Annotated in this window: 104 protein-coding genes and 1 tRNA gene (2 of these 105 cut by a window edge); 32 read left to right on the forward strand and 73 right to left on the reverse strand. The window is 66.2% G+C overall.

The window, feature by feature from the left end:
- From hscA to uvrB, 9 genes are all read right to left on the reverse strand, one after another.
- A protein-coding gene (gene hscA, locus FOB72_RS09415) for a Fe-S protein assembly chaperone HscA (protein ID WP_150372268.1) crosses the window boundary here: on the reverse strand, positions 1-1173 show its 5' portion. 693 nt of this gene lie to the left of the window's left edge; 1173 of the gene's 1866 nt are visible here — the first part of the coding sequence; it begins with the start codon at positions 1171-1173; the stop codon falls past the left edge of the window.
- A gap of 56 nt (positions 1174-1229) precedes the next feature.
- Positions 1230-1763 carry a Fe-S protein assembly co-chaperone HscB gene (gene hscB / locus FOB72_RS09420; protein WP_150372269.1) on the reverse strand — a complete coding sequence of 178 codons (534 nt, stop codon included), beginning with the start codon at positions 1761-1763 and terminating at the stop codon, positions 1230-1232.
- A gap of 88 nt (positions 1764-1851) precedes the next feature.
- A complete protein-coding gene (gene iscA / locus FOB72_RS09425; RefSeq protein ID WP_109581584.1) occupies positions 1852-2172 on the reverse strand; it encodes an iron-sulfur cluster assembly protein IscA in 321 nt (106 codons plus the stop codon).
- A 36-nt stretch (positions 2173-2208) separates the two neighbouring features.
- Entirely contained in the window at positions 2209-2613 is a 405-nt protein-coding gene (iscU, locus tag FOB72_RS09430) for a Fe-S cluster assembly scaffold IscU (RefSeq protein WP_150372270.1), read from the reverse strand.
- A 65-nt stretch (positions 2614-2678) separates the two neighbouring features.
- Positions 2679-3902 (reverse strand): IscS subfamily cysteine desulfurase, encoded by a 1224-nt coding sequence (locus FOB72_RS09435; RefSeq protein WP_317889540.1) that lies wholly within the window; start codon positions 3900-3902, stop codon positions 2679-2681.
- Positions 3903-3980: 78 nt separating this feature from the next.
- On the reverse strand, positions 3981-4538 hold the full coding sequence (gene iscR / locus FOB72_RS09440; protein ID WP_150372272.1) for a Fe-S cluster assembly transcriptional regulator IscR: 558 nt from the start codon (positions 4536-4538) through the stop codon (positions 3981-3983).
- 230 nt (positions 4539-4768) lie between these two features.
- Positions 4769-5008, reverse strand: coding sequence for a hypothetical protein (locus FOB72_RS09445; RefSeq protein ID WP_150372273.1), 240 nt, complete (start codon positions 5006-5008; stop codon positions 4769-4771).
- Positions 5009-5051: 43 nt separating this feature from the next.
- On the reverse strand, positions 5052-5273 hold the full coding sequence (locus FOB72_RS09450) for a hypothetical protein (RefSeq protein ID WP_150372274.1): 222 nt from the start codon (positions 5271-5273) through the stop codon (positions 5052-5054).
- Between the two features lie 90 nt (positions 5274-5363).
- Positions 5364-7436, reverse strand: coding sequence for an excinuclease ABC subunit UvrB (uvrB, locus tag FOB72_RS09455; protein ID WP_150372275.1), 2073 nt, complete (start codon positions 7434-7436; stop codon positions 5364-5366).
- 144 nt (positions 7437-7580) lie between these two features.
- Between uvrB and FOB72_RS09460 the strand changes: the two genes are divergently transcribed.
- Positions 7581-8777, forward strand: coding sequence for an amino acid aminotransferase (locus FOB72_RS09460; RefSeq protein ID WP_150372276.1), 1197 nt, complete (start codon positions 7581-7583; stop codon positions 8775-8777).
- A 267-nt stretch (positions 8778-9044) separates the two neighbouring features.
- Entirely contained in the window at positions 9045-10286 is a 1242-nt protein-coding gene (locus FOB72_RS09465; protein WP_150372277.1) for a polyhydroxyalkanoate depolymerase, read from the forward strand.
- A gap of 36 nt (positions 10287-10322) precedes the next feature.
- Here the strand turns inward: FOB72_RS09465 and FOB72_RS09470 are convergent, their stop codons facing one another.
- Complete coding sequence (locus FOB72_RS09470; RefSeq protein WP_150373839.1) at positions 10323-10958, reverse strand: TetR family transcriptional regulator; 636 nt, start codon at positions 10956-10958, stop codon at positions 10323-10325.
- 191 nt (positions 10959-11149) lie between these two features.
- Here FOB72_RS09470 and rsxB point away from each other — a divergent pair, with 191 nt between their 5' ends.
- Positions 11150-11956: an electron transport complex subunit RsxB gene (gene rsxB / locus FOB72_RS09475; protein WP_191002235.1), complete on the forward strand. Its 807-nt coding sequence runs from the start codon at positions 11150-11152 to the stop codon at positions 11954-11956.
- A 7-nt stretch (positions 11957-11963) separates the two neighbouring features.
- Positions 11964-12608 carry an endonuclease III gene (nth, locus tag FOB72_RS09480; RefSeq protein WP_150372279.1) on the forward strand — a complete coding sequence of 215 codons (645 nt, stop codon included), beginning with the start codon at positions 11964-11966 and terminating at the stop codon, positions 12606-12608.
- Between the two features lie 21 nt (positions 12609-12629).
- Here the strand turns inward: nth and FOB72_RS09485 are convergent, their stop codons facing one another.
- Complete coding sequence (locus tag FOB72_RS09485) at positions 12630-13217, reverse strand: malonic semialdehyde reductase (protein ID WP_150372280.1); 588 nt, start codon at positions 13215-13217, stop codon at positions 12630-12632.
- 121 nt (positions 13218-13338) lie between these two features.
- Here FOB72_RS09485 and FOB72_RS09490 point away from each other — a divergent pair, with 121 nt between their 5' ends.
- Positions 13339-13770, forward strand: coding sequence for a DUF1841 family protein (locus FOB72_RS09490; protein WP_150372281.1), 432 nt, complete (start codon positions 13339-13341; stop codon positions 13768-13770).
- Between the two features lie 177 nt (positions 13771-13947).
- The gene (locus tag FOB72_RS09495) at positions 13948-15258 is read left to right on the forward strand and encodes a phospholipase A (RefSeq protein WP_411859786.1); all 1311 of its coding nucleotides are present in this window, start codon (positions 13948-13950) and stop codon (positions 15256-15258) included.
- Between the two features lie 15 nt (positions 15259-15273).
- On the opposite strand, the gene FOB72_RS09500 is transcribed toward FOB72_RS09495, so the two are convergent.
- The 3 genes from FOB72_RS09500 to grpE form a co-directional block, all read right to left on the reverse strand.
- Positions 15274-15492, reverse strand: coding sequence for a hypothetical protein (locus tag FOB72_RS09500; RefSeq protein WP_150372283.1), 219 nt, complete (start codon positions 15490-15492; stop codon positions 15274-15276).
- Positions 15493-15527: 35 nt separating this feature from the next.
- Positions 15528-15965, reverse strand: a complete 438-nt coding sequence (locus tag FOB72_RS09505; RefSeq protein ID WP_150372284.1) for a thioredoxin family protein — start codon at positions 15963-15965, stop codon at positions 15528-15530.
- A gap of 82 nt (positions 15966-16047) precedes the next feature.
- A complete protein-coding gene (grpE, locus tag FOB72_RS09510) occupies positions 16048-16596 on the reverse strand; it encodes a nucleotide exchange factor GrpE (protein WP_150373840.1) in 549 nt (182 codons plus the stop codon).
- A gap of 264 nt (positions 16597-16860) precedes the next feature.
- Between grpE and FOB72_RS32170 the strand changes: the two genes are divergently transcribed.
- Positions 16861-17016: a hypothetical protein gene (locus tag FOB72_RS32170; RefSeq protein WP_191002123.1), complete on the forward strand. Its 156-nt coding sequence runs from the start codon at positions 16861-16863 to the stop codon at positions 17014-17016.
- A gap of 47 nt (positions 17017-17063) precedes the next feature.
- Here FOB72_RS32170 and FOB72_RS09515 read toward each other — a convergent pair whose 3' ends face one another.
- From FOB72_RS09515 to hrcA, 3 genes are read right to left on the reverse strand one after another with little or no spacing between them, the layout of a single operon-like run.
- Positions 17064-17459: an RNA-binding S4 domain-containing protein gene (locus tag FOB72_RS09515; RefSeq protein ID WP_150372285.1), complete on the reverse strand. Its 396-nt coding sequence runs from the start codon at positions 17457-17459 to the stop codon at positions 17064-17066.
- A 9-nt stretch (positions 17460-17468) separates the two neighbouring features.
- Positions 17469-18584, reverse strand: a complete 1116-nt coding sequence (gene hemH, locus FOB72_RS09520) for a ferrochelatase (protein WP_150372286.1) — start codon at positions 18582-18584, stop codon at positions 17469-17471.
- A 49-nt stretch (positions 18585-18633) separates the two neighbouring features.
- On the reverse strand, positions 18634-19680 hold the full coding sequence (hrcA, locus tag FOB72_RS09525; RefSeq protein WP_150372287.1) for a heat-inducible transcriptional repressor HrcA: 1047 nt from the start codon (positions 19678-19680) through the stop codon (positions 18634-18636).
- Between the two features lie 101 nt (positions 19681-19781).
- Between hrcA and FOB72_RS09530 the strand changes: the two genes are divergently transcribed.
- The 4 genes from FOB72_RS09530 (at position 19782) to mprA (ending at position 24834) form a co-directional block, all read left to right on the forward strand.
- Positions 19782-20699 (forward strand): NAD kinase, encoded by a 918-nt coding sequence (locus FOB72_RS09530; protein WP_150372288.1) that lies wholly within the window; start codon positions 19782-19784, stop codon positions 20697-20699.
- Between the two features lie 71 nt (positions 20700-20770).
- Positions 20771-22531, forward strand: a complete 1761-nt coding sequence (gene recN / locus FOB72_RS09535) for a DNA repair protein RecN (protein WP_150372289.1) — start codon at positions 20771-20773, stop codon at positions 22529-22531.
- 32 nt (positions 22532-22563) lie between these two features.
- Positions 22564-23028: a hypothetical protein gene (locus tag FOB72_RS09540; RefSeq protein ID WP_150373841.1), complete on the forward strand. Its 465-nt coding sequence runs from the start codon at positions 22564-22566 to the stop codon at positions 23026-23028.
- A gap of 69 nt (positions 23029-23097) precedes the next feature.
- Positions 23098-24834: an MprA protease, GlyGly-CTERM protein-sorting domain-containing form gene (mprA, locus tag FOB72_RS09545; protein WP_411859787.1), complete on the forward strand. Its 1737-nt coding sequence runs from the start codon at positions 23098-23100 to the stop codon at positions 24832-24834.
- A 24-nt stretch (positions 24835-24858) separates the two neighbouring features.
- On the opposite strand, the gene rrtA is transcribed toward mprA, so the two are convergent.
- Positions 24859-25425, reverse strand: coding sequence for a rhombosortase (gene rrtA, locus FOB72_RS09550; protein ID WP_150373842.1), 567 nt, complete (start codon positions 25423-25425; stop codon positions 24859-24861).
- Between the two features lie 92 nt (positions 25426-25517).
- Complete coding sequence (glnE, locus tag FOB72_RS09555; protein WP_150373843.1) at positions 25518-28376, reverse strand: bifunctional [glutamate--ammonia ligase]-adenylyl-L-tyrosine phosphorylase/[glutamate--ammonia-ligase] adenylyltransferase; 2859 nt, start codon at positions 28374-28376, stop codon at positions 25518-25520.
- A 194-nt stretch (positions 28377-28570) separates the two neighbouring features.
- Between glnE and FOB72_RS09560 the strand changes: the two genes are divergently transcribed.
- From FOB72_RS09560 to aroG, 4 genes are all read left to right on the forward strand, one after another.
- A complete protein-coding gene (locus FOB72_RS09560; protein WP_150372291.1) occupies positions 28571-32917 on the forward strand; it encodes a YhdP family protein in 4347 nt (1448 codons plus the stop codon).
- Between the two features lie 33 nt (positions 32918-32950).
- Positions 32951-33787, forward strand: coding sequence for a carbon-nitrogen hydrolase family protein (locus FOB72_RS09565; protein ID WP_150372292.1), 837 nt, complete (start codon positions 32951-32953; stop codon positions 33785-33787).
- Between the two features lie 48 nt (positions 33788-33835).
- Positions 33836-35296: a metalloprotease TldD gene (gene tldD, locus FOB72_RS09570; RefSeq protein WP_150372293.1), complete on the forward strand. Its 1461-nt coding sequence runs from the start codon at positions 33836-33838 to the stop codon at positions 35294-35296.
- 407 nt (positions 35297-35703) lie between these two features.
- A complete protein-coding gene (aroG, locus tag FOB72_RS09575; protein ID WP_150372294.1) occupies positions 35704-36783 on the forward strand; it encodes a 3-deoxy-7-phosphoheptulonate synthase AroG in 1080 nt (359 codons plus the stop codon).
- A gap of 46 nt (positions 36784-36829) precedes the next feature.
- Here the strand turns inward: aroG and FOB72_RS09580 are convergent, their stop codons facing one another.
- Both FOB72_RS09580 and FOB72_RS09585 read right to left on the reverse strand, forming a co-directional pair.
- Positions 36830-37171 (reverse strand): c-type cytochrome, encoded by a 342-nt coding sequence (locus FOB72_RS09580; protein ID WP_223851501.1) that lies wholly within the window; start codon positions 37169-37171, stop codon positions 36830-36832.
- A gap of 70 nt (positions 37172-37241) precedes the next feature.
- Positions 37242-37589: a c-type cytochrome gene (locus tag FOB72_RS09585; RefSeq protein ID WP_150372296.1), complete on the reverse strand. Its 348-nt coding sequence runs from the start codon at positions 37587-37589 to the stop codon at positions 37242-37244.
- A gap of 269 nt (positions 37590-37858) precedes the next feature.
- Between FOB72_RS09585 and FOB72_RS09590 the strand changes: the two genes are divergently transcribed.
- The 3 genes from FOB72_RS09590 to FOB72_RS09600 are packed head-to-tail and all read left to right on the forward strand — an operon-like array spanning position 37859 to position 40560.
- Positions 37859-38743 (forward strand): AAA family ATPase, encoded by an 885-nt coding sequence (locus tag FOB72_RS09590; RefSeq protein WP_150372297.1) that lies wholly within the window; start codon positions 37859-37861, stop codon positions 38741-38743.
- A 7-nt stretch (positions 38744-38750) separates the two neighbouring features.
- On the forward strand, positions 38751-39353 hold the full coding sequence (locus tag FOB72_RS09595) for a GNAT family N-acetyltransferase (RefSeq protein ID WP_150372298.1): 603 nt from the start codon (positions 38751-38753) through the stop codon (positions 39351-39353).
- Between the two features lie 31 nt (positions 39354-39384).
- Positions 39385-40560 carry a vWA domain-containing protein gene (locus tag FOB72_RS09600; protein ID WP_150372299.1) on the forward strand — a complete coding sequence of 392 codons (1176 nt, stop codon included), beginning with the start codon at positions 39385-39387 and terminating at the stop codon, positions 40558-40560.
- Positions 40561-40571: 11 nt separating this feature from the next.
- On the opposite strand, the gene FOB72_RS09605 is transcribed toward FOB72_RS09600, so the two are convergent.
- Entirely contained in the window at positions 40572-41459 is an 888-nt protein-coding gene (locus FOB72_RS09605) for a LysR family transcriptional regulator (protein WP_150372300.1), read from the reverse strand.
- Between the two features lie 181 nt (positions 41460-41640).
- Here FOB72_RS09605 and FOB72_RS09610 point away from each other — a divergent pair, with 181 nt between their 5' ends.
- From FOB72_RS09610 to FOB72_RS09620, 3 genes are all read left to right on the forward strand, one after another.
- Positions 41641-42630, forward strand: coding sequence for a Bug family tripartite tricarboxylate transporter substrate binding protein (locus FOB72_RS09610; protein WP_150372301.1), 990 nt, complete (start codon positions 41641-41643; stop codon positions 42628-42630).
- A gap of 19 nt (positions 42631-42649) precedes the next feature.
- The gene (locus tag FOB72_RS09615; RefSeq protein WP_150372302.1) at positions 42650-43522 is read left to right on the forward strand and encodes an N-formylglutamate amidohydrolase; all 873 of its coding nucleotides are present in this window, start codon (positions 42650-42652) and stop codon (positions 43520-43522) included.
- Between the two features lie 353 nt (positions 43523-43875).
- On the forward strand, positions 43876-44733 hold the full coding sequence (locus FOB72_RS09620) for a BspC domain-containing protein (RefSeq protein WP_411859788.1): 858 nt from the start codon (positions 43876-43878) through the stop codon (positions 44731-44733).
- Between the two features lie 39 nt (positions 44734-44772).
- Here the strand turns inward: FOB72_RS09620 and FOB72_RS09625 are convergent, their stop codons facing one another.
- Together FOB72_RS09625 and yaaA are read right to left on the reverse strand one after the other, a co-directional pair.
- The gene (locus tag FOB72_RS09625; protein WP_263364719.1) at positions 44773-45942 is read right to left on the reverse strand and encodes a M14-type cytosolic carboxypeptidase; all 1170 of its coding nucleotides are present in this window, start codon (positions 45940-45942) and stop codon (positions 44773-44775) included.
- A 17-nt stretch (positions 45943-45959) separates the two neighbouring features.
- Positions 45960-46745, reverse strand: a complete 786-nt coding sequence (gene yaaA / locus FOB72_RS09630) for a peroxide stress protein YaaA (protein ID WP_150372303.1) — start codon at positions 46743-46745, stop codon at positions 45960-45962.
- A 40-nt stretch (positions 46746-46785) separates the two neighbouring features.
- On the opposite strand from yaaA, the gene FOB72_RS09635 reads away from it, so the two are divergent.
- Both FOB72_RS09635 and FOB72_RS09640 read left to right on the forward strand, forming a co-directional pair.
- On the forward strand, positions 46786-47349 hold the full coding sequence (locus FOB72_RS09635) for a putative toxin-antitoxin system toxin component, PIN family (RefSeq protein WP_150372304.1): 564 nt from the start codon (positions 46786-46788) through the stop codon (positions 47347-47349).
- Positions 47350-47422: 73 nt separating this feature from the next.
- The gene (locus FOB72_RS09640; RefSeq protein WP_223851290.1) at positions 47423-48577 is read left to right on the forward strand and encodes a pyridoxal phosphate-dependent aminotransferase; all 1155 of its coding nucleotides are present in this window, start codon (positions 47423-47425) and stop codon (positions 48575-48577) included.
- A gap of 26 nt (positions 48578-48603) precedes the next feature.
- Here the strand turns inward: FOB72_RS09640 and FOB72_RS09645 are convergent, their stop codons facing one another.
- Positions 48604-49245, reverse strand: coding sequence for a glutathione S-transferase (locus FOB72_RS09645; RefSeq protein WP_150372306.1), 642 nt, complete (start codon positions 49243-49245; stop codon positions 48604-48606).
- A gap of 154 nt (positions 49246-49399) precedes the next feature.
- Between FOB72_RS09645 and FOB72_RS09650 the strand changes: the two genes are divergently transcribed.
- From FOB72_RS09650 to FOB72_RS09665, 4 genes are all read left to right on the forward strand, one after another.
- Positions 49400-50923 carry a 3-hydroxyacyl-CoA dehydrogenase gene (locus FOB72_RS09650; protein ID WP_150372307.1) on the forward strand — a complete coding sequence of 508 codons (1524 nt, stop codon included), beginning with the start codon at positions 49400-49402 and terminating at the stop codon, positions 50921-50923.
- 61 nt (positions 50924-50984) lie between these two features.
- Positions 50985-51764, forward strand: a complete 780-nt coding sequence (locus FOB72_RS09655) for an oxepin-CoA hydrolase, alternative type (RefSeq protein WP_150372308.1) — start codon at positions 50985-50987, stop codon at positions 51762-51764.
- Positions 51765-51817: 53 nt separating this feature from the next.
- A complete protein-coding gene (locus tag FOB72_RS09660) occupies positions 51818-52894 on the forward strand; it encodes a phosphotransferase (protein ID WP_150372309.1) in 1077 nt (358 codons plus the stop codon).
- A gap of 175 nt (positions 52895-53069) precedes the next feature.
- Entirely contained in the window at positions 53070-54071 is a 1002-nt protein-coding gene (locus FOB72_RS09665) for a Bug family tripartite tricarboxylate transporter substrate binding protein (protein WP_150372310.1), read from the forward strand.
- 121 nt (positions 54072-54192) lie between these two features.
- Here the strand turns inward: FOB72_RS09665 and ggt are convergent, their stop codons facing one another.
- A complete protein-coding gene (gene ggt, locus FOB72_RS09670) occupies positions 54193-56100 on the reverse strand; it encodes a gamma-glutamyltransferase (RefSeq protein ID WP_150372311.1) in 1908 nt (635 codons plus the stop codon).
- A gap of 251 nt (positions 56101-56351) precedes the next feature.
- Between ggt and FOB72_RS09675 the strand changes: the two genes are divergently transcribed.
- Positions 56352-57473, forward strand: coding sequence for a CAP domain-containing protein (locus tag FOB72_RS09675; RefSeq protein WP_223851291.1), 1122 nt, complete (start codon positions 56352-56354; stop codon positions 57471-57473).
- Here FOB72_RS09675 and FOB72_RS09680 read toward each other — a convergent pair.
- Positions 57460-58398 carry a LysR family transcriptional regulator gene (locus tag FOB72_RS09680; RefSeq protein ID WP_150372313.1) on the reverse strand — a complete coding sequence of 313 codons (939 nt, stop codon included), beginning with the start codon at positions 58396-58398 and terminating at the stop codon, positions 57460-57462. The genes FOB72_RS09675 and FOB72_RS09680 overlap by 14 nt on opposite strands.
- A 135-nt stretch (positions 58399-58533) precedes the next feature.
- Here FOB72_RS09680 and FOB72_RS09685 point away from each other — a divergent pair, with 135 nt between their 5' ends.
- The 3 genes from FOB72_RS09685 (at position 58534) to FOB72_RS09695 (ending at position 61098) form a co-directional block, all read left to right on the forward strand.
- A complete protein-coding gene (locus FOB72_RS09685; RefSeq protein ID WP_150372314.1) occupies positions 58534-59796 on the forward strand; it encodes an acyl-CoA dehydrogenase family protein in 1263 nt (420 codons plus the stop codon).
- Positions 59797-59884: 88 nt separating this feature from the next.
- Positions 59885-60577, forward strand: a complete 693-nt coding sequence (locus FOB72_RS09690) for a glutathione binding-like protein (RefSeq protein ID WP_150372315.1) — start codon at positions 59885-59887, stop codon at positions 60575-60577.
- Positions 60578-60702: 125 nt separating this feature from the next.
- Entirely contained in the window at positions 60703-61098 is a 396-nt protein-coding gene (locus tag FOB72_RS09695; protein ID WP_150372316.1) for a helix-turn-helix domain-containing protein, read from the forward strand.
- 22 nt (positions 61099-61120) lie between these two features.
- Here FOB72_RS09695 and ureG read toward each other — a convergent pair whose 3' ends face one another.
- The 45 genes from ureG to rpsO all read right to left on the reverse strand — a co-directional run bounded on the left by ureG (position 61121) and on the right by rpsO (position 112661).
- On the reverse strand, positions 61121-61744 hold the full coding sequence (gene ureG / locus FOB72_RS09700; protein WP_150372317.1) for an urease accessory protein UreG: 624 nt from the start codon (positions 61742-61744) through the stop codon (positions 61121-61123).
- A 17-nt stretch (positions 61745-61761) separates the two neighbouring features.
- Positions 61762-62454, reverse strand: a complete 693-nt coding sequence (locus tag FOB72_RS09705) for an urease accessory protein UreF (RefSeq protein WP_150372318.1) — start codon at positions 62452-62454, stop codon at positions 61762-61764.
- Complete coding sequence (gene ureE / locus FOB72_RS09710) at positions 62455-63075, reverse strand: urease accessory protein UreE (RefSeq protein WP_150372319.1); 621 nt, start codon at positions 63073-63075, stop codon at positions 62455-62457.
- A gap of 11 nt (positions 63076-63086) precedes the next feature.
- On the reverse strand, positions 63087-64802 hold the full coding sequence (gene ureC / locus FOB72_RS09715) for an urease subunit alpha (RefSeq protein ID WP_150372320.1): 1716 nt from the start codon (positions 64800-64802) through the stop codon (positions 63087-63089).
- A complete protein-coding gene (locus tag FOB72_RS09720; protein ID WP_150372321.1) occupies positions 64802-65107 on the reverse strand; it encodes an urease subunit beta in 306 nt (101 codons plus the stop codon). The genes ureC and FOB72_RS09720 overlap by 1 nt, the downstream gene beginning before the upstream one ends.
- Before the next feature lie 30 nt (positions 65108-65137).
- Positions 65138-65767, reverse strand: coding sequence for a HupE/UreJ family protein (locus FOB72_RS09725; RefSeq protein ID WP_150372322.1), 630 nt, complete (start codon positions 65765-65767; stop codon positions 65138-65140).
- Positions 65768-65794: 27 nt separating this feature from the next.
- Entirely contained in the window at positions 65795-66097 is a 303-nt protein-coding gene (locus tag FOB72_RS09730; protein ID WP_150372323.1) for an urease subunit gamma, read from the reverse strand.
- Positions 66098-66138: 41 nt separating this feature from the next.
- On the reverse strand, positions 66139-67035 hold the full coding sequence (locus FOB72_RS09735) for an urease accessory protein UreD (RefSeq protein ID WP_191002125.1): 897 nt from the start codon (positions 67033-67035) through the stop codon (positions 66139-66141).
- Between the two features lie 95 nt (positions 67036-67130).
- The gene (urtE, locus tag FOB72_RS09740; protein WP_150372324.1) at positions 67131-67823 is read right to left on the reverse strand and encodes an urea ABC transporter ATP-binding subunit UrtE; all 693 of its coding nucleotides are present in this window, start codon (positions 67821-67823) and stop codon (positions 67131-67133) included.
- Positions 67824-67825: 2 nt separating this feature from the next.
- Complete coding sequence (gene urtD / locus FOB72_RS09745; RefSeq protein ID WP_150372325.1) at positions 67826-68674, reverse strand: urea ABC transporter ATP-binding protein UrtD; 849 nt, start codon at positions 68672-68674, stop codon at positions 67826-67828.
- Complete coding sequence (gene urtC, locus FOB72_RS09750) at positions 68671-69885, reverse strand: urea ABC transporter permease subunit UrtC (RefSeq protein ID WP_223851502.1); 1215 nt, start codon at positions 69883-69885, stop codon at positions 68671-68673. Before urtC ends, urtD begins: the two co-directional genes overlap by 4 nt.
- A complete protein-coding gene (urtB, locus tag FOB72_RS09755) occupies positions 69885-71528 on the reverse strand; it encodes an urea ABC transporter permease subunit UrtB (RefSeq protein ID WP_150372326.1) in 1644 nt (547 codons plus the stop codon). Before urtB ends, urtC begins: the two co-directional genes overlap by 1 nt.
- A 129-nt stretch (positions 71529-71657) precedes the next feature.
- Positions 71658-72911: an urea ABC transporter substrate-binding protein gene (urtA, locus tag FOB72_RS09760; RefSeq protein ID WP_150372327.1), complete on the reverse strand. Its 1254-nt coding sequence runs from the start codon at positions 72909-72911 to the stop codon at positions 71658-71660.
- Positions 72912-73160: 249 nt separating this feature from the next.
- Positions 73161-82400 (reverse strand): hemagglutinin repeat-containing protein, encoded by a 9240-nt coding sequence (locus FOB72_RS09765; protein WP_150372328.1) that lies wholly within the window; start codon positions 82398-82400, stop codon positions 73161-73163.
- A gap of 182 nt (positions 82401-82582) precedes the next feature.
- Complete coding sequence (cyoD, locus tag FOB72_RS09770) at positions 82583-82945, reverse strand: cytochrome o ubiquinol oxidase subunit IV (protein WP_150372329.1); 363 nt, start codon at positions 82943-82945, stop codon at positions 82583-82585.
- Positions 82946-83590 (reverse strand): cytochrome o ubiquinol oxidase subunit III, encoded by a 645-nt coding sequence (gene cyoC / locus FOB72_RS09775; RefSeq protein WP_150372330.1) that lies wholly within the window; start codon positions 83588-83590, stop codon positions 82946-82948.
- A gap of 5 nt (positions 83591-83595) precedes the next feature.
- Positions 83596-85569 (reverse strand): cytochrome o ubiquinol oxidase subunit I, encoded by a 1974-nt coding sequence (gene cyoB, locus FOB72_RS09780; RefSeq protein ID WP_150372331.1) that lies wholly within the window; start codon positions 85567-85569, stop codon positions 83596-83598.
- 8 nt (positions 85570-85577) lie between these two features.
- Complete coding sequence (gene cyoA / locus FOB72_RS09785) at positions 85578-86546, reverse strand: ubiquinol oxidase subunit II (protein WP_150372332.1); 969 nt, start codon at positions 86544-86546, stop codon at positions 85578-85580.
- Positions 86547-87028: 482 nt separating this feature from the next.
- Positions 87029-87508 (reverse strand): MaoC family dehydratase, encoded by a 480-nt coding sequence (locus FOB72_RS09790; protein ID WP_150372333.1) that lies wholly within the window; start codon positions 87506-87508, stop codon positions 87029-87031.
- Between the two features lie 39 nt (positions 87509-87547).
- Positions 87548-87997 carry a MaoC family dehydratase gene (locus FOB72_RS09795; protein ID WP_150372334.1) on the reverse strand — a complete coding sequence of 150 codons (450 nt, stop codon included), beginning with the start codon at positions 87995-87997 and terminating at the stop codon, positions 87548-87550.
- A 72-nt stretch (positions 87998-88069) separates the two neighbouring features.
- Entirely contained in the window at positions 88070-89200 is a 1131-nt protein-coding gene (locus FOB72_RS09800; RefSeq protein WP_150372335.1) for an acyl-CoA dehydrogenase family protein, read from the reverse strand.
- 13 nt (positions 89201-89213) lie between these two features.
- Complete coding sequence (locus FOB72_RS09805) at positions 89214-90416, reverse strand: acyl-CoA dehydrogenase family protein (protein WP_150372336.1); 1203 nt, start codon at positions 90414-90416, stop codon at positions 89214-89216.
- Positions 90417-90521: 105 nt separating this feature from the next.
- The gene (locus tag FOB72_RS09810; protein ID WP_150372337.1) at positions 90522-91004 is read right to left on the reverse strand and encodes a DUF1178 family protein; all 483 of its coding nucleotides are present in this window, start codon (positions 91002-91004) and stop codon (positions 90522-90524) included.
- A 125-nt stretch (positions 91005-91129) separates the two neighbouring features.
- Positions 91130-91756: an NUDIX domain-containing protein gene (locus FOB72_RS09815; protein ID WP_150372338.1), complete on the reverse strand. Its 627-nt coding sequence runs from the start codon at positions 91754-91756 to the stop codon at positions 91130-91132.
- Positions 91757-91792: 36 nt separating this feature from the next.
- The gene (locus tag FOB72_RS09820; RefSeq protein ID WP_150372339.1) at positions 91793-92101 is read right to left on the reverse strand and encodes a DUF2818 family protein; all 309 of its coding nucleotides are present in this window, start codon (positions 92099-92101) and stop codon (positions 91793-91795) included.
- A 34-nt stretch (positions 92102-92135) separates the two neighbouring features.
- Positions 92136-93611, reverse strand: a complete 1476-nt coding sequence (gene nuoN / locus FOB72_RS09825; RefSeq protein WP_150372340.1) for an NADH-quinone oxidoreductase subunit NuoN — start codon at positions 93609-93611, stop codon at positions 92136-92138.
- 21 nt (positions 93612-93632) lie between these two features.
- Positions 93633-95099, reverse strand: coding sequence for an NADH-quinone oxidoreductase subunit M (locus tag FOB72_RS09830; RefSeq protein ID WP_150372341.1), 1467 nt, complete (start codon positions 95097-95099; stop codon positions 93633-93635).
- Positions 95100-95126: 27 nt separating this feature from the next.
- Positions 95127-97232, reverse strand: coding sequence for an NADH-quinone oxidoreductase subunit L (nuoL, locus tag FOB72_RS09835; protein WP_150372342.1), 2106 nt, complete (start codon positions 97230-97232; stop codon positions 95127-95129).
- A gap of 61 nt (positions 97233-97293) precedes the next feature.
- Positions 97294-97599, reverse strand: coding sequence for an NADH-quinone oxidoreductase subunit NuoK (gene nuoK, locus FOB72_RS09840; RefSeq protein ID WP_010809122.1), 306 nt, complete (start codon positions 97597-97599; stop codon positions 97294-97296).
- Between the two features lie 16 nt (positions 97600-97615).
- Positions 97616-98266, reverse strand: coding sequence for an NADH-quinone oxidoreductase subunit J (locus FOB72_RS09845; RefSeq protein ID WP_150372344.1), 651 nt, complete (start codon positions 98264-98266; stop codon positions 97616-97618).
- A 148-nt stretch (positions 98267-98414) separates the two neighbouring features.
- Positions 98415-98906 (reverse strand): NADH-quinone oxidoreductase subunit NuoI, encoded by a 492-nt coding sequence (nuoI, locus tag FOB72_RS09850; protein ID WP_109581656.1) that lies wholly within the window; start codon positions 98904-98906, stop codon positions 98415-98417.
- Between the two features lie 17 nt (positions 98907-98923).
- Positions 98924-99988, reverse strand: coding sequence for an NADH-quinone oxidoreductase subunit NuoH (gene nuoH, locus FOB72_RS09855; RefSeq protein WP_150372345.1), 1065 nt, complete (start codon positions 99986-99988; stop codon positions 98924-98926).
- Positions 99989-100014: 26 nt separating this feature from the next.
- Positions 100015-102396: an NADH-quinone oxidoreductase subunit NuoG gene (gene nuoG / locus FOB72_RS09860; protein WP_150372346.1), complete on the reverse strand. Its 2382-nt coding sequence runs from the start codon at positions 102394-102396 to the stop codon at positions 100015-100017.
- 12 nt (positions 102397-102408) lie between these two features.
- On the reverse strand, positions 102409-103713 hold the full coding sequence (gene nuoF / locus FOB72_RS09865) for an NADH-quinone oxidoreductase subunit NuoF (RefSeq protein ID WP_150372347.1): 1305 nt from the start codon (positions 103711-103713) through the stop codon (positions 102409-102411).
- A gap of 1 nt (position 103714) precedes the next feature.
- Entirely contained in the window at positions 103715-104215 is a 501-nt protein-coding gene (gene nuoE, locus FOB72_RS09870; protein WP_150372348.1) for an NADH-quinone oxidoreductase subunit NuoE, read from the reverse strand.
- A 135-nt stretch (positions 104216-104350) separates the two neighbouring features.
- A complete protein-coding gene (locus FOB72_RS09875) occupies positions 104351-105604 on the reverse strand; it encodes an NADH-quinone oxidoreductase subunit D (protein WP_150372349.1) in 1254 nt (417 codons plus the stop codon).
- A gap of 7 nt (positions 105605-105611) precedes the next feature.
- Positions 105612-106211, reverse strand: coding sequence for an NADH-quinone oxidoreductase subunit C (locus FOB72_RS09880; protein ID WP_150372350.1), 600 nt, complete (start codon positions 106209-106211; stop codon positions 105612-105614).
- 2 nt (positions 106212-106213) lie between these two features.
- Positions 106214-106696, reverse strand: coding sequence for a NuoB/complex I 20 kDa subunit family protein (locus tag FOB72_RS09885; protein ID WP_020203631.1), 483 nt, complete (start codon positions 106694-106696; stop codon positions 106214-106216).
- A gap of 6 nt (positions 106697-106702) precedes the next feature.
- Positions 106703-107062 (reverse strand): NADH-quinone oxidoreductase subunit A, encoded by a 360-nt coding sequence (locus tag FOB72_RS09890; RefSeq protein WP_109581662.1) that lies wholly within the window; start codon positions 107060-107062, stop codon positions 106703-106705.
- A gap of 243 nt (positions 107063-107305) precedes the next feature.
- A tRNA-Leu gene (locus FOB72_RS09895) sits at positions 107306-107390 on the reverse strand.
- Between the two features lie 188 nt (positions 107391-107578).
- On the reverse strand, positions 107579-107953 hold the full coding sequence (secG, locus tag FOB72_RS09900; protein ID WP_150372351.1) for a preprotein translocase subunit SecG: 375 nt from the start codon (positions 107951-107953) through the stop codon (positions 107579-107581).
- Between the two features lie 46 nt (positions 107954-107999).
- Positions 108000-108704 (reverse strand): triose-phosphate isomerase, encoded by a 705-nt coding sequence (tpiA, locus tag FOB72_RS09905; protein ID WP_263364777.1) that lies wholly within the window; start codon positions 108702-108704, stop codon positions 108000-108002.
- 84 nt (positions 108705-108788) lie between these two features.
- Positions 108789-109793, reverse strand: a complete 1005-nt coding sequence (locus FOB72_RS09910) for an NAD(P)H-quinone oxidoreductase (protein ID WP_150372353.1) — start codon at positions 109791-109793, stop codon at positions 108789-108791.
- A gap of 92 nt (positions 109794-109885) precedes the next feature.
- The gene (pnp, locus tag FOB72_RS09915; RefSeq protein WP_150372354.1) at positions 109886-112054 is read right to left on the reverse strand and encodes a polyribonucleotide nucleotidyltransferase; all 2169 of its coding nucleotides are present in this window, start codon (positions 112052-112054) and stop codon (positions 109886-109888) included.
- Between the two features lie 337 nt (positions 112055-112391).
- Entirely contained in the window at positions 112392-112661 is a 270-nt protein-coding gene (rpsO, locus tag FOB72_RS09920; RefSeq protein ID WP_092138848.1) for a 30S ribosomal protein S15, read from the reverse strand.
- A gap of 228 nt (positions 112662-112889) precedes the next feature.
- Between rpsO and FOB72_RS09925 the strand changes: the two genes are divergently transcribed.
- Entirely contained in the window at positions 112890-113429 is a 540-nt protein-coding gene (locus tag FOB72_RS09925; protein ID WP_191002126.1) for a hypothetical protein, read from the forward strand.
- 61 nt (positions 113430-113490) lie between these two features.
- On the opposite strand, the gene FOB72_RS09930 is transcribed toward FOB72_RS09925, so the two are convergent.
- Positions 113491-114482, reverse strand: the 3' portion of a protein-coding gene (locus FOB72_RS09930; RefSeq protein WP_150372355.1) for a 2-isopropylmalate synthase. Its footprint extends 550 nt past the window's final position; 992 of the gene's 1542 nt are visible here — the last part of the coding sequence; its start codon lies off the right edge, out of view; it ends in the stop codon at positions 113491-113493.

Below are 114482 nucleotides of genomic sequence, written 5' to 3' on the forward strand. Positions count from 1 at the left end.
CAGCCAGTCCTCGCCCGGCGCGGAATTGCCGGCGAGCAGATTGGCCTGCATGGCCGCGCCCAGCGCGACCACCTTGTCCGGGTCCAGATTGGTCAGCGGCGTCTGGCCGAAATGATCGCCCACGGCCTTGCGGATGGCCGGCATGCGCGTGGCGCCGCCGACGAGCACCACGCCCTTCACGTCTTCCGGGCCCACGCCCGCGTCGCGCAGCGCCTTGCGCACGGGCGCCAGCGTCTTCTGCACGAGGTGCGCGGTGATCTCGATGAACGTGGTCGCGTCCAGCGTCAGATGCACGATCTCGCCACTGGCGAGGACTGCATCGATGACCGTGCTGTCCGCTTCCGACAGCGCTTCCTTGGCCGCGCGCGAACGCACCATCAGCAGGCGCGTGTCCTCGGCGGACAGCGGCTGCAGCCCCGCCTGCTCGACGATCCAGCACAGCAGGCGCTGGTCGAAGTCGTCGCCGCCGAGCGCGGAATCGCCGCCCGTGGACATCACCTCGAACACGCCCTTCGTCAGCTTGAGCACCGAGATATCGAACGTGCCGCCACCGAGGTCGTACACCGCGTAGATCCCTTCGGCCGCGTTGTCGAGGCCATAGGCGATGGCCGCCGCGGTCGGCTCGTTGAGCAGGCGCAGCACGTCGAGGCCGGCGAGTTGCGCGGCATCCTTCGTGGCCTGACGCTGCGCGTCGTCGAAATACGCGGGCACCGTGATCACGGCACCGACGATATCGTCGCCGAGCGAATCCTCGGCGCGCTGGCGCAGCGTCGCCAGGATCTCGGCCGACACTTCCACGGGGCTCTTCACGCCCGCGGCTGTCTTGATCTGCACCATGCCGGGCGCATCGACGAAGTCGTACGGGCTGTGCTCGATATTGGCCACGTCCCGCAGGCCACGGCCCATGAAACGTTTGACCGAGACGATCGTGTTCTTCGGATCGCGCACCGCCTCTTCCTGCGCGCGATAGCCGATATGCGCGGTACGGTCGGGCAGGTAGCGCACGACGGACGGCAGCAGCGGACGGCCGCGCTCGTCGGGCAACACTTCGGGAATGCTGTGGCGGACCGCGGCGACCAGCGAGTTCGTGGTGCCGAGGTCGATCCCGACGGCCAGCCGGCGCTGGTGCGGGGCCGGCGACATGCCGGGTTCGGAAATCTGGAGCAGTGCCATGGTAATTCTTCGCGTTTTATATGGGGGCGGCGCGCGTCGGACTTCGCGGGCGCCGTCTACCCTTCGAGACGATCGATCGCTTCGCTGGTGTCGTGCTCGATCTTCTCGATAAACATCAGTTGGCGCGCGGCCGCACCGGCCGCCGCATCGTCAGCACCATCGAGCAGCGCGCCCAGCGCCGCATGGCGCTCGCGCTTCTCTTGCCGCAGCGCGCGGAGCAGTGCATCGAGGCGTGCCTCGTCACGCGCTTCCGTGGCGTCCTGCAACGCCTCGCGCCATTCCATCTGCTGCATCAGGAAAGCCGGCGCCATCGCCGTGTTGCTTTCGGCCTGGATATCGACACCGCGCAGGGACAGCAGATAGATCGCGCGCTTGAGCGGCTGCCGCAGCGTGCGATACGCCTCGTTCGCGCGCGCGGCCCACTGCATGGCCACACGGCGCTCGGCATCGCCGGCGTTGGCAAAGCGGTCCGGGTGGGCCCGCGACTGGACCGTGCGGTAGGCCGCGTCCAGCGCGGCCTCGTCCACCTCGAACCGGGCCGGCAGCCCGAACAGCGCGAAATAGTCGTCTTGAAACTGCGCGTCTTTCAAATGCTTCCCCAACAAAAAGGAGCGGTCGCCCGCTCCTTTGTCTCCGCTTGCGCGCCCACTGCTCCGGCGCGCATCGCGCGGATACCGATCACACGCGGAACGACTCGCCGCAGCCGCACTCGTCCTTCACGTTCGGGTTGTTGAAGCGGAAACCTTCGTTCAACCCTTCGCGCGCGAAATCGAGTTCGGTGCCGTCGATATACGGCAGGCTCTTCGGATCGACGATCACCTTGATACCGTGCGACTCGAACACCGCGTCTTCCGGCGCGAGTTCATCCACGTACTCGAGCTTGTAAGCCAGGCCCGAGCAGCCCGTGGTCTTCACGCCCAGGCGCAGACCCACGCCCTTGCCCCGGCGTTCCAGATAGCGCGCGACGTGCTTCGCCGCCTTTTCGGTCATCGTGATCATCGTTGCCCTCGTTCAATCTCGCAGCCGCGGCCGCGTTCAGGCGGCTGCCTGCTGCTCGGCACCCGCGTGCTTCTTCTTGTAGTCCTCGACCGCCGCCTTGATGGCGTCCTCGGCCAGGATCGAGCAGTGGATCTTCACCGGCGGCAGCGCCAGTTCCTCGGCGATCTGGGTGTTCTTGATCTCCAGCGCCTGATCGACGGTCTTGCCCTTGACCCATTCGGTCACCAGCGACGACGACGCGATGGCCGAGCCGCAACCGTAGGTCTTGAACTTGGCGTCTTCGATCACGCCGGCTTCGTTCACCTTGATCTGCAGCTTCATCACGTCGCCGCAGGCCGGAGCGCCGACCATGCCGGTGCCCACCGCGTCGTCGTTCTTGTCGAACGAACCGACGTTGCGCGGATTTTCGTAGTGGTCGAGAACCTCTTTGCTGTAAGACATTTGGCTACCTCTTGCTTATCGCTATATGGGGATTGTTCTTGTCGTCGTTCCGGGGGTCTCGGCGCCTAGTGCGCAGCCCACTGAATCGAATTCAGATCGACGCCGTCCTTGAACATCTCCCACAGCGGGGACAGATCGCGGAGCTTGCTGATCTTGCTCTTCAGCAGCTCGACGGTGAAGTCGATTTCCTGCTCGGTGGTGAAACGGCCCACCGTGAAACGAATCGAGCTGTGCGCCAGTTCGTCGTTACGGCCCAGCGCGCGCAGCACGTAGGACGGTTCCAGCGAAGCCGACGTGCAGGCCGAGCCCGACGACACGGCCACGTCCTTGATCGCCATGATCAGGGACTCGCCTTCGACGAAGTTGAAGCTGACGTTCAGGTTATGCGGCACGCGATGTTCGAGCGAACCGTTCAGGTACACCTCTTCCATGCCCGAGAAACCGCGCCACAGGCGATCGCGCAACATGCGGATACGCTCGTTCTCGGTGGCCATTTCCTCGCGCGCCAGGCGGAAGGCTTCGCCCATGCCGACGATCTGGTGGGTGGCCAGCGTGCCGGAGCGCATGCCGCGCTCGTGGCCGCCACCGTGCATCTGCGCTTCGATGCGCACACGCGGCTTGCGGCGGACGTACAGCGCGCCGATGCCCTTCGGGCCGTAGGTCTTGTGGGCCGAGAAGGACATCAGGTCGACCTTGAGCTTGCTCAGGTCGATCGTCACCTTGCCCGTCGCCTGCGCGGCGTCGCAATGGAAGATGATGCCCTTGCCGCGGCAGATCTCGCCAATCTGCTCGATGTCCTGGATCACGCCGATCTCGTTGTTCACGAGCATCACGGACACCAGGATCGTGTCCGGGCGCAGCGCGGCCTTGAACACGTCCATGTCGATCAGACCGTCGTCCTTCACGTCCAGGTACGTCACCTCGAAGCCCTGACGCTCGAGTTCACGCGTGGTGTCCAGCACGGCCTTGTGCTCGGTCTTCACGGTGATGATGTGCTTGCCCTTGCCCGAGTAGAAGTTCGCGGCACCCTTGATGGCCAGATTGTTGGACTCGGTAGCGCCCGAGGTCCAGACGATCTCGCGCGGATCGGCGCCAACCAGCGCGGCCACCTGCTCGCGCGCTTCTTCCACCGCGCGCTCGGCGTCCCAGCCGTAAGCGTGGCTGCGCGACGCCGGATTGCCGAACTGCTCGCGCAGGTACGGAATCATCTTGTCCGCCACGCGCGGGTCTACCGGCGTGGTCGCCGAGTAATCCATGTAGATGGGGAAATGTGGGGTGCTCATCGTTATGACTGCCTTATAGGGACTGCTAATCGATCGCGCTTATCGATAGTTTATAACAACTTCTGACGCAGCGTTGGTTACCGCTCAGGACTGCGCCAGACTGAAGACCGAGTTCACGACCCGCGCCCGGGCCGGCTTTTCCTGCTTGTCCACCTTGCCGCGCGGCGCGGCCACGGCCTGCTGGGCCGTCGCCTCCTCGCGCATGTCGTGCAGCACCGCGGGCTGCTTGGCCCGCTGCTGGTCCACGAGATCCTTGAGGGAGACGGAATCGAGGTACTCCACCATCTTCTGGTTCAGCGTCGCCCACAGTTCGTGGGTCATGCAGCGTCCGGTACCCTCGTCGCCATGGCAGTTGCCCTTGCCGCCGCACTGGGTGGCGTCGAGCGGCTCATCGACGGCGATGATGATGTCCGCCACGGTCACGGCCTCGGCCTTGCGGGCGAGACTGTAGCCACCGCCCGGGCCGCGTACGCTTTCCACGATTTCGTGGCGGCGCAGCTTGCCGAACAGTTGCTCGAGGTAGGACAGGGAGATTTTCTGGCGCTGGCTGATGCCGGCTAGCGTGACGGGACCCTGGTCCTGGCGCATGGCCAGGTCGATCATGGCGGTCACCGCGAAACGGCCTTTTGTCGTGAGTCTCATGATGCTCAGGGTTGGGAATACTTGAACAATTCGCTCAAGTATAAATTTTCCCGACTAATTTAGTCAAGTAACCCTACCGCGGTGCATCATATTGACGGGGGCGGCACATGGTTCCCGCAAATGTGCTAAGGAGGCGCCACCGCACGGCCGACGGCATTTTACCCGCGTACGCAAACGGCTGCAGGCGGGCGCTCCGACCGAGGGCCCGCCCATCGCGACACTGGCTGCCGCTACATCCGTTCGTAGATCTGCTTTCCCCGTGCGAAGCCAGCGGCCTCCGCGTCTTCCGGCGTTTTGAAGTGATCGCTGATCGACGACGACTCGGTCAGCGTGCTCGCGGCCCGGATGTTGGTCCCGGCGCGACAGACGCGCACCGTGAACTCCCATTCGTTCTGCGACCGGGGCTTCACCAGCACCTGTACTTCGTGCGTTTCGAAAACCCTCTTCTTCCATTCACTGCGATAGGCCATGACGTTGTCTCCTGTCTGGCCGGCGGTCCCTTGGCCCGGGATCTCAGTTCACCTCGCCGGCGTCGATCGTCTGCATCGCGGACGCTTCGCCCAGGGCGAGCGCAGCTTCCGGCGTCGGCGCGGAGCCTGCCTCGGTCTCGAAGGTCGGACCGGCGGGCTCGCCAAACGCATCGGCAATCTGCACCATCCCGGCGTAGCCGCCGCTGGCATGCGGGATTGCCCGTACCACTACCGAATAACCACCATATTCGAACTCCGTCATCATGGCGCGCTCCTGGTTCGCAATCGGGCTCCGCCCTCCACTATAGGAGCCCCGGCGCACTTGCGTACGCCACGCGCAGCGCGAACGCGCGACTTACAGATGATCGCCGCTCGCACCGAAGACCTGCGCGCGGAGCTTGGCCAGCTGGTCGCGCACCTGCGCGGCCTTTTCGAATTCAAGATTCTTCGCATGGTCGAGCATCTGCTTTTCCAGCTTCTTGATTTCCTTGGCCACCTGCTTCTCGCTCATGTCCTCGTACTTCGCGCGCTCGGCGGCCGCCGACAGCTCGGCCTTGACCTCGTCGGGGTTGTAGACGCCGTCGATGATGTCCTTGATGCGCTTGACCACGCCACGCGGTGTAATGCCGTTCGCCTCGTTGAACGCGATCTGCTTGACGCGGCGGCGCTCGGTCTCGTCGATCGCGCGCCGCATCGAGTCGGTCATGCGGTCCGCATAGAGAATGGCCGTGCCATTGACGTTACGGGCCGCGCGGCCGATGGTCTGGATCAGCGAGCGCTCGGCGCGCAGAAAGCCTTCCTTGTCCGCATCGAGAATCGCGACCAGCGACACCTCGGGAATGTCGAGGCCCTCGCGCAGCAGGTTGATGCCGACGAGCACGTCGAACGTGCCGAGGCGCAGGTCGCGGATGATCTCCACGCGCTCCACGGTGTCGATGTCCGAATGCAGGTAGCGCACCTTGACGCCGTTCTCCGACAGGAACTCGGTGAGCTGCTCGGCCATGCGCTTGGTCAGCGTGGTCACGAGCACGCGCTCGCCCGCTTCCACGCGGATATGGATCTCCGACAGCAGGTCGTCCACCTGCGTGCCCGCGGGCCGCACGTGGATGATCGGATCGACGAGGCCCGTGGGACGCACCACCTGCTCCACCACCTGGTCCGCGTGTTCGTTCTCGAACTGCGCGGGCGTGGCGGAGACGAACGTCACCTGCCGCATCTTTCGCTCGAACTCGTCGAACTTGAGCGGCCGGTTGTCGAGCGCGGACGGCAGGCGGAAGCCGAATTCGACGAGCGTAGTCTTGCGCGCGCGGTCGCCGTTGTACATGCCGTTGAGCTGGCCGATGAGCACGTGCGATTCGTCGAGGAACATCAGCGCGTCGGGCGGCAGATAGTCGACGAGCGTCGGCGGCGGCTCGCCCGGCGCGGCACCCGACAGATGGCGCGAATAGTTCTCGATGCCCTTGCAGAAGCCGAGCTCGGCGAGCATCTCGAGGTCGAAGCGCGTGCGCTGCTCGAGGCGCTGCGCCTCCACGAGGCGGTTCTCCTTGTAGAAGAAGTCCAGCCGCTCGCGCAGCTCCACCTTGATGTCCTCGATCGCGCGCAGCACGGTATCGCGCGGCGTCACGTAATGGCTCGACGGATAGACCGTGAAGCGCGGCACCTTCTGACGCACGCGGCCCGTGAGCGGATCGAAGAACTGGAGGGTCTCCACTTCGTCGTCGAACAGTTCCACGCGCACGGCCATCTCGGCGTGCTCGGCCGGGAAGATATCGAGCGTGTCGCCGCGCACGCGGAACGTGCCGCGCTGGAAGTCGGTTTCGTTGCGCGTGTACTGCATCGCGATCAGGCGCGTGATGATGTCGCGCTGGCTCAGCTTGTCGCCGGCGCGCAGCGTGAGAATCATCTTGTGGTATTCGCTCGGATTGCCGATACCGTAGATCGCCGACACCGTCGCCACGATGATCGTGTCGCGCCGCTCGAGCAGGCTCTTGGTCGCCGAGAGCCGCATCTGCTCGATATGCTCGTTGATCGACGAGTCCTTCTCGATAAAGAGGTCGCGCTGCGGAACGTAGGCCTCGGGCTGGTAGTAGTCGTAGTAGCTGACGAAGTACTCGACCGCATTGCGCGGGAAGAACTCGCGAAACTCCGAATACAGCTGGGCCGCGAGCGTCTTGTTGGGCGCGAACACGATGGCCGGCCGGCCCACGCGGGCGATCACGTTGGCCATCGTGTAGGTCTTGCCCGAACCCGTGACGCCGAGCAGCGTCTGGAAGGACAGACCGTCCCCCACGCCCTCCGTCAGCTGGCGGATCGCCTCGGGCTGGTCGCCTGCGGGCGGATACGGCTGGTACAGCTGGAACGGGGAACCCGGGAACGAGATGAACTTGCTTTCGTCCAGGGCCGGGGCGGCTTCGGCGAGATTCGACATAGGGTAGGGAAAAACCTCAGGAAAACGGGCGAATACGCTAGAATCTTGGGCTTGTGCGGTACGCTTCAAGGCGTGCTGCAGCCAGCGCAGTCCGAAGCATTCTACGCCCTCCGTTTTGTTACACAGCTGACCACGAGATCTCAAATGAGTTTGTTTTCTGCCGTCGAGATGGCCCCGCGCGACCCGATCCTGGGCCTCAATGAAGCCTTCAACGCCGATACGCGTCCCACCAAGGTGAATCTGGGCGTTGGCGTGTACTTCACCGACGAAGGGAAAATTCCGCTGCTGCGCGCCGTGCAGGAAGCCGAGAAGGCACGCCTGACCACTGCCACCCCGCGCGGTTACCTGCCGATCGAAGGTATCGCCGCCTACGACCAGGCCGTCCAGACGCTGCTGTTCGGCAAGGAATCGCCGCTGATCACCGAAGGCCGCGTTGTGACGGCTCAGGCACTCGGTGGCACCGGTGCCCTGAAGATCGGCGCCGACTTCCTGAAGCGCCTGTACCCCGATGCCAAGGTTGCCATCAGCGACCCGAGCTGGGAGAACCACCGCGCGCTGTTCGAAGCGGCCGGCTTCCCCGTGGTCAACTACACGTACTACGACGCGCCGAGCCACGGCCTGAACTTCGCCGGCATGGTGGAATCGCTGAAGTCGTTCCCGGCCAACACGATCGTCGTGCTGCACGCATGCTGCCACAACCCGACCGGCGTGGACCTGTCGGACGACCAGTGGAAGCAGGTGGTGGAACTCGTGAAGTCGCGCAACCTGATCCCGTTCCTCGACATGGCCTACCAGGGCTTTGCCGAGGGCATCGACGCCGACGGCGCCGCCGTGCGCCTGTTCGCCGAGTCGGGCCTGCCGTTCTTCGTCTCGAGCTCGTTCTCGAAGAGCTTCTCGCTGTACGGCGAGCGCGTGGGTGCCCTGTCGATCGTGACGACCGGCAAGGACGAAGCGCAACGCGTGCTGTCGCAGATCAAGCGCGTGATCCGCACGAACTACTCGAACCCGCCGACGCACGGCGGCACGGTGGTGGCCACGGTGCTGAACAGCCCGGAACTGCGCGCCATGTGGGAAACTGAACTGGCCGAGATGCGCGACCGCATCAAGCTGATGCGCAACGCGCTCGTGGACAAGCTGGCCGCCAAGGGCGTGCCGGGCGACTTCTCGTTCGTGAAGGCCCAGCGCGGCATGTTCTCGTACTCGGGCCTGTCGTCGGCCCAGGTGGATCGCCTGCGCAACGAGCACGGCATCTACGCCGTCGGCACGGGCCGCATCTGCGTGGCCGCGCTGAACAGCCGGAACATCGACGCCGTGGTCAACGCCATCGCCGCCGTTTATTGAAACAGGAAGCTCGATAGCCAAACCGCTGCCGAGGTAGCCTGAAAGGCGACCGGAGGATCACCTCCGGTCGCCTTTTTATGTCCGTCAGACATTCTCATGCGGAATTAAGGCGTTTGTCTTATTGTGCTTTCCTCATGGCGATGTAACTTCCAGTTATATGCTGCAAAGCACGATCGATGGATTGCGGGCATAATCGTTGGCGCCTCCATCGCCACAACGAGGGGCCAACAATACGGCACCACAGGCACCAAGGTATAGGTATCCGGCATGCTTTATCAATTGCACGAGTTCCAGCGCTCGCTTCTGAACCCGCTGACAGCGTGGGCGCAGGCAACGGCGAAGACGTTCACGAACCCCCTCAGCCCCCTTTCGCTCGTTCCGGGCGCGCCGCGCCTGGCAGCCGGTTACGAGTTGCTGTACCGGCTTGGCAAGGAATACGAGAAGCCAGCCTTCGACATCAAGTCGGTTCGTTCCAACGGGCGCGACATCCCGATCGTCGAGCAGACGGTGCTGGAAAAGCCTTTCTGCAAGCTCGTGCGCTTCAAGCGTTATGCGGATGATCCCGACACCATCAAGCTGCTCAAGGACGAGCCGACGGTGCTGGTTTGCGCGCCGCTCTCGGGCCACCATTCGACGCTGCTGCGCGATACCGTGCGCACCCTGCTCCAGGACCACAAGGTCTATGTGACGGACTGGGTCGATGCGCGCATGGTGCCGATCGACGAAGGCGACTTCCATCTGGCGGACTATATCCGCTACATCCAGGAATTCATCCGCCATATCGGCGCCGACCAGCTGCACGTGGTGTCCGTGTGCCAGCCGACGGTGCCAGTGCTGGCCGCGATCTCGCTGATGGCCTCGGCCGGCGAGAAGACGCCGCGCACGATGACGATGATGGGCGGCCCGATCGACGCGCGAAAGAGCCCCACCGCGGTCAACTCGCTCGCGACGAACAAGTCGTACGAATGGTTCGAGAACAACGTCATCTACACGGTGCCGGCGAACTATCCGGGTCACGGCCGCAAGGTCTATCCGGGCTTCCTGCAGCATGCGGGCTTCGTCGCGATGAACCCGGACCGCCATCTGTCGTCGCACTACGACTACTACCTGAGCCTCGTCGAGGGCGATGCGGACGATGCCGAGTCGCACGTGCGCTTCTACGACGAGTACAACGCGGTGCTCGACATGGCCGCCGAGTACTACCTCGACACGATTCGCGAGGTGTTCCAGGAGTTTCGCCTCGCCAACGGCACGTGGGAGATCGAGGGCGAGCCCGTGCGGCCGCAGGACATCAAGGGCACCGCGCTGCTGACGATCGAGGGCGAGCTCGACGATATCTCGGGCATGGGCCAGACGGCCGCCGCGCATGACCTGTGCGCGGGTATTCCGAAGACGCGCAAGCAACATCTGATCGCGCCCAAGTGCGGGCATTACGGGATCTTCTCGGGCCGGCGCTGGCGCGAGAACATCTACCCGGAACTGCGCGACTTCATTCGCAAGTATCGCTAAGAAAGACGCCCGCTTCCGCGGGCGTTTTTTTGCGCCTTATTGCCGCGTCAGGTAGCTGAGCAACATATCCGTGTGGAGGGCGGCGAATCGCTCGTGCTCCTCCTGCGATGCGACATCGCGCCCGATCACGGCGCTGATCGTGTAGCGGTTCGACAGCACGTAATAGCCCAGCGCGGAAATGGTCAGGTAGAACTGCGGCACGTCGACGTTCTCGCGGAACACGCCCTGCTTCTGCCCGCGGCGGATGATGTCGGCCAGCACGTTGACCACGGGGTTCACGAGCTGATGCAGCTGCGCGGACTTCTTGAGGTGCTTGGCCTCGTGCAGGTTCTCGCTGTTCACGAGCCGGATGAATTCCGGATGCTGGTAATACCAGTCCCATACGAAACGGGCCAGCGTGCGCACGGCCGCGACGGGATCTTCGTCGACGATATGCAGACGCTCCTCGTCGGCGCGGAATTCGGCGTACTGCTTCTCCAGTACGGCAAGGAACAGCCCCTCCTTGCTGCCGTAGTAGTAGTACAGCATGCGCTCGTTGGTTTCGGCGCGGCGCGCGATCTGGTCGACGCGGGCGCCGGCGAGACCGCCCTTGGCGAATTCCTCGGTGGCGGCGGCAAGGATGCGGCGCCGCGTTCCTTCGGGATCCCGCTTGGTTCTAGGCTCGTTGGTGATGCGTTCCGGGTCGGTCATAGCGGCGGATTATGGCATATCGCTTGGTCAGGTTCCCCGCCGGGGGACCTTCGTATGATCGTCCGCATGTTCGCCGATTCTGGGTCAGGACGAAATCGGGGATAATCCTTGCCGCGCACGGCCCACAGAGGCCGTCTCACCCGATTGCCCTTCAGAAGCCAGCCTTGCCCGTCGTGAACCCACCCGCTGCCTCCCTCGCTGCCTCCCTTGCCGATCGGCTCGAAGCGCTATTGCCGCAAACCCAATGCACGAAGTGCGGGTTCGATGGCTGCCGCCCGTATGCGGAGGCCATGGCGACGGGCGAAGCGCTCGCGAACCGGTGTCCGCCCGGCGGCGCCGAAGGCATCGTGCGGCTGTCGGCGGCGCTGGGCGCCGCGCCGCTGCCGCTCGACGCGACGCGCGGTGTCGAGCAGCCGCGCGCGGTCGCGCGCATCGACGAAAGCCTGTGCATCGGCTGCACGCTCTGCATCCAGGCCTGTCCCGTCGATGCAATCGTCGGCGCGGCCAAGCAGATGCATACGGTGCTGCCGGACTGGTGCACGGGCTGCGATCTGTGCGTGGCGCCCTGCCCCGTCGATTGCATCGACATGGTGCCCGTAACGGGCGAGCGTACGGGCTGGGCCGCATGGTCGCAGGCGCAGGCCGATCTTGCCCACGCGCGCTACGACGCGCGCAAGGTGCGGCTCGTGCGCGAGCGCGAGGAAAACGACGCGCGGCTGGCGGCCAAGGCGGCCGCAAAGCTCGAAGCGCTGCGCGCGGAACCGACGCAGAGCGACGAGGAACGCGCCGCGCAGGCGCGCAAGCAGGCCATCATCCAGGCCGCGATCGAGCGCGCGCGGCAGAAGCAGGCGGCGGCTGGCACACGCCCGCGCAATACGGAAGATGTCTCGCCCGCGGTGCAGGCCCAGATCGATGCGGCCGAGGCGCGCCGCGCGCGGGCCGGATTGACACCGGACCCGAAGAAAAACGACAAGCCTTGATGCCCGCATGAACGCCAAGAAGATTCACGCCATTTTCGAGACGCTGCGCGAGATCAACCCGGCGCCCGTCACCGAGCTCGAGTACAGCTCGCCGTTCGAGTTGCTGATTGCGGTGCTGCTATCCGCGCAGGCGACCGACGTGGGCGTCAACAAGGCGACGCGCAAGCTGTTTCCGGTCGCGCATTCGCCGCAGCAGATGCTCGCGCTCGGCGAGGCCGGACTGATCGACTACATCAAGACGATCGGCCTCTACAAGACCAAGGCGAAACACGTGATCGAGACCTGCCGGATTCTGGTCGAACGGCATGGCGGGAAGGTGCCGCCCGATCGCGAGGCGCTGGAGGCGCTGCCGGGGGTGGGACGCAAGACGGCCAACGTGGTACTGAACACGGCGTTCGGCCAGCCGACGATCGCGGTCGATACGCATATCTTCCGCGTGTCCAATCGCACCGGCATTGCGCCGGGCAAGAACGTCGATGCCGTCGAGCAGAAGCTGCTCAAGGTGGTGCCCGCCGAGTTCCTGCATGACGCGCACCACTGGCTGATTCTGCATGGACGTTATGTCTGCAAGGCGCGCAAGCCGGAGTGCTGGCATTGCGCGATCGAGCCGCTTTGCGAGTTTCGGGAAAAGACGGAAGCGCCCAGGGCCTGAGCGCTTTGCCCCCGAAGCCGCTCAAACGATGCGGCAGGCTTCCTCGAACGACAGGCGCGGCAGGCGCGGATGCAGCTTGTCGCCCACGCCGTACCCCAGGTTCACCAGGAAGTTGACCGACCAGTTGCCTTCGGGGAAGAACGCGGCGTTGACCCTGGCTGCATCGAAGCCGGCCATCGGGCCGCAATCGAGGCCGAGCGCGCGCGCGGCGAGGATAAAGTAGCCGCCCTGCAGCGAGCTGTTCATCAGCCCGTCGCGCGCGATCTTCTCGGGCGAGCCCGCGTACCACGAGCGCGCGTCGGCATGCGGGAACAGCTTCGGCAACTGATCGTGGAAGTTGTTGTCGAACGCGATGATCGCGGTCACGGGCGCGGTGCGCGTTTTCTCGGCATTGCCGGCCGACACACACTCCACGAGGCGGGCCTTCTCCGCAGCCGACTTCACGAAGACGATGCGAGCGGGCGTGCTGTTGGCGGCGGTCGGGCCGAACTTCATCGCTTCGTAGATCTGGCGCAGCACGGCGTCGTCGACGCCCTTGTCCTGCCAGACGTTATGGGTACGCGCTTCGGTGAACAGCTTGGCCATCACGGCCGGATCGATCGTTGTCATGTTGTAGCGGCTCTGTTTATGGGCAAAAGACCGTGCGATTTTACCGGCACGTCCCGCCGCGCCGCACAATGGCGTTGTGCAAGTTCGTCAATTCTTTTGATCGTCTACAATGGCGGCCATCATGTTCAATCCCTCACGAGAAGAAGTCCGCCGGTTCTTCTGCGATGCCTGGCAGAAGCAGCTCGCGGGCAGTGTCCTGACGCCGCTCGAGGCCATGGCCGTCGACTGGATCGGCGAGCATCCCGAATACCACCAGCTGCTGACCGATACCGAAGGCGCGCTGGCCGAGGCGTACACGCCCGAGCGTGGCCAGACCAATCCGTTCCTGCACCTGTCGATGCATCTGTCGATCTCCGAACAGGTGTCGATCGACCAGCCGCCCGGCATCCGCGCCGCCTACGAGGCGCTGGCCCGCCGGCTGGATTCGCCGCACGAGGCCCAGCATCAGGTCATGGAATGCCTGGGCGAAATGCTCTGGAATGCCCAGCGCACAGGCCTGCCGCCCGATGGCCAGGCCTACATCGATGCCGTGAAACGGCGGGCGGGTGCCTGACGTCATCGTCCGACAAACACTGACAAGTGATTTTGCGGTGACGTGCTAGCCTTTGCGGCATTGCCAATCTGACAGGTTGCGTGCCGCCCCGACTCTCGGCGCCGGACGCGCAATGCCCATCCCATGACCGTCACTGCGCCCTCCCGCGCCGCGTCTGTTCGCGTCCGGCCGTTCTGCGTGCCACTGCATCGCGCCCTCCACACGCGCTCCCTCACCGCCGCCGCACTTGCGTCGGCGCTCCTGACTGCGCCGCTCGCGGCACAGGCCGCCGTCACCTTGCTGCAGCCGCCGCGCGTGGTGGACGGCACCCAGCCGCTCACGGTCACGCTGCTCGTCGTCGGCGACGCGGAAACGCGGCGCTTCGAAGTGCCCGCCACGCTCGCGGTGACCGCCTCGGCCGACATGACCGCGCCGATCCGCGTGGAAGCGCGCCGCGTGGGCGCGGGACCGGGCGTGCTGCAACTGAGGCATGGCGAGACGCGCACGATCCGCTACACCGCCCCGTGGCCCGACGCGCTGCGCGGGCAGGTGCGGCTCGACGTGGCCGGGATCGATGCCGCGCCCGTGCTCGTGACGCTGAATCGCGCGGCCGACGCGAATGGCGCTGCCGCGGTTGCCGCCGTGGCACCCAGGGCCTCGGGGCCGCTGCCCGCCAACGGCACGGCGCCCGAGATTGCCCCGGCTGGCGCCGCCAGCGCGGATGCGGCCACGGGGCCCGTGACGACGGTCGCCACGGTGCCCGCCGAGGCCGGTCCCGCGCCGGCGGACCTGCGCGACGCGCAGCGGCTGTCGTTCAACGAGCCGATGTACATCATGTTCGGCGGCCATAACGGCGCGAACGCGAAATTCCAGCTGAGCTTCAAGTTCCGGATCTTCGAGGGCAAGGACCCGGCGTCGAAGTCCGTGCTCGACAACCTGTATTTCGGCTACACGCAGTTCTCGCTCTGGGACCTGAGCGGCGAATCGCGGCCCTTCCGCGACACCAACTACCGGCCGAGCCTCTATTACTACCTGTCCGACACGGGCGTCCGCAACAGCGTCATCAGCCGGCTGTCGGTCGCCACGGGTTTCGAGCATGAATCGAACGGGCTGGGCGGCGACAGCTCGCGCGGCATCAACACGCTGTTCGTGACGCCGACGATGTACTTCGGCGACCAGACCGACTGGCACTGGCGCGTCGCGCCGAAGCTGTATGCGTACGTGGGCAAGAGCGACAACGAGGACATCGCGCACTATCGCGGCTATATGGACCTCAATATCGCGTATGGCAAACCCGATTCGTGGGAGGTGGCCGCCACGCTGCGCAAGGGCACGCGCAAGGGCTATGGCAGCGTCAATGCGGCACTGACCTATCCGCTCGCGCGGCTGGTGCCGGGCACCGCGGGCTATCTGATGGCCGGATGGTTCTATGGCTACGGCGAATCACTGATCGACTACAACCAGAAGTCGCCGTGGCAGTTCCGCATCGGCTACGCGTTGTCCCGATAACGGCGCCGGAGTGTCTCAGGGCGCTGCCTCCTCGCCGCTGGTCACCACGGCTTTCGTGACGGAATACGTGGTCTCGACGGCGGTCGAGGCCACGCTCACGGCTGCGGAACCGGCCGTGGTGGCCACGGACACGGCCGCGCTGCCGACCGCGGCCGTCGCACTGATGACGGTGCATCCGGCCATCGTCCATGCGGCCGCGATCAGCACGAGGCCGGCGACAGGTGGACGCGGCATGCGCGATATAAAGGCTTTCACGGGGCGTTCACGGGTCAGCCCGCCAGCGGTTTGCCGCCGGCCTTGAGGCGCGCGTTGCCGACCGCGGCCGCGAACTGGCCGTGGCCATGCCAGCCCGTCGCGCGGCCGAGCTTCTTGCCCTTGTGGAAGAACATGAAGACCGGAATGCCGTGCAGGCCGAAGCGCCGGCCGAGTTCCGGGTGCGCGTAGACGTTGGCATGGAGCCAGTGCACGTTGAGCGCGCGGATCGGCTCGGGGTTGGCGAGCATGGCCTTCTTGGCCATCTCGCAGTTGAAGCAGTCCACGCCCCAGAAGAACACGCAGACGAGGTCGTCGCCGGCCTCGGCAATGGCCGCGTCGATGGTTTCGCCATCGACCTCGCGCATGCCGAATGCCTCGAAGGCACGGTGGTCGAGATGGGGCGCGGCGGTATCGGTCGCGCCGGACGGGGTGGCAGACGTCTGTTCGGTCATGAAGGACCTCCTGAAAAGCCGAACGCCCGGGCCGAGGGCACCGGGCGTTCGTGATGGGCTGGCGTGAACCGGGTCCGGCGGCTTAGCGCGGGGCCGAGACCGTGACCAGCGCCGGACGCAGGACGCGGTCAGCGATCAGGTAACCGCGCTGCAGGACGTTGACGACGGTGTTCGGTTCCTGCTCGGACGGCACCATCGAGATGGCCTGATGGCGATGCGGGTCGAACTTTTCGCCCACCGGGTTCAGTTCGACGATCTTGCCGCGCTCGAAGGCGCTGGCCAGCTGGCGTGCGGTCAGTTGCACGCCTTCGCGCAGCTTGGCGAGATCGTTGGTGTTGTCGGCCAGGGCAGCCATGAGGCTGTCCATGACCGGCAGGAGATTGTCCGCGAAGTTTTCGATCGCGAACTTGTGGGCCTTGGCGACGTCCTCCTGGGCGCGGCGGCGGATGTTCTCGCCTTCCGCGGTGGCGCGCAGGAGCAGGTCGTAATGCTCCTTGGCCTTGGCTTCGAGGTCGGCGACCTGTTGCGTCAGTTGCGCGACCAGGTCGTCACCGCCGGTTTGCTGTGCGCCGGGCGCGGCTTGGGCGTCGTCTGCGGCAGCGGGAGATGGCGTCTGATTCTGTTCTTCCATGTCGATCAATCTGTATGCAAAAAAGGCTTTGGGAATCGGCAAGTGTAGCGCGCAGTTGGCGACGGGCGGCTGTTTTTCAAGGGGTGGCGGTTCAGAGCCTTCGAAACAAGCCGTTACAAACGCGGGTGAATCGTCACCGGGTCGTCATTGCCTTGCTGCGGCGCACACACTACTATTCATGGTGAAAAAATGACAAAAATGATGCGGGAGGTAGGCGTGGATCGCTCTGTTGATCGTTCGTATTTCGACTTCAGAAGGTTAGTCATGCACAAGATGCCTGTGGTGACGTTCTGCCTGATTGCCGTGCTGGCGCTGATGACCGTGTTTATCTGCGTCTCGGGTGCCTTTACCCCGCGCGAAACCGAGTACGGGAGCGGCAAGGCCGTCTTCAAGCACTACCTCGTTCACTACGTACGATGACGCGCGGTACCGGTGCAGCGCAGGCTCAGTGTCTGCTCAGTGCCTGCTCAGTGCCTGAAATCGTCGATCCGGCGCCGGTCGCGCTTGGTCGGCCGCCCCTGCAGCTGCGCCGTCGGCTCGCTCTGATACCGGCGCTGCTCGGCCGCCTGCTCCCGCTTTGCCGCGCTGGCGGCCGTTTCCTCGTATAGCGTCTGCGCGACCGATGCCGGGCCCCGCGCGGCGGCAATCCCCCGCACCACGATTTCCCAGCGCTGCTGGTACGCCTCGATCACGATCGTGTCGCCGGGCCTGACCTCGCGCGAATTCTTGACCGCCTGGCCGTTCACTTCGACGCGGCCACGCTCCACGGCCTCCGCCGCCAGCGAGCGCGTCTTGAAGAACCTTGCGCACCAGAGCCATTTGTCGATGCGCAGCCGCGCATCGGATTCGAAATCTACATGCATGTCATGCCCTCAGGCAGCGGCCCCGCGCGTCTGCGCCCGCGCGCGGCGCGCGTCCAGTTCGTGCGGATGCGGCGCGCGCAGCGGCCAGCCCTGCAGATGTTGCAGCGCGATCTCGGCCAGCCCGACGATCCACGGCTGCGCGTCGTTCATGCACGGGATGAAGTGGAAATCCTTCCCGCCGGCGACCCGGAACTCCGATTGCCCTTCCATCGCGATCTCCTCGAGCGTCTCGATGCAGTCCGCCGGAAACCCCGGGCAGAACACATCGACACGCGCGGTCCCCACCCGGCCCAGTTCCGTCAGCGTCGGCGCCGTATAGGGCTGCAGCCATTCGGCCTTGCCGAAGCGCGACTGGAACGTGACCTGATACTGCCCCGGCTGCAGGCCGAGCGCCTCGCCGAGCAGCCGCCCGGTCTTCAGGCATTCGCAATGGTACGGATCGCCGAGATCGAGCAGGCGCCGCGGCAGCCCGTGGAACGACAGGATCAGTTTGTCGCCGCGCGCGAAGTCCGGCGTGCCGTGCTGCGCCCAGTATGCGCCGACCTGCTGGTGAAGCGCGCCGATATAGGCCGGATGATCGTGAAAATGCTTCACGAGCCGCAGTTCGGGCTGATTACGCCACTCACCGAGCACGCGGAACAGTTCGTCGAACGCGGTGGCCGTGGTGGTGCCCGAGAACTGCGGATACAGCGGCAGCACGAGAATCCGTTCGGTGCCCTGCCGGCGCAGCGCCTCGAGCACCGAGCCGATGGACGGGTTGCCGTAGCGCATCGCGCAGGCCACCGTGACATCGTGCCCGTGCTGGGTCATCAGCTGCTGCAGCGCATGGGCCTGCCGCTCGGTGTAGACGAGCAGCGGCGAGCCGGTCATATGGGCCTCGCGCAGCCAGATCGACTCGTACTTCATGGCCGACGCGCGCGAGCGGATCGGCAGGATCACGCCATGGAGGATCGGCAGCCATGCGATCCGGGGAATCTCGACCACGCGCGGGTCGCCGAGGAATTGCGCCAGATAGCGGCCGACCGCTTTCGGCGTCGGGGCATCGGGCGTGCCCAGGTTGATCAGCAGGATCGCGGTGCGCGGGGCCTGCCCATGCTGGTAGGTCGGTTCCGGTGCAAACGTCATAGAGTTTCCGTTGGCGCCGCAGGCCGTGCGGCCGGCGCGGCGCTGGCGTTCAGTTCTGGCTCAGCGCGCTGGACAGCAGCCGCGCGGTGATATCCACGATGGGAATCACGCGCTCGTAGGCCATGCGCGTGGGGCCGATCACCCCGAGGGTGCCGACGATCTGGCCATCCACCTCGTACGGCGCGGTAATCACGGCCATGTCCTCGAGCGGCACGAGCTGGCTTTCCCCGCCGATAAAGATCTGCACGCCCTGCGCGTGGCTGGACACGTCCAGCAATTGCAACAGATTGGTCTTGTGCTCGAACACGTCGAACAGGCGGCGCAGCTTGTCCATGCTCGAGGCAAGATCCTCGACCTCGAGCAGCTTGCGCTCCCCCGAGATAAAGACCTGATCGTCTTCCTCGGCCATCGCGCTGCTGCCCGCCTCCACCGCGGCCTGCATCAGGGACGACATGTCGCGCCGCAGGTCCTGCAGTTCCACGCGCATATGGTTACGCACGGCGTCGAAGCTCATGCCCGTGTAGTGCGTGTTGAAGTAGTTGGCGGCCTCGATCAGCTGCGCCGGGGTATACGGCCGTTCGGTCTGGATGATGCGGTTCTGCACATCGCCCTCGGGACTGACGATGATCAGCAGGATGCGCTTTTCCGACAGCCGCATGAATTCGACCTGCCGGAAGGACTGCGCGCGGCGCGGGGTCATGACCACGCCGGCAAAGTGGGACAGGTTCGAGAGCGTATGCGCGGCCGTCGTGATCATGCGCTGCGGGGTCTGCTGCGGCCCCGCCAGCTGGCCCTGGATCTGCCCGGCGAGGGCCGCCAGCTGCGCCGCGAGTTCGGGCGCCCGGTCCAGCGGGCGCGCGGTCAGCATCGAATCGACGAACAGGCGGTAGCCGCGCGGCGTGGGAATACGGCCCGCCGAGGTATGCGGACTGGCGATAAAGCCCATCTCCTCGAGATCGGACATGACATTGCGGATCGTCGCCGGCGACAGGTCGAGGCCCGAGTACTTCGACAGCGTACGCGAGCCGACGGGCTGGCCTTCGGCGATATACCGCTCGATCAGCGTCTTGAGAAGGGTTTTCGAACGTTCGTCCATAATGCCCAGATTCTAATCAAGTTTTCCACCTCTGGGCGGGCTTGCGCCATCCCCCGGAGCGGCTGCTGACAACGTTCATATCGGTATGGTCTAATCCCGCCATGTCTGTACCCCCCAAAGCCAACGCGCCGCGCGCGCCGTTCAAGACCATCGCCCTCGTGGGCCGCCATTCCACCGCCGGGATCGAAGGCCCGCTGGAGGAGATCGCGTCCTGCGTGTCGCGCAACGGCCAGGACGTGGTCTTCGAGCGCGAAACCTCGCAGGCCACCGGCCTGACCGGCTATCCGGCGCTGACGCCGGAGGAAATCGGCCGTATCGCCGACGTGGCCGTGGTGCTCGGCGGCGATGGGACGCTGCTGGGCATCGCCCGGCAACTGGCCGGCGCCGGGGTGCCGCTGATCGGCGTCAACCACGGCCGGCTCGGGTTCATGACCGATATCCCGCTCGATGACGTCACGACCGTGCTGCCCGCCATGCTGTCCGGGCATTACGAGGCCGAGACGCGCATGCTGGTGGAGTCGCGGGTGATCCGCGACGAGGAGATCATCTTCACGGCGCTGGCGCTCAACGACGTGGTGGTGAACCGCTCGGGCATCTCGGGCATGGTCGAACTCTCGGTGTCGGTGGACGGCTACCATATGTACAACCAGCGTTCGGACGGCCTGATCGTGTCCACGCCGACGGGCTCCACCGCGTACGCGCTGTCCGCGGGCGGTCCGATCCTGCATCCTACGCTCTCCGGGCTCGTGCTCGTCCCAATTGCCCCGCATGCGCTGTCGAACCGGCCGATCGTGCTGCCGCATGACGCGGAGGTGACGATCGAAGTGGCGACCGCGCGCGACGCCAGCGTGAACTTCGACATGCAGTCGCTGACGTCGCTGCTGCCCGGGGACCGCATCGTCGTGCGCCGTTCCGACAAAGCCGTGCAATTGCTGCATCCGGTCGGCTACAACTACTACGCCACGCTGCGCAAGAAACTGCACTGGCACGAGTATCCGACCGAGGACAACCGGCTCTGATCCGACCCGGGCCCCGGCACGCCGGCCACTTTCGCCACTCTCACCGTCACCCTTCCCGCCCACCGCTCACGATGCTGCGCAGCCTGTCCATCCGCGACTTCGTCATCGTCGATACGCTCGACCTCGACTTCTCCGCCGGCTTCACGGTCTTTACCGGTGAGACCGGTGCCGGCAAGTCGATCCTGATCGATGCACTCGCGCTCGTGCTCGGCGAACGCGCCGACGCCGGCGTGGTGCGCGAGGGTGCCGCGCGCGCGAGCATCGGCGCGACCTTCGGCACGCATCCCGAACTCGATGCCTGGCTGGCCGAGCGCGAACTCGGCGGCGACGATGGCAACGGCGAAGTGCTGCTGCGCCGGACCGTCGATGCGAGCGGCCGCGGCAAGGCCTTTATCAACGGCGCCGCCGCGACGCTCGCGCAGTTGCGCGAGGTCGGCGACCAGCTCGTGGATATCCATGGCCAGCATGCGCATCAGCAGCTGCTCCGCCCCGACGCGCAGCGCCTGCTGTTCGACGCCCACGCGGGGCTGACGCTGCAGACCGCCGCCGTGGCGGAAGCGTGGCGGGCCTGGCGCGCCTGCGTGAAGCTGCGCGAGGCCGCCGAGCAGCAATCGCGCGAGATGCAGCTGGAGCGCGAGCGGCTCGAATGGCAGGTGGGCGAGCTCGACAAGCTGGCGCCGCAGCCCGGCGAGTGGGACGAGATCCAGACCGAATACAACCGGCTGTCGCACGCGGCCAGCCTGATCGACGGCAGCCGCGCCGCGCTGGACGCGCTGCACGAGGCCGACGGCTCGGTGCTGTCCACGCTCAACAGCCTCGTGCAGAAGGTGCGCCAGCTCGCGGACCTCGATCCCGCGCTCAACGACGTGCTGGCCGCGCTGGAGCCGGCCCAGGTGCAGGCGGAAGAAGCCGCGCACTCGCTTTCGCGCTACGTCGATCGCGTGGAACTCGACCCCGAACGGCTGCAGGCCGTGGAAGCGCGCATGCAGGCGCTGCACACCACCGCGCGCAAATACCGCCTCCCCCCCGAACAGCTGCCCGACGAATTGCTCGCGCGGCGGCAGCAGCTCGACGACCTGCAGGCCGCGCAGGACGTGAACAAGATTGCCGCGCGCGAGGCCGCCGCGCGGGGCGCGTACCTGACGCTCGCGCAGCATCTGTCGGCCGCGCGCGCGCGGGCCGCGGAAGCGCTCTCCGCCGCCGTGACCGAGGCCATGCAGGGCCTCTCCATGGCCGGGGGAACGTTCTCGGTCGCGCTGAACGCGCTCGAGGAAGGCCAGAGCTACGGGCTGGAGCAGGTGGAATTCCTCGTGGCCGGCCACGCAGGCGTGACCGCGCGCCCGCTCGCGCGCGTGGCGTCGGGCGGCGAACTGGCGCGGATCAGCCTCGCGATTTCGGTGATCACGAGCGAGGCCGCGCCCACGCCGACGCTGATCTTCGACGAGGTGGATACCGGTATCGGCGGCGCCGTGGCCGAAGTGGTCGGCCGCCGGCTGCAGGAACTCGGGCGCGCGCGGCAGGTGCTGTGCGTCACCCATCTGCCGCAGGTGGCCGCGCAGGCGGGCACGCATCTGCTCGTCAGCAAGGAGACCGTCGATGGCGACGGGAAGGAAGGCCCGATCACGCGCTCGCGCATCCGCCCGCTCGATGCCGAGGGCCGCGTGGCCGAGACGGCGCGCATGCTCGGCGGCGCGACCGTGACTGCCACCACGCTGCAACATGCCGAGGAGATGCTCGCGCAGGGCGCCCGCGGCGGAAGCGCCGCCAACGTGACGAACAAAGGTAACAAGTCCGACAAGGAAGGCCGGCGCGCGCGGCGCGCGGTCGGATAAATACTGACGGACCGAGGAGCAAGACAACGATGATGACTGGCAAAACGCAAGATCCCTCCGCGCAAGACCCCTCCGCCCCCCGCCGCCGTGTGCTGACCGCGAAGGCCGCCGTCGCGGCCATCGCCGCGACCGCCGCCCTGGGCGCGATTTCCGGCTGTGCCTCCGAGTCGCGCTCGTATGCGCCGCCGGCGGGCAGCATTACCGACGACCGCGCGATCGGCGACATCATGGTTCGCTTTACGCCGCCCGAGGTGATCGTGTCCGAGGACGCGGGCAAGCTGCTCGCGGGCATTACGGGTCCGTATCGCTATGTGGTCAAGCGGCCGATGTCCGGGGGCGTGTGGCTCGTGACGGCCATCAGCAAGTCCACCGATGCCACGCTCGACCAGGCCGTGACGGTCCTGCGCGGCGCGCCGCGCATCGAGACCGCCGAGCCGGACCGCGTGCTCAAGCCGCATCGCACGATGCCGAAGACGCGCGATATGCCGCCCGGCTGACGGGCACAGGATTCTCGCTTACCCACGCACCATCTCTCGCTGTCGCTAGAACATACACAGGAGGCCTCGATGCCCACAGCAGCGCCGCAGTCAATGTCCTGGTCAAACATTGCACACCGCCCGAGCCGATGGCGGCGATGGCGCGATGGGCGCCCGTTGCTGGCTCCGCTGGCTCCGCTGGCTTCGCTGGCTTCGCTGGCTTCGCTGGCGCTTCTGGCCGCGGCGGCCGCGCTGGCCGTGCCGGTCGCGGCGCATGCGGACACCGCGGTGCGGCTGAAGCCCGCGCCGCGCTACACGGGCAACTACATCGTGCGCTGGCGCGACGGGCAGGCACCGTCCGAGAACACCGCCGAGACGTCCCGGCGCATGCAGCAGGTACAGGACAGCACGGGCGTGGCGCTCTCGGTCAAGCGCAGGATGGGCGGCGCGCTGCAGTTGCTGTCGGTGTCGAACGCCTCCGGGGAAGATCCCGAGGCCGTCGCCGCGCGGCTGCGCAAGGACCCGCGCATTGCCGATGCGGTGCCCGATCGCTGGCTGCGCGTGCATGACACCGTGCCGAGCGATCCCGAGTTCGTCGCGAACCAGATCTACCTCCAGTCGCCGCAGGTGGCCGTGGGTGGGGTCAATCTCCCCAAGGCGTGGGATCGCTCGCGCGGCACCAACGCGATCGTGATCGCCGTGGTCGATACGGGCTACCTGCCCCACCCCGACCTCGCGGGCCGCATCGTGCCCGGGTACGACTTCATCACGCAGCCGACCGTGTCCAACGACGGCGATGGCCGCGACAGCAATCCGCTCGACCCGGGCGACAACGAGCCGGCCGGCACCGTGTGTTCCGATGGCACGGTGACCACGCCGACGAACAGCACGTGGCATGGCACGCGTGTGGCCAGCGTGCTGGGCGCCATCACCAACAACGGGACCAATATCGCCGGTGTCGACTGGAATGCGCTGATCCAGCCGGTGCGTGTCTCCGGGCGGTGCGGGGCGCAGCTGTCCGATACCGTCGATGGCATGCGGTGGGCCGGCGGCCTGTCGGTGCCGGGGGTACCCGACAATCCGACGCCGGCGCGCGTGATCAACGTGAGTCTGGGAGGCGGGACCTGCAGCTCGGTGGAGCAGCAGGCGATTGCCGACCTGGCCGCGCGCGGCGCCGTGGTCGTCGCGGCCGCCGGCAATGCCCTGCCGGGGCAAGTGGCAGGCGGGGTGGAAGCGCCGGCCGACTGCCCGGGAGCGATTGCCGTGACCGCGCATGCGAACGACGGCGAGAACGCCAGTTTCGCCAACGTCGGGCCCGAGGTCGCGATCAGCGCGCCGGGCGGCGGATGCGGCAACTCCAAGGTGCAGAACGGCGCCTGCGTGGGCGGCTCGTCGTTCATTCGCACGCTGGCCAACGACGGGACGTCGTCGCCGGCCACCTACAACGTGTCGTCGGCACAGGGCACGAGCTTCGCCACGCCGATGGTGTCCGGGGTGATCGGGCTGATGCTCGCGGTCAATCCTTCGCTGACGCCCACGCAGATCATCGCGACGCTGAAAACCTCCGCGCGCCCGCATCCGGCGAATACGTTCTGCACGCGGACGTCGACGGCGGTTTGCGGGGCGGGGTTGCTCGATGCCGACGCGGCGGTAGCGCTTGCGCCGAATCCGCCTTCGACGGCCACCACGCCGCCGCCGGCTTCGCAGCCGGTGGCGACGCCGAGCACCGATAGCGGCGGTGGCGGCGGTGGCGCCATGGCACCGTGGCTGGCGATGCTGCTCGTGGCGGCAGGTGTGGTGGGGTTCGTGTTACGGCGGCGGGCTTGATCCGAGCGGAGCCAGCCGGCAGGCCTAGCCGCGCCGGTTGCTCCACCATTCCTGCAGCACCCAGCACGCAAGGCCCGCGATCGCGCCCGCGGCGTGGGCCGCGCGGACGACGCCAAAGTTCCAGGCGGGGTCGAAGACGATGGCGGCGAGCCATGACTGTTCGGCCCATACCTTCACCAGCACGGCCACACACATCACCACGCCGATCACGCGCGACAGGCCCGGCGCCTGAAGCAGTCTCAGGCCGCCCCAGAGCGCGAGGCCGTGCAGCGCGCCGGACAGGCCGCCGTACCACCCTACCGATACCATCTGCAACATCGCGACCTGCGTGGCGATACCGCAGATCGCGAGCACCGCGAGCAGTTCGCGGGGCCGCGCTTCGCGGGCGATCAGCAGCAGCAGGCCGCCGCATGCGGCCACATCGGTCAGCCAGTGCTTCCAGCCCAGGTGTACCCACATCGCCGTGACGACGCGCCACCACTGGCCGTCGACGCGCACGGCATCGCGCAGGTAGAGGCCATGCGCGTGGAGCCATGGGACGAACGTGAACAGCGCGGACAGCGTGGCCACGGTCGCCACGGTCAGGACCATCGCGCCGGTGCCGGTGCGCCGGTATGCGGGCCCGGCGGCCGGGGCCGTGGGCTCAGTCGTCACGGCGCGCTGCCCTGCCCGGCTGCCAGCAATCAGCCGCCACCGAACACCGCCTGCCAGAGCGCCCGCACGCGTGCGGTCTCGTTGGCGACGCTGGCCGCCGGAACGCGCGCCTGGGCGTGGCCGTCGAGCCGGATCTGGTGCTGCCGCGCGCGGAACAGCCGGTACGCGTCGCCCACCTCGCCCGCCAGCGTCGCATCGATGAGCCCCAGTTCGCCCGCGATGCGCAGCAGCGCGATATTGCCCGCATTGCGCGTGAGCGCGGGGTGCGCCCTGCTATGCAGGAGCACGAGGTACTGGACCGTGAACTCGATATCGACCATGCCGCCCCGGTCGTGCTTGAGGTCGAATAGGCCGGTGGGATTCGGATGTCCGTCGGACACCTTGCCGCGCATCTCGACGATCTCCGCGCGCAGCGTATCCGCATCGCGCGGCTGGCGCAGCACGTCCTCGCGCAGCGACTCGAAGCGCGCCCCGATCTCCGCATCGCCCGCACAGAAACGCGCGCGCGTCAGCGCCTGATGCTCCCACACCCACGCGGTGTTGTCGCCCTCGCGGAACTGGTAGCGGCGGAACGCATCGAAGCTCGTCACCAGCAGGCCCGCCTCCCCATTGGGCCGCAGGCGCGTATCCACATCGAACAGCATGCCGGCCGCCGTATGGCTGGTGAGCCAGGTGATGAGCCGCCGCGCATAGGCCGCGTAGACCTCGGGCGCGCGTTCGTGCGGATCGTCGTACAGGAACACGATGTCGAGGTCCGACGAATAGCCGAGCTCCTTGCCGCCGAGCCGGCCATAGGCAATGACCGCAAAGCGCGGCGTCTCGGTGTGGCGCGTGGCCAGCTGCCGCCATACCGCCTGCAGCGTGACCTCGAGCATGGCATCGGCCAGATCCGACAACCGGTCCGCGATCTGCTCGACGGTCAGCGTGCCGCGCAGGTCCTGCAGCAGCACGCGGAACGTCTCGGCATGGTGCTCGCGGCGCAGGATGTCCATCTGCGTTTCCACCTGCCCGTCGGACGCGGCCAGACGATCGGCCAGGCGCTTGCGGAATGCGGCCCAGTCCGGCACGCCGGCCAGCGCGTCGCTGTCCAGCAGTTCGTCGAGCAGCTGCGGATGCCGCGTGAGGTACGCGGCCGCCCAGCGCGACGCATGCAGCGTGTGGGCGACGCGGTCCATCGCCTGCGGATACTCGGACAGCAGGGACAGATACGACGCGCGCCGGCTGATCGCATCGAGGAAGTCGAGAAAGCGCGCGATGGTGCTGTCGGCATCGTCCTGCCGCGCCGCGAGGTCGAGCGCGCGATTCACGAGCTGGTCGAAGCGCGCGCGGCTGGTCTCCGATAACGCGCGATAGCGCACCGAGGTCGCGATCGCGCGCAGCCGGTCGTAGAGCCCCGTGCAATCGCCGAAGCCCGCGGCCTGCAGACGCTGGCATGGCGAGGATTCGGGATCGGTCTCGTCCGGACCGTCCTGCGTCGCCCGCGTGGCGGCCTCTTCGCGCACGAGCTCGGGCCACAGTTCCTCGGCCGGCTGCGTGTCGCCCTCGGCGTACGGATCGGCGAACGTCGCCTCGAACTGCTGCGCCACGGGTTCCTGCAGCGCATGCATGCGTTCCAGCAACGCCTGCCAGTCCTCGCATCCCATCGACAGCGCCACCGCGCGCTGCTCTTCGGGCGTGGTCGGCAGATGGTGCGTCTGCGCGTCGTCGCGGTATTGCAGCCGGTGTTCGAGCTGCCGCAGGAAGCGATAGGCATCGGCCAGTTGCTCGGCCTGCCCGGCCGGCAGCAGATTGCGCTCCACCGCCACCGACAGGACTTCGAGCGTCGGGCGCACCCGCAGCGCGGGATCCTGTCCGCCGCGGATCAGCTGGAACACCTGCGCCATGAACTCGATCTCGCGAATGCCGCCCCGCCCGAGCTTGATATTGAACGAGCGCTGGTTCATGCCGTGCCCGGCCAGCCCGCCGCTGCGCTTGGCGGCTTCCGATCGAATCTGCGCGTGCAGCGAGCGGATGGCCGCGATCACGCCATAGTCGAGATAGCGCCGGAAGATGAACGGCGTGGTCAGCCGTTCGAGCAGCTGCGCGGTGCGCTGCGCGTGCGGCGAGTCCTGCGCGGAGACGATCCGGCCCTTGATCCACGCGTAGCGCTCCCATTCGCGCCCCTGCACGATCAGATATTCCTCGAGCATGCCGAGGCTGCAGACCAGCGGTCCCGCGTCGCCGTTCGGGCGCAGGCGCATGTCCACGCGGAACACGTAGCCGTCGGACGTGACCTCGGACAGCAGGTTGATCAGGCGCCGGCCGAGCCGGATGAAATATTCGTGGTTGGACAGGCTGCGCGTGCCGCCCTGGGTATCGCCGTCTTCGTCGTAGAGGAAGATCAGGTCGATGTCCGACGACACGTTGAGTTCGCGGCCCCCCAGCTTGCCCATGCCGACCACGACCAGTTCCTGCACCTCGCTGCCCTGCCGGCACGTCGGCCGGCCATAGGTGGCGGCCAGATCGTTGCCGAGCACGTGCAGCCCGTGCTGGATCGCGAGTTCCGCGAGGTCCGTCATCGCGCCCGTCACCTCGGCCAGCGTGGCGGCCCCGCGCAGGTCGCGCTCGATGATCACGCACATGACTTCGGCGCGCAGCCGGCGCAGCGCGCGGCCGGCGGCGGCATCGACATCGGCCGCCGGTTCGTGCAACGCCGCGAGGCGCGCCGCCATCCAGTCGCGTGTCAGCGGCGCGGCGGCCGCCTGCGTTACCACATCGGCGACCTCGGGACGCGCCTGCAGGACGCGGCGCGCGTAATGGGAATAGGCCGCCGAGTACAATACGTGACCTTCGTCGTCGAGCCGTTTCGGGTCGAACGCGGGCATGATCGCGAAGGCGCCTTTGGCCATATTGCCGAGCACGCCCGATGTGGCGCTCGCGTCATTCCGGGCGGCCGTATCGCCGGCCCCGCCGTCGATGGCCGGGCGCGTAATCGGATCGGCGGCGGCCGGTGCGGAACCTGTCGGATCGGAGGCAGTCATTCCATTAACTTTTAGTTCGGGACCACTTTGGAGAGCGGCTAGTATTGTCGGATAATCTGCCCATGTCCAGCCGCCCCTCCGCCTCCGCCGACGGTTCCGCAAGCCCCGCGCGTGCCGGCAGCCCGGGCAGCCGGGGTAACGAAAACACAGCCGCCGTGCTGCCGTCGCCGACGGCGCCCGGCGCGCGCTCAGCAACGCCTCACGCTTCCGGTTTGAATACGCCTTCCCCGACCTCCGCCGGTGGCCGGCTCGCGCATGTCCGAGACTACCTCCGCGCGCTGCCCCGCCATCTCTGGCACGCGCTCCGCGCGGCGGCGACCCATCCCTGCTGGCGCTGGCTGCTGCGCATGGTACTGCGGGTGGCGCTGCTGCTCGCCGTGCTGGCGCTCGCCATCGGCATGCTGGTCCGCTTCATCCTGTGGCCGCAGGCGCACGAAGCCCGCAAATGGCTCGAACAGCGCGCCTCCGCCGAGCTGCACGCGCAGTTCACGATCGGCGAGCTCGACACGTTCTGGGAAGGCTGGCACCCGGCCTTTCGCGCGCGCGGCGTGCGCGCCGTGGACGCCCAGCAGCGCGTGCTGCTGGAGACCGGCACGCTGGACGGCACGCTGGCCTGGCAGTCTCTGGCCGGGCTGAGCCTCCAGTTCGCCAGCGTCCGGGCCAGCGGTACCGACGTGCTGATCCGCCGGACGCCCGAGGGCGTGCTGCTGGTGGCCGGCGTGCCCGTGGAGACCCGCGCGAGCACGGCCGGCGACGACCGCTTCCTGAACTGGGTAATGAGCCAGGGCAGCATCGAGCTGACCAGCGGCCATCTGCGCTGGCTCGACGAGCGCGCGGGCCTGCCGCAGCTCGACGTGGCCGATATCCACTTCAGCGCGCTGCGCGACGGCGGCCACCATACGCTGCGGCTGGAGGCGCGCAGTGGCGCGCTGGCGCCGCAGCCGCTGGTAGTCCAGGCCAGCTTCCGCCACGACTACCTGCACGACCCCGGCAACTGGATGCACTGGAATGGCCAGGCCGACTGGGATTTCACGCAGGTGCAGTTGCCGGTCGTGCAGCGTTACCTGCCGATCTTCGACAAGGTGGACAGCGGCACCTTCAGCACCAGCGGCACGGTGGACTTCCGCGCCGGCAATATCCAGCGCAGCCAGACGCGCTTACGCGCCGGCGCCGTGGACCTGCAGCTGACGGGCGCGCCCGCCCCGCTCAAGCTCGCCAACGCACAGGCGTACCTGATCCACAGCGCGGACCGCGCCGGCAACAACCGGCTGAACATCGACACGCTGCTATGGCAGGCCGAGCCCATTACCGGCCCGCCCAGCGCCAGCGATCCCGGCCTGCGCGAAGGCATGCGCAAGGTGACCATCGACTGGAACCGCGACAAGCAGGGCGTGCTCCGCAAGTTCGCGCTCAAGGCACCGACGTTCGACCTCAACACGCTGCGCGCGCTGGCCACCTCGATGCCGATCGACACCGAGATGCTGCGCCAGCTGCGCGCGCTGCAGCCGGCCGGCCATATCGACAACCTCGACGTCGCCTGGGCGCACGAGCGCCCCGGCCTGCTCGACAGCCGGCCGCGCGAGCCCCACTACACGGTCCAGGGCACGCTGCGCGGTGTCTCGGTCAATGGCCAGCCCGCCGTGCCGGCGTTGTCGGCCGACGGCCATCCGCGCGTGGGCACCCCGGGGTTCGCGCGGCTGTCCGGCAGCTTCAGCTTCGATGACCGCCAGGGCACCGCGCGCGTGGACAGCGCGGGCGCGACGCTGATCCTCCCGGGCCTGTTCGAAGACCCGCGCGTGCCGTTCGACGAACTCGCGGGCGAAGTCCGCTGGACGCACGAACAGGACAAGCTCGTCATCCGCACCGAGGGGCTGCGCTTTGCCAACCCCGACGTGGCGGGCACCGTGCGCGGCAGCTGGCGCGCGGGCGGCGACGGCGCGAGCGGCATCGCCGACATGTCGGGCGAACTCGCGCGCGTGCAGGCGGCCCGCGTGGTGCGCTACCTGCCGATGTCCATGCCGCACACGCGGCAGTATTTGGCCGGCGCGCTGGTCGGCGGCGACGCCTCCGACGTCAAGTTCGTCCTGCGCGGCGACCTCTTCCACTTTCCGTTCCACGCGCCGTTCGAGAAGGCCGGCGACTTCCGCGTGGACGTGCCGCTGCACCGCGTGAGCTATCAGGTGGCGCCGCACGAGTCCGGCCCCACGGGCGGCAAGGCCTGGCCCGATTTCAGCGAGATCGACGGCCACCTCGTGTTCCAGCGCAATGCGATGTCGTTCGCGATCAAGCGCGCGGCGGTGCAGGACATTCCGGGTGTCGCGCTGCACGACGTCAATGGGCAGATCGACGACCTCAGCGAGACCGGCCGTCTCGGGGTCGAGGGCACGGGCCAGGGTTCGCTGGCCGCATTCCTGCGCTATGTCGCGGCCAGCCCGGTGCGCGGCTGGATCGGCGGCGTGACCGACGAAGCCAGGGGCCAGGGCAATGGCGAACTAAAGCTCAAGCTCGACATGCCGCTGGACCACGCGGTGGACTCGAAGGTCGAAGGGCAATTCCGCTTCCCCGGCAACGACATCGTGCTGATGCCCGATCTGCCGCCGATGGGCAATGCCACGGGTACCATCGCGTTCAACGAGCACGGGTTCCGGCTCGACAACATGCGGGGCCGCTTTATCGGCGGCGAAGCGCGGCTCGGCGGCGGCACGCTGCCCGACAAGAGCACGCGCGTGACGATCGGCGGCACCGCATCCGCGGCCGGCATCCGCGACGCGCTGGCATCGACGTCGCTGGCGGCGTTCGGTGCGCGGATCGAGGGTGCCACGCCCTACAGCGCGGTGGTCGGCGTGCGCGACAAGCGCCTGCAGGTACAGGTGGCGACGGACCTCAACGGCATGGCCGTGGACCTGCCCGCGCCGCTGGCCAAGAGCGCCGCGCAGGATGTGCCGCTGCGCGCCGAACTGCGGCCGCTGGCGGCGAGCGGCACGGTGAACGCGAACGCGCCCGACGAAATGCTCGTCCAGTACGGCAACGCGCTCAACGTCCGCTACGTGCTACATCGCGGCGACACGCCGGAAGTCATCTCGGGCGGCATCGGCCTGCAGCAGCCCGCGCCGCAGCCGGCCAGCGGCGTGGTGGCGGCGTTCACCGCGGACCGTATCGATCTCGCCAGATGGCGCAGCCTGTTCGATACGACCGGGGGCAGCGAGTCGCCCGCCCCGGGCGGCCGCGTCGATCGCAGCTCGCCGTTCCTGCCCGAGCGCGTGACCGTCCGCGCGCGCACGGTCGATGCGTTCGGCCGCAACCTCGACGACGTGACGTTCGACGCCGACCGCGCGCGGACCGGCTGGGACATGAAGATCGCGTCGAAGCAGGTCAACGGCACCGCGCAATGGCGCCGCGACGCGAACTCGCCCGCCGGCGCGGTGAACGTCCGCCTGGCACGGCTCGACGTTCCCGACGCCAGCGACGACGGCCACATGACCGACGCGATGGCGAGCAATATCGACGAACTGCCGGCCATCGACCTCGTTGCCGAACAGTTCGTGCTGCATGGGCGCGACTACGGCAAGGTCGAGCTGCGCGCGCATACCGCGATCGAGAACGCGGACTCGGTATGGACGCTCGACAAGCTGACGATCGAGCAACCCGGCGGCACGTTCACGGGCAACGGCACGTGGCGCCTGCCGCGCCGGCTGCGCGACAACAATGCGGCCAGCGCCGACGCGAGCGCGCGCCGCACGCTGCTCAACTTCAAGCTCGATATCCGCGACGCGGGCGCGATGCTGGACCGCATGGGCATGCCGCATACCCTGCGCGAAGGCAACGGTTCGCTCGAAGGCCGCGTGTACTGGAAGGGCTCGCCGCTGTCCATCGACTATCCGTCGCTGTCCGGCAAGCTCGCGCTGCACCTCGAGAACGGCCAGATCCTCAGCGTGGATCCGGGCGCGGCGCGGCTGCTCGGCGTGCTGAGCCTGCAGAGCCTGCTGCGCTTCGCGACGCTCGACTTCCGCAGCGTGACGAGCCGCGGCACGGTGTTCGACGACATCAGCGGCAATGGCACGATCGAGAACGGCGTGGGCACGATCGAATCGTTCCGCATGAAGAGCAACCAGCTGAACGCGTCGATGACGGGCTCGGCGAACCTGCTGCGCGAAACGCAGGACCTCGACGTGGAAGTGGTGCCGCGCATCAACGCGGCCACGACGTCGGTGGCGGCCGCGTTCATCAACCCCGTGCTCGGCATCGGCACGCTGGCCGCGCAACTGCTGTTCGCCGACGAGTTCTCCAAGGTCTTCACGCAGCATTACCGCATTACGGGCTCGTGGGCCGATCCGCAGGTGACCAAGGTGGACGACGCCAAGTCGCGCCCCGCGCCGGTGCAGGATCGCTCGGGCGCGTATCCGCGATAGCGAACCGCCAACGCCACCGTCAAAGGGAAGATCATGACCGCCATCGATACCCCTCGCGCCGTCCCGTTCAAGGTCGCCGCCGTGCAGACCGTCACGGGCACGTCGGTCGATGCCAACCTCGCGCGCGCCGACGCGCTCATCGCCGAAGCCGCGCGCGGCGGCGCGGAGCTCGTGCTGCTGCCCGAGTACTTCTGCATCATGGGCCGTGCCGACACCGACAAGGTGGCCATCCGCGAAGCCGACGGCGACGGACCGATCCAGCGCTTTCTCGCCGATGCCGCGCGGCGGCACCGCGTATGGCTCGTCGGCGGCACCCTGCCCCTGCAATGCGGGGACGACGGCCGCGTCTACAACACGTCGCTCGCGTTCGACCCGCGCGGCCAGCGCATCGCGCGCTACGACAAGATCCACCTGTTCGGCTTTACGCGCGGCGCGGAAAGCTATGACGAATCGCGCACGATCCTCGCCGGTACCGAGCCCGTATCGTTCGAGGCCCCGTGCGGCCGCGTGGCGATGTCGGTCTGCTACGACCTGCGCTTTCCCGAGCTGTACCGCGGCCTCGCGGCCGGCGGCGGCACGAGCTTGATTCTGATGCCTGCCGCCTTCACCTACACGACGGGACAGGCGCACTGGGAGATTCTGCTGCGCGCCCGCGCGATCGAAAACCAGTGCTATGTGCTGGCGGCCGCGCAGGGCGGCAAGCACGAGAACGGCCGGCGCACCTGGGGCCACTCGATGCTCGTCGATCCCTGGGGCGAAGTGCTCGCCGTGCTGCCCGAGGGCGAAGGCGTGGTGAGCGGTACCATCGATCCGGACCGGCTGGCCGAGGTCCGCCAGAACCTGCCGGCATTGCGCCACCGGGTGCTGTAGGATGTCAGGCATTGGCAGCCAAAAAGAAACACGAACACAAGGACGAACATGAACGCCGGCGAACTCGGAATTCGTAACCTCGCTACCGCGCAACAGATCCTGCTGGCGCCGTACAACCTCGACGAGGCGACGCTGCAGCGCGTGCTGGCCGATATCTTCACGCACAAGGTCGATTACGCGGACCTGTACTTCCAGTACACGCGCAACGAAGCGTGGAGCCTCGAGGAAGGCATCGTGAAATCGGGCAGTTTCAGCATCGACCAGGGCGTGGGCGTCCGCGCGGTGTCGGGCGACAAGACGGCCTTCGCGTATTCGGACGACATCAGCCTGGCGGCGCTGTCGCAGGCCGCGGCCGCCACGCGCACGATCGGCAAGAGCGGCAACGGCCGCGTCAAGGTGGCCAAGTCCCTCGCCTCGCAGGGGGGCCGCGATCTCTACACGCCGAACGACCCGCTCGACTCGATGACCGCGACCGAGAAGGTGGCGCTGCTCGAGCGCATCGAGAAGATGGCCCGCGCGAAAGACCCGCGCGTGGTGCAGGTGATGGCCGGCCTCGCCGGCGAGTACGACGTGGTGCTGGTGGCGCGCAGCGATGGCGTGATCGCCGCGGACGTGCGCCCATTGGTGCGCGTCTCGGTGACCGTGATCGCCGAGCAGAACGGCCGCCGCGAGATCGGCTCGTCGGGCGGCGGTGGCCGCTATGCCTACGGCTACTTCACCGACGAACTGCTGCGCAAGTACGTGGACGAAGCCGTCAGCTCCGCGCTGGTGAACCTGGAAGCGCGCCCTGCCCCGGCCGGCGCGATGACCGTCGTGCTCGGACCGGGCTGGCCCGGCGTGCTGCTGCACGAGGCGGTGGGCCATGGCCTCGAAGGCGACTTCAACCGCAAGGGCTCGTCGGCCTTCGCGGGCCGCATGGGCGAGCGCGTGGCCGCCAAGGGCGTGACCGTGGTCGATGACGGCACGCTGGCCAACCGCCGCGGTTCGCTGAACCTCGACGACGAGGGCAATCCGACCCAGTGCACGACGCTGATCGAGGACGGCATCCTGCGCGGTTATATCCAGGACACGCTGAACGCGCGCCTGATGAAGATGCCGGTGACGGGCAACGCGCGCCGCGAAAGCTATGCCGCGCTGCCGATGCCGCGCATGACCAACACGTACATGCTCAACGGCGACCGCGACCCGCAGGAGATCATCGCGAGCGTCAAGCGCGGCCTGTACGCGGTGAACTTCGGCGGCGGCCAGGTCGATATCACGAACGGCAAGTTCGTGTTCTCGGCCAGCGAGGCCTACATGATCGAGGACGGCAAGATCACGTACCCGGTCAAGGGCGCGACGCTGGTCGGCAATGGCCCCGAGTCGCTCAAGGACGTGACCATGATCGGCAACGACATGCGCCTGGACTCGGGCGTGGGCGTCTGCGGCAAGGAAGGCCAGAGCGTGCCCGTGGGCGTGGGCCAGCCGACGCTGCGTATCGAGAACATGACGGTGGGCGGCACGGCCTGACGCGCCGGCGGCACGGCCATGGCTATCGGCGCGATAGTCATGGCTCGCTTGCCAACGTTTTCGAAAAGGGATATAAAGATGCTTCGTCGTGCAAGCGCCACGTTTCGCGGTCCGTAGTTCCGCCGCTGGCGCGCAATTTTATGCCTTGACCAAGATTGCCGCGACATAAAAGCCTCTGCGTTTTCCTGAAACTGAAACAAGCTGACCTCAGCCGAACTTTTTCCGCCATGTCCGCCAAGTTTTATTTTTACTTTTTTAGCGATCTCGCACCGCTGGCGGATGGAGAGGGACAGCTGTAAGTACCCGAAATTCTGAAAAAAGCCGCCAGCGACCCTGGCGGCTTTTTTTATTGCCGAAATTTTTTCGCAACACCATTACCCCACAATCAAGACCGATCCGGAGCCATCATGCTGAAGAACACCGACGACCTGCGTATTCGCGAACTCAAGGAACTCGTGCCGCCCGCGCACCTGATCCGCGAATTCGCGCTGTCGGAATCGGCCTCCGACGTGATCTATCACGCCCGGCAGTCGATGCATCGCATCCTGCACGGCATGGACGACCGTCTGATCGTGATCATCGGACCCTGCTCGATCCATGACACGCGCGCGGCGCTCGAATATGCGAACCTGCTCAAGGCGCAGCGCGACCGCTACAAGAACGAGCTCGAGATCGTGATGCGCGTCTATTTCGAGAAGCCGCGCACGACCGTGGGCTGGAAGGGCCTGATCAACGACCCGCACATGGACGGCAGCTTCAAGATCAACGACGGCCTGCGCACCGCGCGCGAACTGCTGCTGAACATCGCCGAACTCGGCCTGCCGACGGGCACCGAGTACCTGGACATGATCAGCCCGCAGTACATCGCCGACCTCGTGAGCTGGGGCGCGATCGGCGCGCGCACGACGGAGTCGCAGGTGCACCGCGAACTCGCGTCGGGCCTGTCGTGCCCCGTGGGTTTCAAGAATGGCACGGACGGCAACGTCAAGATCGCGGTGGACGCGATCAAGGCCGCCTCGCAGCCGCACCATTTCCTGTCGGTGACCAAGGGCGGCCACTCGGCGATCGTATCGACCTCGGGCAACGAGGACTGCCACATCATCCTGCGCGGTGGCAAGGCACCGAACTACGATGCGGCCAGCGTGCAGGAAGCATGCGAAGCCGTCTCGAAGGCCGGCCTCGCGCCGCGCGTGATGATCGACGCCTCCCATGCCAACAGCAGCAAGAAGCACGAGAACCAGATTCCGGTCTGCGAGGACATCGGCCGCCAGGTGGCGGGCGGCGACCAGCGCATCATCGGCGTGATGGTGGAATCGCACCTCGTGGCCGGCCGTCAGGACCACGTGCAGGGGACCCCCGTGGAGAACCTCTGCTACGGCCAGTCGGTGACCGACGCGTGCATTGGCTGGGACGATTCGACGGGTGTGCTGGAAGGACTGGCGAATGCCGTGAAGGCGCGCCGCCTCGCGACGGGCAGCGGCAACTGAGGTGAACACCCCTCTCGCCAGACGAGGGGGGTGTTACCGGCCCGCGTTACTTCTTCAGGACGAGATCGCCCGGCAGCGAATCGATGTACGCGGCGATGTCCTTCAGTTCCTGGCGCGTGAACGGACGCGGCTTGCCGTCCTTGCCCGTGACCGCCGGATTGGCGTTCATCTGGCCCGCCATGATGGCATTGGTGCGCCCGACCAGCAGATTGCCGCTGGTCTGGTAGGCCGCCATCGCGTGATACAGGTAGTCGGCGTGCTGGCCGGCCAGCTTCGGATAATCGGGCGCGATCGGCTTGTTGAGCCCGGCGCCATGGCAGGCCACGCAGCCCCCCTTCTCCACCAGCGCGCGGCCGGCGGCGATATCGGCCGCGGCGGCCGTCTGCATCCATGCGGCGGCCACAAAGGCGGCGGCCACGATCGAAAGCGTCTTGTTCGTCGTCATGATCTCGCGCCTTTTACTTCAGGGGGTTGGTCTTGGTCTCGGCGTTCTGCTGCGAGTAGTACGCAGCCAGATTGGCGATGTCCTGATCGGTCAGCGAGTCGGCGATGCCGCGCATCGTCGGATGCTTGCGTTCGCCCTTCTTGTACCCGTGCAGCGCATTTTCGATGTACTTGGCGCTCTGGCCGCCGAGCATGGGCACTTCATAGGTCTCCGGGAACGAGGCACGGTAACCGGGAATGCCATGGCAACCGATGCACATCGCGACCTTGTCCTTGGCGGCGCCAGCGTTGCCCTTGACTTCCTGGGCCTGCGCGGTCATTGCGGCCGCGCCCAACACCACCATCGTGAGGAACTTTTTCATTGTCTTTGATGATAGGGGAAGTGTTAAACCGTGCGGACGCGCGGACGTCGTCGGTTTCCTCGCTGGTTCTCTCGCTCTTTGTGTGTTGTCTCCAGGCGAGTGGGCGTTGCAACGGCTCTTGCGGCGCGCGTCAAACCGGCGCATTGTACCGCAGCAGTCGCATGGCGGTCCAGCCGGAGTGGCGCACATCGGACACGAGCCGGAAACGCTCTTATACTGGCCCATTCCGGCCGTTAATGTCGCCATATCCGCTCACAGGTTGCCGCCTCATGTCCGATAACGCCAGTCCCGCCAGCCCTTCCCCGAATACCGCCCGCTTCGAGGGTAGCGACCAGTACGTCGCCACCGACGACCTCAAGCTCGCCGTCAATGCCGCGCGCACGCTCCAGCGGCCGCTGCTGATCAAGGGCGAGCCGGGCACCGGCAAGACCATGCTCGCCGAGGAAGTCGCCGCCGCGCTCGGCATGCCGTTGTTGCAATGGCACATCAAGTCGACCACCAAGGCGCAGCAGGGCCTGTACGAGTACGACGCGGTGTCGCGCCTGCGCGATTCCCAGCTCGGCGACGACCGCGTGCACGATATCCGCAACTACATCGTCAAGGGCGTGCTCTGGCAGGCGTTCGAGGCCGACGAGCAGGTCGTGCTGCTGATCGACGAGATCGACAAGGCCGATATCGAATTCCCGAACGACCTGCTGCGCGAGCTGGACCGCATGGAGTTCTACGTGTACGAGACGCGCGAGATCGTGCGCGCGCGCCATCGTCCGCTCGTGATCATCACGTCGAACAACGAGAAGGAGCTGCCCGACGCGTTCCTGCGCCGCTGCTTCTTCCACTACATCAAGTTCCCGGATGCGGACACGATGCAGCGCATCGTCGATGTGCACTACCCCGGCATCAAGCGCGAGCTGGTCGCCGCCGCGCTCGACGCGTTCTACGAGATGCGCAACCTGCCGGGCCTCAAGAAGAAGCCGTCCACATCCGAGCTGATCGACTGGCTCAAGCTGCTGATGGCCGAGGACATTCCGGCCGAGGCACTGCGCAGCCCCGACCGCAAGGCCGCGATTCCGCCGCTGCATGGCGCCCTGCTCAAGAACGAACAGGACGTGCACCTGTTCGAGCGCCTCGTGTTCATGAACCGCTCCAACCGCTGATCCTTCCATGACGACCACTGCCTTCGTTCAGCCGACCACGCTGGTCGGCCGCCACGCCACGCTGGAACCGCTTTCTACCGCGCACGCGGCGGGCCTCGCGGAAGCCGTCGCCGATGGCGAGCTCTGGAAGCTCTGGTATACGGCCGTACCCGCGCCCGACGCCATGGAGGGCGAGATCAGGCGCCGCCTGGCGCTGCAGGAGCAGGACCTGTGGCAGCCGTTCGCGGTTCGCTGCAACCACACGGGCGACGTGGTGGGCATGACCAACTTCATGAACATCGACGCGACCCATCGCCGCGTGGAAATCGGCTCCACGTGGTATGCGCGCCGCGTCCAGCGCGGTCCGCTGAATACCGAATGCAAGCTCATGCTGCTGGGCTACGCGTTCGACAAGCGCCACTGCATCGCCGTGGAATTCCGCACGCACTGGATGAACCACCAGAGCCGTGCCGCGATCGCGCGCCTGGGCGCCAAGCAGGATGGCGTGCTGCGCAGCCACCAGCGACTGCCCGACGGTTCGCTGCGGGATACCGTGGTGTTCTCGATCATCGCCAGCGAATGGCCGATGGTGCGGTCGCACCTGCAGTTCCAGCTGGCGCGTCCGCGCTGAGGACGTCCGCCGCGCTCCCCCGGAGGCCACGATGCTGATCGACTTCTTCTTCTCGCTGCGCCACGCCAAGCTGCCGGTTTCGGTCAAGGAGTACCTGACCATGCTGGAAGCGCTGCGCGCGCAGGTCATCTCGCCCTCGATCGACGAGTTCTACTACCTGTCGCGCATGACGCTGGTCAAGGACGAGAAGCACTTCGACAAGTTCGACCAGACGTTCGCGGCCTACTTCCAGGGGGTGGAGAACCTCGTCGACTGGAAGAGCGACATTCCGCTCGACTGGCTGCAGAAGACGCTCGAGCGCGAGCTCTCGCCCGAGGAGCGCGCGAAGGTCGAGGCCATGGGCGGGCTCGACAAGCTCATGGAGCGGCTCAAGCAGCTGCTCGAGGAGCAGAAGGAAAAGCACGAGGGCGGCAGCAAGTGGATCGGCACGGGCGGCACGTCGCCGTTCGGACATGGGGGATACAACCCCGAAGGCATTCGCATCGGCGGGCCGTCCAAGGGCAACCGCACGGCGATCAAGGTATGGGAAGCGCGCGCGTACAAGGACTACGACGACTCGGTCGAGCTTGGCACGCGCAATATCAAGGTGGCATTGCGCCGGCTGCGGCGGTTCGCGCGCGAAGGCGCGGACACCGAGCTCGATCTCGACGACACGATCCACTCCACCGCGGCCAATGCGGGCCTGCTCGACATCAAGCTGCGGCCCGAGCGGCACAACAAGGTCAAGGTGCTGATGCTGATGGACGTCGGCGGCTCGATGGACGATCACATCAAGCGCGTGGAGGAACTGTTCTCCGCGACCAAGACCGAGTTCAAGCACCTCGAGTATTTCTACTTCCACAACTGCGTGTACGACCACGTGTGGAAGAACAACCGGCGCCGCCATGCGGAAAAGATCTCCACGTGGGATCTGATCCACAAGTACACGGCCGACTACAAGGTGATCTTCGTCGGCGACGCGACGATGAGCCCTTACGAGATCCTGCAGCCCGGGGGCTCGGTCGAATACAACAATCCCGAGGCGGGCGCGGTCTGGCTCAACCGGCTGATCGAGCAGTTTCCGCATTTCGTATGGCTCAATCCGGAGCCGGAAGGCCTCTGGCAGTACCGGCAGTCGATCACCGTGATCAGCCAGATCATGAAGTCTCGCATGTATCCGGTGACGATCGCGGGGCTCGAGCAGGCGATGCGGGTACTGACGAAATAACGGCGAAGCGGTCAGCTTTCCATGAGCCACGCGCGGAAAATCTGCAGCGCTGGCATATGGGCCTTCTGTTCCGGATAGCAAAGGTAATACCCCTTCTTTGCCAGCACGTGCGCGGGGTGCGCAATCACAAGCGCGCCCGTCGACAGTTCCTCCTCGATCAGGCAGCGCGGAATCAGCGCGATGCCGAGGCCCGAAACCGCGGCCTGCGTGAGCAGCGAGAACTGATCGAAGCGCGCGCCGCTCCATGCCTGCCGCGTGGACACGCCGAGTTCGGACAGCCAGTCGGGCCATGCCTCGGGCACCGTCGTATGGTGCAGCAGCGGGTAACGGAGCAACGTCTCGGGCGCGTCCGCGATGCCATCGCGCTCTCCACCCATCAGACCCGGGCGACATACGGGCACGACCTCGCGCCCCGTGATGTAGTCGGCAAGGCTGCCCGGCCAGACGCCATCGCCGAAGCGGATCGCCGCATCGAGATCGGGCTCGGAGAAATCGTAGCCCTGCGCGTGCGGCACGAACTCGAGCGTGACTTCGGGGTGCCGCGTGAAGAATTGCGGCAGCCGCGGAATCAGCCACTTGGCGCCGAGCGTCGGCATGCTCGCGATATGGAGAATGCCGCCCCGCCCCTTGCGCGCGATCAGTTCGACGCTGGCGGCCTCGATCTCGTTGAGGCTCGGGCGAATACGTTCGAGATAGCGCTCCCCGGCGCTGGTCAGCAGCAGCCGCTGGCGCACGCGCTCGAACAGTTCGACGCCAAGGAATGCCTCCAGGCTCCGCACCTGCTTGCTGACGGCGCCCTGCGTGACATGGAGTTCCCGCGCGGCAAGCGTGAAGCTGTTATGCCGGGCGGCAGCCTCGAACGCCTGCAGCTCCGTCATCGACGGGCATAAGCGCCGCATACGACTCCTCGGTTCAATACCAATTGGAATGACCCCGGGATTTTAAATCGTTTGCATGCCGCGTGCGAGGGACGCAAAATTGCACGCAAACACAGACATTTACGCAGAGCCCGATAAACGACGGTCGGTCCCAACAGACGTCGATCCTCAATCCTCGCCAATTTCAAACGGAACCGTTCTCATGCAACGCCGTCCTCTGCTTCGCGCCTTCGCTGTTGCCGCCGCCGCCACCGCCGTTGGCGGTCTCGCCCTGCCCGCCTTCGCGCAAGGCTCGTACCCGACCAAGCCGATCTCGCTCGTCGTGCCGTTCCCGGCCGGTGGCACCACCGATATCGTCGCGCGCATCGTCGCCGACAAGCTCGGCCAGGAACTGGGCCAGGCCGTGGTCGTCGATAACCGCGGCGGCGCCGGCGGCAGCATCGGCACCGCGTACCTGTCCAAGGCCGCGCCCGACGGCTACACGCTGGGTATCGCCACGGCCTCCACGCATGGCATCAACCCGGCCGTGTACCCGAAGCTGTCGTACGACGCGACCAAGGACTTCACCACGATCACGAACCTGGCGTCGGTGCCGAACGTGATGAGCGTGAACCCGGCCGTCAAGGCCAACGACATGAAGGCGTTCATCGCGCTGGCCAAGTCCGAGCCGAACAAGATCGCCTACGGGTCCGCCGGCAATGGCAGCGTGTCGCACATGATGGGCGAGCTGTTCAAGATGAGCAGCAAGACCGAACTGCTGCACGTGCCGTACAAGGGCGTGGGCCCGGCGCTCAATGACGCGCTGGCCGGCCAGGTGCAGGTACTGTTCGACAACCTGCCGTCGTCGCTGCCGTTCATCAAGAGCGGCAAGCTGCGCGCCCTCGCCGTGGCATCGCCGAAGCGCGTCGCGGCACTGCCGGACGTGCCGACGTTCGCGGAACTGGGCCTCGGCGAAGTCAACGACTCCGCATGGTTCGGCCTGATCGCGCCGGCCAAGCTGCCCGCGGACATCCAGGCGAAGCTGAACGCCGCGGCCGTGAAGGTGCTGGCGCTGCCGGAAGTGAAGAAGAAGTTCGAGGAACTGGGCGCAACGCCGGTGGGCGACACGCCTGCCCACTTCGCCGCGCAGATCTCGAGCGAAGTGGCCAAGAACAAGCGCGTGGCCGCCGCTGCCAAGATCTCGCTCGACTGATCGCCTGACGGATTGCCTCATGACGGATACCGACCGATCGGCGCCCCAGGCACCGTATCAGCTGCATATGCCCGCGGGCGACTGCGGTGCGCTGTTCCTGGACTCGCCGCATAGCTGCACGCAGTACCCCGCCGATTTCGGCTACGACGCGGGCCTCCCGCTGCCGCTGCTGCGGCAGGCCGAGGACACGTTCGTGGACGAGCTCTACGCCGGCGCCCCGGCGCGCGGCATTCCGCTGCTGTGCGCGGGCTTCCCGCGCAGCTACCTCGATGCCAACCGCGGCCTCGAGGAGATCGACGAGAAACTGCTGGACGCGGCATGGCCCGACGCGAAGCAGGAAACCTCGAAGACGCGGCTCGGCAAGGGACTGGTCTGGCGCGTGCTCGACACCGGCGAGCCGCTCTATGCGCGCAAGCTGTCGGTCGCCGAAGTGCAGGCTCGCATCCGCGACTACTACGTGCCGTACTACGCGCAGCTGCAAAAGCTGTCGGATGCGGCGGTCGCCCGCCATGGCCACATGTTCCACATCAACTGCCACTCGATGCCGAGCCAGGCCGCGCAATACGCGACGGAACACCCCGGCATCGCGCATCCGGACTTCGTGGTCGGCGACCGCGACGGCACCACGTGCGACAAGCGGTTCACGGACCGCGTGGAAGGCCTGCTGAAGGACATGGGCTACGACGTGTGGCGCAACCACCCGTACAAGGGCGTGGAAATCGTGCGCGTGCTGGGCCGGCCGCAGGAGAACCGTCACAGCCTGCAACTCGAGGTCAATCGCAAGCTCTACATGGATGAAGCCGGACTGGCGCACAACGCGGGCTTCGGCACGCTGCGGCGCAATCTGGAAGCGTTGATGGACGACCTCGCGCGCTTCTCGCTCAAATCGTAGATAGCAATCGGTAGCCGGCAACCGGGCCCCTCCCCGGCCCGCGAACCCCGTGCGGATGTCGACGCGATCGTGCAAACGAATCGTCTCGTCGACGCCTCACGGGGTTTTTTCTCTCTTGCGCGCGCCTCGCGCCGTCTGGTATCGGCGCACGGCATCACGGGCCTCTCCACGTGAGCGCCACCTTCGCATTGCCGCGAGATGCGCGTCGATACGCGACGATCGCACCCGCTATGCGTATCCGCCATGGGTACGCAAAAGGAAGGGTAACAACATTTACGAACTTTCCGGCGGCGGCATCCTCTATCATGGCAGTCCTTTGCCAATCCCTTTGCTGACGCCAGCAAACAGATTCCGTGATCCGAATGTTTACCCACCTGCTAGGCACCCGGCTCCGCATGCTGACTGCCGCGGTGGCCGGGGCAATCGTGGCGGCCGGATGCGCCACCACGCCGTCGGACCAGACCGATGCTTCCGCGACGCCCGCCCCGAGCGCCAGCGCCGCGCCCCGTCCCGCAGCGCCCGCCGCAACGCCCGCTTTGCCTTCCGCCGCCGCTGCCGGCACCTCCGGTTCCGCCATGGCGCCGCCTTCCAACCGCCCCGGCTCGCCGCCGGCCTCCGGCGCCAAAACGCCGACCAAGACCGTGACCTTGCCCGACAAGGGACGCGTGAGCCTGGCCGAGTACCGCTCGCAGATGCGCGAGCAATTGATGAAGACCGACAACGCCGCGCCCGACGTGGCCGATTGCGCCGCGCATGCCAGCTGGGTCGTGCCTCGGTCGCCGACGTTCGATGCCCTGAAGATTCCCACCGGTGCGCTCGCCGCGAACGCGGCCACGGTGGAAGCGTGGAATGGGCGGTTCTCGCCCGGCAAGCAGGCGGTACCCGTGACATCGGTCGTCACGTTCACCGCCAGCGCGCACAAGCGCCAGGGCGAGGCGCAATGGCAGCCCGTGAAGGTGCGGTGCGGTTACAGCGACGGGATGATGCTCGCGTACGAATTGCTCGACAGCAATGGCGATACGATCAGCGAACCGGCGGCGGCACCGGCCGTCGCGACGGGTTCGTCGAGCCGCGGCAAGGCCAAGAAAGGCAAGGCCACGGCCAAGTCCAGCCATGGCACGAGCGCCAGGTCGAGCACCAAATCGAGCGCGACGAAGTCGACGTCGTCCTCGAAGACAAGCACGAAGTCGACGGCGAAGAAGAAGCCGTGACGCCGTGGCCCGCGCCTTCGCGGCGCGGGCGCGACCCCGTCAGCCCAGATACTCGAGAATCGCCTGCAGCATCGAGGTGCCGAGCAGCGCGCTGCGCTGGCCGTTCCAGCCGACCGCGGCGTCCGGCAGGTCCGCGTTGTCCTTGAACGGCATCTCCAGCGTGAGCGCGAGGCAGCCGAACGTGTGGCCGATGTACTTCGAGGCGAGCTTGAGCGCATCCGCGTTGTACTTGCTCGCGGCGTAGCCGTACTTGTCCTGGAAGTCCGGCGTGGCGCGCTTGAACGCCTCGATAAAGCGGTTCTGCTGCTCGCGCTGGGCTTCGGTGAAGCCCGGCAGCATCTCGCTGCCCGCCACGAAGTTGTACGGCAGCGCCTCGTCGCCGTGGATATCGAAGAACATATCGACGCCCGTCGCCTCGATCGCGCGGCGCACGTGCCAGACCTCGGGACTCGTCTCGGCCGACGGCGCCATCCATTCGCGGTTCAGGTTCGCGCCCGCCGCGTTGGTGCGCAGGTTGCCGCGCGCGGACCCGTCGGGATTCATGTTCGGCACGATATGGAACACCGCGCGGTCCAGCAGGCGGCGCGCGACCGGATCGCCGAGCCACATGCCCGTGCCCGTCAGGCGCTGCAGCACGCCCTCGCAGAACCATTCGGCCATGCTCTCGCCCGGATGCTGGCGCGCGATCATCCAGATGGTCTTCTTGCCCGGCCCCGGCTGGCCCACGGTCACGCACGTGAGGTCGCGGCCATCGACGGTGCTGCCCAGATGCGTCAGCCGCGCGAGCGGCGAGCGCTGGCACGTGGCCAGCAGCGACAGGTGGCGCTCCTCCGAATACGGCTCGAAGTACGCGAACCACACGCTGTCGTGTTCGGGCGTGAACTGCGTGGTCAGCGTGGTGCCGTCGTATTGCGTCGGCACGCGGAACCAGTTCGCACGGTCGTACGAGGCCACCACGCGGTAATCGCGCCAGCCATCGGGATACGTGCACTCGCCCGCGTTCAGGAAGCGCAGCGTGCAGGCCTGGCCGCCCGCGCCCTGCAGGCGGAAGTGGAACCACTGGCGGAAGTCCGCGTGCGAGTCGGCGCGGATGCGCAGGCGGATATCGTTGGCACCACCGGCGTCCGCGCGGGCGATCGATTCTACCTCGATCGCGCCCGAATCGAAGGACGAGGAGATATACAGCGGGGATTGCAGGGAAGTCGTCATCGGTGCGGTTTCCTTCTTCAGTCTTCCAGCCGGCGGCGGAACACCCAGCGGTCGTCGCTCGAGGCGGCCTTGTCGAAGGCATAGCCGTCCTCGGCGAAGCGGCGCAGCCTGGCGGGCTCGGTGACGCGATGCGTGACCGCATAGCGCGCCATGGTGCCGCGCGCGCGCTTGGCATGGAACGAGATGATCTTGTAGCGGCCGCCCTTCCAGTCCTCGAACACGGGCGTGATCACGCGCGCGTTGAGCACCTTGGGACGTACCACCTTGAAGTATTCCTCGGAAGCGAGGTTGATCAGCGTGGCCGGGCCCTCATGCTTGAGGTCCGACATGTCCTTGTTCAGCAGCCTGGTGACATCGTCGCCCCAGAACGCATACAGGTCCTTGCCGGCGGCGTTGTCGAGGCGCGTGCCCATCTCCAGCCGGTACGGCTGCATCCAGTCCATCGGGCGCAGCAGGCCGTACAGGCCGGACAGGATACGCAGGTGCTTCTGCGCGAAGGCGAGGTCGTCGGTGGTCAGCGACTTCGCGTCGAGGCCGTCGTACACGTCGCCGTTGAACGCGAGCACGGCCTGCTTGCTGTTGGCGGCCGTGAACTCGGCGGACCAGTCCGCATAGCGCGTGACATTGAGCACCGCGAGCTTGTCCGAGATGTCCATCAGCGCGGACACGTCCTGCGGCGCCAGACGGCGCAGGCGCTCGATCAGCGTGGCCGAGCGGTCGATAAAGCGCGGCATCGTATGGGTCTTGATGGGCGCGGGCGTCTCGTAGTCAAGGGACTTGGCGGGAGACAGGACGATGAGCATGGCAAAATCGCGGGCAGAAACAAAGACCCGATTGTAGCGAATGCCCACCGAACCCATCGCCGACGTGTCGGCGACCCCCATCCCGGCCGAATTTGCGTCCGAACTTGCGACCGAATTTGCGTCCGTATCTCCCGCCGCGCCGCGCGTCGTCCTCGACTCCAATATCTGGATCGATCTGCTCGTGTTCCGCGACCCGTACGTGGCGCCGATCCGCGCCGCGCTGGAGGCCGGAACCATTGCGCCGGTGATCCGCGCCGACTGCCGGGAAGAGTTGCGGCGCGTGCTCGAGTACCCGCAATTCGCGCGGTTCGCGGTGGACAACGCGGCCGCGCTGGCCGAAGTCGATCGGTACACGACGCTCGCGCCGACGCCCGACGACGCCGAGATTGCCGCGGCACGGCTCGCGCGCTGCCGCGACACGGACGACCAGAAATTCGTCGAACTCGCCCATTTTTCGCGCGCGGCGGTGCTGGTGTCGAAGGACAAGGCCGTGCTCAAGCTCAGGAGCCGCCTGCGCCGCTCGAGCGGGGTGGAGATCCTGCAGCCGGCCGCCTTCGGCCCGTGGCTCGCCGCATGGCAGGCCGCCGCCGCCGAACCCCGCTAAAATGTCGGGCACATCGCTACCCTTCCCACATCGCTCCATGGACTCTTCGCTCGCCCCGCGCATGTCACCGCGCATGTCCCCCCTCACCCCGCCGCTGTCGCGCCTGCCGAAGGTCGGCACCACGATCTTCACCGTGATGTCGGCGCTTGCCGCCGAGAAGAACGCGGTCAACCTGGGCCAGGGCTTTCCCGATTTCGATTGCGACCCGCGCATCGTCGATGCGGTGACGGGCGCCATGCGCGCGGGCCACAACCAGTACCCGCCGATGGCCGGCGTGCCGAAGCTGCGCGAGGCGATCGCGAACAAGATCGCGGCGCTGTACGGGCATACGTACGACATGAACAGCGAGATCACGATCACGGCGGGCGCCACGCAGGCGCTGCTGACGTCGATCCTCTGCGCGGTGCACCCGGGCGACGAGGTGATCGTGCTGGAGCCCTGCTACGACAGCTACATTCCCGCGATCGAGCTGGCGGGCGGCACCGTGGTGCCCGTGGCGCTGGAAGCGCCGCTGTTCCGCATTCCGTTCGACAAGCTGGCCGCCGCCATCACGCCGCGCACGCGCATGATCCTTATCAACACGCCGCACAACCCCACGGGGACGATCTGGCGCGAGGAGGACATGAACCAGCTGGCCGACCTGCTCGCCGGCACCGATATCCTCGTGCTGTCGGACGAGGTCTACGAGCATATGGTCTATGACGGCCAGCGCCACGAATCGGTGTCGCGGCATCCCGAACTCGCGCGCCGCAGCTTCGTGGTGTCGAGCTTCGGCAAGACCTATCACGTGACCGGCTGGAAGGTCGGCTTCGTGGCCGCGCCGGCCGCGCTGACCGCGGAGTTCCGCAAGGTGCACCAGTTCAACGTGTTCACGGTGAATACGCCCGTGCAGCATGGGCTGGCCGATTACATGGCCGACCCGAAGCCCTATCTCGAACTGGCCGCGTTCTATCAGGCCAAGCGCGATTTCTTCCGCACGGGGCTCGCGACGACGCGCTTCAAGCTGCTGCCGTCGGATGGGACGTATTTCCAGTGCGTGGACTACTCGGCCATCTCCGACATGAGCGAGGCCGATTTCTCGATGTGGCTCACGCGCGAGATCGGCGTGGCCGCGATTCCGGTGTCCGCGTTCTACTCGCAGACGCGCGAGTCGGGGGTGGTGCGGTTCTGCTTCGCGAAGAAGGAAGAGACGCTGGCGCTGGCGCTGGAGCGTCTCGCCCGGATCTAGGCGCTAAGCCGAACAGCCGGCCCGCGTCACGCGTAGCGGGCCATCATCGCTTCGGCATTGACCTTCCGGTCCTCCATGACCTTCCGCACCGTGGGCCGCTCCCCCATGCGCTTCAGGTAGTCCTTCACCGGCAGATCCGCGAGCATGTCGCGGCCGTAGATGATCTTCGTCGCCGAGGAGACCAGCGGCAGATGGCAGACCGCCGCGCAGTCGGCCAGCGTGAACGTGTCGCCCGCGATATACGGCGAGAACTTCGCCAGCGCCGCAAACCCCGGCACGTAGCGCTCGAGCAACTTCAGCTGCCGCGCCTTCACGTTGTCGCTGACCTTCCCGCCAAAGAACGCCTCCGGATACAGCTCGCGCACCGTGAGCTCCAGATAGAGCTCCATGAACGTCACGAGCTCGCGGACCTTGCAGGCCTGGTACGGGTCCGACGGCAGCAGCGCATGCTGCGGATACGTGGCCTCGATGTACTCCGCGAGCGTCTCCGATTCGCACAGCGGTCCCGCATCGGTCATCATGTAGGGCACCTTGCCGACCGGCGAGGCCGCGGTGTCGGTCTCGCCGATCCATGCAAGCTCTTCCTCGAACGGCAAATTCTTTTCCAGCAACACCAGCTTCACCTTGTTGTAATAGTTGCTGGCGGCGAATCCGCATAGCTTCAGCATGTCTCTCTCTCCTGGTGGCAATCGCTGCGCTCTATCCGGCGCGGCTTGACGGCGAATGGCCGATCAGCGCACGCCACGTAGCGAACTACGGGCGGTCGCCGAGTGCAAAAAACGTACGATCGTGCTAATTTAACCACACCTTTCTGGACGAATCATGAGCAACTTCTCGATCGAAACACTCGGTATCGTGGGCACCGGCGCCATGGGGCGCGGCATTGCCCAGATCGCCGCGCAGGCCGGCCTGACCGTCAACCTGTTCGACACGAATCCGCAGGCCGTCGCCGCGGCGCGTCAATACCTGCAGGACACGTTCGCCCGGCTCGCTGATAAAGGCAAGATCAGTGCCACCGACGCGGAAGCGTTCCTCGCCCGCGTGAAGCCGTGCAACGCGCTCGAGGACCTCGCACCGTGCGACATGGTGCTCGAGGCCATCGTGGAGAAGCTCGACGTCAAGCGCGACCTCATCGCGAAGCTCGAGGCGATCGTACGTCCGGAAGCGATCATCGCATCGAACACCTCGTCGCTGTCAATTACCGCGATCGCCGTGGGCGCCAAACACCCCGGCCGCGTCACGGGCTATCACTTCTTCAATCCGGTACCGCTGATGAAGGTGGTCGAGGTGATCGACGGCCTGTCCGGCGACCCCGCCGTGGGCGACGCGCTGATGGCGCTGTCGCGCCGCATGGGCCACACGCCGGTGCGCTGCAAGGATATGCCGGGCTTTATCGTGAACCACGCGGGCCGCGGCATGAACATCGAGGGCCTCAAGGTCGCGCAGGAAGGCGTGGCCTCGTTCGCCGATATCGACAACATCATGCGCGAGCAGGCCGGCTTCCGCATGGGCCCCTTCGAGCTCATGGACCTGACCGGGCTCGATGTGTCGCACCCCGTGATGGAGTCGATCTACAACCAGTTCTACCAGGAACCGCGCTACCGTCCGTCGCCGATCACGGCGCTGCGTTCGGTCGGCGGCCTGCTCGGCCGCAAGTCGGGTGGCGGTTTCTATGCCTACGTCGATGGCCAGAAGCAGGTGCCGGCCGCCGCGCCCGCGCCGGCCGCGCGTCCCGCGAGCGTGTGGGTGAGCCGCGCGAACGAGCGTGGCCATGCAATGACCGTCAAGCTGCTGACCGCGCTCGGCATCGCGCCGGAAGCCGGTAACGCGCCGTCCGCCGATGCGCTGATCGTGGTGACCCCGCTGGGCCTCGACGCGACCTCGGCCGCGCTGATGGAAGGCCTCGATGCCACGCGTACCGTTGCCATCGATACGCTGCTGCCGTTCGAGGCCACCAAGCGCCGCACGCTGATGACCACGCCGGCCACGACGGCCGCCGCGCGCGATGCCGCGCACGGCCTGTTCGCCAGCGACGGCGTGCCCGTGACCGTGATTCGCGACTCCGCCGGTTTCGTGGCCCAGCGCATCGTCGGCACGATCGTGAATATCGCGAGCGATATCGCGCAGCAGCGCATCGCCACGCCGACCGACATCGACCTCGCGGTGAACCTCGGCCTCGGTTATCCGAAGGGTCCGCTGGCGCTCGGCGATGCGATCGGCGCCGACGTGATCGTCGAGGTGCTGCGCAATCTCGACCGGCTGACCGGCGACATGCGTTACCGCCCGAGTCCATGGCTGTGGCGCCGCGCGGGCCTCGGCCTGTCGCTGCTGACCGACGAAGCCTGATCGCGGGCGCCCCGACGAGACACGGGGCGCCCTTTTTGTTTTTGCCCTCCAAGAGGCTGCCATGACCGCCCAACTGCTTTCCGAACGCGTCGACGGGACGCTGATCCTCACCATCTCGAACCCCGAGGCGCGCAATGCGCTGCATCCGGACATCTATGCCGCTTCCCACGAAGCGCTCGAGGTGGCCGCGCGCGATGACGCGATCCGCGCCGTGATCTTTACCGGTGCCGACGGCGTGTTCTGCGCGGGCGGCAACCTGAACCGCCTGCTCGGCAATCGCGCCAAGCCGCCCTCGGTGCAGGCGGAGAGCATCGAGACGCTGAACCACTGGATCGAGACGCTGCATGCGTTTCCCAAGCCCGTGATCGCCGCCGTGGAAGGCCCGGCGGCCGGGGCGGGCTTCTCGCTCGCGCTTGCCTGCGATTTCGTGGTGGCCGCGAGCGATGCCAAGTTCGTGATGGCGTACGTCAAGGTGGGCCTGACGCCCGACGGCGGCGGCTCCTACGAACTCGCGCGCATGCTGCCGCGCCAGCTCGCGAGCGAATTCATGATGGAGGGCAAACCCATCGACCCGGCCCGGCTTGCACAATTCGGTATCGTCAATCGCGTGGTGCCGCCGGGGCAGGCGCTGGTGGAGGCCCAGCGATTGGCCGAGGGGCTGGCGAAAGAATCGCCGAACGCGATCCGCGGCATCAAGGCGCTGATCAACCATGCGGGCGGCGCCACGCTGACCGAGCATCTGACCGCGGAGCGCGACAGCTTCGTCTCCGCGCTCCATCACGCGGATGCGGGCGAAGGCATCGGGGCGTTTCTCGAGAAGCGCAAGCCGAAGTATCGGTAACGCGTCATCGGAACGCACGCTCGCGGCAAATACAAAAGATCCACGGAGACACCATGAGCAGCAACGTTTCGCAATTCGAAGGGACCCGGCCGGTGGCCGACCAGCAGCGCTTCGACGTAGGCGCGCTAGAGCAGTGGATGCGCGCGCATGTCGAGGACTTTGCCGGGCCGCTGACCGTCGAGCAGTTCAAGGGCGGCCAGTCGAACCCCACCTTCAAGCTCGTCACGCCGAAGCAGACCTACGTGATGCGCGCGAAGCCCGGCCCGCGCGAGAAGCTGCTGCCTTCGGCCCATGCGATCGAACGCGAGTATCGCGTGATGGCCGCGCTGGCGGGCACCGACGTGCCGGTGGCGCGCATGTTCGCGCTGTGCGAGGACGAGTCGGTGATCGGCCGCGCGTTCTACATCATGGAGTTCGTGGCGGGACGCGTGCTGTGGGACCAGTCGCTGCCCGGCATGTCGACGGCCGAGCGGGCGGCGATCTATGACGAGATGAATCGCGTCATCGCGGCCCTGCATACCGTGGACTATCGCGCGATCGGGCTGGCCGACTATGGCAAGCCCGGCAACTACTTCCAGCGCCAGATCGAACGGTGGACCAAGCAGTACAAGCTGTCCGAGACCGAATCGATTCCGGCGATGGACAACCTCATGGCCTGGCTGCCCGAGCACATCCCCGCCGATGCCGATGCGCTGACCAGCATCGTGCATGGCGACTACCGGCTCGACAACCTGATGTTCCATCCCACGGAGCCTCGGGTGCTGGCGGTGCTCGACTGGGAGCTGTCCACGCTTGGGCATCCGATGGCGGACTTCGGCTATCACTGCATGAGCTGGCATATCGCCCCGGGGCAGTTCCGCGGCATCGCGGGGCTCGATCACGCGGGGCTCGGCATTCCGGACGAAGCGGCCTATCGCAAGCGCTACGAGCAGCGCACCGGGCGGCCGATCACGGGCGACTGGAATTTCTACCTCGCATTCAGCATGTTCCGGATTGCCGGGATCCTGCAGGGCATCATGAAGCGCGTCGTCGATGGCACGGCCTCTTCCGCGCAGGCCACCGACGCGGGCAAGCGGGCGCGGCCGATGGCCGAGATGGGGTGGGTGTATGCGCAGAAGGCCGGCAAATAGCGCCCATCCCCCGCAGATGTCATCAGACAACTGATCAGCGCGATGGGCATCTCCGGATGCCCATCTTTGCGTGATGGATAAGCGTTAATCCCTAATAGACCTGCTCCGGAAACGCGTCTACACTCGCGACACATGTTGTACGACATCTTATGATAAGCGTTACTGGAGACATACAATGAACGCACGCCGTCGCTTCCTCGGTCAGGCATCCGGGCTCGCCGCCCTCGGTACGCTCGGCACGTCGGGCCTGATTGCGCCCATGTCTGCATGGGCCGAAGACAAATGGCCCAATCGCCCGATCCGCCTCGTCGTGCCCTACCCCGCCGGCGGCTCCTCCGACATCATCGCGCGCCTGATCAGCAAGCAGCTCGGCGACGCGCTGGGCCAGCCGATCGTCGTCGATAACCGCCCCGGCGCCAACGGCAACATCGGTGCCGCCATGGTCGCGCAGTCGGGCGCCGACAATCACACGCTGCTGCTCTGCGACGTGGGCGCGCTGGCCATCAGCCCGTCGGTCTACACCAAGCTGACCTTCAGCCCGGACAAGGACCTCAAGGGCGTGGCGATGCTCGCTTACTCGCCGCACCTGCTGGTGGTGCATCCGAGCGTACCCGTGAACAACCTCAAGGAACTGGTCGCGCTGTCGCACAAGCAGACGCTGAACTTCGCCGTGACGGCCATCGGCAGCGCGCCGCACCTGGCCGGCGTGGCCGTGCAGCAGGCGACCGGCGCCGCGTGGCAATACGTGCCGTACAAGGGCGGTGCGCAGGCGATTGCCGATACCGTCGGCGGTACCGCGCAGGTGCTGATGAACGGCATGCTGGCCACGCTGCCGCAGGTGCAGGCGGGCAAGCTGAAGCTGCTGGCCGTGTCCAAGAAGACGCGCATGCCGCTGGTCGGTCAGGTGCCGACGATTGCCGAGCAAGGCGTGGCGAACTTCGAATCGGGTACGTGGCAAGGCGTGATGGCGCCGAAGGGCATGCCCGACGCGATCGTCGCACGCCTGAGCAGCGAGCTCATCCGCATCATCCGCACGCCGGAGATTCGCGCGCAGCTCGCGGGCCAGGGTGCGGAAGTCGTGACGATGACGCCGGCCGAGACGAACAAGTGGTTCGTGACCGAGGAGAAGCGCTGGGCCGAGGTCGTGAAGTCGTCGGGCGTGAAGCTCGACGCGTGACGGTATTGACCGTCGTCTGACGGGCAGTCGAACCCGGGGCGATACACCGGGAAGACTGCGGTCTGGGGGGTCTGTTTGGCGAGGGCAACTGCCCTCGCCTTTTCATTTCCGGAGCGCGCGCTCAGTCCGCGAGCGCCACGCCTTCGCGGCGCGGGTCGGCGCCGCCGGCCCAGACGGGCTTGCCGTCACGCGTCTTGCGCACGATGGCCTGCGTGCCGCTCGTCATCTCGATCTCCGCCACCTGATGGCCGCGCTGGCGCAGCGCCTCGGCCAGTTGCGGCGTCACGAGTCCCTTCTCGAGTTCGGTGGGGCCGTTGCGGCTGCCGAAGTTCGCCATGCCCACGGCGTTCTGCACATCCATGTCCCAGTCGAGCAGGCCCACGAGCGTCTTCGACACGTACTCGATGATCTGCGAGCCGCCCGGCGATCCGAGCGTGGCGACGAGGCGGCCGCTTTCGCGATCGAACACGAGCGTCGGCGCCATCGACGAGCGCGGACGCTTGCCCGGCTGCACGCGGTTCGCGATCGGCTTGCCGTTCTCGCTCGGCGTGAACGAGAAGTCCGTGAGCTGATTGTTGAGCATGAAGCCGCGCACCATGATGTGCGACCCGAAATACGACTCGATCGTCGTGGTCATCGAGATCGCGCCGCCGCGGTCATCCACCGCGACGATCTGCGACGTCGAGATACGCGGCGGCGAAGGGTCCGGCGCGAACGCGACCTTGGTGCCGGCCGGCACGCCCGGCTGCGCCTTGCCCATGCTCTTGTCGCCGATCAGCCCGGCACGTTCGGCCAGATACGACGGGTTGACGAGGCCGGCGACATCGACGGGCACGAAGTCGGCGTCGGCCACGTAGAGGCCACGGTCGGCATACGCGAGGCGATCGGCTTCCGAGATCGCGTGCACGGCGAGCGGATCCGCTTCCATCAGCGCGGGCGTGTTGACCTGACGCGGCTTGAGGCTGGCCAGCGCATAGCGCGGGTCACGTTTCTCGAGCGCCTCCAGCGTGCCCAGAATCTGCGCGATGGCGATGCCGCCCGACGACGGCGGCGGCATGCCGCACACCTTCCACTGCTTGTAGTCCGTGCAGACCGGCTTGCGTTCGACGGCCTTGTACTGCATCAGGTCCTTCGCCGACAGGCTCCCCGGATTCGGATGACCGTTGACCTTCGTGACGATCTCCTGCGCGATCGGGCCCGTGTAGAGCGCGTTGGGCCCGCGGCGCGCGATCTGGCGCAGCGTCTGCGCGAGCTGCGGGTTCTTGATGATCGTGCCGACCGGCTTGGCCTTGCCCTGCGCGTCCAGGAAGTACGCCGTCATTTCCGGCGAGCCGCCCATGAACTTGTCGGCGGCGACCTGCGTGTAGAGGCGCGGCGACATCGGGAAGCCGCCCTCCGCGAGCTTGATCGCGGGCTGGAACAGGCGGGCCCATGGCAGGCGGCCATGCTGGCGGTGCGCCAGTTCGAGCGCGCGCAGCACGCCGGGCGTCCCGACCGAGCGGCCGCCGATCTGGCCTTCGGAGAACTCCATCGGCTTGCCGTCGGGACGCATGAACAGGTTTTCCGTCGCGCCGGCCGGCGCGGTCTCGCGGCCGTCGAAGGCCTGCACGCGCTTGCCGTCCCAGTACATGATGAACGCCCCGCCGCCGATGCCCGTGGCCTGCGGCTCGACGAGCGTCAGCACGGCCTGCATGGCGACGGCCGCGTCGATCGCGGACCCGCCCGCACGCAGGATCTCGCGGCCGGCTTCCGTCGCCAGCGGATTCGCGGCGGCGGCCATATGGCGCTGACCGTAGATGGTGCTCATCCCCGGCCGATAACCGGAGGACACCTCGGGCGCCGGGGGCAGCCCGGCGGTGGAAGCCTGCGGCGCCGCCGTGGCCGGGGCGGCAGTCTGCGCGGCACCGGTGCCGTCCGCGGACTTGTCCGTCGTGCCGCAGGCGCTGAGCGCGGCGGCAATGGCTAGCGCCAGCGTCGCGCGCCAGAGGGTGTTATTCGTCTTCTTGCTCTCGTTTGCCGCGTCGGACATGCCGCTCTCCTGGGGGGAAGAATGAGGGCGATTGTAGCGGCTTGGGCCGCGTATGGCGGCGGGTTTCGACGCGGACGGCGCGGTGGGTTCGTGCAGCGCGCGCGGATCACAACGTAAATAAATGTTTGCATGCTGGCCCGCCTTTCGTTGAATCCCTAACATCGTCCGGTTTTTGTCTTACCGGGGATACATTTGTGATGGGCCGCTCCACGCCGTTGATTTCGCGCCGTTTTTTCGTCTTGCCGTTTGCCTTGCCGCTCGCTGTCAGCGCGGCCGCGTTGCTCGCCGCCTGTGGTGGCGGGGGCGACGAGGGCGGTGCCGCGCCGCAGGCCGCGGCGTCCACCGCGAGTCCAGGCATGGGTGCGGGCACGGGCACGGCCGCGCAGGCGTCCACCGCCGTGCCGGGGGCCCCGTCTCCCGCCACCACGACAGCGCGCGCGTGCTACACGGTCACGGGCAACGCTGCCGCGCCGGTGACGGGCGCGATCGGCGTGCTGCCGGCGCGCGGCACGGGCGTGTCGGGCTATCGCGTGCTCGACGACGCGCGTAGCGCGGGGCTCTGCTATGCCAACTATCGCCGCGAGCAGGTGGGCCTGCCGCCGCTGACCGCGCGCGATGCGCTCGGGACCTCCGCGCAGAATCACACCGCGTACATGCTCGCCAGCCAGACGCTCACGCATGACGAGACGTCGGGGGCGCCGGGCTTCACCGGCGCGACGGCGAACGGGCGGATTCAGGCCGTGTATCCGACCAGCGCCACCGCCGAGGTGGTGGCGACGGGCAATCGCTGGACCTCGGCCGCGGGGGCCAATCTGTCGATGACGCCAAAGGATGCGCTGGTCGTCGATCTGATCAACGCGCCCTTCCACCGCGCGGCGCTGCTCGGCAGCTACGGTTCGGCAGGCAGCGGCTTCGCTGAAAGCGTCGGTGCCGGCAGCAATGGCGGTACGTCGGCGAGCTACTACCAGACCATCGACCTTGCCGATGCCAGCAAGGGTGGCGCGGACAATCTGATGGTGGCGTATCCGTACGACGGCCAGGCCGATGTGCCGGCCAGCTGGGTCAACAACGAGAGTCCCAATCCGGCGCCGGCCTACGCGGGCCAGACGATCGGCTATCCGGTCACGCTGCAGGCCATCGACACGGCGCTGGCGTTCAACGCGGACACGTTCACGATAACCGATGCGCAGGGACGCAACGTGCCTTGCGAGAAGGTCGATGCGCGAACCGCCGGCATGTCGGGCGCCGCGCGCGGACTGGCGATGTGCACGCCGACCGCACCGCTGGCCAGCGGGACGCGCTACAGCGTCACGGTGACGGGAACGCTCGGCGGACAGGGCGTCAACCTGAACTGGTCGTTCACGACGCTGTAGGGTTCTCGGGCGGCGTACCGCCCAGCGACTGCATCACCGCGAGCAGCTGTTCCCGCAGCCACCGGTTCGCCCCATCGTTCTCTCCCCCGCCATGCCAGTACAGATGCAGTTCGAGCGCCGGCACGGCGAACGGTAGCGAGAGGATGCGGTTCGCATAAGGCTCGTTGGCAATGCGCGCATAGCGCAACGGCAACGTGGCCAGCAGATCGGTGGTACTGACCACGCGGCAGGCGCCCGCATAGTGCTGGCACCGTAGCCGCACGCGTCGCGTCAGGCCCATGCGGTGCAGGGCCTGATCCTCGAGCCCCGCGCCACGGCGCCGTGACGATACATGCAGGTGCTCGGCCGCAAGGTAGCGCTCGAGCGTCAGTTCCTTCTTCACCAGCGGATGGTCGCGCCGCGCCAGCACCACCATCGGGTCCGACATGAACGCCGCGTGGTGGATCGCCGGCGACACCGGCAGCAGGATATCGATGGCCGCGTCGAGCGTGCCCGCCAGCAACTCCGACTCCATCTCGCGCCGGTCGAAGCGGATCACCGCGATATCGACGTGCGGCGCCAGCGCCGTGACGCGCGCCATCAGCGGCGGCAGCAGCGTCGACTCCAGCGCATCGCGCATGCCGATCGTGAAGCGCCGCACCGTGGCCGTCGGATCGAAATGCGGCGTGTCCTGCAGCGTCCGCGCGAACGACTGCAACGCCCCGCGCACCTCGCCCGAGAGCGAGCGCGCGAGCGGGGTCGGCGCCATCCCCTGCCCCCGCCGCTCGAACAGCGGATCGTCGAACAGCGTGCGCAGCCGCCCCAGCGCATGGCTGACCGCGGGCTGCGTCAGATTGAGCTGGCGCGCGGCCGCGGTGATGCTGCCCTCGCTGTAGATGGCGTCGAACACCACGAAGAGGTTGAGGTCGATCCGGGATAGCTGCATGCGGGCCATTCTGTCACGGAATGCAGGACATTGATACTGGCAAATCCAGTAAATTCATTTCTCTTATTACATGCCATCGGGTAGAGTGGCCCAATCGCTGAAAGCCGACGCGCTGAGCGCAGACGAGGAGACGCCATGGATTTCGACTATTCGCCGAAGGTCAAGCAGATGCAGGAGCGCCTGCTGGCCTTCTTCGACGCGCATATCTATCCGAACGAAAAGAAGTTCTACGCCGAGATCCAGGCGAACCGCGAAGCGGGCAATGCCTGGATCCCCACGCGCGTGGTCGAGGACCTGAAGCCCGTGGCCCGCGAAGCCGGCCTGTGGAACCTGTTCCTGCCGCGCTCGCCCCGCGCGCCGCAAGGCCTTTCGAACCTCGAATACGCACCGATGTGCGAGATCATGGGGCGCGCGCCGTGGTCCGCCGAGGTGTTCAACTGCTCCGCGCCGGACACCGGCAATATGGAGACGTTCGAGCGCTATGCCTCCGAAGAACTCAAGGACCAGTGGCTCGAACCGCTGCTGCGCGGCGAGATCCGCTCGGCGTTCCTGATGACGGAGCCCGACGTCGCCTCCTCGGACGCCACGAATATCCGCTGCCGCATCGAACGCGACGGTGACCATTACGTGATCAACGGCACCAAGTGGTGGTCGTCGGGCGCCGGCGATCCGCGTTGCAAGGTCTACATCGTGATGGGCAAGACGAACCCCGACGCCCCGCGCCATGAACAACAGTCGATGATCATCGTGCCGGCCGATACCCCGGGCATCACGATCAAGCGATTCCTGCCCGTGTTCGGCTACGACGACGCCCCGCACGGCCACATGGAGATCGAGCTCAAGGACGTGCGCGTCCCCGCGGGCAACATGCTGCTCGGCGAAGGCCGCGGCTTCGAGATCGCGCAGGGCCGCCTGGGCCCGGGTCGCATCCACCACTGCATGCGCAGCATCGGCGTGGCCGAGCGCGCGCTGGAACTGTTGTGCAAGCGCGCGCTGTCGCGCGTGGCGTTCGGCAGGGAAATCGCGCGCCAGGGCGTGACGCAGGAGCGCATCGCCGAAGCACGCTGCGATATCGAGATGGCGCGGCTGCTGACGCTCAAGGCCGCATACATGATGGACACCGTCGGCAACAAGGTGGCCAAGGCCGAGATCGCGATGATCAAGGTGGTGGCGCCGAACACCGCGCTGCGCGTGATCGACTGGGCCATGCAGGTGCATGGCGCGGCCGGCGTGTCGAACGACTTCCCGCTCGCGAACTGGTGGGCGCATCAGCGCACGCTGCGCTTTGCCGACGGTCCGGACGAGGTGCATCGCAACGCGATCGCCAAGCTCGAGCTCGCCAAGCATATGAATGTCAGCGCGGACGCCGTGAACATGCCGGTGACGCGCGGCGGCTGAAAACCCCGTCCGCCACAGGCCTATTCCTTCCGTGCTCTAATCGGCGATCCATTTCAGTCAGGCACTGCGCCACCGAGGAGAGCACGGAATGATCGACGTCTATACGTGGGCGACGCCCAACGGCCACAAGGTCCACATCATGCTCGAGGAATGCGGCCTCGCGTACAAGGCCCATCCGATCAATATCGGCGCCGGCGACCAGTTCGGCGAAGACTTCCTCGCGATCAGTCCCAACAACAAGATTCCCGCGATCGTCGATCCGGACGGTCCCGACGGCCAGCCGATCTCGCTGTTCGAGTCCGGCGCCATCCTGCTCTATCTCGCCAGCAAGACCGGCAAGTTCCTGCCCGAGGACGTGCGCGGCAAGTACGAGGCCCTGCAATGGCTGATGTTCCAGATGGGCGGCGTGGGCCCGATGCTCGGCCAGGCGCACCACTTCCGCATCTACGCGCCCGAGAAGATCGAATACGCGGTCAATCGCTATACCAACGAGGCCAAGCGTCTCTACGGCGTGATCGACAAGCGGTTGTCCCAACATCCGTGGCTTGCAGGCAACAGTTACTCGATTGCCGATATCGCAACGTTCCCGTGGCTGCGCAGCTGGAAGAACCAGGGCATCGAGCTCGAGGATTATCCCCATCTGAAGCGCTGGTTTGATACCATCGCCGCGCGGCCCGCCGTTCAGCGCGGCGTGGAGGTGCTCGCCGCCGAACGCCGCCCGCAGCATGACGAGAAGGCGCGCGAAATGCTTTTCGGCGCCACGCAGTACCAGCGCAGATAAGGCCCGATCGGCGACGATCGCGGCCGTGGGTGGGGCTGACACCGATAGAACGGGGACCTATAGGTTGTCGTGACGGTCAGGCCAAAACCCTTAGTCTCTGAGCGACTTAAAATCCACAATGGCTCATGACTGGCGATCCTCTCAAGCTATTCGGCCGACATCTCACGTGGTTGCGCAAGCAACGCGGCTGGTCGCAGGAAGCGCTGTCGCTGGAAAGCGGACTGGCGCGATCATATCTGAGCGGCATCGAGCGCGGCACGCGGAACGTCGCGCTCTACAACATCTGCACGCTCGCCGATACGCTCGGCGTGCCGCCGCCGGAGATGCTCGACTTCTCGAAGCACACGGACGAAACCGACTCCGACGAACCGCGCTCGCCGTTCGATCCGGAATCGTCTCCGGCCGTGCAGGCGACGCTGCGCTATATGGCCGCGCTCGACGACTCCGAGCAGGATGTCGTGGCGGCCGTGGCGCGCGCCCTCGCCAAGAAGAACGCGCGACGCCCTGCGGAAGATAACTGAGAACGGCGTTTCAACGACCGTTTCAAACCCCAAGCATGCCCTGGCGTTCGATGAATGCCACGACTTCCGCCAGGCCCTGCCCCGACTTCACGCTGCCCATCACGAACGGGCGCTCGCCGCGCATCTTGCGCGTATCGCTCTCCATGATCTCCAGGTTCGCGCCGACGTACGGCGCGAGGTCGGTCTTGTTGACCACGAGCAGATCGGACTTCGTAATGCCCGGGCCGCCCTTGCGCGGAATCTTCTCGCCGCCAGCCACGTCGATCACGTAGATCGTCAGATCGGACAGCTCCGGGCTGAACGTCGCGGCCAGATTGTCGCCGCCCGATTCGATGAACACGACGTCGGCATCGGGAAATTTCGCCAGCATGCGATCGACGGCTTCGAGGTTGATCGACGCATCCTCGCGAATCGCCGTATGCGGGCAGCCGCCCGTTTCCACGCCCATGATGCGCTCGGCCGGCAACGCGCCGGAGATCGTCAGCAGGCGCTGGTCTTCCTTCGTATAAATGTCGTTGGTGATCGCCACGAGGTCGTAGCGGTCGCGCATCGCCTTGCAGAGCATTTCGAGCAGCGTGGTCTTGCCGGAGCCCACGGGGCCGCCGACGCCAACACGCAGCGGAGGATTCTTCTTGGTACGGGTCATGATCGATCGGATTCGGTTCAGGATCGGAACAGCCGGGAGTACTGTGTCTCGTGCCGCGCGGACAGCAGGCCCAGCATCGGAGAAAACGTGGAAAGCCTTGGCGGATTCGCCTCGGCGCGCTGCCATGCGGCCTCGACCATCCCGGTCACGGGCGTGTGCAGCGATCGCAGGATATGTTGCCCGGCCACCTGCCCGAGCGGCACGGCCTTGAGCGCGGCGGCGACCTGGTTTTCGGCCCAGTTGAACGCATAGGCGGCCAGCCCATCGCGCGCGTCGATCTGGAGCGCCACGCAGGCGGCCGTGAAGGCCGTCGGCAGGCAGATGGGCGAGAACGCGGTCAGCGCGTCGCGCATGGCGGCGTCGCCCCACGACATCTGGGCGATCAGCCGCGCGAGCGACCAGCCCATTTGCTCGGTCTCCAGCCGCAGTTCGGCGGTCTCGCGCGTGGCGTGGAACCAGTCGTTCCATTCGCGCACGGCAGCGAGGTCGCCCGATTGCCACGCGCGGTGCAGCAGCAGCCAGACCGGCGCCTCGCACGTGGCCTGCACGTGCGTGAGGTTGTCGTGGATCCAGCGGCCGGCGGTGTCGGCGTCGCGCACGATACCGCATTCGATCGCGGCCTCGAGCCCCTGCGAGTAGCTGAAGCCGCCGATCGGCAGCGCGGGGGAGGCGAGGTGCAGCAGGGAGATGAGTTGGGGCAGCGCGGTCATTCAGTGACGATGGGAATGGCCATGCCCGTGGTCATGGTTGCAACCCGGGCCATGCTCGTGGTCGTGACCGTGCCCGTGGTCGTGCCCGTGGTCGTGCGCATGCCCATGATGCTCGTGAAACACGGCCTGCGCGGCCGCATAATCCTCGGCGAACGTCGCGTCGTGCCCATGCTTGTGCCCGCCGCCATACGCGCCGGCCTCGGGCTCGAACGGCAACTCCGCGCGCGCAATCGTGACGCCCAGGCGGACCAGCATATCGGCCAGCACCGGATCGTACTCGAGCCGCAGATAGTCGCGCCCCACCTCCACCGGCGTATGGCGGTTGCCAAGGTGATAGGCCGCGCGCATCAAGCTCAGCGCGTCATCCGCGGTCACCTGCAGCACGGACTCGGCCGCGGCCTGCACCTCGATAAACGCGCCATCCTCGGCCACCAGCAGGTCGCCGCCGCGCAGCACGGTGCCGCGCGGCAGGAACAGCGCCACTTCCCCACCGTTGTCGAGCACCGCGCGCAGGCGGCTCTTGCTGCGGTCGCCAAACGGCAGCAAGAGCTTGGCCGCGCGCTTGACCAGCACGGGCGCAATGCCGTGCGGCGCGGGCAGATGTTTGTCGATCTTGATCACGTCGGTACCACTCAGAACAGAAAGTATCGCTGCGCCATCGGCAGCACGGTAGCGGGCTCGCAGGTCAGCAACTGCCCATCCGCAACGACCTGATAGGTCTCCGGATCGACGGTCACATGCGGCTGCCAGTCGTTGAGCACCATATCGCGCTTGGACACGGTCCGCGTGCCGCGCACCGCGGCGAGCGTCTTGGCCAGACCATAGCGCTCGCCGACGTTGGCCGCAAGCGCCGCCTGCGACACGAACGTCAGCGACGAGCGCGGCAGCGCGCCGCCCGCCGATGCGAACATCGGCCGGTAGTGCACGGGCTGCGGCGTCGGGATCGATGCGTTGGGATCGCCCATCGCCGCCGCGGCAATCATGCCGCCCTTGAGGATCAGGCTCGGCTTGACGCCGAAGAACGCGGGCTTCCACAGCACGAGGTCCGCCCACTTGCCGACCTCGATGGACCCGACCTCATGCGCAATGCCGTGCGTGAGCGCCGGATTGATCGTGTACTTGGCGATATAGCGACGCACCCGGAAGTTGTCGTGGCCGCCGCGCGCATCGTGCGGATCGCCGGGCAGCTTGCCGCGCTGGGCGGCCATCTTGTGCGCGGTCTGCCAGGTGCGGATGATCACCTCGCCCACGCGGCCCATCGCCTGCGAGTCGCTGGAGATCATCGAGAACGCGCCGAGGTCGTGCAGGATGTCCTCCGCCGCGATGGTCTCGCGGCGGATCCGCGATTCCGCGAACGCGATATCCTCGGCAATCGACGGATCGAGGTGATGGCACACCATGAGCATGTCGAGGTGCTCGTCGAGCGTGTTCACCGTGTACGGCCGCGTCGGGTTCGTCGACGACGGCAGCACGTTGGCCTCGCCGCAGACCTTGATGATGTCCGGCGCGTGGCCGCCGCCCGCCCCTTCCGTGTGATACGTATGAATCGTGCGGCCCTTGAACGCGGCAATCGTCGCCTCGACGAAACCGCCTTCGTTGAGCGTGTCCGTATGGATCGCCACCTGCGTGTCGGTGGCATCGGCCACGCTCAGGCAGGTATCGATCGCCTGCGGCGTGGTGCCCCAGTCCTCGTGCAGCTTGAGCCCGATCGCGCCGGCCTCGACCTGCTCGGTCAGCGGCCCGGCCTGGCTCGCGTTGCCCTTGCCGAGAAAGCCGATGTTCATCGGATAGGCATCGGCCGCCTGCAGCATGCGCTCCATGTACCACGGCCCCGGCGTGACCGTGGTCGCGAACGTGCCCGTGGCCGGCCCCGTGCCGCCGCCGATCATCGTGGTCACGCCGCTCATCAGCGCTTCCTCGATCTGCTGCGGGCAGATAAAGTGGATATGCGAGTCGATACCGCCGGCCGTCACGATCATGCCCTCGCCCGCGATGACCTCGGTGCCCGGGCCGACGACGATCGTCACGCCGGGCTGGATATCCGGGTTGCCCGCCTTGCCGATCGCCGCGATGCGCCCGCCCTTGAGGCCGATATCGGCCTTGACGATGCCCCAGTGATCAACGATCAGCGCGTTGGTGATGACGGTATCGACGCAGTCCTTCGCCATGCGCTGGCTCTGCCCCATGCCGTCGCGAATCACCTTGCCGCCGCCGAACTTCACTTCCTCGCCATAGATCGTGTAGTCGCGCTCGACCTCGATCACGAGACCCGTGTCCGCGAGCCGCACGCGGTCGCCCGTGGTCGGGCCGAACATCTCGGCATAGGCCTGCCTAGAGATCTTCACCATTACAGCGCTCCCATGATCTTGCCGTTGAAACCGTAGACGATGCGATCGCCATCGAGCGCGACGAGTTCGACCGTGCGGCTCTGCCCCGGCTCGAAACGCACGGCGGTGCCCGCGGCGATATTGAGCCGGAAGCCGCGCGCGGCTTCGCGGTCGAAATCGAGCGCGGCATTGGTTTCGTAGAAATGGAAATGCGAGCCGACCTGGATCGGGCGATCGCCCGTATTGGCCACCGTCACGCTGACGGTCGCGCGGCCCACATTGAGTTCGATCTCGCCGTCCAGCGGCATGAGTTCACCGGGAATCATCGCGATGCTCCGTGCTCGTTGGGAAAGGCGTCACGCCACCAGCAGGCCCACGCCGTACAGCGCCACGCCGGCACCCGCGACGCGCGCGAGCCAGCCCGCATGGCGGCGCAGCACGGCGCCAAGGCCGATACCGCCGCAATGCAGCGTCATCGTGGCCAGCGCGAAGCCGCTCACGTAGGCCAGCACCGTCGGCAGCGCCGCGGCCGTGGCCGGCAGCTCCGCGCCATGCGCGTAACCGTGGAACAGCGCGAAGCCGCCGACGATCGCCATGCCGGCGGCCGCGGGCAATTGCGCGCGCAGCGCGACCAGCAGGCCGATCACGAGCAGCGAGGCGGCGATCATCGGCTCCACGGCGGGCAGCGCAAAGCCGGACAGGCCCAGCGCGGCGCCCACGAGCATCAGCGCCACGAAGGCGAACGGCAGGCGCAGCAGCTGCATGGCGCCAAGCTGCTGGCCGTGGCTGCCGCGCGTGGCCAGCGCGCTCCACACGCCGACCGATGCCATCGCGAGCAGGTGGTCCGCGCCGGTCAGCGGGTGCAGCAGGCCGGCGTAGAAGCTGCCGGCCACGGTGGTCGCCTCGTGCCCAGGGTGCGCGAAGGCGCTGACGGCGGTGAGCGACAGGGTGGCGCCGAGCGCCAGCGTGCGAGCGGTTCTTGTCATGATGTTCTCGTTGGTGTCGGACAAAAATCAAACAATCGGGTGGTGGACGGTCACGAGCTTGGTGCCGTCGGGGAACGTCGCTTCGACCTGGATCTCGGGAATGAGCTCGGCCACGCCGTCCATCACGTCCTCGCGCGACAGCACGGTGGTGCCTTCATGCATGAGCTCGGCGACGGTGCGGCCATCGCGCGCGCCTTCCATGATCGCGGCGGTGATCAGCGCCACCGCTTCCGGATAATTGAGCTTGAGGCCGCGCGCGCGGCGCCGTTCGGCCAGCAGCGCGGCGGTGAAGATCAGCAGCTTGTCTTTCTCTCGCGGCGTGAGTTCCATCGTCGGAGTTCCTTTGTCTTGTTGTCTCGTTGGATTGAGGTTCAGGTCGCCCACAGCCGCAGTGGCCGCGCCGGCACGCCATGGATGGGCCCGCGCAGCTGCGTCCAGCAGTCGATCAGCAGATGGCGCACGGGTTCGATATGGCGGCCCAGCACGCGCAGCAGCAGCATGCGCTGGTCGGACGACGTCATGCACGTCACCCCCGCGCGCAGGTCTTCACGGTACGGACAGCGCTCGGCCAGCGCCTCGGCCAGTTCGGCCGTCGCGCCCTCGCCCACGGCCCACAGCGTGCCGAGCACCGGCAGGCCATCCATGCCGGGCAGCGCGGTGCGCAACGCGCAGTCGGCATCGACGAACGATTGCTCGATCCACAGCGGGCGCTCGCCGTTGCCGACGCGCGTGTCGAGCCACAGCGCGCCCTGCGACCAGCGCTCGCCCGATGCCTGGCGGCCGAGCACCACGGCGTCCCAGCCGATGGCGCTGCCGCCACGCGCCACGCGCACGTCGGTGCCGATGCGCGCGCGCGCATCGTCGAACACGATGTTCTCCTGCGGCAGCCAGTCCAGCCGCGCGCCTCCGGCCACGTCGATGCGCACCCGCTGGCTCGCCTCGCGGCCGAGCGACTTGTACCATTTGGTGGCGCCCGGCGTCGCGAGCACCGCATGCGCGCCCGGTTGTACCGCGATATCGATATCGAGCAGGTCACCGCCGGCGATGCCGGCCGGCGGATGCAGCACCACCGCGTGGCAGATCGCATCGCCTTCCGGGTAGAGCGGCTTCTGCACCATCAGCGGGCCTTTGTGGCGGCGCTCGACCAATGCCGTGCGCATGCCCTCGCCCTGGCCGCGCGCGGCGAACGTCAGGCGCAGACTGGCCTGCCACGTGGCGGGCATTGCGGAGGACGCGACGAGCGTCGAGGGCAAATCGGGATGACGCATGAGGAAGGACAGTGCGGGCAAGCGCGGGGCGCACGCCATGTGGGCCGTCGTTGCCGGCCATCATAGCGCGCGATCGTGGTAACCGATAGTGCGGATCAGACCGCAATCAGTTCCCGCACCCCATCCTGTTCCATGTTCGCGCCCACGCCCTTCGCCACCACCTCGCCGCGGCTCATCACCACGTAGTGGTCGGCCAGATGGCGCGCGAACTCGTAGTATTGCTCCACGAGCAGCACCGTCATGCCGAACTCGTCGACAAGCAGCCGCAGCGCGCGGCCGATGTCCTGGATGATCGACGGCTGGATGCCTTCGGTCGGCTCGTCGAGGATCAGCAGCTTCGGCTCGCTCATCAGCGCGCGGCCGATCGCCAGTTGCTGTTGCTGGCCACCCGACAGGTCGCCGCCGCGACGCTGGCGCATCGTGCGCAGCACCGGAAACAGCTGGTAGATGCGATCGGGCACGCCCGCGGGTGCCTTGCGGCTCGCGGCGCCGATCAGCAGGTTCTCCTCGACGGTCAGGCGCGGAAAGATCTCGCGGCCCTGCGGTACGTAGGCCATGCCCGCGGCCACGCGCTCGTACGGCGCCTTCTTCTCGATGGCGCTGCCGCCCCAGCTGATGCTGCCGCTGCGCGTGGGCACCACGCCCATCAGGCATTTCAGCAGCGTGCTCTTGCCCACGCCATTGCGGCCGAGCAACGTGGTCAGCTTGCCCTCGGGCACGTCGAAACTCACGTTGCGCAGGATATGGCTGCCGCCGTAGAACTGATTCAGTGCGTTGACCTGCAGCATCGTTATCTTCCCAGGTAGGATTCGATCACGCGTTCGTCGCGCTTCACGGCATCGAGCGTGCCCTCGGCCAGCAGGCTGCCTTCGGCGAGCACCGTGACCTTGCCGGCCTCCCCTGCCAGCGCGGCGACGAATTCCATGTCGTGCTCCACGACCATCATCGAGCAGCTGCCCCGCAGGCTGTTGAGCAGACCCGCAAGCTGCATGGTCTCTTCATCGGTCATGCCGGCCACGGGTTCGTCGAGCAGCAGCAGTTGCGGCTGCTGCATCAGCAGCATGCCGATCTCGAGCCGCTGCTTCTGGCCATGCGACAGCAACCCGGCCGGACGGTAAGCCTCGTCCTCGAGGCCCGTCAGTGCCAGCGTTTCCTCGATGCGGCGATGGCCCTCGCCCGTCAGCCGCGCGCGCAGCGACGACCACCAGCGCTTGTCGGCCTTCATCGCGAGTTCGAGGTTCTCCCACACCTGATGCTGCTCGAACACCGTGGGCTTCTGGAACTTGCGGCCGATGCCGACCTGCGCGATGCGGGGCTCGGTCATGCGCATCAGGTCGATGGTCTGGCCGAGGAATACGCGTCCGCTCACGTTTGCGTTGCGCGGACCGGTCTTGCCCGTGATGACGTCCATCATCGTGGTCTTGCCGGCGCCGTTCGGACCGATCACGCAGCGCAGCTCGCCATGATCGATCGAAATCGAGAGCTTGTTCAGCGCGCGGAATCCGTCGAACTGCACGGTGAGGTCCTCCACGTAGAGGATGGGGCCGTGCGTGACGTCGATCGTGCCCGGCTCCACCACGCGGCCGAGGCCCGTGGTTTCGCCGCTCTCGGCTTGTTCTGCGTTCAGTGCGGCGTTCATGCTTCCCTCCGGACCGGTGCGGCCTTGTCATCGGCGACCGGTGCCCCGGCGCTCTCGATCTTCTCCTTCGCCGTGCGGCGGCCCGACAGGCGCCGCCACAGCCCCACCACGCCATCGGGCAGGTACAGCGTCACGAGCACGAACATCGCGCCGAGCAGGAACAGCCAGTACTCGGCGAAGTACGCCGTGAACATCGTCTTGGCACCGTTCACGAGGAACGCGCCGACGATCGGGCCGATCAGCGTGCCGCGGCCGCCCACGGCCACCCACACCGCCATCTCGATCGAGTTGGCGGGCGACATCTCGCCCGGGTTGATGATGCCGACCTGCGGCACATACAGCGCGCCCGCGATGCCGCACAGCACGGCCGAGAACGTCCATACGAACAGCTTGTAGCCCAGCGGGTTGTAGCCCGAGAACATCACGCGCATCTCGGCGTCGCGCACGGCCGTCACCACGCGGCCCAGCTTCGACGACACGATGTAGCGGCATGCGATGAACCCGGCCAGCAGCGCGAAGAACGTCAGCACGAACAAGGCCGTGCGCGTCTCCGGCGCGGCGACGGCAAAGCCGGCGATGCGCTTGAAGTCCGTGAAGCCGTTGTTGCCGCCGAAGCCCGTCTCGTTGCGGAAGAACAGCAGCATGGCCGCATAGGTCATGGCCTGCGTGATGATCGACAGGTACACGCCCTTGATGCGCGAGCGGAACGCGAAGTAGCCGAACAGCCAGGCCAGCACGCCCGGCACGAGGATCACGAGCAGCAGCGCGTAAGGCAGATGCTCGGTGCCGTGCCAGAACCACGGCAGTTCCTTCCAGTCGAGGAACACCATGAAGTCGGGCAGATCGCTCTTGTACACGCCCTCGCGGCCGATCGAACGCATCAGGTACATGCCCATCGCGTAGCCGCCGAGCGCGAAGAACAGCCCATGCCCGAGGCTCAGGATGCCGCAGTAGCCCCAGACGAGGTCCAGCGCGATCGCGGCCAGCGCGAAGCACATGATCTTGCCGACCAGCGTGAGCCCGTAAGCCGACAGATGCAGCGGGTGGCCCTCCGGCACGAGCAGCGCGCAGACCGGCACGCCGATGGCCACGACGATCGTCAGCACGACCAGCGCGACCCATACGCGGCGCGAGAACAGCGGCTGGCGCTCGGGCACCGACAGGCGGAACGGCGCGCCCCCCACGGCGGATTTGGATTGAAAGCTCGTCATCATGCCTCCGCGCTGCGCCCTTTGAGCGCGAAAAGTCCCTGCGGCCGCTTCTGGATGAAGAGGACGATCAGCACCAGGACGAAGATCTTGGCCAGCACCGCGCCATAGAACGGCTCGATGAACTTGTTGATGATGCCGAGGCCGAACGCGCCGACGATGGTGCCGGCCAGCTGGCCCACGCCACCGAGCACGACCACCATGAACGAGTCGATGATGTAGGCCTGCCCGAGGTCGGGACCGACGTTGCCGATCTGGGACAGCGCGCAGCCGCCAAGCCCGGCGATGCCGGCGCCGAACGCGAACGCATAGCTGTCCACCTTCCACGTGCGCACGCCGACGCAGGCCGCCATCGTGCGGTTCTGCGTGGTGGCGCGCACGAACAGGCCCAGGCGCGTGCGGTTGAGCACGCCCCATGCAATGGCCACCACCGCGAGCGCGAACAGGATGATGATGACGCGGTTGTACGGAATCACCAGGCCGGGCAGCCACTCCATGCCGCCGCTCATCCAGACCGGGTTGGCCACTTCGACGTTCTGCGCGCCGAAGATCGTGCGCACGGCCTGCTGGAACAGCAGGCTGACACCGAACGTGGCCAGCAGCGTCTCCAGCGGACGGCCATACAAGTGGCGCAGGACGATGCGTTCGAGCGCAAACCCGACCACGGCCGCCGCGAGGAACGATGCCGGCAAGGCGGCGACCAGATACCAGTCGAACGCATTCGGCGCATAGGCGCGGAACAGCGTCTGCACGACATAGGTCGCGTAGGCACCGATCATCAGGAACTCGCCGTGCGCCATATTGATGACGCCGATCAGGCCATAGGTGATGGCGAGGCCCAGCGCGGCCAGCAGCAGCACGCTGCCGAGGCTCAGGCCCGCGAACAGGTTGCCCACGAGTTCGGCGCGGCGCTGGTCGCTGCGCAGCGCGTCGAGCGTCTGCTGCGCGGCCACGCGCACGTCGGCGTCGGGCTCGCGGTATTTGCCGGCGTCGTCCTTCTCGACCAGCGGCGCCAGTTTCTGGCGGCTCTGCGGATTGCTGTCCTTGCCGAGAATGCGAATGGCTTCGAGCCTGGCATCGCGCGGCGCATCGGCGCCTTCGGCCAGCACGGTGTTGGCCCAGATCACGTCCAGGCGCGCGCGCAGCCCGGCATCGGCCTCGGCCTTGCGCGCGGCCGCCACGACCTCTTGCGAGGCATTCTCGGGCGCGTCGAACAGCGTGTTGATGGCCTGCGTGCGCACCGCGATATCGGGCGACTGCAATTGCAGGCTGCTGGCCGCGCTATCGACGAGCGTGCGCAGGCTGTTGTTGAGCGTCAGCGATTCCAGATCGTCCTGCTTCACGGTCACGGGCTTGCCGCTGATCGCATCGACGAACTTGTCGCCGTCCTGCCGCACCATGCCCACCGACGGCGCGTACTGCAGCGCATCGTCCTGCAGGGCCTTGAGGATCGGAGCGGCCTGCTCGGGTGGCGCCTTGGTCAGCGCGGTCACCGCGGCGGTCTTCGCGTCGAAGTCGTCTTCCGCAAGCGGCTTGAGATCGGCCTGCGTCAGGGGTGCGGCCCAGAGCGGCGCCGCCCACAGTGACGTGAGCAGCAGCGCTGCCAGCATGGCGCGGAGCCATGATCGGGATATGGGTGATGGCATAGGGCTGGCGGAGTATCTTTGGGCGTGGCGCGATTCGTGTACGTCGATACTCGCGTCTGGTTTTATGAGGACCCCTCTCCCGCGGGGAGAGGGGGTACTGCGCTATCCGGATGACGGAAATCCCGGTGCTTACATCACCTTGTCCGGCTTGCCTTCGTTACCCGAGATGAACGGGCTCCACGGTTGCGCGCGGATCGGCTTCGCGGTCTTCCACACCACGTTGAACTGACCGTCGGCCTTCACTTCGCCGATCATCACGGGCTTGTACAGGTGGTGGTTGTCGCCCATCGTCAGCGTGAAGCCATCCGGTGCCTTGAAGGTCTGGCCGTACATCGCGGCGCGCACCTTGTCCGGATCGGTCGTGCCGGCCTTCTTGACCGCCTGTGCCCACATGTGGATACCCACGTAGGTGGCTTCCATCGGGTCGTTGGTCACGCGCTTGTCGCCGCCGGGCAGGTTGTTCGCCTTGACCCATGCCGCCCACTTCTTCTTGAACGCTTCGTTCTCGGGGTTCTTCACCGACATGAAGTAGTTCCATGCGGCCAGATGGCCCACCAGCGGCTTGGTGTCGATGCCGCGCAGTTCTTCCTCGCCCACGGAGAACGCCACCACCGGCACGTCCTTGGCCTTCAGGCCGGCGTTGCCCAGTTCCTTGTAGAACGGCACGTTCGAGTCGCCGTTGATCGTCGAGATCACGGCCGTCTTGCCGCCCTGCGAGAACTTCTTGATGTTCGCGACGATGGTCTGGTAGTCGCTATGACCGAACGGGGTGTAGACCTCCTCGATGTCCTTGTCGGCCACGCCCTTGCTCTTCAGGAACGCGCGCAGGATCTTGTTGGTCGTACGCGGGTACACGTAGTCCGTGCCCAGCAGGAAGAAGCGCTTGGCGCCGCCGCCTTCCTTGCTCATCAGGTATTCCACGGCGGGGATGGCCTGCTGGTTCGGCGCGGCACCCGTGTAGAACACGTTCTTCGACATTTCCTCGCCCTCGTACTGCACGGGGTAGAACAGCAGCGAGTTCAGTTCTTCATAGACCGGCAGCACCGACTTGCGCGACACCGACGTCCAGCAGCCGAACGTCACGGCGACCTTGTCGTTGGTAATCAGCTGACGTGCCTTCTCCGCGAACAGCGGCCAGTTCGAGGCCGGGTCCACCACCACGGGTTCGAGCTTGCGGCCCAGGACACCGCCGCTCTTGTTGATCTCGTCGATGGTCATCAGGGCCACGTCCTTGAGCGACGTTTCCGAAATGGCCATCGTGCCCGACAGCGAATGCAGGACACCGACCTTGATCGGGTCCTTCGACTGCGCCATCAGCGGGCTGGTACCGATCATCGCCGCGGCGGCTACCGCCGACAGCTTCAGCATGTCACGTCGTTTCATTGCAGCTCCCAGTTTTCGTATGTGGTTAGGGACTACGCACCCCGGGTGATGCTTCTGCAACTAGCGTGCCACCGCGAAAACGCGATGCCGACGTGACAATTCCTCAGGTTCGCACCAGCATGGTGCCGCCCATCATCACGGCAACGCGCACTGTTTTCGTGCGCGCGCCAGAAAACGGGGCGTAGCCGCCGCCAGACCGCGCCACGCCTGCGCTGAAACGGCCTCGCGCGGACTTCCTGCGTGGTGCGTTCAGCGCCGATCGAGCGTCTCGCCCGTGTGCATGTCCTTGAGCGGCTCAGACGATGCACCGAAATATGGCCGGGCCCAGATCAGCGTTCGGGCAGGCGTATCGCGGATGGCGGCAATCGAGAATTCGCTGCGCGCGGGAAACACGACTTCGGGCCCGAAGCGGCGGCCGTCGGCGCGCGGCATCTCCAGCTGGCGCCCTGCCGGGCCCTCGACCGCGAACAGATAAGGGCGCGGCCCGCCCGCTGCCGCCGCTCCCGCCAATCTCGACGCGCGATCGGCGTCCGCGAGCAGGGCCGAATGCATGAGCGGCTTCGCCGTCCTCACGATATCGCCCTCGACGATGGTCCGGCCGTAAAGGCCGGGCGCACCGGCGCCGCCGCGATAGGACGCCCCCGGAAAATCGCGCAATGCGAGCAGATCCGCGCGCGACGGCTGCCGGGCACCGCGCGGCGCGCCCGATGCCAACGGCAACGCGGCGCCCTGCAGCAAGGGCAGCATCATGGCCTGCTCGTACTGGCGCTCCGCTTCGGAGAACCTTCGCGCGAGCGGCGCGAAGCGCTGGGCGCGCGACTCGGCCTCCGCATCGGGCAAGGGCGGTGGCGGATCGAAATGCGGGGCCGGCGCGATCGCGGCGATCGCGTCCGCCATGCCGGGCTCGGTCCTGCGATGGCCCGTCAGCAGGTCTCGCTCCATGGCGGGCCTGCCCGGGCGAAGCCGCGCCGTCGCGGCCGCGCCGGCGGGGACTTCGTGCATCAGCACGTAGCGCACGCCGCCGTCGCTTTCCATGGCGCCGATTTCGAAGCGGGTGCCCGGTGCGTAGACCAGCGAGGGGTTGGCCTCGCCATGGAACGGCGTCGTGTTCCTGCCGGTACGGCCCTCGATACGGAACAGCGTCGGGATGCCCGCATCGACGGTGCCGACCGCGGCGCCCTCGCCGCGGCCGAGCGCGGCGCGCGCGTCGGGCAGTGCCATATCGGTGGAAAGGAAGATGTCCGCGGTCACGATATCGCCGGTCCTGACGAGCCGCTCGTATGCGAGCGCGGGCGTGCGCGTGGCGAAGTACGATACGCCGGGCGTCGGCGGCAGCGCGTGCAACGCGGCCGCGAGCGCATGCACGTCGCGCGTCACGGGCCCCGCGCCCGTGCCGCGCAGACTATCGTTGTAGGCGCCGGGCAGCTTCGCGAAAATGGCGACCGGATCGTAGGCGTCGCGGTTCGCGAAGACACGCGGCGCCACGCGCATCTTCGCGTCGTCGATGGCGCGGTGGCGCACGACCTCGCGTTCGTTGTGCGCGGCATATGCGGTCATCGCCTGCTTCATCTCGTCGAACATGCGCCGCGGCCCCGTGGCATGCCGGGCGGCGCGCTGCGGCCGCGACACAGCGCCTCGCGCGATCGCGGCCGGCATATCGGCACGTTCAGCGCGGTCGGCGCGGTCGGCGCGGTCGGCACGCGCCGCGCCGGCCGGATCGTAAGAGACCTCGTGGCGCGCGCGGCGGGGAACCGCCTTCCCGCCCAACGCCTCGGTGTCGTCGTGCCGGACCGTATGCTTGCGGCCCCTGTCGCTCACCCTGACACGCCCGTCCCTGCCCGTCACCTCCGCGTCGACGCCGCGCTCGTGCAGCGCATCGCGCAGCGGTGCGGCAAGCGCGGCGGAGTGGCAGCCGACCAGACTGACCTTGCAGGTATCCGCATTGGCCGCGAGCGGCGCCACCGCGTCGGCCAGTGCCGATATCGGCCGGCCGCTCAATGTCTGCGTGCCGGGGTCCCATTCGCCGACGAGGCTGTACTTGTGCCGGCCTCCCGCGCCGGTGGCGTCGCCGCGCCCGGACCACGGCACGAGCATGGTCGCCGCATGCTTGTGGCGCAGGCTTTGGGCCGCGTTCAGGACCTTGCCGCTGTCGTCGAGCGGCATCACCACGCGGCGATCGTAGTCGGGCATCGGCTCGCCCGTCAGCAGATGCCTGGCGACACCCGTCGAGGTGCCCGCGGCCGGCTTGTCCAGCCAGACATAGGTGCCATGCGCGGTATCGAGGATGTCGCGCACCGTCATTCGCGTATTCGGCGGATAGTAGACCTCCGTCCGGGCGTCGGGCCCCTGATACGGCGAAAACGGCGCGAGCGACTTTGCCGGCTGCCCGTCGAACACCATCAACACGGACTGGCGATCGGGCCTGTTGTCTGGCGCAGCGCCATGGTGGAGCATCGCCTCCTGCGCATAGCCCTTCGATGCCATCGCGTGAATGGCGGGTCCACCGACGACGTCCCCTTCCCGCACCATGCGGCCGAACACGCCCCGGGGCATTCTGTACGCGCCATAAGCGGTACCCGGATGATCGGGCAGCCTCGCCACCGTCTCCAGGAGGTGGGTCAGCGGCCGGTCGCCTTCGGGTGGTGCGCCGGCCGCCAGGCGCTCGAGCTGCCGCCGCTCGCGCATATCGAACAAGGGACGCGGTTGCGCGATCATCTGCTGCTGCGTGGTCTGCCAGTCCTCTCGCGCCTTGTCGCCCGACATGAGATCGGACTCGTCATAAAGGCGGTGATGATGGACCGGTATCGTGGGCGCCGCGCCGCCCAGCGCGTCAGGATCCGCGGTGTTCATGGGTAAGGTCTTTTTTTTTCCGCTGGCGAGCACCTTCACCTCGCCGGTCTCGCCCGTGACGCGGGTGGCCGTGTGCGGCTGCCCTGCCGCGAGCGCGGCTGTCGTACGCGCGGTCAGGCACGCACTGTCGCAGCCGAGCAGGTTCAGCTTGCCCAGCGTGGCGTCGGGGTTCGCGCGCATGCCGTTGCGGGCCAACCCGGCAAGGCGCTCGGGCGACAGGCCGCCGAGCGTGGCGTGCGTGGCGTCGCCGTGGCCCACCATCGTGAATTTGACATGGCCCTTCAGGCCGTCGGGCGGCAGGGGATCGGGCACGGCGCCGTGATCCCCCTCGCTGGCGGCCACACGCACGACGCGCGTGCCAGGATGCTTTTGCGCGACGTGCCGCGCGGCGCGGTCGACGGTTGGGGTATCGCCCAGGGCGAATACGACGCGGCTGTCGTAAGGCGTCTTGCCGGCGTCGCCCGAGTGTCCCGCGCGCGCGACGTGCTCGACGTGCTCGACGTGCTCGACCTGCCCCGCGTGCCGGGCGGCCACGGCGTGACCGGCATGCGCGTTGGACCCGGTGCGCCCGGTGGGCCCAGCGAGCGGCTGGTGCTGGCGCCGCGGGGCGCGCGCGGGTCGGATCACCGGTGGCAGTCCCACATTGACCACGGACGCCGTGATCTTCACCGGTGCCGCGGCCACTTCCCGCCGCACGCCGCCCGTCGCGTAATCGACCTGATCCGCATCCACCGTCGTCCCGATCAGCGTCGTGTCGCCACCGGACGCCACATGCACGCTGCCGCCGCGAATCCGCGCGCCCGTTTCCTGCTCGCGCGCGTACGTGCTGCGCCCCACGAACGCGCCCGGCGACCCCACGCCCGTCGACGCGCCGCCCCCCGCCTTCACGCGGCCGATATCGAGGCTCGCATTGAACTGCGTGGCATCACGGCTCTCGCGTTCGCGCGCCACGTCGAACGTGACATCGCCACCCGCCGCGACGCGCACGTCGGTGGCCGCCGACAACGACGTGCCAGCGAATCGCGCATCGCCGCTGCTGGCGATATCGATCGCCCCGTCGCGCGCGACCACGCCACCCGCCACATCGCGCGCATCGCTCGTCGACGCGCGCGAGACATTGACCCCGGCACTGACGCCGAACGACTGGGTACCGATCGAGACACCGCCGTTCGCGGCCGTGCTCGCATCGCCAGTGTCGCGCGTCACGCGGGCCGACTGGAACGCAAGATCGCCGCCGGCCGCAATGGTCACCGCGCCCCCCTCGATCGTCGTGCCTTCGAGCGTGGCGTCGCCCGTCGCCCGGACGGACACGTTGCCGCCCGCGTGCATCCGGCCCACCTGCACGCCGCGACCGTTGTCATGCGCGTGCGCGGTCGCATGGTCGCCCGATACCCCGACGCCCGGGCTCGCCAGATCGATCTGCACCGTCGCCCCCGTACCCGCCGACTGTTGCGAACGCGCATGCGTGTCGTACGCGGCGAGATGCTTCACCGACCCGGCGCGCACGTCGATCTCGCCCTTCGCCTCCACCTGCGTGCCCACCAGTCGCGTCTCGCCCGACGAGGCCGTCGACACGTCTCCGCCCGCGCGCATCGACGACACCACCGCTATCTCCGTCGCCGCGACATCCTGCTCCGATGACTGTCGATAGTCGATCTTGAGCCCCGCCCCCGCGCCGACGCCCGAGCTCAGCGTGCTGGCCGAATGCCCGGGCTCGACGGCCGCAGGCAGGCCCGCCGACGCCGAGGCATACCCACCCACGCGCGCGCTGCGATCGCCGGACCTCGTGGTCCGGTACGTGGTATCTCGCGCGGCCTCGCTCACGATCGTCGCGGCCGACTGCGTCAGGCTGCCGCCCGACGACACCGCCGTGCCGACATCGCGCAGCGTATCGCCCGCGTGCCGGACGAGATCGCCGCCGGCGGCGATCGACGACGTGACCGCGGTCGAACCGCCTTCGGTCCCCTGCTGACGCGCCTCGCGCCACTGCCATCCGGCCTCGGCATTCACGTGGGCCGCGGGCAGCCCGCCCGGCTGCTCGCCCGATGGCGCCGCGCCAATACCGGCCTGCGCACCCGCGCTGGCCGACGCGTAATAGCCGATGCCCGCGTCGCGGCGGCTCCAGGTGTTGGCCGTGACATCCTCGGCGGCCACCGCCGAGACGTTGCGCGCATCGAGCCGCATATCGCGACCGGACGCCAGTCGCGACCCCTCGATACTCACGTCGTCGCCCGCCTTGACGCGCAGCGCGCCGCCGGCCTCGATCGCCGAGCCCCGATGAACGACCTTGCGCGAGGTCCCGCTCCGCGTACTGTCGGCGACCAGTTCGAACGTGCCCTCCGCGCCGGCATTCGCGGCCGCATTCGCGCCAAGCCAGACTCCACGGCCCTCCCGGTGCGCCCCCGATCCGGCGCCGGCGTTCGCCCTCGCATGCGTGGTGCCCCCGAGGCGCAGGATGCTGCGGCGCGCCGTCGTCACCGCCGACGTCGATGTGTTGGGCGCGGCCACGACATCGATGCTGCCGGCCCGCAGGTCCGCGTCGCCGCCCGCCTTGACGTCCGCGCCCTGTAGCGTCAGCCTGCCCTTCGCCTGCATGCCGGCACGGCCACCCACGTCGATCGTGCTGCCGACATGCCTGCCCGAGACCGACTCGCCGACCGTGTCGGTCGCGTCGAACAGCGCGCCGTTGATGCCGTAGCCGCTCTCGTGGCTCACCGTGCGTTCGACGGTCTTGTCGGTACGGCCGACGATGCGCAGATCGCCATCGCTGCGAAGGTCCGCATTGCCACGCACCCTGACCTGCGCGCCCGCGAGCGTCGTCTGCCTGCCGCTGTCCGCGCGCAGGTTCCCGCCCACCTGCAGCGACGGCCGGGTGTGCCGGGTCTCTTCGACGGAATGCGTGCGCATCGACGTGGAAGACGTTCCGGCGGTGCCCGTGGTCGTCGCGTGCGTGGTCCGCTCGGACGTCGTGTCGAGGACCAGCCGGCCGGCGGCGGACAGCCTGGTGTCGCCTTCGGACGCGATCGTGCCGCCCGTCACCTCGATATCCTTGTCCGATTGCAGATCCACCGTGCCGCCGCGGATCTCGCCCGAGCGATTGACGATGCTGCCCTTGGCCCTGAGCGTCACCGAAGTCGCGCCCGAGATAACGCCGTGCTCGTTGTGGACGCCATCGGTATCGAGGTCGATCATGTCGGCCTCGATGGTCGCCGATCCCCGCGTGCGGGCCCGCGTCGCCGCGGACAGGTACACGACGGGCGCCATCATCGACATGCCATTGACGTCCGTGCGTACCATCCACACGATGTCGCCGGCGAGCCCGCGTTCCTGCGCGGCAGTCAACGCTTCGCCATGCACGAGCCCGAGCCGGTGCGCATCGCGTAACGCGTTGCCGATCAGGGCGCGCATCTGCTCGTTGGCATTCTCGTACTGCGAGAGCACGCCCCGCCCCGTCAGTTCGGCCATCTGCTCGCGCACGAGCGTCTGTTCGAGCCAGGCGTCGCCAGAGCGCGGGTCCTGTGCCGGATCCAGGCCCAGGCCCCGTATCAGGTTTCTGCTGGTCACGAGATCGCTGGGCGACGCGTCGCCGTGCGGTGCTGGCGTGGACGAGCGTTCGTCGGGGCCCGATTGAATGCCGTTCGAGCCGTTGGCGATCGAGACATTGTCGTTCGAGCCAGCGTTGTTCGAGCCGTTGGCGATCGAGCCATTGTCGTTCGAGCCATTGTCGTTCGAGCCGTTGTCGTTCGAGCCGTTGGCGTTCGAGATATTGGCGATGGAGCCGTTGGGGTTCGAGCCGTTCGTGATCTGCTCTGCCAAGGTCTCCGCCCTGTACGTCGTTCCGTCGGAGGACTGCCCATCGGACTTTCCGCCACCGGCTTTCCCCGCATCGGCTTTCCCCGTATCGGCTTTTCCCGTATCGGATTTCCCCGTATCGGATTTCCCCGTATCGGATTTCCCCGCATCGGCTTTCCCCGCATCGGCTTTCCCCGTCTCGGATTTCCCCGTATCGGATTTCCCCGTATCGGATTTCCCCCCATCGGACTTTCCGCCGTCGGACTTTCCGCCGTCGGACTTTCCGCCGTCGGACTTCGGTCCGCCGCCGGAACCCCCATCGGCAGTGCCGCCCCCCGAGCCGTCGTTGGGCGGCGGCACAGGCGGCAACTGCAGGGAACGCGGGTTCCACGGATACCTCGGCCTCCAGTATTCCCCGCCGTCCGAAAGCACCTTCACGTAGCGCGCGGTCAAGAAACTGGAGCCCGCGGTCAGCCCCAACGGAATCTGCCACTTCACCGCCAATTTGGGCTTCGTGTCCTCCTTGTCCTGCGACAGCGCCGATTCGGGCGCGAGCACATCGTCGATCGCCGACGTCTTTGCGCCACGATTGGTGATCGTGAACCCATCCCCCGCGATAACGCTCGCGCGAATGCCAGCGTTGTAGCCATGTTCGAAGGTACTTTTCACCTTCTTCATGACCTCGCCCTGATACGCGCACATATCATCCGGCGGACCGTAGCTTCCCCCGCACATCCTCCATTCCATGTCCTTAAAGAGAATGCCGTAAGAGACCCAGTAATCGCGCCGTGTCTTGGTGGTATGTTTCCAGGACAGCCGGGTCTCGAGCGCGAGGTCGTCGTTCGTCAGCGTCCCGCCCTTGAGCACGAAACGATTGCCCACGTCGTCGTAGATCCCTCTGCTACCGAATAGGCTCCCCGTGTTGTCGCGGGTCGCGGTAAAGCCTTGCGCAAGGATCGAGTTCCCCGCCCAGATGGTGCCCCCGATATTTCGCAGATCCGAGAAATTCAGCCACAGGTTATCGCTCGCGAGGATCTTCGGCGACTTGCTCCGCTTCGGGGCCGCATATTCCTGCCATTCGACCATCTGCGCCTTGTAGTTCTGGTAGTACCGATACCGTCGCGTCGGCCCGTGCCAGCGGTAGTGCTCCTTGCCATCCTTTACCGTCTCGTGCTCGAAGGTGACCCACCGGCGCGTGTCCCCCTCCTTGACCTCGTTACGAATCTGCCCCGCGACGAGCCGCAGCCGCGTGGCATCGATCACCCCGTGATTGACGATCGTGTTGGCCCGCAGATCCGCCCCGACCATCATCCCGCCCAGCATTTGCGAAATATGTCCGGTGTTCGTCAGCCTGCCGTTCACGATTGCGGACAACTTCTGACGGGCGGCGATCGTGCCGTGATTGGTGAGCTCGCCGCCGCCCTCGGACGCGCCCTCGGGCACGCGCAGATTGAGCTTGCCCGCCATGGCATACAACTGGAGCCGGTCCGCAACGATGGCCGCGTTCTCGTGGTTGACGATGTGAGGCGCCTTCAGCGTGAGGTTGTCGCGGGAATGAATGAGACCCCTGTTCTCGAATGGATCCCGCAACTCGATCAAGCTTGCGCTTTTTCCGCGCGTCTCGGACCCCTCCGACATACGGAGCGTCGCACTCGGCGTGTGCACGTTGTTGTGCATCCAGTCCCAGGGCAGGCGGCGGGGGTATTCGTATTCCAGCATCTGAGGGCCGCCGGGGCCCGCAGCCAGGTCCAGCCTGCGGAGCGACATATGCGTCGCCCCCGCCGAAATCAATCCCGCGCCAGCCGGCACCACCACCTCGTCGCCTCTGATATCCAGGCGGTCGCCGGACACCACCAGCGCGCCTGGTCTGAGCACGAGCGCGGCCTTCGGCACGGTCACCCTCACGCCCTGACGCGCGAGCACGCTGCCGCCCAGACGGACACCCATGCCACTGTCCCCGGACATCAGGTAAATCCGGTCCGCACTCATTGCCCCAAGCACGGTGCTGTCGATGGCAAAGCCTTTGGGCGTCTTGCTCCGGCCGATCGGATGAACGAAACGGCCCTGGTAATCGATCCGTGCGGCGCCCGCGATCAGGGCCAGATCGCCGGCACGATCCGCGGAACCGGCGTACACCCTGCCATTCAACGTGATCTGCTTGGCCATCAGTTGCGTCACGACCTGGCGACTCGCGTCGAGCCCGTTCGTGCGGTTGCCGCCTTCGACAAGAATGTCGCCGTCCGTCACTTCCACTCCGCCGAGCCCGCCTGACGCCTCCCAGTAAGGCTTGCCCGTCGTGAGCGTCACGCGGTCGCTCCCCTCGAAGCTGCAGCCGGAACAGGTAATGCCGTTGGGATTGGCGATCATGAGGTCGGCCTTGTGCCCGCGGACTTCCACGTGGCCGCCGAGCGTGCTGCGCTCCGCCGACACCACCTCGTTCACGATCAGACTGGCGGCGCTCGTCAGGCCGGGGTTCGCCCTGTCGACATAGCCAGCGAACGATGCGGGGTCCATTGGCTTTCCATCGGGGGCAAGGGTCGGCACGTTGTTGAACGCCAGTCCGTTGCGGCCGACGTTGAACGCGGTGTAGCGGTTGTGCGACACGCCCGCGGCATTGGGGGGCGCGATCTCCACCATCGCGACGCCATGGTTCCAGGTATGGGTCCGCACGCCATCGAGGGCGACAAGCGCCGGCGGACTCTGCGACGCATGGGACGGCGCCATCGGCACCGTCATCCACGCCGCCGCGATGGTCATCGTGGTCACGTCGGCGGGCCGGATCGAGTGTGCCGCGCGCGAGACGATCTCGGAGACTGCGCGGGAAAGAGTACGAGGGGTAGGTTTCAAGCGTTGCTCCACGGCTTGTCGAACATGCCGTGAAATGTCGCGAAAACCCGCGGCACTGGCTTTAGGCGTTCTCCGAATTTGTGACGAAGCGAGACAGTTTCGGCGATCGGCTAGGCCAATCCGCAAAAAAAAACCGCCCGGCGTGCACCGGGCGGTTTTGGCTCATGCCACCGAGGACAGCGTCAATGCGCCATCGGCATCATGTTGGCGTTCATGTTGTGCATGATCCAGAGCGAACCGGCCAGCACGATGAACAGGATCAGCACGGTGAACAGGAACGCGATCACGTTGCCGCGCTGCTCGTTCGAGCTGTCCAGATGCAGGAAGTACTTCAGATGGACGACGATCTGGACCACGCCCATGCCGAGGATGATCCAGAGGATCGTGCCGCGGTCCATGGTGCCGTCCATCACGATCTTGAACGGGATCACCGTCAGGATCACGGCCAGCACGAAGCCGATCACATACGACTTGACCGATGCGTGGCCGTGCGCGGCGCCGTGAGAATCGCCATGCGCGGCATGGCTGGATTGATGCTGGGCCATTTACATTGCTCCCATCAGGTAGACCACCGTGAAGACGCCGATCCAGACGACGTCCAGAAAGTGCCAGAACAGGCTCAGGCACATCAGACGCTTGGTGGTGGCCGTCGTGATGCCCTTGGTCGTGAGCTGATACATCAGCACGAGCATCCACAGCATGCCGCTCGCCACGTGCAGGCCGTGCGTGCCGACCAACGTGAAGAACGACGACAGGAATGCGCTGCGGTTCGGACCCGCGCCTTCGTGCACCAGGTGCGCGAATTCGTTGATTTCCATCACCATGAACGCCGCGCCCAGCAGGAAGGTCACGGCGAGCCAGCCCATCACGCGGCCCTTCTGCTTGTTCTGCAGCGACACCATGGCCATGCCATACGTGATCGACGAGAACAGCAGGATGAAGGTTTCCACGAGCACGTAGTTGAGCTCGAACAGCTCCTTGCCCGACGGGCCACCCGCCACTTCGCCGCGCAGGACGGCGAATGCGGCGAACAGGCACGCGAACAGGATGCAGTCGCTCATCAGATACAGCCAGAACCCGAAGATCGTGTTCCCGCTCGTATCGTGGTGCGCGTGGTCGTGTGTATCGTCATGCGCGTGCGCATGCGCCGGGGCTTGCGCCCCAAAACGGTCCAGGACTTCAGTCGTCATGGTGATCAGGCCCCCGAAGCAACACGTTGCAGCTGTTGCGTCTCAATCTGCTCGACCTCCTTGGCCGGCACGTAGTAGTCGATATGGTCGTCGTTCGCACGGAAGATGAACGACACCACCATGCCGATCAGGCCCACGATGGCAAGCCACCAGATGTGCCACGTCAGCGCGAAGCCCAGCACCAGGCTGAAGGCACCCATATAGAAGCCGGCGCCCGTGTTCTTCGGCATATGGATCTCTTCGTAGCCATCGGTACGCGGCTTCTCGCCACGCGCCTTCATGTCCGCGAACGCGTCCAGGTCACGCACCACCGGGGTGTGCGCGAAGTTGTAGAACGGCGGCGGCGACGAGGTGGCCCACTCCAGCGTACGGCCGCCCCACGGGTCGCCGGTCACATCGGCCAGCTTCTTGCGGTCGCGGATCGACACGACGATCTGCAGCACCTGGAAGAAGATGCCCAGCGCCACGAACACCACGCCCACCACGGCCAGATGCAGCCACGGGGTCCATGCGGGGTTGTCGGTATGGTTCAGACGACGGGTCATGCCCATCAGGCCGAGCACGTACAGCGGCATGAACGCGAAGTAGAACCCCAGGATCCAGCACCAGAACGCGCACTTGCCCAGACGCTCGTTCAGCTTGAAGCCGAACGCCTTCGGCCACCAGTAGGTGATGCCGGCCAGGTAGCCAAACAGCACGCCGCCGATGATCACGTTGTGGAAGTGGGCGATCAGGAACAGGCTGTTGTGCAGCACGAAGTCGGCTGCCGGCACGGCCATCAGCACACCCGTCATGCCGCCGATCACGAATGTGATCATGAAACCCAGCGTCCACAGCACGGGCGACGTGAATTGCACGCGGCCACGGTACATCGTGAACAGCCAGTTGAAGATCTTCACCCCGGTCGGGATGGAGATGATCATGGTCGTGATGCCGAAGAACGCGTTCACGTTGGCGCCGGAGCCCATCGTGAAGAAGTGGTGCAGCCAGACGATGAACGACAGCACCATGATCGCGCTGGTCGCGTACACCATCGACTTGTAGCCGAACAGCTTCTTGCCCGAGAACGTGGCGATGATCTCCGAGAAGATACCGAACGCCGGCAGCACCAGGATGTAGACCTCGGGGTGGCCCCAGATCCAGATCAGGTTCACGTACATCATGGCGTTACCGCCGCCATCGTTCGTGAAGAAGTGCATGTCCAGGTAACGGTCGGCGCCCAGCAGGGCCAGCGACACGGTCAGCACCGGGAAGGCGGCCACGATCAGCACGTTCGTGCACAGCGCGGTCCACGTGAACACCGGCATGCGCATCAGCGTCATGCCCGGGGCACGCATCTTGAGGATGGTGACCAGGAAGTTCACGCCCGTCAGCAGCGTGCCGAGGCCCGAGATCTGCAGCGACCACAGGTAGTAGTCCACCCCCACGCCCGGGCTGAAGTCGAGGCCCGACAGCGGCGGATAGGCCAGCCAGCCCGTGCGCGCGAATTCACCGACGCCCAGCGAGATGTTGACCAGCAGCGCGCCGGCCACGAACAGCCAGAACGACAGCGTGTTCAGGAACGGGAACGCCACGTCGCGCGCGCCGATCTGCAGCGGCACCACGAGGTTCATCAGACCCGTCATCAGCGGCATGGCCACGAAGAAGATCATGATCACGCCGTGGGCGGTAAAGACCTGGTCGTAGTGCTCGGGCGGCAGGAAGCCCGTATTGCCGCCGGTGGCGACAGCCAGCTGGGTACGCATCATCAGCGCGTCGGCAAAGCCGCGCAGCAGCATGATCAGCGCGACCAGCGAGTACATCACGCCGATCTTCTTGTGGTCGACGGACGTAATCCACTCGCTCCACAGGTAGTTCCATTTCTTGAAATGGGTGATGGCGCCAAGCAGCGCCAGACCGCCGAGCATTACCGCGCTCAGCGTCACCATGATGATCGGCTCATGAAACGGAATCGCCGACAGACTCAATTTGCCAAACATCGTTGCTCCTAGGATTGCGCGCCCACCGCCGGCTTGGCCGGCGTGGTCATGGACACCTGCGCGTCGCCAATCGTGTTGCGCGACGTGCAGACCGGACCGCCGTCGAAGCCTTCACGGGCCACGGCACGACCGCTGTTGTCCATGTATTGGTGCAGGATGCCGTGATACAGGTCGCCATCGACCTTGCCGTAGTACGTCACGGCAACGGCTTCGCTCGGCTTGGCGAGCTCCTTGTAACCTTCGGCGCCGAGCTGCTCCGACGACTCGCGGACCTTCGCGACCCACGCGTCGAAGTCATAGTTCGACATGGCCAGGGTCTTGAACTTCATGCCCGAGAAACCGCCGCCGCTGTAGTTCGCCGACATGCCGTCGAACGTACCGGCTTCGTTGGCGATCAGATGCAGCTTGGTCTCCATGCCCGCCATGGCATACACCTGGCTGCCCAGCGCGGGGATGAAGAACGAATTCATGATCGAATCCGACGTGATCTTGAAATTCACGGGCGTGTTCACCGGCAGCGCAAGCTGGTTGATCGTCGCGATCTTCAGCTCCGGATAGATGAACAGCCATTTCCAGTTCATCGCCACGGCTTCGACGGTGATCGGCTTGACGTTCGATTCGAGCGGCTTGTAGGGATCCAGCTCGTGCGACGAGCGCCACGTGATGATACCGAGCGCGATGATAATCAGGCAGGGGATCAACCAGACCACGACCTCGATCTTGGTCGAGTGCGACCAGTCGGGATCGTACGTTGCGGAGGTATTGCTGGCGCGATACTTCCAGGCGAACACGATCGTCAGAATGATCACGGGCACGACCACCAGCAGCATGAGCCAGGTGGCGATCAGGATGATGCCCTTGATATCCACGCCGATCTGACCCTTCGGGTCCATCAGCGTCAGGTTGCAGCCGGCCAGCAACAGCAGGCCAAGGCAAGGCAGGAACCGCGTCAGGCGCGGCATTCTAGGTAGTTTCATGTCACGACGGTCTGGTTGTGCCACGGCCCGAAGGCACGCGGCTTCAACTGCCCGATGCACGATGGCGGCAGGCAGGTTGAGCGGGGTAAAAACCGGAGGACGTGGACAGCGACTGACGACTGCGTGCGCGTGGCGCCGGAGAGGCGGTGGCGTGCGCTGAGGTGGAGGACTGCCCGAACCGCGGCTACGCCCGAAGGACTGCGTTGGTTCACGATGTCTTTGCCATGTCTGCTGTTACCATCCGGCGCGCCAGCGCTGTGCGCACGGATTTATGAGCAGATAGAGCAATACGTAAAGCATCGTGGGCGCGACTGTACCGCAACGCAACTTTGAGGGTAAACCCACGGGGTGCGGAAACACTGTTCTGTAAAACGGACAATGACGAGAACCTTACGGTCCGCTTACTTTTCGCTCCCGGGCGCGCGCCTGATGGCGGTTTTCTTCATATTTGGCGGGCCTCAAGCCCGCCAGCGACGATGCCGTTAACCATACCGCCGCGTAATCGATTCCGCGACGCAGACCGGACGATCCGACCCTTCCCGCTCGATCGTGACCTCCCAGTACGCCTGCCCGCCGACGAGTTCGGGCGCATTGGGCAGCGGATCGAGCCGCTCCACCTTCTGCAACCCGATGCGCGCCCGCAGCCGGCTGCCCACCGGCACCGGCGAGGTGAACCGCACGCGATTGAGCCCGTAGTTCACCGCCACCTTCGTGTTCTCGAACCGCAGCGCGTTCGCCATGAACTGCGGCAGCAGCGACAGCGTCAGGAACCCGTGCGCCACCGGCGCGCCGAACGGCGACTCGCGCTTTGCGCGCTCCACGTCCACGTGGATCCACTGATGATCGCCCGTGGCGTCGGCAAACAGGTTGACCTGCTGCTGCGTGATCTCGATCCAGTCGCTGACGGCCACTTCCTGGCCCTGCAGGCTTTCCAGTTCTTCCAGCGAGGCAATCGTACGCATGCGGTCTCCGTGCAATAGGGGAAAAGGTGAAAGATTGTGTCAGGCCGGGCGGCGTCCGTACATGCCCATGCCCTTGACGGTGCAGACCGGCTCGCCCCGCTGATTGGTGGCGCGCCAGATGGTGTGAACGATGCCGCGATCGGGCTTGGACGACGACGGCCGCGCGTCCAGCACCTCGAGCACCACGCTCAGCGTGTCGCCCGCGTAGACGGGCTTGATCCAGCGGATTTCATCGACCCCGGGCGAGCCCATGCTCGCGGTATCGGGCGGCATGTATTGCACGAGCAGCCGCATCATGATGCCGCAGGTCATCCAGCCGCTCGAGATCAGGCCGCCGTAGATGCTCTGCGCCGCCGCCCGCGGATCGACATGGAACGGCTGCGGGTCGTACTGTCGCGCGAACGCGACGATCTCTTCCTCGGTAACGGTGTAACTGCCCAGGTGGTGCTGACTGCCGACGACGTAGTCTTCGAAATAGACCGGACCCATGACTGCTCTCCTGCAAGACGCCCTCTCCCCGGGCGGGGAGAGAGGGCAACACCGTGTGCCTGCGTGCAACGATCAGGCCGCCTGCTGGAAGCCCGGCTGTTGCGCGAAGCGGCCGATGTGATGATCGACGTCACCGAACGTGGTGTTGATCAGCGTCAGACGCTTGAACATATGCGCGGCCGGCAGTTCGTCGGTCACGCCCATGCCGCCGTGGATCTGCACGGCCTCCTGCCCCACCGCGCGCGCGGCCTGTCCCACGCGCGCCTTGGCGGCGGAGACGAAACGGCGGCGCTCCTCGGGCGAGGCCTCGTCGAAGCGGCCCGCTGCCAGCACCGTGATCGAGCGCGCCTGCTCGGCATGGATGAACATCTCGACCATCCGATGCTGGAGCGCCTGAAAGCGCCCGATCGGCGAGCCGAACTGCTGGCGCGTCTTGGCGTACTCGAGCGTCGCCGCGTTGAGCGTATCGATGATGCCCACCGCCTCGGCGCACAGCAGCACCGCGGCATAGTCGGCCGTCGCCTCGAGGATGTCCCACCCCTTGCCCTCGGCGCCGATCGGCGTCGCGGGCGTATCGGCAAACGTGATATCGGCCGCGCGCAGGTTGTCGATGGTACGGTAGTCGCGCACGGTCACACCGGCCGCGTTGCGATCCACCACGAACAGCGCGATACCGGCCTCGTCCGCGTCGCCGCCCGACGTGCGCGCCGACACCACGAGCTTGTCCGCCTGGCCGCCGTGAATCGCCACGACCTTGCGGCCATTCAGCCGGCCTTCGCCGCCGGTCACCTTCGCCGTCACGCGCACGTCGTTGAGCGCATGGCGCGCCTGCGGCTCGTTGAAGGCCACGGCCAGCTTGACCTCGCCGCCCGCCACCTGCTCCAGCAGGGCTTCCTGCCCGCCGGCCAGCTTCAATGCATACGCGGCCACCACGGTCGCGAAATACGGTTCGATCACGAGCCCGCGGCCCAGCTCCTGCTGCACCACCATCATATCGACGGCCGTGCCCGAGAAGCCGCCCTGCGCTTCCGGCACCGGCAGCGCGGTCAGGCCGAGCTCGACCAGCGCGCCCCATGCCTGTTCGCTGAAACCGGTCTCCGAGCGGTAGGCCGCGCGGCGGGATTCGAAGTCGTAGCTGCGCTCGACGAAGCGGCGCACCGCATCGGCCAGCTGTTTCTGTTCGTCGCTCAGGTTGAAGTCCATGTCGCGTGTCTCCTCACAGCCCCAGGATCATCTGGCTGATGATGTTCTTCTGAATTTCGTTGGAACCGCCGTAGATCGAGGTCTTGCGGAAGTTGAAGTAGTACGCGGCCAGCGGCGCGGCATCGTCGAAGCCCGTCACCGCGTGGTCGCTCTCGCACTCGAGGTAGGCCGTGTCGAACGGCTGCGCGTACGGGCCCACGGCCTCGACCATCAGTTCGGTCAGCAGCTGCTGGATCTCGGTGCCCTTGATCTTGAGCATCGATGCCTCGGGCCCCGGGCCCTTGCCGGCCGCCTCGCTCGACACCACGCGCAGCACGGTGATCTCCAGCGCCATCAGCTCGATCTCGAGCGCGGCCACCTTCGCGCCGAACACGGGGTCTTCGAGCAGCGGCCTGCCGTTCTTCTGCTGCCCGCGCGCCAGGCGCTTGAGGAAGCCGAGCTCGCGCTTGGAATTGCCCACGCGCGCGATGCCCGTGCGCTCGTGGCCGAGCAGGTACTTGGCGTAGGTCCAGCCGCGGTTCTCGTCGCCGACGCGGTTCTCCACCGGCACCTGCACGTTGTCGAAGAACACCTCGTTGACCTCGCGCTCCTCGTCGAGCATGACGATCGGCCGCACGGTGATGCCCGGCGTCTTCATGTCGATGAGCAGGAACGAAATGCCCTCCTGCTTCTTGGCCTCCGGATCGGTCCGCACGAGGCAGAAGATCATGTCCGCGTGCTGGCCCAGCGTGGTCCAGGTCTTCTGGCCATTGACGATGTAGTGCCTGCCATCGGCCGTCAGCTCCGCGCGCGTCTTCAGCGAGGCGAGGTCGGAACCGGCGCCGGGCTCGGAATAGCCCTGGCACCACCAGTCGGTGCAGTCGAGAATGCGCGGCAGGTAGTAGCTTTTCTGGGCTTCGTTGCCGAACTTCATGATGACCGGCGCGACCATCGCCACGCCGAACGGCAGCACGCCGGGCGCGCCCACGCGCGCGCATTCCTCGTCCCAGATATGGCGCTGGGTCGCGTTCCACCCGGTGCCGCCGTACTGGACCGGCCAGTGCGGAGCGGACCAGCCCTTGCCCGCGAGCGCCTTGTGCCAGCGCACGAAGTCGTCGCGGTTGGGACGGCGGTGATTGAGCACCTTGGCGCGGATGTCCGCGGGCAGGTTGGCTTCCAGCCAGCCGCGCACTTCCTCGCGGAAGGCATCGTCGGCCGCCGAGTAGTTGAGGTCCATGCCTGTCTCCTGTGGCGCCGGCTCGCGGCCGGCGATTTTACGAATACGTGGGGTCGGCGCACCGCTGCGCCGGCCTCACGACTTCGCCAGGACACAGAATGCGATTCAGTGTGCCGTCTGCTTGAGCGCGTCGGGCACCACGAGCGGAAAGGCGTCGATGCCCTCTTCGGCCAGCGCCTGCACTTCCTCGCGCGACGCCTGACCGCGAATGCCGCGTTCGGGCGCCTCCTGGTAGTGCATGCGCCGCGCCTCCTCGGCAAAGCGGTCGCCAACGTCCTCGGTCTGTGCGAGTACCTGCCGCACGGCCTTCAAGTAGTGGGATTGCAGGGCCTGCAGCGCCTGTCGCGCGTCGTCGGACATCCCCGCACTCTCTCCACCCTGCCGGCCGGCCGGCTTGCCGCCGCCCGTCGGCGCGGTCGCACCCGACAGATTCAGGCGCGGCGCGCTCGGCAGACGGCTGACCGCATGGTCGCCACAGACCGGGCACTGGACCAGATCGCGTGCAATCTGCGATTGCGCATCTTCCTCCGAGGCGAACCAGCCCTCGAAACGATGGTCTTGCGCACAGCGCAGGTCGAGCACCTTCATGATCTTTCCAGCCCGTCGGGCAATATTAGCCGTGAATCGAAAATTTGTGAACGGTCGTGCTAATTTTTTCTTGCAACCTCAGTGCGCGACCGCAGCGGATCGCCAGCTTAGCAGGGATCACGGGTTCAGGCAGGACGCCCCGGCAGCGGCGGCAGCACCTGCTCGCCCGGCTGCCATGCCCCCGACAGCACCTTCTCGAGCCAGAACGCGCCGATGATCGTCTTGACGTCGGTAATGCGCCCCTGCCGCACCCAGTCGATGACCTGCCCGGCCGGGGTGATGAACGTCTCGAGGAACTCGCCATCGTCGAGTTCGGCCGCGCCCGCGGTCAGGTCGCGCGCAAGGAACAGGTCGATGAACTCGGTGGAATAGGAGATGACGGGATGGATGCGCGTGAGGTAATCCCAGCGCGCCGCGCGGTAACCGGTTTCCTCGATCAGTTCGCGCTCGCCGCAGCGCTGCGCGCCCTCTTCCGGATCCAGCTTGCCGGCCGGAAACTCGAGCATGACCTCACCGATCGGATAGCGGAACTGGCGCTCCATGAGCACCGTGCCATCGTCGAACAGCGGAATCATCATGACCGCGCCCGGATGGAGCACGTACTCGCGGCCGGCCTGCTTGCCGTCCGGCAGGCGCACGATGTCCTGCTTGAGCGTCAGGAACTTGCCGCGATGGAGGGTGGCCGAGGCGACCGGATGTTCCCGCAGACCGTCGTCCGATGCGGTCGTGGGGTCGTCGATCTTCTTCGTCATGCGAGCTCCGGGAGTATGCGGGCCCGGGACGCACCTTCAGGCCGCGCGGTGTTTGACGAGGTATTGCCAGGTAAAGCCGGGAAACGCGAACACGAGCATCATGCAGAGCGTGATCGCGTAGAACTGCCAGCCCTGCGGGAACGTGTTGCCAAGGCTCGCCTCGACGGCAAAGCCCGCGGCACCCGCCACGGCGTACCAGACCAGCAGCTCGACGAGGCGCAGCCACATCGGCTTGCGCGCCCACTTCAGCGCGACCGCGCCGAACAGCCGCTGGTTGATGAACGGCAGATTGGCACAGACCAGTGCCAGCAAGATGACAAACCAACCGCCAGCGGATGCACTCACGATCGGTTCGTCCTTTTCTGTCTGGGTCAGCGGATCACGAACCCAGCGACGCGCGGATGGCCTGGTAGCACAGGTTCATCAGCGCCGCGGGGAACAGGCCCAGCAGGATCACGGCCAGGCCGTTGATGCTCAGCACGCCGCGCAGGCCTGCCGTGGCTTCCAGCGGCTCTTCGCCGGCCGGTGCATCGAAGTACATCAGCTTGACCACGCGCAGGTAGTAGAACGCGCCGATCAGCGAGAACAGCACCGCGACCACGGCCAGCCAGCTCATGCCAGCCTTGACCACCGCTTCCAGCACGGCCAGCTTGGCGTAGAAGCCCACCATCGGGGGAATGCCCGCCATGGAGAACATCATTACCAGCATCAGGAACGCGAACCACGGGTTCTTGCGCGACATGCCCTTCAGGTCGTCGAGCGATTCCGCCTCGAAGCCCTTGCCGGTACGCAGCAGGATCAGGCCGAACGTGCCCAGCGTCGTCAGCAGGTACGTCACCGAGTAGAACATCGAGCCGCTATAGGCCTCGGCCGCGCCGGTGGCCGAACCGCCCGCCACGCCCGACAGCAGGCCCAGCAGCACGAAGCCCATGTGCGAGATGGTCGAGTACGCGAGCATCCGCTTGAGGTTGGTCTGGACGATCGCGGTCAGGTTGCCGATGGCCAGCGACACCACGGCCAGCACCACCAGCATCGCCTGCCAGTCGGTAGCCAGCGGCAGCAGGCCGTCCACGAGCACACGCACCATCAGCGCGAACGCGGCCACCTTCGGACCCCCGGCGATCAGCAGCGTCACCGCGGTCGGCGAACCCTGGTAGATGTCCGGAATCCACATGTGGAACGGTGCGGCGCCGAGCTTGAACGACAGGCCGGCAACGATGAACACCACGCCGAACGCGAGCATCGTCGTGTTCACGCGGCCCGACTCGACCACGCGGAACACTTCACCGAGGTTCAGCGAACCGGTCGCGCCGTACATCATCGACACGCCGTAGAGCAGGAAGCCCGAAGCCAGCGCGCCGAGCACGAAGTACTTCATGGCCGATTCCGACGTCACGCGCGATTCGCGGCGCAGCGCCACCAGCGCGTACGACGCCAGCGACAGCAGTTCCAGACCGAGATACAGCGTCAGGAAGTTGTTGCCGGTGATCATCACGATCTGACCGCCGAGCGTGAACAGCGCGAGCATGTAGAACTCGCCCGCGAACATGTCGCGTTCCTGCAGATAGCGGCGCGTGTACACGAGCGTGATCAGCAGGCCGAGCGAGCAGAAGGCCGACAGCACGTTGGCCATCGGATCGATCACGACCAGGTTCGCGAACGCATAGTGCGTGTCGCCGTGGCTCGCGTTGATCGCGAACCAGACGGTCAGCACCAGCGTGGTCAGCAGCGAAAGCGGATAGGCGACGCTCTGGCGGCCCTTGCCGCGCGCGAGGTCGATCCAGTTGATCGCCGCAATGGCGATCGCCAGGAAAATGATTGGCGCCACGGGGGCCAGGCTAGAAGACGCTTGCATGTTTATTTCTCTCTCCCCCGCTTACAGCTTGGACTGCGCGACGTGCGTCAGCAGGTTCGCCACCGAGGCGTGCATCACATCGGTAAAGGGTTTCGGATACAGGCCCATGTACAGCGTCATGATGGCGAGCAGGCCGAGCATGAAGAACTCGCGCTTGTTCAGGTCCACGAGTTCGCGCACGTGCTGGTGCACGATGTCGCCGAAGATCACGCGCTTGACCATCCACAGCGAGTACGCCGCGCCCAGGATCAGGGCCGTGGCGGCCAGCAGGCCGATCCAGAAGTTGTACTTCACGGCGCCAAGAATGACCATGAACTCGCCCACGAAGCCCGACGTCGCCGGCAGGCCGCAGTTGGCCATCGCGAAGAACACGGACAGCGCCGCGAACTTCGGCATCGTGTTCACCACGCCGCCGTAGTCGGCGATCTGGCGCGAGTGCACGCGGTCGTACAGCACGCCGATGCACAGGAACATCGCGCCCGACACGAAGCCGTGCGAGATCATCTGGATGATGCCGCCCTCGACGCCGATGTCGTTGAAGATGAAGAAGCCCAGCGTGACGAAGCCCATGTGAGCGATCGACGAGTACGCGACCAGCTTCTTCATGTCGGCCTGCACCAGCGCCACGAAGCCGATGTAGATCACCGCGATCAGCGAGATCGTGATGATGAACGGGGCCAGCGTGTGGCTGGCGTCCGGCGCGATCGGCAGCGAGAAACGCAGGAAACCGTAGGCACCGAGCTTCAGCATGATCGCGGCCAGCACCACGGAACCGCCGGTCGGCGCTTCCACGTGAGCGTCCGGCAGCCAGGTATGCACGGGCCACATCGGCACCTTCACCGCAAAGGCCATGAAGAACGCGATGAAGATCGCGATCTGCTCCTGCATCGTCAGCTTGGCGCCATGCCAGGCGAGGATGTCGAACGTACCGGTCTTGCTGTACAGGTACAGCAGCGCGACCAGCGTCAGCAGCGAGCCCAGCAGCGTGTAGAGGAAGAACTTGAACGCCGCGTACACACGGTTCGGACCGCCCCACACACCGATGATGATGTACATCGGGATCAGCGTGGCTTCAAAGAACACGTAGAACAGCAGGCCGTCCAGTGCCGAGAACACGCCGACCATCAGGCCGGACAGGATCATGAACGCGGCCATGTACTCGGCCACGCGCTCGGTGATCACTTCCCAGGCCGAGATCACGACGATCACGGTGATGAACGCGGTCAGGACCACGAACCACATCGAGATACCGTCCACCCCGAGGTGGTACTGGATCTTGAAGCGTTCGATCCACATCGATTGCTCGACGAATTGCATCGCGGCGGTGCCGGGCTCGAAGTGCAACACGAGCGGCAGCGTGGCGATGAAGCTCACCACGGCTCCGAACAACGACACCCAGCGCACGAAGCACTTGTTGTTGTCCGAGCCGAAGAACAGGACCAGCAAGCCGAAAAAGATAGGCAGCCAGATAGCGAAAGACAGAACCATTTCCTTGTTTTCCTTAATCGGTGCCTATCACTTGGTGCCTATCACGCCAGTGATCGTCAGCGTCAGCAGCACCAGCATGCCCACGATCATTGCAAACGCGTAGTGGTAGATATAGCCAGACTGCAGGTACCGGCTGGCCGCGGCGAACGTCGCCACGACACGCGCCGAGCCGTTCACGAGCAGGCCGTCGATCAGACCCTGATCGCCGCCCTTCCACAGACCCGTGCCGAGCAGGCGCGCGCCGCGCGCGAACACTGCCTGGTTGAACGCGTCCATGTAGTACTTGTTGTCCAGCAGCTTGTACAGGCCCGAGAAGCGGCGCTGGAGCGCGGCCGGAATGTCCGGGCGCTTCATGTAGAAGAACCACGACAGCACCACGCCGGCGATGGCCAGCCACAGGACCGGCGTCGTCAGCGAGTGGATCGCCATCGGCACCCAGCCGTGGAACGCTTCGCGCAGCTCTTCCATCGCGTGATGGTTTTCGCCGACGAAGATCACGTCCTTGAATGCCACGCCATGCTTGAAGAACTCGCCGAACAGCATCGGTTCGATCACGATCGCGCCGATCACGACCGACGGAATCGCCAGCAGCACCAGCGGCAGCGTCACCACCCACGGCGACTCGTGCGGCTTCTGGCCCGGGGCCAGGCCATGGTGCTCGTCGTGACCGTGGTCGTCGTCATGACCATGCGCGTCGTCATGGCCGTGGGCGTCATGGCCATGCGCGTCGTGCGCCTTGCCGAAACGCTCCTCGCCATGGAACACGAGGAAATACATGCGGAACGAGTAGAACGCCGTCACGAACACACCGGCCAGCACCGCGAAGTACGCGAAGCCCGAACCCGCCAGATGCGATTCCGCGACCGCCTCGATGATCGAGTCCTTCGAGTAGAAGCCCGAGAAGAACGGCGTACCGATCAGCGCGAGCGAACCGATCAGCGAGGTGATCCACGTAATCGGCATGTACTTGCGCAGGCCGCCCATGTTGCGGATGTCCTGGTCGTGGTGCATGCCCATGATGACCGAACCGGCGCCAAGGAACAGCAGTGCCTTGAAGAACGCGTGGGTCATCAGGTGGAACACCGCCACCGAGTAGGCCGAGGCGCCCAGCGCGACGGTCATGTAGCCGAGCTGCGACAGCGTCGAGTACGCGACCACGCGCTTGATGTCGTTCTGGATGATGCCCAGGAAACCCATGAACAGCGCGGTAATCGCGCCGATGACCAGCACGAACGACAGCGCGGTGTCCGACAGTTCGAACAGCGGCGACATGCGCGTCACCATGAAGATGCCCGCGGTCACCATCGTGGCCGCGTGGATCAGTGCCGAAATCGGGGTCGGGCCTTCCATCGAGTCAGGCAGCCACACGTGCAGCGGGAACTGCGCCGACTTGCCCATCGCGCCGATGAACAGGCAGATGCAGGCCACGGTCAGCATCATCCAGTCGGTGCCCGGGAAGATCACGCCGGCGAGCTTTTCGCGGGCAGCGAACACGTCCGTGTAGTTCATGCTGCCGCTGTAGGCCAGCAGCAGGCCGATGCCGAGGATAAAGCCGAAGTCGCCGACGCGGTTCACGAGGAACGCCTTCATGTTCGCGAAGATCGCGGTCGGACGCGTGTACCAGAAGCCGATCAGCAGATACGAGACGAGGCCCACCGCTTCCCAGCCGAAGAACAGCTGCAGGAAGTTGTTGCTCATCACGAGCATCAGCATCGAGAAGGTGAACAGCGAGATGTACGCGAAGAAACGGTTGTAGCCGGGGTCGCCTTGCATGTAGCCGACGGTGTAGATATGCACCATCAGCGAGACGAAGGTCACGACCACCATCATCATCGCGGTCAGCGAATCCACCAGGAAGCCGACTTCCAGCTTCAGGCCGCCGATGTTCATCCATTCGTACACGGTGGCGTTGTAGCTGGCGCCATCCATCACGTCGCGCAGCACCAGCAGCGAGAGCACGCAGGCGATCGCGACGCCGAGGATCGTCGCCGAGTGGGCGACGATACGGCCGCCGCGCGTATCGGAGGAGAACAGGCCGAAGAACTTCGTACCGAGCAGGCCGGCTATCGCGGCGCCGGCGAGCGGCGCAAGCGGAATCGCCAGCAGCAGGTTGGGGTCGAGCGTGGTTGCCATAGGACGCTTATTGGTGTGCGGTCGGTGAGCGGTCTTTGTTCGTGACGTGGTTCGGCACGGATCAGCCCTTGAGGGTATCCATGTCGTCGACGTTGATCGTGTCCAGGTTGCGGAACAGCACGACCAGGATTGCCAGACCGATTGCCGACTCGGCAGCGGCCACCGTGAGGATGAAGAAAACGAAAACCTGACCAGCCAGGTCGCCCAGGTAATGCGAGAAGGCGACGAAGTTGATGTTCACCGCAAGCAGCATCAGCTCGATCGCCATCAGCAGCACGATCACGTTCTTGCGGTTCAGGAAAATGCCAACGATGCTGATCGCGAACAGGATCGCACCGAGCACGAGGAAGTGAGCGAGAGAGAGCACAGCGAAATCTCCGGGCTTAGTTCTTGTTTGCGGTTGCCGCGGCATCCGCTTCCGCCCGGGCCTGGGCACCCTCCGCCGGCATGCTCACCATGCGGATACGATCGTTACGGCGCGTGCGCAGCTGGGCCGAGACGTCCTGGCCCTTCGCGTCCTTGCGGCGGCGCAGCGTCAGCGCGACGGCCGCGACGATTGCCACCAGCAGGATGATGCCGGCCACTTCGAATGCGTACACGTAGTCGGTGTAGATCAGCTTGCCCAGCGCGTGCGTGTTCGAATAGTTCGGGTCCTGCATGCCGGGCGCGACGACGGGCGTCGTGGTGCCGACGAAGTTGCGCACGAGCACGATCGCCATTTCCGCGATGATCAGCGCGCCGATCACCGAGGCCATCGGCACATAGGTCCAGAAATCTCGCCGCAGGTGCTCGATGTCGATATCGATCATCATCACCACGAACAGGAACAGCACCATCACGGCGCCCACATACACGAGCACGAGCAGGATCGCGAGGAACTCCGCCTTCAGCAGCATCCAGATGGCGGCCGCCGTGAAGAACGACAGTACGAGGAACAGTGCTGCGTGCACCGGATTCTTGGCCGTGATGACTTTCAGTGCGGAGAGCACCAGCACCAGGGCAAAGACATAGAAGATGGTGGTCGTGAGTTCCATGGTCCGTGTCGGATACTTTCGGATACTTCGCCGCGCTTCGCGCAGGCCACCCCAGGGGTGTCCCGCCTTGCCGCGGCATCCTTCAGTTGGGCGCCCCGGTCATTGCCGGGGCGCGCCGATTCGTAAAGCTAAAACCTGCGTATGACGCTTAGCGGTATTTCGCGTCGGCGGCCTTCGCGGCTGCGATCTGCGGCTCGTAGCGGTCGCCCACTGCCAGCAGCATGTCCTTCGTGAAGTACAGGTCGCCGCGCTTCTCGCCGTGGTACTCGAGCAGGTGGGTCTCGACGACCGCATCCACCGGGCACGCCTCTTCGCAGAAGCCGCAGAAAATGCACTTGGTCAGATCGATGTCGTAGCGCGTGGTACGGCGCGTGCCGTCGTTACGCACATCCGATTCGATCGTGATGGCCAGCGCCGGGCACACCGCTTCGCACAGCTTGCAGGCGATGCAGCGCTCTTCCCCGTTGGGGTAGCGGCGCAGCGCATGCAGGCCGCGGAAACGCGGCGAGATCGGCGTCTTCTCTTCGGGGAACTGGACGGTGACCTTGCGCGCGAAGAGATAGCGGCCAGTCAGCGCCATGCCCTTGAAGAGTTCCTTCAGGAGCAGGCTTGCGAAAAAGTCCTTGATCGTGGTCAGCATGACAATTGCTTCCTAATTCAGTGCCAGATGTTCCACGGCGACTTGATCCAGATCGCCACGATGATCAGCCAGCCCACCGTCAGCGGGATGAACACCTTCCAGCCCAGACGCATGATCTGGTCATAGCGGTAGCGCGGGAACGAAGCGCGAATCCAGATGAACACGGACAACAGCAGGAAAACCTTGAACAGCAGCCAGAAGAAACCCGGGATTGCGTTCGTGATGAAGCTCGAGAACGGCGGCGCCCAGCCACCGAGGAACAGCAGCGCAGTCATCGTCGAGATGACGATCATGTTGATGTACTCGGCCAGGAAGAACAGCGCGAACGCCATGCCCGAGTATTCGATCATGTGACCGGCCACGATTTCCGACTCGCCTTCCACCACGTCGAACGGATGGCGGTTGGTTTCGGCCACGCCCGAGATGAAGTAGACGCCGAACATCGGCAGCAGCGGCAGCCAGTTCCACGACAGGATGTTGATGCCCATGTCCGCGAAGTAGCCGGTGTTCTGCCCGTTGACGATCGCGGACAGGTTCAGGCTGCCGGCCACCATCAGCACCGTGACGAGCGCGAAGCCCATCGCGATTTCGTACGACACCATCTGCGCCGCGGCGCGCATGGCGCCGATGAACGCGTACTTCGAGTTCGAGGCCCAGCCGGCCAGGATCACGCCGTAGACGCCGACCGAGCTGATCGCCATCACGTACAGCAGACCGGCGTTCACGTCGGCCATCACCACTTCGGCCTGGAACGGCACTACCGCCCAGATCGCGACGGCCGGCATCAGCACCATCAGCGGCGCGATGATGTACATGCCGCGGCTGACCTGCGTCGGGAACATGACTTCCTTCAGCAGCAGCTTCAGCACGTCGGCGATCGGCTGCAGCAGGCCCAGCGGGCCCACGCGGTTCGGGCCCAGACGCACGTGCATCCAGCCGATCAGCTTGCGCTCCCACAGAATCAGGTAGGCCACGCACAGCAGCAGCGGCACCACGATGACCACGGCGCGAATCAGGATCCACAGCGGCGTCCAGACGCTGCCGAAGATGGCGTGACCTTGCGAGGTAATCCAATCGATCATGTTGCGTTCTCGCTCTTCTTATTCGCTTAGGCGGTGACCGCCGCGGCCTGCTGGCCCGCGGACAGATCGATTGCCTTCTCTACCGTGACCGTGCCGAACAGCGCGCCGAGGCTCGCCGCCGCGGTCGTCGCGGCCGACACGCGCACCGTGTTCGCCGGCAGCGTGTTCTCCAGCGCGGCGGGCAGCACCACGCTGCCACCGTCCTGCGTCACGCGCACGGGGTCGCCCACCTGCACGCCCAGCTTGTCGAACAGATCCGACGACAGGCCCACCTGCATCGCGCGGCGCGCGGCAGCGGTCAGCTGCAGCGAGTCGGCACGGCGCACGATCGGGTCGGCGTGATAGATGGGCACGTCGGCGATGCGCTCGACGGCGCCGGCTGCGGCAGCCGTCACCTTGATCGGTGCATCGGTCGTGTTGTTCAGCGTCGGCGCGATGGCCTTGGCCAGCGCCTCTTCACGCACGGCCTCGGCCGTATCGAAGTCGAAGCCCGCCACGTCCAGCATGTTGCCCAGCACGCGCAGCACCTTCCACGCCGGACGCGACTCGCCGAGCGCGCGCACCACGCCGTTGAAGCTCTGTGCCGTGCCTTCGGCGTTCACGAACGTACCGGCCGTTTCGGTGAACGGCGCCACCGGCAGGATCACGTCCGCGTATTGCAGCGCGGCGTCCGAGCGGAATGCCGACAGCACGACGACGGTACCGGCCTGGCCTAGCGCGGCCAGGGCCTTGCGCGGATCGGCGGTATCGAATTCGGGTTCGGCGTTCAGCACGACGTATGCCTTGCGCGGCGCGTCGAACATGGCCTGTGCGTTGGCACCGCCCTGTTGCGGCAGCGCGCCGGCCACGTAACCGCCGACCGTGTTGGCCGCCTCGGTCAGGAAGCCCAGCGTCGCCGACGTTTCCGTGGCGATCCACTGCGCCAGCGCATGCAGCGTCGAGAATTGCGGGTGACGCACGGCCTCGTTGCCGAGGAACACCGCGCGGCGTTCGCCGGACAGCAGCGCGTCGGCAATCTTCTTCGCGGCGTCGTTTGCCGATCCGTCGGCCTCGAAGCCAGCCGTACCGGCCGGTGCGGCCACGCCCTTGGCGGCGGCGATCGCATTGGCGATGCCGGCCAGCGCGGCGGTCCAGCCCGACGGGGCCACGTCCACGCGTGCGGCCAGCGGCATCAGCAGGTCTTCACCGCCGGCGCCGAGGACGGCCACGCGGGCGCCCTTCTTGCCAGCCTGGCGCAGACGCGCGGCCAGCAGCGGATGATCCTTGCGCAGCGAGGAGCCGATCACGAGCACGCGTTGCAGCGCGGACACGTCGGCCACCGGCAGGCCCAGCCACGGCGTGCCGCCGAGCTTGGCCGAGAAATCGGTCTGGCGCAGACGGAAGTCGACGTTGTCGCTGCCGATGCCGCGCATGAACTTGCCCAGCAGATACAGTTCCTCGAGCGTGCTGTGCGGGCTCGCCAGCGCGGCGATCTGGTCCGCGCCATGGTCGCGCTTGATGCTGGCCAGGCCATTCGCCACGTATTCGAGCGCGGTCTGCCAGTCGGTCTCCATCCACTGGCCGCCCTGCTTCAGCAGCGGACGGGTCAGACGGTCCTGGCTGTTCAGGCCTTCGTACGAGAAACGGTCCTTGTCCGAGATCCAGCACTCGTTGACGTCTTCGTTCTCGAGCGGCAGCACGCGCATCACGCGCTGGTTCTTGGTCTGCACGACCAGGTTCGCGCCCAGGCCGTCGTGCGGCGACACCGACTTGCGGCGTGCGAGCTCCCACGTACGGGCCGAGTAGCGGAACGGCTTGCTGGTCAGCGCGCCGACCGGGCACAGGTCGATCATGTTGCCTGACAGTTCCGAGTCAACGGTCTGGCCCACGAACGTCGTGATTTCCGAGTGCTCGCCGCGGTTCAGCATGCCGAGCTCCATCACGCCGGCCACTTCCTGGCCAAAGCGGACGCAGCGCGTGCAGTGGATGCAGCGCGTCATCTCTTCCATGGAGATCAGCGGGCCCACGTTCTTGTGGAACACCACGCGCTTCTCTTCCTTGTAGCGCGACTCCGATGCACCGTAGCCCACGGCCAGATCCTGCAGCTGGCATTCGCCGCCCTGATCGCAGATCGGGCAGTCGAGCGGGTGGTTGATCAGCAGGAATTCCATCACGGACTTCTGCGCCTTGACGGCCTTCTCGGAGTTCGTGAAGACCTTCATGCCCGGGGTCACCGGCGTGGCGCACGCGGGCAGCGCCTTAGGCGCCTTTTCCACTTCGACCAGGCACATGCGGCAGTTCGCCGCGATGGACAGCTTGCGGTGGTAGCAGAAGTGCGGGATGTACGTGCCCAGCTTGCGGGCGGCTTCCATCACGAGGCTGCCTTCCGCAACCTCTACCTTCTTGCCATCGATCTCGAGTTCAACCATGTTCTGCCACGCTTAGGAGTGGGCCGGGTGGGCCGGGACCATGCACTGCTTGTGTTCGACGTGATATTCGAACTCTTTCCAGTAGTGCTTGAGCATGCCGCGCACCGGCATCGCCGCCGCATCGCCGAGCGCGCAAATCGTGCGGCCCATGATGTTTTCGGCAACGTTGTTGAGCAGGTCCAGGTCTTCCTGGCGGCCTTCTCCGTGTTCAATACGATTGACCATGCGATAGAGCCAGCCGGTGCCTTCACGGCACGGCGTGCACTGGCCGCACGACTCTTCAAAATAGAAATACGACAGGCGCAGCAGCGAACGCACCATGCAGCGCGTCTCGTCCATGACGATCACGGCGCCCGAGCCCAGCATCGAGCCGGCCTTGGCGATCGAGTCGTAATCCATGTCCGTCGCCATCATCATGTCGCCCGGCACCACGGGTGCCGACGAGCCGCCGGGAATCACGGCCTTGATGCGCTTGCCGCCGCGCATGCCGCCGGCGAGCTCGAGCAGCGTCGCGAACGGCGTGCCCAGCGGAATCTCGTAGTTGCCCGGGCGCTCGATGTCGCCGGAGATCGAGAAGATCTTGGAGCCGCCGTTGTTCGGCTTGCCCATCTTCAGGTAGTTCTCCGGGCCGATCTCGAGCAGGAACGGCACCGCCGCGAACGTCTCGGTGTTGTTGATCGTCGTCGGCTTGCCATACAGGCCGAAGCTCGCCGGGAAAGGCGGCTTGAAGCGCGGCTGGCCCTTCTTGCCTTCGAGCGACTCCAGCAGCGCGGTCTCTTCGCCGCAGATGTACGCGCCATAGCCATGGTGCGCATGCAGCTGGAAGTTGAAGCCCGAGCCGAGGATGTTGTCGCCGAGGAAACCGGCGGCGCGCGCTTCTTCCAGCGCTTCCTCGAAGATCTTGTACTCGTTCCAGATCTCGCCGTGGATGTAGTTGTACCCCACGGTGATACCCATCGCATACGCGCCGATGGCCATGCCTTCGATCAGCGAATGCGGGTTGTAGCGGATGATGTCGCGGTCCTTGAACGTACCGGGCTCGCCCTCGTCGGTATTGCAGACCAGGTACTTCTGGCCGGGGAACTGACGCGGCATGAAGCTCCACTTCAGGCCGGTCGGGAAGCCCGCGCCGCCACGGCCGCGCAGACCCGACGCCTTCACGTCGGCAATCACCTGCTCCGGCGGAATCTTCTCGGTCAGGATGCGGCGCAGCTGCTTGTAGCCGCCACGCTTGACGTAGTCCTCGAGGTGCCAGTTCTTGCCGTCCAGGCCAGCCAGGATCAGCGGCTTGATGTGACGGTCGTGCAGACTAGTCATATTACTTGCCCCCCTTGGCAGCGGCCTCGGCACGCAGTTCCTCGATCAGTGCGTCGAGCTTGTCGTTGCTCATGAAGCTGCACATGCGGGTGTTGTTGACGATGGCCACCGGCGCGTCGCCGCAGGCGCCCATGCACTCGCCTTCCTTCAGCGTGAAGCAGCCGTCCGCGGTGGTTTCGTTGTAGTCGATGCCAAGCTTCTGCTTGAGGTAGTCGCCCGCGCGTTCGCCGCCCGACAGCGCGCACGGCAGGTTCGTGCAGACCGTGAGCTTGTACTTGCCCACCGGCTTGGTGTCGTACATGTTGTAGAACGTCGCCACCTCTTCCACCCACACGGGCGGCATCTCGAGGTAGCTCGCGACGAACTGCATGACTTCGGGGGAAACCCAACCCACCTCGCCCTGTGCAACGGCGAGTGCCGCCATCACGGCCGACTGTTTCTGGTCGGTCGGATACTTCGCGATCGCGCGATCGATTTCCTTGAGAGCTTCTGCTGATAGCATGGTCATTGCAGTAAAACGGCGAACGCCACGTGACATTCCACGCGGCACGTCCGCTGGTTTGCAGCCGTCGCTGCCTTGTTCCGCCAGTTGGCCGCCGTCATGCCCGGATCGTCGTCCGGGCAACGGCCCATATCCTTAGCGGTCGATCTCGCCGAACACGATGTCCTGCGTGCCGATGATCGTGACCGCGTCCGCAATCATGTGCCCCTTGGCCATTTCGTCGAGGGCCGCGAGGTGAGCAAAGCCGGGCGCGCGGATCTTCAGGCGGTACGGCTTGTTCGCGCCGTCCGAGATCGCATAGATACCAAACTCGCCCTTCGGATGTTCCACGGCCGCGTAGGCTTCGCCCGGCGGCACATGGATACCTTCGGTGAAGAGCTTGAAATGGTGAATCAGCTCTTCCATGTTCGACTTCATGTCCACGCGCGACGGCGGTGCCACCTTGTGGTTCTCGGTGATGACCGGACCCGGGTTGCGGCGCAGCCAGTCCACGCACTGCTTGATGATGCGGTTCGACTGGCGCATTTCTTCCACGCGCACGAGATATCGCGCGTAGCAGTCGCCGCCAACGCCAACCGGCACATCGAAGTCGACCTTGTCGTACACCTCGTAGGGCTGCTTCTTGCGCAGATCCCACTCGATACCCGAACCGCGCAGCATCGGACCGGTAAAGCCCATCTGCAGCGCGCGCTCCGGGCTCACGACGCCCACGTCCACCAGGCGCTGCTTCCAGATACGGTTATCGGTCAGCAGCGTCTCGTATTCATCGACGTAGGTCGGGAAACGGTTCGTGAAGTCCTCGATGAAGTCCAGCAGCGAGCCCGAACGCGCTTCGTTCATCGCCTTGATGGCGCGCTCGTTGTGGATCTTCGACGCACGGTATTGCGGCATCGTGTCCGGCAGGTCGCGATAGACGCCGCCCGGACGGTAGTAGGCCGCGTGCATGCGCGCGCCCGACACCGCCTCGTACATGTCGAACATGTCCTCGCGCTCGCGGAACGCGTACAGGAACACCGCCATCGCCCCCACGTCCAGCGCGTGGGCGCCGATCCACATCAGGTGGTTCAGCAGGCGGGTGATCTCGTCGAACATCACGCGGATGTACTGCGCGCGGATCGGCACTTCGATGCCGAGCATCCGCTCGATCGCCATCACGTAGGCATGCTCGTTGACCATCATCGACACGTAGTCGAGACGATCCATGTACGGCACGCTCTGAATCCAGGTCTTCTGTTCCGCCAGCTTCTCGGTGGCACGGTGCAGCAGGCCGATATGGGGGTCGGCGCGCTGGATCACTTCGCCGTCCAGCTCAAGCACCAGACGCAGCACGCCGTGCGCTGCAGGGTGTTGGGGACCGAAGTTGAGGGTGTAGTTCTTGATATCTGCCATGGCGCTCTTAGTGCTGCGTGCCGCCGTAGTTTTCCTCGCGAATCACGCGTGGCGTGATTTCGCGCGGCTCGATCGTCACCGGCTGGTAGATGACCCGCTTCTGCTCCGGGTCGTAGCGCATCTCGACGTAGCCGGAAACCGGGAAATCCTTGCGGAACGGGTGGCCGACGAAACCGTAGTCGGTCAGCAGGCGACGCAGGTCCGGATGCCCTTCGAACACGATGCCGTAGAAGTCGAACGCTTCGCGTTCGAACCAGTTCACCGAGTTCCACACGTCGATCACCGACGCCAGCACGGGCAGGTCGTCGTCGGGCGCGAACACGCGCACGCGCAGACGCCAGTTGTGCGTCACGGACAGCAGGTGCGAGACCGCGGCGAAACGGGGGCCATCCCACGTGCCTTCGGCGTAATCGGAATAATCCACGCCGGCGAGGTCGATCAGCTGTTCGAAGCGCAGCGACGGATCGTCGCGCAGCAGCTGGGCGGTTTCGAGATAATCGGCGGCCTTCACGATCAGCGTCAGTTCGCCGAGGGTTTCGGTCAGCGATTGCACGCGCTTGCCGAGAACCTTCTCGAGCGCGGCCTTCAGAGTGTCGAGCGTCGCCATTGTCAGCCCTTGCGCGCGATGGTGTTGGTGCGGCGAATCTTGTTCTGGAGCTGGATCACGCCGTAAATCAGCGCTTCCGCCGTCGGCGGGCAGCCCGGAACGTAGATATCGACCGGCACGATGCGGTCACAACCACGCACTACCGAATACGAGTAGTGGTAGTAGCCGCCGCCATTGGCGCACGAGCCCATCGAGATCACCCAGCGCGGCTCGGCCATCTGGTCGTAGACCTTGCGCAGCGCGGGCGCCATCTTGTTGCACAGCGTGCCGGCGACGATCATCACGTCCGATTGTCGGGGCGACGGGCGGAAGACCACGCCGAAACGGTCGAGGTCATAGCGCGCGGCGCCGGCATGCATCATTTCCACGGCACAGCAGGCCAGGCCAAACGTCATCGGCCACAGCGAGCCCGTGCGGGTCCAGTTGATCAGCTTGTCAGCGGTCGTCGTGACAAAGCCTTCGTTGAGAACGCCTTCGATTGCCATTTCACATCACTCCCAATCGAGCGCGCCCTTTTTCCAGATGTAGACGAAGCCCACGATGAATTCCAGCAGAAACACGCCCATCGCGAAGAACCCGGGCCAGCCGATGTCCTTGAGGGCAACGCCCCACGGAAACAGGAAAGCCGTTTCGAGATCGAACAGGATGAACAGGATGGCGATGAGGTAGTAGCGCACGTCGAACTTCATGCGCGCATCCTCGAATGCTTCGAAGCCGCACTCGTATGGCGACAGCTTCGCGGGATCAGGCTTGTTGGGACCGAGTATCCGACCGATGGACATCAGTGCCAAACCGAGCACGACACCAAAGAGGATGAAGATGAGGACGGGGAAGTAGGCTTCGAGAGTCAAGGTACGGCCAGCCTTATCTGGAATGTTGTCAACAGCACCAGCTGAAGCGGCGTCCTGTTGCCCACCCCAAGCGCCATTCCGTACGAAATTACGGCGCCGCCTTGCGGACTGCCGGAGCCCTCTGTGGATTATCGGTCCGGATACTACGTTTCTTGAAGCCATTCCTGAAGAATGACTGTCCAGAAAACGTTCTTAACGTACCCGGCGCCCTGCTTCCACTTCGAGGACTCCGATCAAGTTGTTTGGTGCCGACGGCGAGACTCGAACTCGCACAGCTTTCGCCACTACCCCCTCAAGATAGCGTGTCTACCAATTTCACCACGTCGGCTGGGGGAGAAACAATATTGCCTGGCGCCGGGTTTTTACACCCTCCGGTTCCCATGCAAGAGCGTTTTTCTCTTGCCTGGTTCCCGTCGCTGGGGAATCGTTTCAAGCCTTGCATTCTATCCCAAGTTTCCTGATTTGTTCAATGCACAACTGCAAATTTAATCAGGAATCTTCGAAAGAGCAGGCCAATTATTTCGGAACAGCAGGTGCGGCGGGCACGGACGATGCGCCCGAAGCCGCTGCGGCAGGTGCGGAGGCCGATGCGGCCGGCGCGCTTGCAACCGGTGCCTGGCTCGCGCCCATCACGCCCAGCGAGGTCTGCGGCTTGTAGTTGCCAAGCAGCGTCAGACCCAGCGTGCAGACGAAGAACAGCGACGCCAGCACCGCGGTGGTACGCGACAGGAAGTTCGCGGAGCCCGTGGCCCCGAACAGACTGCCCGAGGCGCCCGAGCCGAACGCCGCACCGACGTCCGCGCCCTTGCCATGCTGCAGCAGCACCAGGCCGATCACGCCGAGTGCCGACAGGACCTGCACCAGTACTAACAATGTCTTGAAGATTGCCATGTGATTACATTCGTTCGCTTGCCTGATCCATCCATGCGTTCGGCACTCAGGCGTTGCCGATCGCCAAGAAATCTTCCGCCTTCAACGAAGCGCCACCAATCAGGCCTCCGTCGATATCGGACATCGAAAACAGTTCGGCCGCATTATCGGGCTTCACGCTGCCGCCGTACAGAATCTGCATCCGCGCGGCCACATCGGCCGAAGCCGCCGCCACCTGCTTGCGCAGATACGCGTGCACGGCCTGTGCCTGCTCGCTCGTCGCGGTCTTGCCGGTACCGATGGCCCAGACGGGCTCATAGGCCAGCACGATCCGACCCAGCTGCTCGATAGAGAGCGCCTCCACCACGGCGGCCAGCTGACGCCCCACCACGGTTTCCGTCTCGCCCGCCTCGCGCTGCGCGAGCGTCTCGCCCACGCAGACCACGGGAGTGAGCCCCGACTCCAGCGCGCGCAGCGCCTTGGTCGCGACGGTCGCATCGGTTTCGCCATGATAGGAGCGGCGCTCCGAGTGACCCACGAGCACGTAGGCGCAACCGAATTCCGCGAGCATCGGCGCGGCCACTTCACCGGTGAACGCCCCGCGCACTTCCGCGGACACGTCCTGGGCACCCCATCCGATCGCCGTGCCGGCCAGCGTGGCCTGGCACTGTGCCAGATACGGGAACGGTGCGCACACCGCGAGACGCGCCCGGGCCGGTGCCGCCTTGATACCGTCCAGCAGTGCCGCGTTGGCGGCGAGGCTGCCGTGCATCTTCCAGTTACCGATGACCAGCTTTTGTCTCACGGGGTCCCCTCTCGATCAAAAACCCGCTATTGTAGCGCGCGCCCCGGCCATTTACCACGTGAGCATGATCTTGCCCACGTGCTCGCTCGATTCCATGAGGCGGTGCGCATCCGCGGCCTGCGCGGCGGGGAACACCTTGTGGATCACGGGCTTGATCTTGCCCGACGCGAGCAGCGGCCATACGTGCTGGTGGAGCGCGTCGGCAATCGCCCCCTTGAACGCGGGCGGACGCGGACGCAGCGTGGAACCGGTGATCGTGATGCGACGGCGCAGTACGTCGGAGAGCGGAATCTCGGCCTTGCCGCCGCCGAGCAGCGCGATGATCACGATGCGGCCGTCGTCGGCGATGCACGACAGTTCGCGCGCGAGGTACGAACCCGCGACCATGTCGAGGATCACGTCCACACCCTTGCCTTCGGTCAGCGCCTTGACCTCGGCCGCGAAGTCCTGCGTCTTGTAGTTGATCGCGCGATCGGCGCCGAGCGCCTCGCAGGCCTTGCACTTGTCGTCGCTGCCCGCCGTGACGAACACCCGGAAGCCCATCGCCTTCGCGATCTGGATCGCAGTCGTGCCGATCCCGCTGGACCCGCCCTGGATCAGCAGCGTTTCCTGCGCGCCGCGCGGGCCCTTGCCCAGCTGGCCGCGATCGAACACGTTGCTCCACACCGTGAAGAACGTCTCGGGCAGGCCCGCCGCCTCGATGTCGCTGAGCCCGGCCGGCACCGGCAGGCATTGCTCGATCGGCGCGGTGCACAGTTCCGCGTAGCCGCCGCCCTGCACCAGCGCGCAGACGCGGTCGCCGACCTTGAGGCCGAAACGATTGGCCGCGTGCGAGAGATCGCCACCCACGATGACGCCCGCCACTTCGAGCCCGGGCAGATCGGACGCGCCCGGCGGCACCGGATAGTTGCCCGTGCGCTGGAACACGTCGGGACGATTGACGCCCGCGGCGGCCACGCGAATCAGGATCTCGCCGGCCTTGGCGACGGGATCGGGACGCTCGGTCAGCTGCAGGACGTCGGGTGCGCCGTATTCACGGATCTCGATGGCTTTCATCTGGAGGACTCCTCTCGATTTTGTTGTCCGGGAGTGTAAACAAAAAAAGCGGCTGGACATTGCCAGCCGCTTCTTATTCCTGCTGCTACTGATTACTGCTGATTGTTGCCAGACGTATCCGGCGCGTCCGAAGTACCGCTCGGCACGATCGGGCTGATGCTGCCGCCCTCTTCCGCCAGCGCCGCCTTCAGCGACAGGCGCAGACGACCCTTCTCGTCGGCCTGGATCAGCTTCACGCGAACGTGCTGGCCTTCCTTCAGCCAGTCCTTGATGTCCTTCACGCGCTCGTTGACGATCTCGGAGATATGCAGCAGACCGTCCTTGCCCGGCAGGATGTTCACGATGGCACCGAAGTCCAGCAGCTTCAGCACGGTACCGGCGTAGATCTTGCCCACTTCGGCTTCCGCGGTGATGCCCTCGATGCGGCGCTTGGCTTCCGCCATGCCATCGGTCGAGGTCGAGGCGATCGTGATCGTGCCGTCTTCCTGGATGTCGATGGTCGTGCCCGTTTCCTTGGTCAGCGCCTGGATGGTCGAGCCGCCCTTGCCGATCACTTCGCGGATCTTGTCCGGATGGATCTTCATCGTGATCATGCGCGGTGCGTGCTCCGACAGCTCGGTGCGCGCATGGCCCATGGCACCCTGCATGGCGCCCAGGATGGTCATGCGGCCTTCGCGGGCCTGCGCCAGCGCAACCTGCATGATCTCCTTGGTGATGCCCTGGACCTTGATGTCCATCTGCAGCGCGGTGATACCCGAATCGGTACCGGCCACCTTGAAGTCCATGTCGCCGAGGTGATCCTCGTCGCCGAGGATGTCGGTCAGCACGGCGAACTTGTTGCCTTCGAGAATCAGGCCCATGGCCACGCCGGCGACGTGCGCCTTGACGGGAACGCCCGCATCCATCAGCGCGAGGCAGCCGCCGCAGACCGAAGCCATCGACGACGAACCGTTGGACTCGGTGATTTCCGACACCAGACGGATCGTGTACGCGAATTCGTCGTCAGCCGGCAGCACGGGGATCAGTGCGCGCTTGGCCAGACGGCCGTGACCGATTTCGCGGCGCTTGGGGCTGCCCACGCGACCGGTTTCGCCCGTGGCGAACGGCGGCATGTTGTAGTGGAGCATGAAGCGGTCGCGGTACTCGCCGGCCAGCGCGTCGATGATCTGCTCGTCGCTCTTGGTGCCCAGCGTGGCCACCACGAGTGCCTGCGTTTCACCACGCGTGAACAGCGCGGAGCCGTGGGCGCGCGGCAGCACCGACGAACGGATCTCGATCGGGCGCACGGTGCGCGTGTCGCGGCCGTCGATACGCGGCTCGCCGGCCAGGATCTGGCCACGCACGATCTTCGCTTCGAGGTCGAACAGGATGTTGCCGACTTCCACCTTCTCGGCTTCCACACCGGCTTCGGCCAGCTTGGCGTCCACCGCGGCGAACACTTCCTTCAGCTTCTGGCTGCGGGCCGACTTCTGGCGCAGCTGATAGGCTTCCTGCAGCAGCGGCAGCGCGATCTCGCTGACCTTGGCGATCAGCGGCTCGTTCTTCGCGGCCGGTGCCCAGTCCCACTCGGGCTTGCCGCCCTCGCGCACGAGCTCGTGAATCGCATTGATCGCGATCTGCATCTGCTCGTGGCCGTACACCACGGCGCCCAGCATCACGTCTTCCGACAGCTGCTGCGCTTCCGATTCCACCATCAGCACGGCGCGCTCGGTACCGGCGACCACGAGGTCCAGCGACGACGAGGCGATTTGCGAGCGGGTCGGGTTCAGCAGGTACTGGCCATCCTTGTAGCCCACGCGCGCGGCGCCCACGGGGCCGTTGAACGGAATGCCCGACACGGCCAGCGCGGCCGAGGCACCGATCAGCGCCGGGATGTCGGCCGGCACTTCGGGGTTGATCGACACCACGTGGATCACCACCTGGACGTCGTTGTAGAAGCCTTCCGGGAACAGCGGACGCAGCGGACGGTCGATCAGGCGCGAGGTCAGCGTCTCGTTTTCCGACGGACGGCCTTCACGCTTGAAGAAGCCGCCGGGGATCTTGCCGGCCGCATAGGTCTTCTCGATGTAATCGACGGTCAACGGGAAGAAGTCCTGGCCGGGCTTCGGGCTCTTGGCCGCGACCACGGTAGCCAGCACCACGGTGTCTTCCACATCGACGATCACGGCGCCGCCAGCCTGGCGGGCGATTTCGCCGGTTTCCATGCGGACCGTATGCTGGCCCCACTGGAATTCCTTGACGATCTTGTTGAACATGGTCATGAGCGTTCCTTGATTCATGCTGACGCGCCATGCTCATGCATGGGCGCGCCGCGCCTGCGTTCGCAGCCGCAGGCGTACTGCCGGATTGACGCCGGCCGCAGTCGCAGGGAAGTGCTATGCCATTCCATCGGGCCACCCACCACTGGGTTGATGTCGATGCGCACGATGGAATGACACAAGGCCCCGGTTCCTTGGATCCGGCTCCGGTGTCTCGGAGCTAAAGAGCAAAACAACTTACTCCGTTACACGCCATGGTGCAACGGGGAATAGCCACCAGAAAAGCAAAATGCCTGCCTCAGCAGCGCTGACGCAGGCATCGAGGACCTGGCTTGCGACCTTACTTGCGCAGACCCAGCTTTTCGATCAGGGCGCGATAGCGGTCCGCATCGCTGGCCTTGAGGTAGTCCAGCAGGCGGCGACGACGGCTCACCATGCGCAGCAGACCGCGGCGGCTGTGGTGATCCTTCATGTTGGCCTTGAAGTGCGGGGTCAGTTCGTTGATGCGGGTGGTCAGCAGGGCCACCTGAACTTCGGGGCTACCCGTGTCGTTCGTGCCGCGCGCGAACTGCTTGATGACTTCGGACTTGTTGATATCGGCAACTGCCATGATGATTTCCTTTACGTTTCACTTGCGAACACCGCAGCGCGGAATGCGCCGCCGGCGTCGTGCCAGCTCCATCGCCACCGGCAAGCCGGCAAACGATAGCCGCGCATTATAGCCGAATTCCCACGCATGGCGAAACTGGCGGTCCGGGCGCCGCCGTGTGGCCCCCAAGCCGCTCCAAACGACTACACTCTCTGTATCCGCCTCCGGGCCACCCCGCTTGCTTCCGCCATGACGCATCTCACGACTCTCCTGCCCCGCGCGCGCCGCTTCGCGGCCGGCGCCGCGCTCGTCGCCGCCACGGTGGCGATCACCGGCTGCGCAGCCCTCGCCCCGGTCCAGACCGGCCAGAAACTGATCGGCCAGCCGGAATCCGCCGTGCGCGCCACATTCGGCCAGCCGACCGACATGTTCCAGCTCAAGGACGGCACCACGCGCTGGATCTACTCCACGCAACCGCTCGGCGAGGACGCCTACGCGGCCACGTTCGACCGCAACGGCAACCTGGCCGACTTCCGCAACATGCTGACCACGGAAGAGCTCTACAAGGCACACGTCAACGTCTGGACCAAACAGGACGTGCTCGAGCACTATGGCGCGCCGCGCGAGCCCAATCAGTACTTTCCGATCATGAAGCGCGAGGTCTGGACCTATCGCTTCTTCCAGGACCGGATGTGGTACTCGATGTTCAACTTCTACTTCGACGACGCCGGCGTGCTGCGCCAGACGCAGATCACGCCCGACCCGCTGCGCGACCGCCCCGAGCGGTAAACGAAAACATCCCGCGCACGCGCCTCGTGAGCGCGTGGCGGGATGACGCAGGGATCCGTGATCAGATCTGCGGATTGATCTTCTGCACGGCCTTGTCGTGCAACTTGTTCAGCGCGGCCAGATAGGCCTTGGCCGACGCGGCGACGATATCGGGATCGGTCCCCACGCCGTTGACGATGCGACCGCCCTTCGAGAGGCGCACGGTCACTTCGCCCTGCGCCTGCGTGCCGGTGGTGATCGCGTTCACCGAATACAGCACGAGCTCGGCGCCGCTCGACACCTTGCCCTCGATCGCATGCAGCGTCGCATCGACGGGACCGTTGCCATCGCCCTCGCCCGTATGCTCGTGGCCGTCCATGCTGAACACGACGCGCGCATGCGGACGCTCGCCCGTTTCCGAACGCTGCGACAGCGAGATAAAGCGGTAGTGGTCGTTGGCCGCGTCGCTCGCTTCGCCCGAGACGATGGCTTCGATGTCCTCATCGAAGATCTCGGCCTTCTGGTCGGCGAGCTCCTTGAAGCGCGCGAACGCCGCATTGACCTCGGTCTCGCTCTCGAGCTCGATGCCGAGTTCCTGCAGGCGCTGCTTGAATGCGTTGCGGCCCGACAGCTTGCCCAGCACGATCTTGTTGGCGGTCCAGCCCACGTCTTCCGCGCGCATGATCTCGTACGTGTCGCGCGCCTTGAGCACGCCATCCTGATGGATGCCCGACGCGTGCGCGAACGCGTTCGCGCCGACCACGGCCTTGTTCGGCTGCACCACGAAGCCCGTGATCTGCGACACGAGCTTGGAGGCGGGCACGATCTGCGTGGTATCGATGCCGACGTCCATGTCGAAGTAGTCGCGGCGCGTCTTCACGGCCATGACCACTTCCTCGAGGCTCGTGTTGCCCGCACGCTCGCCCAGGCCGTTGATCGTGCATTCGATCTGGCGCGCGCCGCCGAGCTTGACCGCGGCCAGCGAATTCGCCACGGCCATGCCGAGGTCGTTATGGCAGTGCACGGACCACACGGCCTTGTCCGAGTTCGGAATGCGCTCGCGCACCGAGCGGA

The sequence above is a fragment of the Cupriavidus pauculus genome (assembly GCF_008693385.1).
Taxonomy (GTDB): Bacteria; Pseudomonadota; Gammaproteobacteria; order Burkholderiales; family Burkholderiaceae; genus Cupriavidus; species Cupriavidus pauculus_D.

Bases quoted from the DNA above. Each gene is read 5' to 3' on its own strand.
- cyoB (WP_150372331.1), bottom strand. From the start codon at position 85,569: ATGTTTGGCAAATTGAGTCTGTCGGCGATTCCGTTTCATGAGCCGATC.
- FOB72_RS09500 (WP_150372283.1), bottom strand. From the start codon at position 15,492: ATGCCGCGTCCACCTGTCGCCGGCCTCGTGCTGATCGCGGCCGCATGG.
- FOB72_RS09815 (WP_150372338.1), bottom strand. From the start codon at position 91,756: ATGACGAAGAAGATCGACGACCCCACGACCGCATCGGACGACGGTCTG.
- yaaA (WP_150372303.1), bottom strand. From the start codon at position 46,745: ATGCTCATCGTCCTGTCTCCCGCCAAGTCCCTTGACTACGAGACGCCC.
- FOB72_RS09615 (WP_150372302.1), top strand. From the start codon at position 42,650: ATGACGGATACCGACCGATCGGCGCCCCAGGCACCGTATCAGCTGCAT.
- FOB72_RS09705 (WP_150372318.1), bottom strand. From the start codon at position 62,454: ATGACCGCGCTGCCCCAACTCATCTCCCTGCTGCACCTCGCCTCCCCC.
- nuoL (WP_150372342.1), bottom strand. From the start codon at position 97,232: ATGGCAACCACGCTCGACCCCAACCTGCTGCTGGCGATTCCGCTTGCG.
- iscA (WP_109581584.1), bottom strand. From the start codon at position 2,172: ATGATCACGATGACCGAAAAGGCGGCGAAGCACGTCGCGCGCTATCTG.
- FOB72_RS09565 (WP_150372292.1), top strand. From the start codon at position 32,951: ATGACCGCCATCGATACCCCTCGCGCCGTCCCGTTCAAGGTCGCCGCC.
- FOB72_RS09885 (WP_020203631.1), bottom strand. From the start codon at position 106,696: ATGGCAATCGAAGGCGTTCTCAACGAAGGCTTTGTCACGACGACCGCT.
- urtA (WP_150372327.1), bottom strand. From the start codon at position 72,911: ATGAAACGACGTGACATGCTGAAGCTGTCGGCGGTAGCCGCCGCGGCG.
- FOB72_RS09695 (WP_150372316.1), top strand. From the start codon at position 60,703: ATGACTGGCGATCCTCTCAAGCTATTCGGCCGACATCTCACGTGGTTG.
- FOB72_RS09465 (WP_150372277.1), top strand. From the start codon at position 9,045: ATGCTTTATCAATTGCACGAGTTCCAGCGCTCGCTTCTGAACCCGCTG.
- hemH (WP_150372286.1), bottom strand. From the start codon at position 18,584: ATGACGTTTGCACCGGAACCGACCTACCAGCATGGGCAGGCCCCGCGC.
- hrcA (WP_150372287.1), bottom strand. From the start codon at position 19,680: ATGGACGAACGTTCGAAAACCCTTCTCAAGACGCTGATCGAGCGGTAT.
- FOB72_RS09605 (WP_150372300.1), bottom strand. From the start codon at position 41,459: ATGCGGCGCTTATGCCCGTCGATGACGGAGCTGCAGGCGTTCGAGGCT.
- FOB72_RS09445 (WP_150372273.1), bottom strand. From the start codon at position 5,008: ATGGCCTATCGCAGTGAATGGAAGAAGAGGGTTTTCGAAACGCACGAA.
- FOB72_RS09720 (WP_150372321.1), bottom strand. From the start codon at position 65,107: ATGATTCCCGGTGAACTCATGCCGCTGGACGGCGAGATCGAACTCAAT.
- rrtA (WP_150373842.1), bottom strand. From the start codon at position 25,425: ATGGTCCTGACCGTGGCGACCGTGGCCACGCTGTCCGCGCTGTTCACG.
- FOB72_RS09725 (WP_150372322.1), bottom strand. From the start codon at position 65,767: ATGACAAGAACCGCTCGCACGCTGGCGCTCGGCGCCACCCTGTCGCTC.
- cyoC (WP_150372330.1), bottom strand. From the start codon at position 83,590: ATGACGACTGAAGTCCTGGACCGTTTTGGGGCGCAAGCCCCGGCGCAT.
- FOB72_RS09595 (WP_150372298.1), top strand. From the start codon at position 38,751: ATGACGACCACTGCCTTCGTTCAGCCGACCACGCTGGTCGGCCGCCAC.
- FOB72_RS09790 (WP_150372333.1), bottom strand. From the start codon at position 87,508: ATGCGTACGATTGCCTCGCTGGAAGAACTGGAAAGCCTGCAGGGCCAG.
- FOB72_RS09805 (WP_150372336.1), bottom strand. From the start codon at position 90,416: ATGGACCTCAACTACTCGGCGGCCGACGATGCCTTCCGCGAGGAAGTG.
- FOB72_RS09610 (WP_150372301.1), top strand. From the start codon at position 41,641: ATGCAACGCCGTCCTCTGCTTCGCGCCTTCGCTGTTGCCGCCGCCGCC.
- FOB72_RS09540 (WP_150373841.1), top strand. From the start codon at position 22,564: ATGACTGGCAAAACGCAAGATCCCTCCGCGCAAGACCCCTCCGCCCCC.
- FOB72_RS09795 (WP_150372334.1), bottom strand. From the start codon at position 87,997: ATGGGTCCGGTCTATTTCGAAGACTACGTCGTCGGCAGTCAGCACCAC.
- FOB72_RS09580 (WP_223851501.1), bottom strand. From the start codon at position 37,171: ATGCAGACGGCCGCCGCGGCCGATATCGCCGCCGGCCGCGCGCTGGTG.
- urtD (WP_150372325.1), bottom strand. From the start codon at position 68,674: ATGAACGCCGCACTGAACGCAGAACAAGCCGAGAGCGGCGAAACCACG.
- FOB72_RS09560 (WP_150372291.1), top strand. From the start codon at position 28,571: ATGTCCAGCCGCCCCTCCGCCTCCGCCGACGGTTCCGCAAGCCCCGCG.
- FOB72_RS09530 (WP_150372288.1), top strand. From the start codon at position 19,782: ATGTCTGTACCCCCCAAAGCCAACGCGCCGCGCGCGCCGTTCAAGACC.
- FOB72_RS09845 (WP_150372344.1), bottom strand. From the start codon at position 98,266: ATGGAACTCACGACCACCATCTTCTATGTCTTTGCCCTGGTGCTGGTG.
- FOB72_RS09875 (WP_150372349.1), bottom strand. From the start codon at position 105,604: ATGGCAGATATCAAGAACTACACCCTCAACTTCGGTCCCCAACACCCT.
- nuoF (WP_150372347.1), bottom strand. From the start codon at position 103,713: ATGACTAGTCTGCACGACCGTCACATCAAGCCGCTGATCCTGGCTGGC.
- FOB72_RS09660 (WP_150372309.1), top strand. From the start codon at position 51,818: ATGAGCAGCAACGTTTCGCAATTCGAAGGGACCCGGCCGGTGGCCGAC.
- tpiA (WP_263364777.1), bottom strand. From the start codon at position 108,704: ATGCACGGCAGCCTCGCCGCCAACGCGGCACTGCTGGACGGTATCAAG.
- urtB (WP_150372326.1), bottom strand. From the start codon at position 71,528: ATGCCATCACCCATATCCCGATCATGGCTCCGCGCCATGCTGGCAGCG.
- FOB72_RS09680 (WP_150372313.1), bottom strand. From the start codon at position 58,398: ATGCAGCTATCCCGGATCGACCTCAACCTCTTCGTGGTGTTCGACGCC.
- iscR (WP_150372272.1), bottom strand. From the start codon at position 4,538: ATGAGACTCACGACAAAAGGCCGTTTCGCGGTGACCGCCATGATCGAC.
- FOB72_RS09690 (WP_150372315.1), top strand. From the start codon at position 59,885: ATGATCGACGTCTATACGTGGGCGACGCCCAACGGCCACAAGGTCCAC.
- FOB72_RS09590 (WP_150372297.1), top strand. From the start codon at position 37,859: ATGTCCGATAACGCCAGTCCCGCCAGCCCTTCCCCGAATACCGCCCGC.
- FOB72_RS09650 (WP_150372307.1), top strand. From the start codon at position 49,400: ATGAGCAACTTCTCGATCGAAACACTCGGTATCGTGGGCACCGGCGCC.
- FOB72_RS09625 (WP_263364719.1), bottom strand. From the start codon at position 45,942: ATGACGACTTCCCTGCAATCCCCGCTGTATATCTCCTCGTCCTTCGAT.
- urtC (WP_223851502.1), bottom strand. From the start codon at position 69,885: ATGACGAGCTTTCAATCCAAATCCGCCGTGGGGGGCGCGCCGTTCCGC.
- FOB72_RS09800 (WP_150372335.1), bottom strand. From the start codon at position 89,200: ATGGACTTCAACCTGAGCGACGAACAGAAACAGCTGGCCGATGCGGTG.
- FOB72_RS09730 (WP_150372323.1), bottom strand. From the start codon at position 66,097: ATGGAACTCACGCCGCGAGAGAAAGACAAGCTGCTGATCTTCACCGCC.
- FOB72_RS09485 (WP_150372280.1), bottom strand. From the start codon at position 13,217: ATGACAACGATCGATCCGGCCGTGATGGCCAAGCTGTTCACCGAAGCG.
- FOB72_RS09925 (WP_191002126.1), top strand. From the start codon at position 112,890: ATGACGCATCTCACGACTCTCCTGCCCCGCGCGCGCCGCTTCGCGGCC.
- FOB72_RS09880 (WP_150372350.1), bottom strand. From the start codon at position 106,211: ATGGCGACGCTCGACACTCTGAAGGCCGCGCTCGAGAAGGTTCTCGGC.
- cyoD (WP_150372329.1), bottom strand. From the start codon at position 82,945: ATGGCCCAGCATCAATCCAGCCATGCCGCGCATGGCGATTCTCACGGC.
- cyoA (WP_150372332.1), bottom strand. From the start codon at position 86,546: ATGAAACTACCTAGAATGCCGCGCCTGACGCGGTTCCTGCCTTGCCTT.
- FOB72_RS09810 (WP_150372337.1), bottom strand. From the start codon at position 91,004: ATGAAGGTGCTCGACCTGCGCTGTGCGCAAGACCATCGTTTCGAGGGC.
- tldD (WP_150372293.1), top strand. From the start codon at position 33,836: ATGAACGCCGGCGAACTCGGAATTCGTAACCTCGCTACCGCGCAACAG.
- nuoN (WP_150372340.1), bottom strand. From the start codon at position 93,611: ATGCAAGCGTCTTCTAGCCTGGCCCCCGTGGCGCCAATCATTTTCCTG.
- iscU (WP_150372270.1), bottom strand. From the start codon at position 2,613: ATGTCTTACAGCAAAGAGGTTCTCGACCACTACGAAAATCCGCGCAAC.
- nuoE (WP_150372348.1), bottom strand. From the start codon at position 104,215: ATGCTATCAGCAGAAGCTCTCAAGGAAATCGATCGCGCGATCGCGAAG.
- nuoH (WP_150372345.1), bottom strand. From the start codon at position 99,988: ATGATCGATTGGATTACCTCGCAAGGTCACGCCATCTTCGGCAGCGTC.
- FOB72_RS09450 (WP_150372274.1), bottom strand. From the start codon at position 5,273: ATGATGACGGAGTTCGAATATGGTGGTTATTCGGTAGTGGTACGGGCA.
- FOB72_RS09645 (WP_150372306.1), bottom strand. From the start codon at position 49,245: ATGCTGAAGCTATGCGGATTCGCCGCCAGCAACTATTACAACAAGGTG.
- FOB72_RS09490 (WP_150372281.1), top strand. From the start codon at position 13,339: ATGTTCAATCCCTCACGAGAAGAAGTCCGCCGGTTCTTCTGCGATGCC.
- nuoI (WP_109581656.1), bottom strand. From the start codon at position 98,906: ATGCTGACCACGATCAAGGACTTTTTCGCAAGCCTGCTCCTGAAGGAA.
- glnE (WP_150373843.1), bottom strand. From the start codon at position 28,376: ATGGCCAAAGGCGCCTTCGCGATCATGCCCGCGTTCGACCCGAAACGG.
- FOB72_RS09735 (WP_191002125.1), bottom strand. From the start codon at position 67,035: ATGCGTCATCCCGATTTGCCCTCGACGCTCGTCGCGTCCTCCGCAATG.
- FOB72_RS09505 (WP_150372284.1), bottom strand. From the start codon at position 15,965: ATGACCGAACAGACGTCTGCCACCCCGTCCGGCGCGACCGATACCGCC.
- FOB72_RS09910 (WP_150372353.1), bottom strand. From the start codon at position 109,793: ATGAAAGCCATCGAGATCCGTGAATACGGCGCACCCGACGTCCTGCAG.
- uvrB (WP_150372275.1), bottom strand. From the start codon at position 7,436: ATGTCGAATCTCGCCGAAGCCGCCCCGGCCCTGGACGAAAGCAAGTTC.
- FOB72_RS09655 (WP_150372308.1), top strand. From the start codon at position 50,985: ATGACCGCCCAACTGCTTTCCGAACGCGTCGACGGGACGCTGATCCTC.
- ureG (WP_150372317.1), bottom strand. From the start codon at position 61,744: ATGACCCGTACCAAGAAGAATCCTCCGCTGCGTGTTGGCGTCGGCGGC.
- mprA (WP_411859787.1), top strand. From the start codon at position 23,098: ATGCCCACAGCAGCGCCGCAGTCAATGTCCTGGTCAAACATTGCACAC.
- nuoG (WP_150372346.1), bottom strand. From the start codon at position 102,396: ATGGTTGAACTCGAGATCGATGGCAAGAAGGTAGAGGTTGCGGAAGGC.
- urtE (WP_150372324.1), bottom strand. From the start codon at position 67,823: ATGCTGCAGGTCAACGCACTGAATCAGTTCTACGGCGGCAGCCATATC.
- FOB72_RS09585 (WP_150372296.1), bottom strand. From the start codon at position 37,589: ATGAAAAAGTTCCTCACGATGGTGGTGTTGGGCGCGGCCGCAATGACC.
- nth (WP_150372279.1), top strand. From the start codon at position 11,964: ATGAACGCCAAGAAGATTCACGCCATTTTCGAGACGCTGCGCGAGATC.
- FOB72_RS32170 (WP_191002123.1), top strand. From the start codon at position 16,861: ATGCACAAGATGCCTGTGGTGACGTTCTGCCTGATTGCCGTGCTGGCG.
- recN (WP_150372289.1), top strand. From the start codon at position 20,771: ATGCTGCGCAGCCTGTCCATCCGCGACTTCGTCATCGTCGATACGCTC.
- aroG (WP_150372294.1), top strand. From the start codon at position 35,704: ATGCTGAAGAACACCGACGACCTGCGTATTCGCGAACTCAAGGAACTC.
- FOB72_RS09830 (WP_150372341.1), bottom strand. From the start codon at position 95,099: ATGGTTCTGTCTTTCGCTATCTGGCTGCCTATCTTTTTCGGCTTGCTG.
- secG (WP_150372351.1), bottom strand. From the start codon at position 107,953: ATGGCAATCTTCAAGACATTGTTAGTACTGGTGCAGGTCCTGTCGGCA.
- grpE (WP_150373840.1), bottom strand. From the start codon at position 16,596: ATGGAAGAACAGAATCAGACGCCATCTCCCGCTGCCGCAGACGACGCC.
- ureC (WP_150372320.1), bottom strand. From the start codon at position 64,802: ATGGTGAAGATCTCTAGGCAGGCCTATGCCGAGATGTTCGGCCCGACC.
- FOB72_RS09665 (WP_150372310.1), top strand. From the start codon at position 53,070: ATGAACGCACGCCGTCGCTTCCTCGGTCAGGCATCCGGGCTCGCCGCC.
- FOB72_RS09640 (WP_223851290.1), top strand. From the start codon at position 47,423: ATGTCCCCCCTCACCCCGCCGCTGTCGCGCCTGCCGAAGGTCGGCACC.
- FOB72_RS09600 (WP_150372299.1), top strand. From the start codon at position 39,385: ATGCTGATCGACTTCTTCTTCTCGCTGCGCCACGCCAAGCTGCCGGTT.
- FOB72_RS09685 (WP_150372314.1), top strand. From the start codon at position 58,534: ATGGATTTCGACTATTCGCCGAAGGTCAAGCAGATGCAGGAGCGCCTG.
- FOB72_RS09635 (WP_150372304.1), top strand. From the start codon at position 46,786: ATGCCCACCGAACCCATCGCCGACGTGTCGGCGACCCCCATCCCGGCC.
- FOB72_RS09515 (WP_150372285.1), bottom strand. From the start codon at position 17,459: ATGCATGTAGATTTCGAATCCGATGCGCGGCTGCGCATCGACAAATGG.
- pnp (WP_150372354.1), bottom strand. From the start codon at position 112,054: ATGACCATGTTCAACAAGATCGTCAAGGAATTCCAGTGGGGCCAGCAT.
- ggt (WP_150372311.1), bottom strand. From the start codon at position 56,100: ATGTCCGACGCGGCAAACGAGAGCAAGAAGACGAATAACACCCTCTGG.
- rpsO (WP_092138848.1), bottom strand. From the start codon at position 112,661: ATGGCAGTTGCCGATATCAACAAGTCCGAAGTCATCAAGCAGTTCGCG.
- FOB72_RS09460 (WP_150372276.1), top strand. From the start codon at position 7,581: ATGAGTTTGTTTTCTGCCGTCGAGATGGCCCCGCGCGACCCGATCCTG.